We start from the raw sequence: 115,343 nt of genomic DNA, 5'->3' as shown, positions 1-115,343 counted from the left end.
TCTCTGGTAATTGAACGGTACATTTCAATTTCAGTATTTATCAAATTAACATCTCCATATAATAAGTAGAATGATGCTAGATTTTCTGCAACACCTTCAACACTTGAATTACTGTTCACATAGTTGTTTTCGTTGATGTTTTGAAGTTTTTGATAATCTTTTTCAGAAATTAACTCTGTTTGAAGTTTTACAATTTCTTCGTCAATTTCTTTAATTAAATCTTCAGAAGTAAAATCTCCTTGAGGTAAACCATATAATATGTATTGACCATAATCTTCTTGACTATAGTTAAAAGCTCCAATTTGTAAAGCCATTTTTTTATCGTCAACTATTTTTTTGTATAAACGAGAACTTTTTCCGTCACTTAAAATAGTAGAAATCATATCAAGAACTCTAGCATCACGAGTTTTCATAGATGGGGTTCTGTATGCAGCAACAACCATTGGTTTTTGGATGTTTGGATCTTCATATGTAGCTTTGATAGGTTGAGTAATTGGCTCTTCTACAAAAGTTTGTTTAGTAATTTTTTCTCCTCTTGGAATTGCACCAAAATATTTTTGAATCCAAGCTTTAGTTTGAGCAATGTCAATTTGACCAGCAACAACTAAAACAGAATTGTTAGGAGAATAAAACTTTTTATTAAAAGCCTGAAATTCCTCTAAAGTAGCGGCATCTAAATGTTCCATCGAACCTATTGGCGCCCAACGATAAGGATGAACTTTGAACATGTTTTTCTTAACTTGAGCTATCAAATTACCATATGGTTGATTGTCAACACGTAATCTTTTTTCTTCTTTTACAACTTCATTTTGAGTGTCAACCCCAATTTGATTGATTACTGGATGCATTAATCTTTCAGATTCCATCCATAAACCAACTTCTAAACTATTAGAAGGGAAAACTTCAAAATAATAAGTTCTGTCTTCAGAAGTGTTTGCGTTATTAGTTCCACCATTTGCTGTAACTATTTTAAACCATTCACCTCTACCAATATTTTTTGTGCCTTCAAATAGTAAGTGTTCAAAAAAGTGAGCAAACCCCGTTCTTTCTGGATTTTCGTCTTTTGAACCTACATGATACATAACTGAAGTAATTACAACTGGCGCGGATTGATCGTTATGTAAAATAACGTGCATACCGTTGTCCAAGTCGTATTCTTCAAAAGCAACTTTTTGTGCAGAAGCAATTCCACCTAGCATAAGCATTGTACTTAAAGCAATTAATGATTTTTTCATAAAGAAATGTAATTTTTTCGTTGATAGTTGTATTAGTAACAAACGATATTAATTTGTTACACCAAAAATACTTTATTTATTCCTTTTTTTAAAATTTAAGTATATTGATTCTCTTCAGGAAAGAACATTTTCAAATATTTTTAGGCAATATGTTGTATAAAAAGGAATTAGTTGTATATTTGCACTCTTAAAAAAATTAACTAAACAATTTGTTATGTACGCAATCGTAGAGATAGCAGGGCAACAATTTAAAGTAAGCAAAGACCAAAAGGTTTATGTTCACCGTTTAGCATCTGACGAAGGTTCAAAAGTTTCTTTTGACAAAGTTCTTTTATTAGATGATAATGGAAACGTAACTCTTGGCGCCCCAGCTATAGAAGGTGCTTCAGTAGAAGCCAAAGTGTTACAACACTTAAAAGGTGATAAAGTAATCGTTTTCAAAAAGAAAAGAAGAAAAGGTTACAAAAAAAGAAACGGTCACAGACAATACTTAACACAAATCGTTGTTGAGGGAATTCTTGCTTCAGGTGCTAAGAAAAAAGCAACTAAAAAAGCAGAAGTTGAAGTAGCTGAGGTAACTGAAGAAGTAAAGCCAAAAGCAAAAGCAACAAAAAAACCAAAAACTGAAGAATAATTAACATTTAAAAACTAAAACGTCATGGCTCATAAAAAAGGTGTCGGTAGTTCGAAAAATGGTAGAGAATCAGAATCGAAACGTTTAGGCGTTAAGATTTATGGTGGACAAGCTGCAATTGCTGGTAATATCATCGTAAGACAAAGAGGTTCTAAACATAATCCAGGTGAAAACGTTTACATGGGTAAAGATCATACTTTACATGCAAAGGTTGATGGAGTTGTTAAATTTCAGAAAAAAGGTGATGATAAATCATTCGTTTCTGTAATTCCATTCGAAGCATAAGAATTACTCTTATTGAAATACAAAACCCGTTTCTGAAAAGAAACGGGTTTTTTGTTTTGTGTAATATTTCAAAATAAAAAACCCTCACATTTCTGCAAGGGTTTGATATATATCTAATCTGAAGATTAGTATCTGTAATATTCTGGTTTAAATGGACCTTGAACATCAACTCCAATATAAGCAGCTTGCTCATTGTTTAAAGTTTCTAATTCAACACCTAATTTTGCTAAGTGAAGAGCAGCAACTTTTTCATCTAAATGTTTAGGCAACATGTACACTTCATTTTTATAAGCCGAACTATTTGTCCATAATTCAATTTGAGCCAAAGTTTGGTTAGTAAATGAGTTACTCATTACAAAACTTGGATGACCAGTTGCACAACCTAAGTTTACCAAACGACCTTCCGCTAAAATGATAATGTCATTTCCGTTAACAGTATATTTATCAACTTGTGGTTTGATTTCAATTTTAGTCGAACCATGATTTTTGTTTAACCACGCCATATCAATTTCATTATCGAAGTGACCAATGTTACAAACAATCGTTTTGTCTTTCATTTGTTCAAAATGAGAACCAACAACGATATCTTTATTTCCAGTAGTTGTAATGATGATATCAGCATTAGCTACAACTGTGTTTAATTTTTTCACTTCAAATCCATCCATTGCAGCTTGTAAAGCACAAATTGGGTCAATTTCTGTAACAGTTACAATTGATCCTGCGCCTCGGAAAGATGCTGCTGTACCTTTTCCAACATCACCATAACCACAAACAACAACTCTTTTACCAGCTAACATAATATCAGTTGCACGACGAACCGCATCAACAGCAGATTCTTTACAACCGTATTTGTTATCAAATTTCGATTTAGTAACTGAATCATTTACATTAATTGCTGGCATGTATAATGTTCCATTTTTCATTCTTTCATACAAACGGTGAACACCAGTTGTAGTTTCTTCTGATAATCCTTTGATTCCTGGAATTAATTCTGGGTAACGGTCAAAAACCATGTTAGTTAAATCACCACCATCATCCAAAATCATGTTTAATGGTTTTCTGTCTTCACCAAAGAAAAGTGTTTGTTCTATACACCAATCAAAATCTTCTTCGTTCAAACCTTTCCAAGCATACACTTGAATTCCCGCAGCAGCAATTGCAGCAGCAGCTTGATCTTGAGTCGAGAAAATGTTACATGATGACCAAGTAACTTCTGCTCCAAGAGCAATTAATGTTTCGATTAATACAGCAGTTTGAATGGTCATGTGAAGACAACCTGCAATTCTTGCTCCTTTTAATGGTTGTGTTGCACCATATTCTGCACGAAGTGCCATTAACCCAGGCATTTCAGCTTCTGCTAGTTCAATTTCTTTTCTTCCCCAAGCTGCAAGGTTAATGTCTTTAACTTTGTAAGCTACGAACGGTAAAGTTTGTGTACTCATCTATAATTTATTTATATTAGCTAAAATTTTTTGCAAATTTACGTAATAACCTTTCATCTAACAAAGATTTCCGAGATTTTTGTGAATTGTTTAAAAGTTTAATTTTCTGAATAACAATTAAGTAATTTAATTTCAATGCCACTTTTTCAAATCAATACTATCGAATCACATACTGTAGTTTATGTTTGGAAGATTACCGAATCGTTCAACGAACTTTTTCGTTCGGTTGTTTTGAAGGATGTTTCGTTGGCAAGAGTTGAAAACATGAAAGCAGAAAGTCATCAAAAAGGATTTTTAGCTGTTCGGAAATTACTATCAGAAGCTGGATACGATGATTTTGATTTGTATTATGATGAATTTGGCAAGCCACATTTGAAAGATGGAAAAAATATTTCTATTTCACATTCTAATGATTTCTCAGTTATTGCAATTAGTGATGTGAATTTGGGTATAGATTTGGAAATTTTAAAAGATAAAACCTTAAAATTGGCACCAAGATACATGGATGTTTCTCATTTGGAAAATCTGAATGGGCAAGAAAAACTTCAAAAAGCAACGGTAGTTTGGGGAATTAAAGAATCAATTTTTAAAATAAAAAACGAACCTGGAATTAGTTTTAAAGACCATATTTTTGAAAATGAATTTCACCTTTCGGATAAAAAATGTGTCACCGAGCTTCGATTTGAAAATAAAAAAGAGCTGTTTGATATTCAATTCTATTTTATAGAAAATTATTCATTGGTAATAGCTTTTGAAAAAAACTAATGAAAAACATTTACCAAAATATTGTAACAGCTAAAGAGAATAATCAAAAGTTACTAGCCATTCTTCTTGATCCAGAAAAATTGCAACAGAACCAGATAGCATCAATTGGTGACAAAATAAAAAAATCACCTGCAACACATATATTGATTGGCGGTAGTTCGTTTGAAGGAACTCATCTGGATGAATTAATAAAAGAACTTAAAAAATTCCTCCAACTTCCGATAGTTTTATTTCCCGGCAATCCTTCGCAAATTTCTGCCCATGCTGATGGAATTTTGTTTTTAATGTTACTTTCAGGTAGAAATCCTGATTATTTAATAGAACATCAAGTAAATGCTGTCCCGATATTGGAGAAAACCAATTTAGAAGTCATTTCTACGGGTTATATTTTAATTGAAAACGGTCATCAATCGGCGGTGGAACGTGTTAGTAAAACCAAACCAATACCGAGAACTAATATTGAATACGTGATGCAAACTGCAAAAGCAGGCGAATATATTGGCAACAAACTAATCTACCTCGAAGCAGGAAGTGGTGCCAAAGAATCCATTCCTCATGAAATGATTGCAAAAGTTGCTAAAACTATCACTATTCCCTTGATTGTTGGTGGTGGCATTCGTTCTAAGAAACAAATTGAAGATGCTTTTGAAAATGGCGCCGATATGGTAGTCATTGGTACTGCGTTTGAAAACGATATAACTTTTTTTGACTAATGCTAGAATACCTTTTTGCTCAATATGAAAATTATCCAACTTTCGAGATAATTTTAGAAATAATAGCCGTTCTGTTCGGTTTATTGAGCGTATGGTATGCCAAGAAGAACAATATTTTAGTATTCCCAACAGGATTAATAAGTACCATGATATATGTATATCTGTTGTGGAAATGGTCATTACTGGGCGATATGATTATCAATGGATATTATGTAATCATGAGTATTTATGGATGGTATCACTGGACACGGAAGAAAGAAAACGTTATTGAATTCCCTATTGATAAAGCCACAATAACAGAGCGCAATTGGTCGGTGTTCATCTTCATTACTTCCATGATATTTGTAGTTCTGGTCTACGATTACTTTGATAAATTTACCTCGTGGACCGCTTATGTTGACACGTTAACCACCGGGATTTTCTTTGCCGGCATGTGGTTAATGGCTAAACGAAAAATCGAGAACTGGATTTTATGGATAATTGGCGATATCATATCAGTTCCTTTATATTTTTGCAAAGGATACACTTTTACTAGCATCCAATACATTATTTTTACTATTATTGCGGTTTACGGATATTTAGAATGGAAGAGAATTTTACAGCGAAGAAACAATTAATCGATACCTACGGATTTACCGAAACTGATTTTGAGCAAATCAACAATCATGGGGTATCTTTGTCTACTATTATTGAACAAATAACTATTTTCAATCACGGGATATCCAGTATTGTTTTAGACCGACCTGCAAAAATTGACGATGGTATTCTAAAATTGAACCAAGAAGAATTTGAAAAACTGGCCAGCTATTTTGATGCAAACAAATCAAATTTAAAAATAAAGAAGTTCGTTCCGGCTTCGGGTGCTGCCACTAGGATGTTTAAGTTTCTTAACGAGTTTTTGAATGAGTTCGACCACGAGAATGAGTCGATTAACGCATACATTAACAGAAAAAAAGACAAAAATTTGCCTGTCTTTCTGGCCGGTATCGAGAAGTTTCCTTTTTATGAAAAGGTTAAAAGTAAATTAAAGGAAATTTATCCCGAGTATTACTCCTTAGAAAGTCATGAAAAAAGCTATCGTTTCATCAAAACCATGCTTACTCATCCTGAGTTTAACTTTGGTGAAAAGCCAAAGGCTTCTCTAGATTTTCACAAATACCAATCGCATATTGCAACGCCTATCGAAGAACATTTGAATGAATGTGCCTATTATGCTAGCTCTAATGCAGTGTCTAATCTTCATTTTACTATTTCCGAAAATCACCGTCATTTGTTTGAAAACATCATCCATGAAGTTAAGGATAAAGTAGAACAAAAATCGAATACCAAAACCGAAATCAATTTTTCGTATCAAGATAAAAGCACCGACACTATTGCGGTAAATTTAGACAATCAACCTTTTAGAAGCGAAAACAACGAATTGCTCTTTCGTCCAGGTGGTCATGGTGCGTTGATAAATAACTTGAATCAGCTTGATTCAGATGTTATTTTCATCAAAAATGTAGACAATGTGATTCAAAACCATATTGCCGAGATTTCGTTGTATAAAAAAGCCTTGGCGGGGAAATTGATTGAAATTCAAAGTCAAATCTATGCCTATCTGAATGCTATTGATAGCAACCAAGTTACCGAAAAAGAGTTGACGGATATTGTTGCGTTCATGGATAAAAAACTCAACATCAAGCTTTACGAAGGTTTTGATAAATATACGTTTGACAATAAGCTTCAATCTATAAAAAATAAACTAAACCGACCAATTCGAGTATGTGGTATGGTGATTAATGAAGGCGAACCTGGCGGCGGACCGTTTTGGGTTATTAGTCCGAAAGGAAATATTTCGTTGCAAATAGTGGAAAGTTCTCAGATAGACCTTGAAAACAAAAACCAATTGGAGCTTCTTAGAGCTTCTACTCATTTCAATCCTGTTGATTTAGTGTGCAGCATCAAAAACTACCAAGGCGAAAAGTTTGATTTAACCCAATTTATAGACCATAACGCTGGTTTTATTGTCACCAAAAACCGAAATGGAAAAGAGGTGAAGTCGTATGAATTACCAGGTTTGTGGAACGGAGCTATGGCCAAATGGATTACCGTTTTTGTAGAAGTGCCGCTCATTACGTTCAACCCCGTGAAAACCGTGAACGACTTACTAAAACCGGCACACCAACCGCAATATGAAAACTGATACACTACTGGCAGAGTTGACCTATAAAGCGGTGCGAAGTTCGGGTGCTGGCGGTCAAAACGTAAACAAAGTATCTTCAAAAGTAGTGCTGACCTTTGATTTAACCAACACTTTGGCGTTTACCGATGCCGAAAAAGAACGCCTGCAAACCAAACTCGCCAAAAAACTCTCGTCCGAAAACCTGTTGATACTAACCTGCGACGAAGACCGAAGCCAACGCAAAAACAAAGAGTTGGTAACCAAACGATTTTTGGCACTCATCGAAAAAACATTAGTCGTACCCAAGAAGAGAAAGGAAACCCAAGTGCCAACCGCCGTAAAAGAGAAACGCATCAAGGACAAAAAAACCATTTCGGAAGTAAAACAAAACCGAAAGAAGCCTGATTTTTAAATTCGAACACGCTTTCTATATTTTAAAAGGAATTTTTTCGCTCAACAAACATGCCAAATAGGACAAATCTCCATAAAAAAAGGTACAAAAAGCAAAAAAGTCAATAATAACAGCACTTCACAAGGTTTTTTGCTTTCCATTTTGCTTTAAATTTTCTGTTTTTTAGCACGGAAAGGTCATGCTTTACGTATAAATCATATCCTTTCCGTTCTGGGAGACCATACTTTAGACTCAAATCATATCCTTTCCGTTCTGTGAGACCATACTTTAGACTCAAATCATATCCTCACAGACCTGTGAGACCATACTTTAGACGTAAATCATATCCTTTCCGTTCTGGGAGACCATGCATTAGACGTAATGTATATCCTTTCCGTTCTGGGAGGAATGCATTTGGTTATCATTTTTTGCAAATTTTACCCAATTGGAAGTTATTTTGATAAAATTTGGGCACTAAAATTTCGGAGGGTACTTATTTTAAAAAGCGAAACTATTTTTTTGTTTCGAAAGGTTTCATTTTTATGGTCAAATTGTATGAATGACAAGCTAAAATTTTTTCGCCTAAAAAAAATCTTAATTCTAACTACTCTAATCTTACTACTTTTTTATACATTTGTCGCGTCTCAAAAGGGGTGCTAGATTCTGAAGCAAGTTCAGAAATTTGGCTGAGATTATACCCAATGAACTTAGAACAGGTAATGCTGTTTAAGGAAAAGTGACAAAACAGAGTGCACGCTGAACTTTGTCACAGGAAAACAAACATTTTATTTTTAACCAAGAATAATTACCTCTTTTTATTCGTAACAATTTTACGAATGGAAATTTTATTCACAATCAGAAAAAAGAAAAAAGAGCGTAGAAAAAAGACGTTTCTGTTTATTCTTGCTTCTAGCTTCTTGTCTCTTGCTTCTTTCTCTCAACAAACAGTGCAAGACACCACCAAAGTCAATCAGTTGGAGGAAGTAACCGTTGCCTCGGTGCGCGCTAAAGGCAAAAACCCAATTACGTTTACCAACGTTTCCAAAGAAGAACTGGCGCCTAGAAACCTTGGGCAAGACATTCCGGTGTTGCTCAATTATCTGCCGTCGGTGGTGACTACTACCGATGCCGGAAACGGAGTAGGCTATACCTACATGAGAGTGCGAGGTTCGGACGGTTCGCGCATTAACGTTACCTTGAACGGCATACCGTTTAACGACAGCGAAAGCCAAGGCACTTTTTTTGTCAATCTGCCCGATTTTGCATCTTCATTAGAAAGCCTGCAGTTGCAACGCGGCGTGGGAACTTCTACTAACGGCGCAGGTGCATTTGGAGCAAGCTTGAACATGCAGACGAAGTCTTATCAGGAGAAAGCCTATGCCGAAATTGCCAATTCTGGAGGAAGTTTTGGTACACGAAAACACACTTTGGCTTTTGGCACCGGATTGCATAACAACTTTGAAATGAATGCTAGATTGTCAAACATTGCTTCCGATGGGTTTATTGACAGAGCTTCGTCTAAGATGTTTGGTTATTTTTTCAACGCCAATTATGTAACGGATTCTTCGCTAATAAAATTCATCGCCTTTGGCGGAAAAGAAAAAACCTATCAGGCATGGTATGGCATTGAAGACGAAGAGAAATTGAAGAACGACCGAACGTTCAATCCGGCTGGAATGTATTTTGACGAAAACGGCAACATGAAATTCTATGACAACGAAACCGATAATTATGTGCAAAACCATTTTCAGTTGCATTGGTCAGAGAAATGGTCGGAGAAATGGGTGTCCAATGCGGCGTTGCATTACACTCTAGGCAAAGGATATTTTGAACAATACCGAGAAGATGAAACGTTGGCGGACTACAATCTGCCCGACTTTGAAGGGAATGCTGTTTCGGATTTGGTGAGAAAGCGTTGGTTGGATAACGATTTTTTTGGCGCTACTTTTTCATTGAATTATAAAACCGCAAAAACCAATGTGCTGTTTGGCGGAGCTGCCAACAGGTATTTAGGGAAGCATTTTGGCGAAGTAGTTTGGACGCAGTACTACATTCCGAATACGAACCGTTATTACAACAATTTTGGGAACAAAGACGATGTAAATGTGTATGCCAAAGCTTCGCAACAGTTTGGTAAGATTGACTTTTTTGCCGATATGCAATACAGATGGGTTACTTATCAGGCAGATAGTTATCGCTTTGATGATGTTAATGATACTTTCCAATTTTTTAATCCAAAGGTTGGTTTAAATTATCAATTGAATGATAAAAATGCGTTCTATGGCTATTTTGGTATTGCCAACAAAGAACCACGCCGCGATGATTATGAAGCGGGTGCAACAAAACCAGAACGCTTGTTGGATTATGAATTAGGTTGGAAATACAACTCCAAGAAAGTACGCCTTTCTGCCAATGCTTTCTACATGAATTACCACGACCAATTGGTGTTAACCGGAGCTTTGAACGATGTAGGTTCGCCTGTTTTCACCAATAGCGGAAAAAGTTATCGAATTGGGTTGGAAATAGAATCGGTTGTTGCAGTTACGGATAAATTCATTTGGAGTCCAAACGTTACCTTAAGTCAGAATAAAAACCGAGATTTCTTCTTTCAGCGCGATGGCGTGTTGCAGAACTTAGGAAACACTAACATTGCTTATTCTCCCGATGTTGTGATTGGCAACCAACTTACTTTTTTGCCTGTAAAAAACTTCCAAATCTCGTTGCTTTCTAAATATGTTGGCAAACAATTTATGGGTAACATCGACTCCGAAAACTCAGTGCTTGATGCCTATTTTGTGAACGATTTGAATGCTTCGTATGAATGGAAAATCAATAGGACGTTGAAGTCGATTACGTTTTCGGCTTTGGTAAACAATCTGTTTAACTTGGAATACGAGTCTAATGGTTATTTCTACACTTATGACGATGACTTCAGTAATCCGGGAAGTATAACTACCATAGAAGGAACAGGATATTATCCACAAGCGGGAACTAATTTCCTGGTTGGCGCTACAATAAAATTTTAAAAAAAAGTCTCCGCTACGGTGGAGACTTTTTTAATTGGTTATATAAAGGTTGTTACCATTTATTTGAACGCGATAGGGTTTCATAGGATAGTCTTTCCCAGGAGCAATGCCAGTAAACAAACTGTATTGGGCATCGTCACAAGAACAAACGGCATTAGGAACCGAAATCGTCATCGTAGAACAAGAACTCAAATCCTGATTTGGACAAGCAACATCAAAAGCGGTAAAACCCGTTCCGGTGTTGAAGACTACAATGCCTCGAACGCCTTGAGAAAAATCTACAATATAATTTCCTGCAAATTGCAAGTTCGTATATTGAGGAAGGTTTAAATTTATAGGCAAATCAACAGGATAATTTGGCAAATAAGGATTTCTGTAATTAACACTTCCTGAATCACATCCATAAAATGTTACGATTAGAAATACCAAAGCAATTATCTTTTTCATAGTGTTTTTTAATTCTAAATGTTGTTCAAACAAAAATAATTTATTTAACTTTGGCAAACGCTATTTAGTAAAAGAAATTTAAAATAAATAAAAAATAGTATCTTTGAAAAAAGGAATCCCGTTGCGATGGGATTTTTTCTATTTATATAAAAGAGTGAAATTATGAGTACAATATCGTATTATACCGCAGAAGGATTAAAAAAATTAAAAGAAGAATTAGAACAACTTAAAAGTATAGAAAGACCAAAAGCATCGCAAGCCATTGCCGAAGCTAGAGATAAAGGAGATTTGTCTGAAAACGCAGAATATGATGCAGCCAAAGAAGCACAAGGTCTTTTGGAAATGAGAATATCTAAAATGGAAGAATTATATGCTAACGCACGAATTATTGACGAGTCAACGTTAGATACTTCTAAAGCATTGGTTTTATCTACCGTTAAGATTAAAAACCAAACGAACGGCATGGAAATGAAATATACGTTGGTTGCCGAAAGTGAAGCCGATTTAAAAGCAGGAAAAATTTCGGTTACTTCTCCAATCGGGAAAGGATTGTTAGGAAAATCGGTGGGTGAAATTGCAGAGATTACGGTACCAAACGGAAAACTAAACTTTGAAGTTTTAGAAATTACTAGAGATTAATTATGGCAAGCATATTCACCAAAATAGTTAATGGAGAAATTCCTTGTTACAAAGTAGCTGAAGATGACAAGTATTTGGCGTTTCTTGATGTAAACCCTAATGCGAAAGGTCACACGCTTTGTATTCCGAAAGAGGAAATCAATAAGATTTTCGACATGAACGAAGAACATTATCTAGGGTTGATGAAATTTTCCAGAAAAGTTGCCAAAGCTTTAGAGAAATCAGTCGATTGCAAGCGAATAGGTGTTGCCGTTGTTGGTCTTGAAGTTCCGCATGTGCACGTGCATCTAATTCCATTACAAGAAATGGATGATATGCGCTTTCAACGAAAAGTAAGTTTAGAAAAAGAAGAGTTTGAAAGCTTAGCCAAAGCAATCAATTCTAATTTATAAAAACAAAAATCCTGAGCAATCAGGATTTTTTTATGCCTTTTTAAAAGAAACTTGCATCGAAGTTCCTTTTCCAACTTCCGATTCGGAGACTTTAATTTTGCCTTTGTGATAATCTTCAACAATGCGTTTGGTTAAAGATAATCCTAAACCCCAACCACGTTTTTTGGTGGTGAATCCTGGTTCAAAAACCTTGCGGAATTCTTTTTTGGGTATTCCTTTTCCGGTGTCGGTGACTTTTATTTTTACAAATGCGCCTTCTTCTTTGATGGTTAAAGCCAATTTTCCTCTTCCTTTCATGGCGTCAATGGCATTTTTTACCAAGTTTTCTATCGTCCAGCTGTGCAAAGCAGGATTGAAAGACACGAGAATGGGTTTTTTGGGTGCTTTAAAAGAAAACTCAATCTGATTAGAAAAACGCGATTGCAGATAATCAAAGGAATCGCGGGTTTCAGCAACAATGTCTTTGATTTCTAACACAGGTTCAGAGCCAATTTTCGAAAATCTATCGGTAATAGTTTGCAATCGGTTGATGTCTTTTTCAATTTCTGCCACAATAGTTTCATCAACATTATCGGCTTTCATGATTTCGAGCCAACCAATTAATGATGAAAGCGGAGTACCAATTTGGTGTGCGGTTTCTTTGGCCATTCCTGCCCAAAGTTTGTTTTGGGTTGCCATTTTTGTACTGCGGTAAAAGTTGTAAACTACTGCGCCAAACAAGAAAATTATCAATAAAAGCGCAACAGGATAATATTTTAATTTATTTAATAAAGAAGAGTTTCCGTAATATACATATTGAAATTTCCCAGGATCGTATTCAAACTTTACAGGCTCGTTTTCCTTCTTTAATTTATCTAAAAAAGCATCCAATTTTACTTTACTACTAATAATTTCTTCATCAATGTTGTTATGATTTATAATCACACCATTTTCAACCAAAATAATTGGTATGGTAGTGTTATTGCTCATAATTTGCCTTGGCAATTCAACATCATCTTTTTCTGGGTCGGCATTAATTAAGGTTTTCATACTTTCTGCCCAAAGTTCCATTTTGATGCGTTCTTCGTTTTTGAAGATTTGAAAGAAAGAATAGGTGTTCCATAAAATCAGGCTGACAATCACAAACGAGGTGATGATGATAATCCAGCGGGTACTGTTTCTTCTTTCTGAAAATTGCATTCTGAATAATTTGGTTTAAATGTACTAAAAAAATGATTATCCCATAAAAATCGCTAATCAGATGATGAAATCAGTTTTGATAAATGGCAATTAATCAAAAAAGCTCTGAAAGCATTATTGAACCCAACGGAAACTCATTTTCATCCTTGGGAAAAGAAAAAGAAGACATGAAAAGACAAAAAGAAAGCAACGGAAAACAATTTATCAACCACGGAAGCCTTTTTGAAAGACACGGAAGCCTTTTTGAAGCAACGGAAGCATCTTTGAAGGACACGGAAGACCTTTTGAAGGCTACAAAGCCTTGAAAATGTTGAAATCTTACTCTTCAGAAGGAGAATTTTATGCTTTTACCAATGAAGCTTAAAATCTTAACTTCAAATTCTATTTTAAATAGTTATTTTTGTTCAAAATACATTTCTATGTTAAGTTTTGAGCCACATACTCTTTCGCCTGCGCAGCTGCAAGGTTATCTTCAAAGCGCCGTTGCGCCGCGTCCTATAGCTTTTGCAAGTACTATCGACGAAAAAGGAAGACCTAATTTATCGCCGTTTAGTTTTTTCAACGTGTTTAGTTCTAATCCGCCAATTTTGGTCTTTTCGCCAGCACGTCGGGTTAGAGATAACACCACGAAACATACTTTAGAAAACTGTCATGCTACCAAACAAGTGGTGATTAACGTAGTGAATTATGATATAGTGCAACAAATGTCGCTTTCGAGCACCGAATATCCCGATGGAGTGAATGAATTCATCAAATCAGGATTAACCATGATGCCTTCGGATATTATAAAACCTTATCGTGTTGCCGAAAGTCCGGTGCAAATGGAATGTAAAGTGAATGAAATCATTGCGCTTGGCGATAAAGGCGGAGCAGGCAATTTGATTATTTGCGAAGTGGTAAAGATTCACATTCATGAAAACATTTTGAACGATAAAGGCATGATTGACCAAAACAAAATTGACTTGGTTTCGCGTCTTGGCGGCAATTGGTATTCGCGTTCTAATCAAGGCTTATTTGAAGTCGAAAAACCATTATCAACACTCGGGATAGGAGTAGATGCAATTCCAGAATTTATTAGAGAAAGCAAGGTTTTTGATGGAAATGATTTAGGTAAATTAGGAAATATTGAAGCGTTGCCTAGCGAAGAAGAAATTACTATATTTGTACAAAATAACATTGCCGTTAAAGCTGTTTTGAGCTCGGATGATGTTGAGAAAGTTCATTTAAAAGCAAAAGAATATTTAAACCAAAATGAAGCGCTTTCTGCATGGAAAGTACTTTTAGCAAAATTATAATTATGGAAGTTACAGGAAAAATCAGAGTAATCAATGCAGAGCAACAAGTTAGTGCTACATTTAGAAAAAGAGAATTGGTAGTTACTACCGAAGAACAATATCCGCAATACATCAGCATTAATTTCGTACAAGACAAATGCGATTTATTGAACAATTACAATGTTGGCGATGCAGTAAAAGTTTCTATTAATCTTAGAGGTAGAGAATGGGTTAATCCACAAGGTGAAACTAAGTATTTCAACGATATTCAAGGTTGGAGAATTGAAAAATTACAAGCAGAAGCACCAGCTCAAATGCCTCCGATGCCAGCAGCAGAAGCTTTTGAACCAGCTACCAATTTTAACGAAGAAGAACACGACGATTTACCTTTTTAAAAGTTAAAAGTCAAAAATATAAGAGTCAGAAGTTTTAGTGTTTACTATCATTTCTGACTTTTTTCTTGATGATAATTTTCTGTTTTTATCAATTTCAGCATGTATTTTTTAACCAAAGAATTATATTTCCCACCAGTTGAAGAAGCTTCCCATGAAGGCATTCTTGCTATTGGCGGCGATTTGTCTGTTGAGCGTTTGCTATTGGCTTATCGTAGCGGAATTTTTCCTTGGTTTGATCCTGATGAACCTATTTTGTGGTGGTCGCCACCTGAAAGAATGGTTGTTGTTCCATCACTTTATAAAGTTTCAAAAAGTACTCGGAATTTGATGAATCAAAATAAGTTCAAAATTACTTTTAATCAAGATTTCAGAGCAGTAATTACCAATTGTCAACAAGTAGAACGAAAAGATCAAAGCGGCACTTGGATAACCAATGATTTAATTGAAGCTTATGTTAAACTTCATGAAATGGGATTTGCACAATCGGTTGAGGTTTGGCAAAATGATGAACTGGTTGGAGGTTTGTATGGAGTAGATTTAGGTAATATTTTTTGTGGAGAAAGTATGTTTTCAAAAGTTTCAAATGCCAGTAAAATTGCTTTTGTTAGTTTGGTAAACTATTTAAAAGAAAACAACTATAAACTGTTGGATTGCCAAGTTCATAACGACCATTTGGAAAAACTTGGAGCGTTTGAAATATCAAGAGAAACGTTTATAAAAGTTCTAAAAAGTTAGCTTCTAGTCCAGCAATCTTCAACGTGGTCGTTCACCATTCCTGTTGCTTGCATGTGTGCATAAACTACGGTTGAACCAACAAATTTAAAGCCGCGTTTTTTTAAATCTTTGCTTAAGGCATCCGAAATTTTGGTTGTGGCTTTTACATCTTTCAAAGATTTTGGATTATTGTCAATAGGTTTTCCGTCAACAAAACCCCAAATATATTTTGAAAAACTTCCAAATTCTTTTTGAACATTCATAAAAGCTATTGCATTAGAAATGGTTCCTCTTATTTTTAGTTGATTCCTAATAATTCCTTCATTTTGTAATAACTCTTGAACTTTATCTTCAGAGTAAGAAGCCACTTTTTTGTAATCAAACTTATCAAAAGCTATTCTGAAATTCTCTCTTTTTTTCAAAATAGTATACCAACTCAATCCTGCTTGAAACGTTTCTAAGACTAAAAACTCAAATAGTTTTTCATCATCATAAACAGGTTTTCCCCATTCGTTATCGTGATAATCTCTGTACAAATCATCTTTTTCACACCAAGCACAACGATTTTTAGTTTCCATTTTTGATTAATTTTGGTAAAGTTTTGATATATAAGTTTTCAACTTTTTTTCTTGCCCAATCTGTTTTTCTTAAAAAAGTTAAACTCGATTTTACACTTGGATTGTTTTTGAAACAATTTATAGGAATTAATTCTTCTAAAGTGTCAAATCCATAGAAAGCTACTAAATCTTCAACCATTTTCTGTAAGGTTATGCCGTGTAAAGGATCATTATTTTTCATTTACTGTGAATGTATTTTTCAATTAAATAATGTCCAAGATAAATAAATGGTGTCATCAAAATAGCAATAATCAATTTAACTGAATAACCCGTAAATGCCGATAGAATAAAGGTTCGTGTATCCATTTTTCCAGTCATCCAAAAAGCAATTCCAAGAACAATAAAACTATCAAATAATTGAGAAATCACCGTTGAGCCTGTACTTCGTAGCCAAATCATTTTGTTGCCAGTTTTCTTTTTGAAAAAATGAAAGATGGTAACGTCTATTAACTGTGAAATTAAAAAGGCAGTGATACTTCCAACAATAATCCACATGCTTTGTCCAAAAACACCATTAAACTGTTCGTCGGTTACTAATTTTTCGCCATTTACGGCTGGGATTTGCATTGCTAAAAACAATACAATAAAAGTGTATGCAATTAATGCGGCAGTAATCAATGATAGTTTTCGAACACCTTTTTGACCAAAATATTCGTTGATTAAATCGGTTGTTACAAAAACTACTGGCCAAGGTAAAATCCCAATACTCATAACGGCTGAACCGACATAAATTAGCTTTCCGCCAATGAGTTCTGCAACTACAGCATTTGTAATAAAAATTCCAGCAAGGATTACGAAGACTGTTCCTTTTTTTGAGTCGAGCATTTTAGAGGTTTACATATAATTTCAAAAGTACACTTTTTTATGAAATCAAAAAACCTCGAAACATTGTTGTTTCGAGGCTTTAAAATATTTTTTGAAAGAGTTTAGTTTTTCACTACTCTTACTGAAAATCCTTGTTTTTTATCAATTGGTGCTCGAGAAATAGTTTTAGTGTTATGGTATAAACCAGCACACCAAGCATTTGTTGAGTTATAGCTGTCAGCAACCCACCAATAACCAATTGTGCCTAAGCTACTGAACGAGCCGTTAGCCATACAATAACCTCCTGGAAGTGCTGTTATTCCGCTAGAATTTGTTGCATTAGTATTAGGGCTTTGCCAGTGAGAAGTGCCAGCTTCTTTCAGTAATCCACCTGCTTCTTGTGAACCTCCAAGAAAATCTATTAATGAAATCCATTCAGAATTTGTTGGAATATGCCATCCAGTAGGAGCAAGTCCTCTTGGGTCATTAACAGCATACCAATTATATAATTTTCCATAAACAGTTCCATTAGACGTTTGATATGAATAATAACACCAAGCTCCGGTAGTCAATGCTGCCCATTGAGTAGCATCTTGAACTTGAGGAATAACATCTCCGTTTCTATATTTGGTAACACTAAGGTTTTTGGTTGTCCATTCTTGACCATTAAGTATTACTGAGTTATAGGCAGTTCCATTAATATCAGTAACTCCTATTCCAACAGTGTATAATAATGGACTAGTTGTAAATGTTACAATTTCTCCATATCCAGTACCATAAGAACTTTTTGCATAAGCTCTAAGGTGATAAGTCGTATTAGGAGTTAAATTTGATAAAATGTCAACATATGGACCAATTCCAGAGCCATTTGTAGTAATTCCTAAATTTATATCTGTAGTAGGTGGAACATCAGGATCTAGTGTCCAAACAACACCACGTGCAGTTACTGGAGCGAATCCATTAGCAGTTACATTTCCACCAGTTTTTGCAGAATTAGTAGTTACTTCTGTGGCAATAGTTGTTGCTACGCGAGGTAATAAATTCTCGTCAAGTGGAGTTTGAAACTCTATTTGATTCCCGTAGGCAATTCCTTTTCCGTTTCGAGCATATGCTCTAACATAATAGGTTTTATTTGATTCTAAATTAACCATATTGCTTGAGAAAGCTTCAATTCCTGTTCCTTCATTAGTTTTGGTTCCTAAAACGGTTGTCGGGTTTTCATTTAGACTCCATACAATTCCTTTATCCAAAATTGGTGAACCACCATCTGAAGTAATAATTCCTCCAGAAATTGCAGTTGTAAAAGTAATATCTGACACATCTGTAGTTGCAATACTAGCAATGGTAATACCTGTTCCTGGAATTTGCGGATCTGAACCAACGTTGTCAGGATCTGAAGTACAGTTTGTTAATGTAAATACAGTTAACAATAACAAGGTTAATTTGAAATATTTCATAATTTGGTTAAAGTTTTTTAGTAAATCACGATTATGTCCAATAATTTGGACTTTGATGAAAGCAAAAATAGAAAAAGAATTGATTAAATAACTTATTGCGACGATGTTTTTGCATGTTATTAGTTCAATAAGATTTCAGTAAAAATTGATTTTACAATTCTTTCCTTTTTAAAATGTAAAAACCTCATTTCAATATTGAAATGAGGTTTTGTTATTTGATGTTTTTTAATTAAAAATTATCCAAGAGCAACTCTTGAAAAACCTGTAACAGTTAAACCACCGTCAACAGATTTTACATAAGCAGCAACGCTCATAGAACCATCTTTAATGTAATCTTGGTTTACCAAAGTATTGTCTTTGAAGAAACGGTTTAATTTTCCTTTAGCAATATTATCTAACATTGCTTCTGGTTTTCCTTCTTGACGTAATTGATCTTTAGCAATTTCGATTTCTTTTTCAATAGTTGCAGCATCAACACCTTCTTCATTTAAAGCAATTGGGTTCATAGCAGCGGCTTGCATCGCAACGTTTCTTGCAGCTTCTTCAGCACCAGCAACGTTAGCAGAAAGAGCAACTAAAGTAGCAATTTTGTTTCCAGCATGAATGTAAGAACCAACAAAAGCACCGTTTAATTTTTCGAAAGAACCGATTTCGATTTTTTCTCCAATTACTCCAGTTTGCTCGATTAATTTTTCAGCAACTGTGATTCCATTGAAATCAGAAGCTAAAAAAGCTTCTTTAGAATCATAGTTTAAAGCTTGGTTAGCAAAATCAGTAGCTAATTTTACGAAACCTTCATTTTTACCTACGAAGTCAGTTTCACAATTTAATGTAATAACTACTCCAGAAGTTTTATCAGCATTAACTGCAGCAATTGCAGCACCTTCTGTAGATTCTCTATCCGAACGGTTAGCAGCAACTTTTTGTCCTTTTTTTCTAAGGATTTCAATAGCTTTATCAAAATCACCTTCAGCTTCTACTAAAGCTTTTTTACAGTCCATCATTCCTGCACCAGTGGTAGTTCTTAATTTGTTTACGTCTGCAGCAGTAATAGTTATTGTTGACATAATATTTTTGTTTTTTAAATTAAAAATCTTTTAAAATTAAATTACGAATTACGAACTTAAAATTACGAGTCAAAATAATTCGTAATTCTCAATTCATAATTCGTAATTATTTTGTTTTATTTATTCTTCAGTTGAAGATTCAGTTGAAGCAACTGGAGTTTCAACCTCAGTAGTAGCTTCTACTTCTGGAGTTTCAACTTCAGCATCTTTATCAGAATTTCTGTTAGCTAAACCATCAACGATAGCAGCTGTTACTAAAGATAAAATTTTATCAATTGATTTTGAAGCATCATCATTGGCTGGGATAACGTAATCTACTTCACGTGGATCAGAGTTAGTATCAACCATTGCGAAAACTGGAATGTTTAATTTTTGTGCTTCTTTTACTGCGATATGTTCAGCTTTGATATCTACTACAAATAATGCAGCAGGTAATCTTGACATGTCAGCGATAGAACCTAAGTTCTTCTCTAATTTTGCACGTAGACGATCTACTTGTAATCTTTCTTTTTTAGAAAGTGTATTGAATGTACCATCTTTTTTCATTTTATCAATTGCAGCCATTTTTTTAACCGCTTTTCTGATAGTAACGAAGTTAGTTAACATTCCACCTGGCCATCTTTCAGTGATGTAAGGCATGTTACAAGCTGCAGCTTTATCTGCAACGATGTCTTTTGCTTGTTTTTTGGTAGCTACAAAAAGTACTTTTCTACCAGAGGCAGCGATTTTTTTCAAAGCTTCGTTAGCTTCTTCAATTTTTGCTGCTGTTTTATATAGATTAATGATATGAATACCATTTCTTTCCATATAAATGTATGGAGCCATATTTGGATCCCATTTGCGAGTCATGTGTCCAAAGTGAACACCAGCTTCTAATAACTCTTTTACTTCAATTTTGTTTGCCATTGTGTAATAGTTTACGTTCCGTGATTAGCAATGTTCCTTTAGCTATTTGCTTTTGGCTTCATTTAGATGCTAAACTAATTCCTTTTTCAATAAAAAGAATATCGGCAACTTTATTAATTTCAATTTTAATTTGTAAAAATAAATCTGAATATTAACGTTTAGAGAATTGGAATCTCTTACGCGCTTTTTTCTGACCGAATTTTTTACGTTCTACCATTCTTGGATCTCTTGTTAATAATCCTTCTGGTTTTAGGATTGCTCTGTTTTCAGCTTCCACTTCACACATTGCTCTAGCAATAGCCATTCTAACAGCTTCTGCTTGTCCTGTAGAACCACCACCATATACATTTACTTTTACATCAAAGTTAGATGCATTTTCTGTCATAGACATTGGTTGCAATACTTTGTACTGTAAAGTAGGTGTTGGGAAGTAGTTTTCAAACTCTCTTTTGTTTACGGTAATTTTTCCTGTTCCTTCTGAAACATAAACACGTGCAACTGCACATTTTCTTCTACCGATTTTGTGAATAACTCCCATTACTTTAAGTCGTTAAGGTTTACGGTTTTTGGTTGTTGAGCTGCATGTTTGTGCTCAGAACCAACATTTACATTTAAATTGCGGAATAATTCAGCACCTAATTTATTTTTAGGTAACATTCCTTTTACAGCTTTTTCTACTAATAATGCAGGGTTTTTTTGTTGCATTACTTTTGCAGTCAAGCTTCTTTGTCCTCCTGGATAACCTGTGTGTCTGATGTACGTTTTGTCATCTAACTTGTTTCCAGTCAGGTTGATTTTCTCTGCGTTGATAACAATTACGTTATCTCCACAATCAACGTGCGGTGTATAACTTGGCTTGTATTTACCTCTTAAAAGCATCGCAACTTTTGAAGCAAAACGACCTAAGTTATGACCTTCAGCGTCTACAACAATCCACTGCTTGTCTGCGGTAGCTTTGTTTGCTGAAACTGTCTTGTAGCTTAATGTGTTCACAATAATTTATTTTAATTAAACATTCCATTCCCAATTACGGGAGTGCAAAAGTACAATTATTTATTTATTAAACAAACACTGATATAAAATCTTTTTAGTTTGCTTTTCAGTGATTTAAAGAATGATTATCATTTCTAAAAAAATATTTTCCTATTTTTACACTTTAACTATACAAAATGAAACCAAAAGCCACATTAAAACAAATTGCTAAAGAGTTAGGAGTTTCCGTTTCCACAGTTTCAAAAGCATTGAATGGTAGCCCAGAAATTAGTGAACCTACCAAGCAACGTGTTCAAGAATATGCCAAATTGAAAAACTATAAGCCTAATGTTATTGGATTAAGTTTAAAAAGCAGAAAAACAAAAACGATTGGAGTTGTAATTCCTAATATATTGAATTCCTTTTTTGCAAAAGTTTTTACGGGAATTGAAAAAGTAGCTGATGAAAAAGGATATAAAGTAATTACATGTATTTCAAATGAAAGTCTTGAAAAAGAAATCAATATTTTAGAAATGTTAAGCAACGGAACTATCGATGGTTTTATTTTATCAATTTCTAAAGAAGCTCAAAAATTACAACAATTTGATCATTTAATATCTATTATTAATGAAGGTACACCAATGGTAATGTTTGATCGCATTGCTGATGAGGTAAATTGTGATAAAGTAATTGTTGATGATTATGAAAGTGCTATTAATGCAACAAATCATTTAATAGATACAGGTTGTAAAAATATTGCATTGTTTACAACTATAAAACAATTAAGCGTTGCAAACTTACGAGCACAAGGTTTCTACAAAGCTTTTGAACAGAAAGGTTTGAAAGTAAATGAAAAATTAATAATTCAAACAGACAATGTAGATGAGTTTGATATTTTGGTAAAAGATTTTTTCGAGAATAATAATGTAGATGCCGTTTTTGCTTTAGATGAACATTCAGCTACTACAGCTATGAAAATGGGTTTGAAAAAAGGAATGAAAATACCAGAAGAACTATCGGTTATAGGTTTTGCTGATGGAGTTTGGTCTCGAAGAATGACGCCGAGTTTATCTACAGTTAGTCAACATGGTCCTGAAATAGGCGAAGTTGCGACAAGATTATTAATTGATAAGTTAGAAAGTAAAGATGATAAATTAACTTTTTCGACAACAACAGTAAAAACAGAATTGCGTCAAAGAGATTCTACGAAGAAGTTAGTTTAAAAATATAATTGGTTTCAACCAAATGTTTTTTTTCGAGGACGAGTTCAAAAGCTATTGTATTTTTTAATGCTATAGCTTTTATTTTTTCAATTTCACAATCTTGAGATAAAATCATCAAGCAGTTATTTTCATATGATAAGTAATTTGTCAACTGTGAAAATAGATTTTCAAAATATTCAAAATTTTCACCACAAAACCATGCTTGTTCTTTAACAGTATTTGCTTTTTTAGGATAATAGGGTGGATTGATAAGGATATAATCAAAAGTTTGATTATCTAAATTTTGAAATAAATCAGAATAAATAATTTTTAATTTCAAATGATTTTTAGAAGCATTTTTCTTCAAATAATTTAAAGCTATTTCATTAATATCTGAAGCTGTAACTATTCCTCCTTTTTTTGCAGCTAGAAGTGAAATAATACCGCTTCCGCAACCTAGTTCTAAGAGTCTTTTATTTTCTAAGTTTAAAGTTTCAATGTAATCTAAAAGTATTTTGGTACTGAAAGTCATTTGTGGAGGAAATACATCAGGATGTACTCTTATTTGAATGTTTTGAAAAGAAAAAATTCTTGGTTTAGAATAGAATTTATTTAAACCAAATTTCAAAAATGGATGCGTTATTTTTTTTAAAAATGCTCTCATCTATTCAGAATAAAACCCTTCAATTTCAGGTTGTCTGTATTTCCATAGTTTTTGCAAAGCCTTGATTTCATATGGATAATGATAAAAACCGGTTTTGTATCTTAAACTAGCAACAGATGTTAATATGGTTTTTTTCAATCCACGAATTCTGAAATCTGAAACAGTGGGATAATAGCCGTTTAGAACCGTTTCAAAATTTTTAATAGTGTCAATCATATAAGGTTTTAACCAAGGCGTTAAAGGATTTTTACGTAAATCGAAATTTTCCCAACTTGGAGAAATCCAATCTTCTAATTGTGTTGGAAAAGAAAATCCTGCATCTAGAATTTGTTTGTATAAGTCTGAACCTTCTGTTGGCACTGGACTAAACAAATAAATGATAATTTCGGCATTTGGGTTGATGGTTTTGATTTCTTTGATGAAATTGATATCCCAGAGAATTTGGTCATGGACTTCTTTCTCCGTTTTGGCAGGCATTCCTAATACAAAAGACAGTTCGGGAATGATATCAGCGTTTTTCATTCGAAGTACAAAATCTTTAATCATTTGCCCGGTTTGCGTTCCGCCTTTATTCATTTGTTTCAAAACAGCATCGTTTCCAGTTTCGGCACCAAGAAAAATCATTTTGCAACCTGCTTTTCGCATCAATTTTAAGTCGTCATCGCTATACATATTAATAGTGTCGATTCGGCCTTCGCCCCAATAACTGATGTTATCGTTCATAATCAGTTCTGAAAATTCGAGCACTCGTTTTTTAGAAGTAAAGAAATTATTGTCGTGAAATTCTACTGCGTCTATATTGTATTTGTCTTTGAAATATTTGACATCTTCGTAAATTCTCGCAGCCGACATGCCTTTCCATTTGGCATTGTAAATTGGAACCACAGCGCAAAATGAACACGAAAAAGGACAACCCATACTTGAATGATAGGATAAAGTTTTATTACCCATAAAGGTTTTGGCCAAATAATTTTTAACGGGATAAAAAGAATTTAAATACTCATAAGGAAATTTCGGCAAAGTGTCTTGGTCAAGCAAAGCTTCAACAGCCGTTTTGATGATTTCACCTTTAGCGTCTTTATAAATAAGGTTTTTGATTAAGAAAATCTCTTCTTTTTTATTTTGTTCCAAAGTCGTAATCAAAGAAGGAAAAGCCACATCGCCTGGACCATTAATTACATAATCTACAACACCAGATTCCAAAGAAACTTTGTATTGATTGGCGGCAAAATAGCCGCCCCAAATGGTAATGGTTTCGGGATATAATTCTTTTATTTTTTTGGTAAACGGAATCGCCTGACGTAATTGTGGTCCAGGCATAACGGTAGAACCAAAGTATTTGAATTCGCCCGATTTTAAATAATTTTCAATGGTTTCCCAAGGATTTTTTTCTAAATTTCCATCCACAAAAACATAATCATATTTTCCATGAATAGCGGCACCAACTTGCAAAATCGAATTTGGAATTCGGTGTTTACCGTTGGCACTTTTGGGATTGAATATGATTATTTTGTTAAGAGACAATATTTTTAAATTTAAATAAAATTAAAACCAAAACCTGAGCTAAAGCACTGCCGAATAAAACGCCAACAATACTATAATCTAAATATAAAAACAACGAACTTAAAAGCGTATTTGTTATTACTCCTAAAAGAAGGTTGCGAACAACTGTTTTTTCTTGATGTTGTTTAAACAAATTTACAATATCCAATCCATATACATAGGATGGATAAACATACATAAAGGCAATTAAAAAGAAAATAAAGCCAAAATTTGTTTTGATATAATATTTAAGGATAATGGAAATCACAAACAAAGCAACCGGGACAATAACGAGACCAATTGTTGCTAATGCTTTTTGTGATTTTTCAATAACATTATCGGTGTTTCTGTACAACATTTTAGTAAATGGGGCATATATGAAAACCGTTATCGACATTGTGAAAACTAACAAACTATTGATAATTTGATATTCGGCAGTGATGGTATTATTGCCTATATTTTCAATAATATACACATCAATTTTAGAGGCCAGAAATCCTAAAATTGACAATAAAAAGAAAGGAAAAGATGATTTGAAATAATCAATTTTAAAAACTGATTTTTGTAATAAAAAGAATTTTTTGAAAATTATAAAATAGAAAAAACCTTTGAAAAATTGATATGAACTATAAATAATGAGCAAACTATAAACATCAATTTTGGCTTTTAAAAAATAAAAAGAAACACCAAAAATTATAAAACTACCAACTTCAATTACAATCGATTTGTCAAATTCCTTTTGGAACAAAATCAAAGCTTCAACCGAATGATTTAGAAATCTTCCAACAAGCCAAATTACAATCCAAAACCCAAACTGAATTGGAAAAAACAAAAAGCCTGTAATCGAAAAAATTACAACCAACGGAAATCGCGTCGTCATATTTTCAGAAAAAGCTGCGCCAATTTTATTTGGCTGTTCGCTGAATTTCCGGAGCAAATATTCTTTATTTCCCCAATTGATAAATTGTAAAACAAGTAACGAAAAGAGAAGAATTGAGACGAATGATCCCCAGATTTCTTTGTCTGAAAAATGGATAACCAAAAAAGGAATAATTAAACCAAATAACGAAACCAACACTTGTCGGATAGCATTGCTTGAAATTAAACTTAACTTTTTTAATGATTTATTTTTCAATGTAATTCGATTTTTCTTAGCGTGTAAAAACCGATGCCTCTATCATAATCTGAAAGATAAAGTATCGTTTTGTTGTCAATTAAAATTGGTTTTAGCTTATGATTTTTGTCAAAGGTTAGTTGTCTATGATTGATAAAAATCTGATTGTTTTTGATTTCTAATTGTTTTGAGTCTTGATTTTTAAAAGCAATGATGACTTTGTTTTTGCCTTTTTCGTTCCAATAAAAATAAGTCAATTCATCGCTGCTGATTTGATAATCATAAATCAAAATTGGGCTTTCAACGGGTAGAAAGCTTTCATTTTTTTGAGGTGCTGATTGTTTTAGAAAAGTTCCAATGGCAAACACAATACAACCAAAGATGAAGGTTTTTATTAAAACTGATTTTTGAAATGCTGCAACCACAAAAAACACGGAAAAAGAAAGTAATAAAAACAATCTCAAATAAGAAAACGGAAAGTCATATTCAATAAAAAACGACAGCGGAAGATTGTTGATTAAAAACAATAAACCACAAAAAACAATCTTTTTAATTTTTGAAATACCACTTTTTAACAATGCCAAAAAAGGAAACAACAGTAAGATGAAAGTATAAGTACTTCCATAAGGCGAAAGCAAAATCATTGCTATAACCCAAAATGCGAATGCAAAAAAACTATTTGAAATTCTTTTGGAAACAAAAAAGCCAATAGTTAGTACTCCAATTTTGAAAGCAAAAACAATAATAGGAAATAAGCTTGAAGCATGAATAAATGGATTTGGATTTTCAACAGATTCATACACAAAAACCCTCTTCAAAAACATAAAAACCGATTGGTAATTGTCGACAAAACTGGTTGCGATTTCACCGTTTGAAACTTTAGGCAAAACTTCTTTTAGGTAAAAAAACCAAATGTCAATTCCTGTGAATATAACTGAAATTCCAAAAAGCAAGAAACAAGAAATTGTTAGATATAATAATGGTTTCCATTGTTTTCTAAACAATAAAAGCGCAACAATCAGCACAGGAAATACTTTAAATAAAATAGCGAAACTCCAAAAGAATGCCATCAATTTCCATTGTTTTTTTTCACATGCCAGCCAACCTTCGGTTAATAAAAAGAAAAGTAAAAAATAAACTTGTCCAAACAGCAAACTGTTTTTTATCGGTACCAAAAACAGTATTGGAATCAGCAAAGCATAGCGCCAATCAATTTTGTAGTAATTGAATAATCTGAAAAGACTAAAAACTAGTAAAATAATTGAAACACTATTGAAAATTAATTTGGCTACACCTAAAGAAAAAAAAGCAAACGGCAAAAATATAGTAGCTAAAAAAGGCGTATTCGGTGCATAACTCGCAAAAATTCCAGAGTAACCTAAATCTGAAATTGCTTTGTTGAATTCATAAGGAAAATAGATGTTTGAATTGAACTTTCCTTCAGTTAAAAACTTTCCGCCAAAATAATAATTAGAAAAATCATGAATAGGAAAATGAGTTGCTTGAAGCAAATAATAGCCACAAAGTAGAAGCAAAGGAAGAAAAGGATAATATTTTAAAAATATTCTTTTCATAGATTTTTAAAAAGAGAAAATGACCATAATTTGTTTTTATGGATGAAATAAGAAAAAGAAACTCGTAAAACACCGAAACCATAGGTAATACTTCTTTTAAAATTAATTGAACTTGCTTCTTCAAAATAATTAGCTGGACAAGAAATTTCACCAATTCGAGCTTTCAAATAACAACATTGCGCTAAAAATTCATTGTCGAAAACAAAATCATCTGAATTGTTTTCAAAGTCTATTTTTTCTAAAATTTTAGCATCAAAACAACGATAACCTGTGTGATATTCTGAAAGTTTTTGATTCATTAAAATATTTTGGATAAATGTCAAAACTCTATTAGAGATATATTTATATAAAGGCATTCCTCCTTGCAAAGCACCTTTTCCTAAAATTCTTGAGCCCAAAACTACATCAAAAGAATTATTGGCTACCAAATCACACATCGAAGGAATTAACTTTGGTGAATATTGATAATCTGGATGTAACATTACAATGATGTCTGCTTTTAATTCAAAAGCTTTTTTATAACAAGACTTTTGATTTGCACCATAACCTTTATTTTTATTGTGAGCGATTATATGCTTTATACCTAATTTTTTTGCAATTTCAATAGTGTTATCATTGCTAAAATCATCTGTAATAATTGTATCATCAATAATTTCAAAAGGAATTTCTTCAAATGTTTTTTGAAGAGTTTTTTCAGCATTATACGCTGGCAATACAACTACTATTTTTTTGTTATTAATCATTTAAATGATTTACTTCATTGATTGATTCTTCTCTAACATTAGTCGAAACAGTTAAACCTTGAAATGGAGCAAAAAATTCCACTTCATTTCTATTGTAAAGATTTCCCAAAAAAGGAAATTCATCATAAACGTGAGTTGACAAACCCGAAAGCAGATTTTGAACTTGATTCAAAGGCATGTTCCATTCTAAACTTAAACGCTCTGCAGATGGTTCCATAAAAGAAATATATAATAATTCAGTCAAAGTGTGTTGTTGTGTTTCTGAAAAATTAACACCATTTGTCAACGCTAATTTTTGTGTTCGGTTGTTTTCTCTATAATTAATAAGTGTGTTTTGAAATTCATTGAAATTCAAAAATCCAGGAAAATCATTTTGTGGATTAAACATTTGGTTGATACTTGATTCGTGGCACCACATGCATTTAGCAGGTTTTCCCGCATTTGAATGAGTTGCATCTGCATTTGGTTTTCTATTTCCTGCAATGTCAAAAATTCCAAAACGCAGTTGGCCATTTGGTAATAGTTCAATAGTTTCATATTCATAAATTTCACCTGTAATTGGGCTAATTTCTTCGGAAATAAACAATTGATTAAAACCATTTTGCTCTGAAAATTGAATGATACGATGTTCTAGTGAAACACTTGAATTATTTACATAACCTTTTTGAGGTAAAAGAGTATAATTATTTAAAACTTCATTCAAAGTTTTTGGTGTTCCAATAAACTCATAGTAATGTTCTGATGCACCAAGAAGCAATGAAACATACCTTCCTAAATCAATTGAATTATTAAGTTGATATTCTGAAGTTGCTTTAATTTTTTCTGATAATATTAATAATTTTTCTTGAGCTTGTTCTGAAAAACCTAAATGCTTTATGTTGATGGTAATACTATTATCAGTATTTCTAAAACCTGTATTTGAGCTTGGTAAAGTGGCACCAATATAAGACAAAGCCCATTTTAGACCGATAAGAGATTTATCTATGGTATCATCAGTATACGCTTTATTCCATTTTAGATTAATAGTTGTTTCATTCTCTATTAAATCGGAATAGCTATCATTAGTACATGACAGTATGAAGAAAGTGATAAGAAATAGAACTAACTTTTTCATAGTTTAAAAAGAATTATATTTTACTAACTTCATAAATATAATAATAGGAATTGCGAACAATGTTTTGGTCGTACTTTTTGATAAATCTAATTTTTACTTTTTCATTGATTTTTTCCCAAATGTTTTGTTTTAAACTTTTTGTAATTGGATAGTTAGAAACATAAATGGCATAATCGTTTGAATCAATATAATTGGTTAACATTTCTGAGATATCTTTTTCGGAGATATTGAGGACGTTATCAAAATTCCAATAACAATAACTTTGGTAACTGCCTTCGCTGAGAAAATAAACTTTCTTTTTTAAATATGGACTAATAGCTGTTCCATCACAAGTAATAGTTATAATTTTATTGTTGTTTAACTTGTTATCTTTTAAATAATCAATCGCTTTTTTGGAAGATGTAAATTGATATTTATAATCCACGGCATAAGCATAAATTCCACTAAAAAATTGAATAATTAAAATGCTGTATAAAATTGGGTTTTTTAATAAAGTTAATTTTAATGAACTCAAATAATCTCTTATTTTATAGTCTTCTGAAGGATAAAAATGTTCCATCCACATCCCGATGATGATTATTAAATAATTCATTCCGTCATATCTTGTGGCACTTATTTGGGTAACAAAAAAGAAAACCTGAACACCAATCAATCCAATATAAACAAAGAAAAGCGTTTTGCGATTTTTATAAAATAATAGCAACGGAATACAATAAGTCAACAAACCTAAAACTGCTGAAAAAGGTTTGCTGAGATTAACCAAAAGATTAGAATTCCAAAAATGGATTGTCCTAAAATCTGGAATTGTGACAATAGCTTTGAAAAGTGAAACGAATCCTTTAATGAATTTTTCGTCAAATGACATATCATCAATTCTCTCAAAAAAACGAGTATCATCTGGAGGAATAATTTGAATAATAGTCAATAGTATTCCAAAGCCGAAAATTAAATATCCAATACAATAAAGCTTTTTAAATAATTCTTTGTCAAGATAATTTTCAAGTAAAAGAGTCAAAAAAATTGCAAAAGCTATAACACTAAACATTAAATGAATATTGGCTGCTAAAGCTAAATAAATGCATAAGAGTAGAAATTTCTCTTTCCGTTTTTCAAAAATAGTACAAGCTAAAAACAAGAATAAAACACCCAAAATATAATTTCGGCTAATCAAATTGTACTCGAAAATCATAAAATATCCAAAGATGAAAAGAATTTTAAATACTAATGAAAATGGAGCTTTTCGAAGAAAAATATAGACAACAGAAGTCGAAATCAAAATGTGCAAAAATTGCATCCAAAAAGGATTCAAGGTAAATCGGGTTAAGACATAGAGTAATAAATTCCATAGAATTGGATGACCTTCGTATCTTGTATTTTGAATTAATTCTAAAAATGAATTGCTGTCTCGAGCTAAAAGATAGTGATGCGCTTCATCTAACCATAATTCGTGATGCAAAATGCCAAAAAAACTAACCACAAAAAAAATGGCTGTTAATAAAACAAGATATGTGGTTTCTTTTTTCAAATGATTATTTACTAATTTTCATCATTCCACTAGCCAAAATGGATTTGGTTTTCAATTTCAAGGCTTTCAATCCTGATTTTGCTTTATGAAATTCGACTTCGTTCACCACTTTGCTCACAGCATATTGATAATATTTTCTCGAATATGTTCGTGCAAAATCAATCTCTCTATCGGTTGAGGTTTCCCAATCAGGCTGTTGTGTGATTTTGTGTTCTATTTCGTTATACAAACTCGTTCCTTTGATAGGATAAGCAATGGTTATGGTGTACAAAGTTGGATTGGCATCTTTCAAATATTGAATAGTTTCCGTGATATCTTTCTCCGTTTCTCCAGGATAACCTAGCATGATAAACGTTCCGGTTTCAATACCAATAGCATTCGTATCCTGAATTACTTTTTTTACTTGATTGACATCAACACGCCTGTCCATGGCATCAATTATGGTTTGAGAACCACTTTCTGCACCAATCCATATTCTAAAACAGCCAACATCTTTCAAAAGCTGTAAAATTTCATCATTTAATCGTTCAGCTCTTGTAATACATTCAAAAGGAATTATGGTTTCTTGCTTTAAAACTTCTTCCTTGAAAGACAACAACCATTTATGACTAACCGTGAAAACATCATCAACAAACCAAATTGCATCGGGATTGTATTTTTCTTTCAACATTTTCATTTCTTCCGCCACTTGATTTGCTGGTCGACGTCTATAACTTTGCCCGTAAACCGCTGTGCTGCACCATTTACAGGTGTACGGACAACCGCGTTGTGTTGAAATTGTCATCGAACTTTGCCCGTGATTAGTTTTCCAAGTGTCTAAATAGTTTTGCATGTTGATGGCTTTTCTATTGGGCAACGGCAATTGGTCTAATTCTTTAAATTTGGTTCTTGGTTTTGTTTGAACAATTGTTCCATTTTCCAAAAAAGCTATTCCATCAATTTCGTTAAAATTATAATTATTAACGATGGCATTATAGAGTTCAAATGTGGTTTCTTCACCTTCGCCAATGACTAAAAAATCAGCTCCAGCTTTGAGATAATTTTCTACATTGTAGGTAAGATCTGGACCGCCAAGGACAATTTTTTGGAAGCTATATTTTTCGGTTTTTAGTATTTTAATCAGTTTAATGACTTCAATTTTAGTCATCAAATTAGTGTAAATGCAAATGATTTTTGGTTTCTTTTCTAAAATGAATTTAAGTTGTTCAGCCTGATTTGAAAATGTGGTATCAAATACATCATTGTCAATATTTTTGCTTTTCAAATATCCCGAAACATACAATAACCCTAATGGTGGATAAGGTTTCATTATCTTCTGTTCTTTTGGATCATCAGACAAATAATAAGCATGTGTAAAAAGAATATTCATCGTTTTTGCAATGTTATGATGTAATGATCAGCATATTTTGATAGGAATGACCAATTTTTAATTCTATTTTCCATCTTGTTAAAAAAATGCAACAGCCATTTTTTATTTTTAAAAAAAGCTTCTAAATAAGATGGCGGAACAAAAAAACCAATTAGTTTATACTTTATTAAGTCAAAATCTTGCTTTGCTAAATTTACAATATCTTTTGGGTTATAGTAGTAAGTTGCTACATTTTCTCCATCAACATTAGCAATTACTTTTTCTTTTTTTCTTCTGAAAATTGATGAAAATTGAAGTTTTATTAAGAAATAAAATTGCTCCCAAATGGTGTTTTTTGGCATAATAACCAAAACCATTTTGCCTTTTTCAGAAAGGATTGAGCTAATATTTGCAAAGAAATTTTCGAATTCCGATTTTGATAAGCAATTTAATCCGCCAAAATTGGAAAAGATTAAATCAAAAGTTTCACCTTCAAAAGTTTTTGTAATCGAATTGATATCGGCAGTTTTGAAGTTAAGGTTGGCTTTACTTTTTGCTATTTCAATCATTTTTGGCGAAATATCGGTAGCCGTTACGTTGAAGTTTTGTTTTGCCAACCAAATGGCATCTTCGCCTGTTCCACAATTGATTTCAAGTATATTTTGAATGGAATTTAAGTGTTTAGAAAGTTCGGTATAAACTAAATGGCGTTGAATTTTTCCAATTTCTGAATTGGTAAATGTTTCGTCATAGTTTGACGCTGCTTTATCAAAACTAGCTTCCATGGTGTTGAAGTTTTTTTAGCAAAATGGAATCTAAAAATGAACTAGGAATATAATAAGCAAGTTTTGCAATTGACTTTAAACTGGTAACGGTAATGGTATTTGGTTTTGAAAAAACATTTTTCAGATTTTGAAAACCTTGTTGCTTTCTGAATTCTTTATGTACAAAACGTTGCAATTTTCGATAATAATTTGTGTTATAAGTTCCATTAAACATCATGTCAAAATCATCAGAATCTGTCCAATTGGCTTTGAGTTTTAAATCGTCTTTTACTTTGTTGTAAAACTTCGTGCCAGGTAAAGGATAAGAAACAGAAATACCAATATTATCAGGCATTAGTTCTTTGACCATTTCAATTGTTTTTTGAATATCTTGCTGGTTTTCGTCTAAATAGCCAAACTGTAGAAAGAAAGCAATTCGAATATTTTTAGCTTTCAAAAGTTTTGTGGCTTGATAAATTTGTCCAACAGTTGTGCCTTTGTCCATGGCATTAAGGATTTTTTGTGAAGCACTTTCGGCTCCAACCCAAACTTCTTCTAAACCAGATTCTGCTAGGCAATCAATGGTGTCATCTTTCAATAATAAATCAACTCGACTTTGAATGTAATATTTGATTTTTAAGTTATGGTCTATTAAATTTTTGTTGAATTCTTGAACCCAATTTGGTTTTAAACCAAAAATATCATCACACATCCAAAATCGTGTAACTCCAAATTTTTCTTTTAAAAATTTAATTTCCTTAACAATATATTCTGGAGAATGTGCATTGTAACGATTACCATAAATAGGTTTGGCGCACCAATTACATTTATAAGGACAACCACGAGTCGTAGCAATGTTTAACGTAAATTCTTGTCCACTTTGTTTCCAAATATTTTTATAACTTTCAATGTCAACCAAATCCCAAGCAGGCAAAGGCAAATCATCCAAATGCTGTAAAACTTCTCTTTTGTTGTTGACCTGAATTTTATTATTGCTTTTGAATACAATTCCTTTTAAATTATCAATTGACTCATTTTTATCTAATGATTTTAAAAGTTCTAAAAGCGTTATTTCACCTTCGCCCAGAAGAATAAAATCAGCTCCTTTTTCAATATATTCTTCATAATGGTCGGTTGAATCGGAACTACAAATAATTATGGTGCAATTGTGTTTTTTTCCTAATTGAATCATTTCAAAACAAGCTTCGCGCATATTGGTCAAACACATTTTGGTCAAATAGTTAAAACCATCATCATAAATGACTAAATAATCGGGAGTTTCGTTTATTAAAACTGGTTCAATTGATGTTGAACTGTCTAATAAGTTGGTGTCAAAAAGTGAAACTTGAAAACCATTTTCACGAAGTAAAGATGCTGCATACAAAGTTCCCAAAGGCGGAAAAGGCGTTTTGTTTTTCCATTGTTTTGGGTCAAGTTTATAATAATAAGAATGTGAAAAAAGAATGTTAGACATATTCTTTTATGATTTCAATATTAAATTTTTGACGAACTTCTTCGAGTTTTTCGTTAAGTGAAAAAATTACTTTTTTTTGAAAATTTGATGGATGATGTTTAGATATGTTTTTTGTTGATTTTAATGCAATTTTAAAATCCGTTTGATTCATATAACTAAATTTTGATTGCCATTTTTTTAACGTAATTATTTTAAAAGCATTATCAACTTTATTTCCAATTTTATTATCAAAGATAAATTCAATAGTTTTTGAAAAAAAAGGTTTTTGAGTTTCTTCTACTGAGTTTATTTCGGGTGTAAACTTTGAAAAATAATCATAAATCCATTTATTTTCGTTGTAAAACTGCTTAAACACATCTTTTCCTTGCAATGGAATTAATGTTTTCAATTCGGTAGCAGTAAATCTGTTTTGTTCTTCGATTTCCAAACTACAAGATGAAACAAAATAGTTGATACAAAAATATTTACGAGAATTGAGAAGGAATATTTTTTTATAAAGCATTAATAAAGTTCTGCAAATCCAAAGTTTTTCAGGTTTTGTGATTACAAAAAAATCTATATCACTGTCATTATCAAAATAACCTTTTGACAATGAACCTGAAACGCCAACAGATTGAACATATGGGAATTTTGAAATAAATTTTGCTCTTTCTTTTGCTTTAATTAAAGCTTTTTTTGCCTGTAAATTTCCTTTTAGTCTTTTGGTTACACTATCTAAATCGGTACCATAAACGTAGAAATCGTCAATTTTTGTAACAATTTTTTCGTTGATTAAATACTGAAGTTCATTGAATGTTTCGTCAATATCAGTATGATTATTATAACTGTGGATTTCTTCTAATTTTAATGGATATCTAAAAATAGAAAAGTACAATATGGTCTTTAAACTATCCACAATTTTGGTTTTTTGTTGGTTAAATATAGTAAATAGAAACTACTTACTAAAGTGTAGATTAGTTTTTAAAGATATGGTTGCGTTAAATAATTAAAGAATTAATGTTTAATTAATGTGCTTCCAACCAATTTTTACCCATTCCCATTTCTACTTCTAATGGAACATCAAGTTTGAATGCATTTTCCATTTCATATTTAATCATCGGTTGAATTTTTTCCAATTCGCTATTGTGAACATCAAAAACTAACTCATCATGCACTTGCAATAGCATTTTTGATTTCCAGTTCTCAGAAGTCAATTTTTTATGAATATTAATCATAGCAATTTTGATAATATCTGCTGCTGAACCTTGAATTGGTGCATTCACTGCATTTCGTTCGGCTGCACCACGAACAACTGCATTGGCAGAATTGATATCTTTTAAATAACGACGTCTTCCTAAAACTGTTTCAACAAAACCATTTTCTCTAGCAAAATCAACTTGATTTGACATGTATGATTTAAGTTTCGGATAAGTTTTATAATAGGCATCAATCAATTCGGCACTTTCAGAACGCGATAAATCGGTTTGATTGGAAAGTCCAAAAGCAGAAACACCATAAATAATTCCAAAGTTCACCGTTTTTGCATTGCTACGTTGTTCTTTAGTAACTTCTTCTAAAGCAACATTAAATACTTTTGCAGCGGTACTTCTATGAATATCTTCATGATTTTGAAATGCTTTTATCATATTTTCTTCTCCTGAAAGTGCTGCAATAATTCGTAACTCAATTTGCGAATAATCGGCAGAAAGTAACGTGTAGTTTTCATCACGAGCAATAAATGCTTTTCTAATCAATCGTCCACGTTCTGTTCGGATTGGAATGTTTTGTAAATTCGGATTGTTAGAACTCAATCTTCCCGTTGCAGCAACTGTTTGCATATAATCGGTATGAACACGACCAGTTTTTTTGTCTACTTGTTCAGGTAAAGCGTCAATATATGTGCTTTGTAATTTTACCATTTGTCGCCATTCCAAAATATCGCGAACAATCTCGTTATCTTTTGCCAAATAACTCAATACTTCTTCTCCAGTTGCATACTGACCAGTTTTGGTTTTCTTTTGTTTTGCACCTCCAATTTTTAATTTTTCAAACAAAATATCACCTAATTGTTTTGGTGATGCCAAATTGAATTTCTCTCCAGCTGTTTCATAGATTTTTTGTTCTAAAGCGCTACTTTCTTTAGCCATTTCGATGGACATTTTCTTTAAGAAATCTTCGTCAAGGTTGATGCCTTCCATTTCCATAGCAGCCAAAACAGGAATTAATGGAATTTCTATTTCATCAAACAATTTTTTGGTGCCAACTTTTTCTAAAATAGGTTGAAAATGTTGTTTTAGTTGTAGCGTAATATCAGCATCTTCTGCTGCGTATTCTTTTATTGCTTCAATTTCCACTTGACGCATTGATAATTGGTTTTTACCTTTTTTACCAATTAAAGTTTCAATTGATTTTGGTGAATATTTTAAATACGTTTCACTTAAAACATCCATATTATGGCGCATGTCGGGATTTATTAAATAATGTGCAATCATGGTGTCAAACAATTTACCTTTCACCTGAATACCATAATTTGCTAAAACTTTTAAATCATATTTACAGTTTTGACCAATTTTTTCAATGCTTTCATTTTCAAAAAATGGTTTGAATTTATCTGCTAAAATTTGTGCTTCTTTTTGATTCTCAGGAAATGGAACGTAAAAAGCTTTTCCTTTTTCATAAGAAAAAGACATTCCAACTAACTCAGCGTTTAATGCATCAATCCCTGTGGTTTCAGTATCAAAACAGACAGATGTTTGATTCATAAGGTTTTGTATTAATAATTTTGCGGCAAAATCACCCTGAGCAATTTGATATAAATGTGATGTAGTTTCTAAAGTTGCATAACCAGAATGTGAAGTAGAATCATTTGAATCTTCATCCGAAAAACCAAACAAATCCATTTGGTCTTCATTAGTTTTTTTTGGAGTAGCTTTTTTGGTTGTTTGTGGAGTAGAATTATTGTTTCCATTGGTTTCAATTTCGTCATATTCTTTTCCTGTTCCAAAAAATTTATCAAACTGAGCTTTCATTTGGCGAAACTCTAATTCTTGAAAAATAGCATCAGTTTTTTCAACATCGGGTTTTGAGAGTTCAAAGTCTTTTGCATCAAAAGTCACCGGACAATCGAGTAGAATTGTGGCTAATTTTTTTGAAAGTAATCCGAGTTCTTTGTTGGCTTCAATTTTTTCTTTGATTGCGCCTTTCAATTGATGTGTATTCTCCAAAAGATTTTCTAATGAGCCAAATTCAGCTAAGAATTTCTTAGCAGTTTTTTCGCCAACACCAGGTAAACCAGGAATATTGTCGGCAGAATCGCCCATCATTCCTAGGTAATCAATTACCTGTAACGGATTAGTGATTTCAAATTTTTCTAATACTTCGGGAATTCCCCAAATTTCAATGTCGTTACCCATTCGTGCAGGTTTGTACATAAAAATATTTTCAGAAACCAATTGTGCAAAATCTTTATCTGGCGTAACCATAAAAACTTGAAAACCTTCTTTTTCTGCTTGTTTTGCCAATGTTCCAATCAAATCATCGGCTTCATAACCTGCTTTTTCCATAATTGGAATATGCATCGCTTTTAATAATTCTTGAATATACGGAACAGCAATTTTTATAGCTTCGGGAGTTTCATCTCTATTTGCTTTGTATTCTGGAAACATTTCATTTCTGATATCACTTCCACCTTTGTCAAATGCAACCGCTAAATGGTCTGGTTTTTCTCGTTTGATTACATCCATTAAAGCATTCATAAAACCCATTATAGCTGAAGTATCCATTCCTTTTGAATTGATACGAGGATTTTTAATGAAGGCAAAATAACCACGAAAAATTAGAGCATAAGCATCAAGAAGATAAAGGCGTTTTTGAGTTGACATAGTATAATTTATATAAAACGTAAAAATAGTTAAACTAAGCTAAAAAGAGAATTAAAATATTAAGTTAAATAATATTTAATTGTTTGATGTAACTCTACTTTTCTTTGTTAATTTGTTAAAAATTATAATAATGTCACGTTGGCTTTTTCTATTTTTAATAGTTGCGGTTGTTGAAATATATGCTTTCCAGGCTTTTAGAACAATTACAAAAGTTAAATCCTATCAGTTTATTTATGTCATTTTAAATGTTGTTGCGATAATTTATATCATAAATGGTTTTTTTCATTTTGATAGAAGTGTTGGACAAACAAAGCAATCTTTATTGACAATAGGTTTGTTATTGTTAATGTTTGTTCCAAAACTTTTGATAACCTTTGTGATGATATTTGAAGATATTTACAGAGTTTTTTCGGGAACAATAACGCGTTTTCTTGGTGATAGAGATTATGGTAGTTTTTTACCAGAAAGAAGAAAATTTGTCAGCCAAATAGCTTATGGATTAGCGGCTATTCCTTTTGTTTCTTTTTTATATGGAATGACATATGGAAAGTATAATTTTAAAGTTATTAAACAAACATTGACATTTGATGATTTGCCTGAAAGCTTTGATGGGTTTACACTAGCTCAAATTTCAGATATACACAGTGGAAGTTTTGACAACCCAGATAAAATTAAATATGCAGTTGATTTAATTAATAAACAAAAATTTGATTTGTTACTTTTTACAGGTGATATTGTTAATACAGATGCAACAGAAATGCATCCATGGATTGATACTTTTAGAGAATTAAAAAACCCAACTTTTGGAAAATATTCAATACTCGGTAATCATGATTACGGTACATATAAAAATTGGCCTTCAGATAAAGCTTTAGAAGACAATTTTGAAGCTGTTAAAGATTTGCATCGACAAATTGATTTCAAATTGTTATTAAATGAAAATGTAAAAATTCAAAAAGATAATCAAGAAATTGCTTTGGTAGGTGTTGAAAATTGGGGAAGACATTTTGGTGAAAAAGGCGATATAAATAAAGCTTCTGAGAATTTGAACAAAGAAGATTTTAAGATTTTGATGAGTCACGATCCAAGTCATTGGGAATATGTGGTTAAAAATCATGAAAAACATTTTCATTTAACGCTTTCGGGACATACACATGGTTTTCAATTTGGAATAGAAATTCCAGGAATTGTAAAATGGAGTCCAGTTCAATATGTCTATAAACAATGGGCAGGTTTATATGAAAATCTTGGAAAATATGTTTATGTTAATAGAGGTTTTGGTTTTCATGCTTATCCTGGAAGAGTAGGTATTTGGCCTGAAATTACAATTATCGAACTAAAAAAAGGTAAAAAAGTAGCATAATTAGTTAAAAATGTTACATTTGTGTCATAAATTTATTTCTTTGTAAAAAAAAGAAATTTAATATTTTGGTTTTATGTCAAAATTTGGAGAATTAATTAACGCTCAAGTACCAGTGTTGATAGATTTTTATACAGAATGGAACGATTCTTCCGTTTCTATGCATCCTGTTATCAGAGATGTTGCTGCAGCACTTGGTGACAAAGCAAAAGTTATTAAAATTGATGTAGATAAAAATCAAGAGTTAGCTGAAGCACTTCGTATAAAAGGTCTTCCAACTTTAATGATTTACAAAGAAGGTCAAATGGTTTGGCGTCAGTCAGGTGAACTTGATGCAAACACTTTGATAACTATTGTTCAAGAACAGATTTAGTCAATTTTCTCAAACGAAAATCCTTTTTCTTTTAGATAATCTAATGTTTTAGGTAAAACGTATTCAAGGTTTTTCCATGCTTTTTGACTGTCATGAAAAACTACTATACTGCCGTTTTCAATGTTTTTTAAAACATTTTCTAAGCATTTTTCTTTAGAAATGGTTGAATCAAAATCAAAAGAAATAATATCCCACATAATTATTTTGTAACCCATTTTTCTCAACTTTCGAGATTGTGAAGGTTTAATTTTTCCATATGGCGGACGAAATAGAGTATTATTTTCAGAGTTCAGATTGTTGATTTCAGATTGACAAAGAATAGTATTTTCAATATACTTCTTAGAATCAGTTTTCCATCCATTTAGATGATTGAAAGTGTGATTTCCAACCGAATGTTTTTCATTTATTATTCCATTAAAAACAGTTGGGTATTTTTGAATGTTATTTCCAATACAAAAGAATGTTGCTTTAGCGTTGAAAATTTTTAATTGTTTTAAAACCCAATTTGTAATTTCTGGTGTTGGTCCGTCATCAAAGGTTAAATAGATTTTTTTCTCATTAGTTTTTATTTTCCAAACATACTTTGGAAACATTAATTTCATCCATTTTTTAGATTTAACCCAAACACTCATGTTGTAAATATAAGCAATAAAAAATGTGCAAAACGATAATTTCATTTTTGCACATTTTTTAATTTTAATAAATTCTATCTATTCCATTTCTCTTCCAAAACGAGTAAATCGTTTATTGAAAGAATTAAATATTGGTTTGTTTTTATTGTAAAATTCTTCATCTCCATTCTCTTTCATGGTAATCAACAAACTTCTGTATCTTTCAATATCGGTAATTATATCTGAAATGATTCCATTTTGAATTGATGGCTGAATACCTGAGAAATAAGTTAAGCTTTGTTTGTATTTTGTCATCAGTTTTTCAAGTAATTCTCTGGCTTTTTCTTTTTCACCAATTTTGTAATAACCAGCAGCAAAAGGTTCTACCATTGTGTAATATCCATAATAATCAATTGGCATTTTAGTTATAGCTTCTTCAATTACTTTTTTGGCTTTATCATTTTTACCTTCTTTTATCAATTGATCCATCAAGCGAGACATGTTGGTTCGATACGAAATACTGTTTTTCCTTGTTTCAGGATCATGATAGATTGTTGTTTTGTCACCATTACCCCATTGCCATTTTGAAACCAAATCATACATTTTATCGCTATCAATTTGTCCCATATCAATTGGGTATTCTTTGTCGACTTTTGTTTTTATTGGAACAAGTTTGTAAAGCATTCCGTCAAGTTGCAAATAATCCTTCATCCATAAATAATCATCATCACCAAAGCTTCCACCTGTGAAGTAAATAGGACGTTTCCAATTATTGTTTGCCACTAAATCCAACATCATGATTCTGTTTTTATACAAAGCTCTATCTTTTATATCAATATCAATGTATGGAACAATGGAATCATAATATTTCTCGTTAACTACTTTATTTTTAATAATGTCATCTTTATTAATAGTTATTCTGAACTTATTAGTTGGATAAAAATGTACATTTTGACCATTTGGTAAATCGATTGTAGATTCAGGATGTTTGATAAAAGTCATTAAATCTTTTAATTCCCAACGTGCATCAGTTTTGATAATTCTAACCGCATAATCTAAGTTGTCACCAACATATTCTTGATGGGTAAATGAAATAGGCAAACCTTCTGCAGTATAAGTTTTGCGTTTCATTTGGTCGATGTACCAATCGGTCATAAACAGACTTGTATTGACGATTTTAACGTCTGGTCTTACATTTTCAATTTCTTGGGCATACCATAATGGGAATGTATCATTATCGCCAATTGTAAATAATATAGCATTTGGATCGCATGATTCAAGATAATTTTTCGCCATTGCAACTGCAGTATATTTTTCGCTTCTATCATGATCATCCCAGTTTTGAGAAGCCATTAAAATTGGTGCTGCAAGTAGACAAACTCCAATAATTACAGGTCCAATTAGATTTGATTTAACGTAGTTTGATGCTTTTTCATAAATTGCATAAACACCAAATCCAATCCATATGGCAAAGACATAAAAAGAACCTACTAGCGCATAATCTCTTTCGCGTGGTTCAAATGGTCTTTCATTTAAATAGATTTTTAGAGCCAATCCTGTAAATAAAAATAAGGCAAGCAATACATAAAAGCTTTTCAAATCTTTATTGGCATGATGCAATAAGCCAATTATTCCTAAAATGAACGGAAGGAAATAATAAAGATTTCGACCTTTATTGTTTTTAATGTCGTCGGTTAAATTAGTGTCAATTCCTTTTCCAAGATGTAATTCATCAACGAATTTAATTCCGCTCATCCAATTTCCATCTAGGTTATCATATTTTCCTTGAATATCGTTTTGTCTTCCAACAAAATTCCAAAGTAAATATCTTCCATACATGTATCCAAACTGGTACTCGAACATAAACCATAGATTGTCAAAAGTTGAAGGTTTCTCAACAATTAAATAATCACCATATTTTTTAAGGAAACTAACCAAATCTTCGTTATCAACCTTTTTTTGAGCATATGCATTTTTGAATTCTCTAATGCTACTTTGCATTTCTTCTTTTAATTGACCAACAGCTTGTGCAACTTGATCTTCGCTTAAACTATCAATATCAACTCCATATTGAGCTAAATCTTCTTCAAAAGGATAATCATAATTTAGTTCAAATTTTGGCGGATTTGTGAAAATCATATAGTTTTCAATATGATCTGTACTCCAAAGTCTTGGTAAAAATGCTTTATGTTGATTATTCGTGTTTTGTTCGGCGTTTTTATAATTGTTAACAATTACATATTTGCCAGTTTTATAATCTCTTTCGTAGTTAGGAGCTTTGTCTAAATAAGGTTCATCTGGGTCTAAGCCTGCAAAAGTATCGGTATATTGTGGTCCATAAAATAATGGATTTACTCCGTATTGTTCACGATTATAGTATGCTAAAACTTCAGCAGCATCCGATGGCTTGTTTTCGTTTATCGGTGTATCAGCATTTGCACGAATTGGTAACATCATCCAAGTTGAAAAACCAAGTAAAACAAATAAAACGCAAAGTATAATTGTGTTGTAAAAAGGATGCCCTTTTTTTCGAGTGTATTTTAATCCAAAATAGAAAAAACCAAGAATCAACAATGCTGCAAAAATGGTTCCTGAATTAAATGGTAGTCCAAAGCTATTTACCATAAAAATTTCCATTTTACCAAAGAAAGCTAGTGTATAAGGTAAAAGTAATTTAAAGATGAAAAGCAAAATGGCTACTATAACTATATTGGCAATTATAAAATTTTTTACTGTTACTTTTTTGTAATTTTTGAAGAAATATAAAAATCCAATTGATGGAATAGTTAATAAAGCCATGAAGTGAACTCCGAATGAAAGTCCAATTAGTAAAGAAATCAGTAACAACCATCTGTTTCCTCTCGGAGTATTCATGTCTTCTTCCCATCGTAAACCCAGCCAAAAAAGTAATGCTATGAATAAAGAAGCCATTGCATAAACTTCTGCTTCAATAGCGCTATTCCAAAAACTATCCGAGAATGTAAAAGCTAAAGCACCAACAAAAGAACTTCCAAGTATAACTATAGATTTTGATTTATCAAGTTCTGCAAATTGTTTAACTATTTTTCTTAAAATAATTGATGAAGACCAAAACATGAAAAGAATAGTAAATGCACTTGAAAATACAGAAAGCATGTTAACCATTAAAGCAATTGTTTCTTTGCTCGTTGCAAACATTGCGAAGAAAGCACCTAAAATTTGAAATAATGGCGCACCTGGCGGATGACCAACTTCTAATTTTGCAGATGTAGAAATGTATTCTCCACAATCCCAAAAACTCATTGTAGGTTCTACTGTTAAAGTGTAAGTTGTAAGTGCAATTGTAAACGCTGTCCATCCTAAAATGGTATTCCATTTATTGAAATTAAAGTTTTGCATAGTTCAATTATGTGTGAATTGCTTTTAAAAGTGGTACAAAGAAACTATTTTTTACGTTAAATCTTCAAGGATTAACAATTTTTTCTACATTATTACAATGAATTAATAAACAGATTGTTGTGTCTTAGTAATCAACATCATTTTTAAATAAGTTGAATTTTTAGTATTTTTGCTTGTGTAAAATAAAATTTGTTATAAATTTGCACTCGCATTGAGCAAAATTGGTCTATGGTGTAATGGTAACACAACTGTTTTTGGTGCAGTCTTTCTAGGTTCGAGTCCTAGTAGACCAACAAAAAATCCTGCATTGAGCAGGATTTTTTTGTTTTAACTAAGATAGTAATTTATATTTTAAAAGTTACAACCGGTTTAACAGCATGATTTACTAAATCTTCACTGATGCTTCCATTGAAAAAATGTGCTAATCCTTTTCTTCCATGCGTGCTCATTCCAATCAAGTCTGCATCAATGTAATTTGCAAAATTTAGAACACCATTTTCTACGTTAGTGTCATTATAAATGTGAGTAGAATATTTTCTTATGTTGAAATTTGAAATAAAATTAGACATTATGTCTTTTGCGACATGAGTTGGTTTAAAGCTACTAGGCGTATTTATCATCACTAAATTTAATTCAGCGTCAAATTCATTTGCAAATTCAACTACTTTTTCGAAAGGTTTTTTAATTTCTTCAGAAAAATCAGAAGCAAATACAAACTTGTCTATATTGAAGTTTTCTTGTTCTTTTTTGATTATTAAAACTGGAATTTCAGAATTTCGAACTACTTTTTCAGCATTTGAACCAATAAACATTTCTTTGAAACCACTTGCTCCGTGTGAACCCATAACAACTAAATCAACATTGTTTTTTTTACTGATGTTCATAATGCCATCAAATGCTAATTCAAATTGTATAACTTCTGAAACTTTAACTCCATCCAAGCAAGGATCATCCATTAAATCTTCTAATCGGCTTATGGCAGTGTTCTTAAATAACATTATCTCTGGAAGGTCGTGACCACTTCCTATTGCATCGCCAGCTTGATGTGGCAGTTCCAACATATGTAAAAGGATAACTTCTCCGTTGTTTTTTTTTGCGATTTCGGCGGCTACTTTTAATGCGTAATGAGCATAATCAGAAAAATCAGTTGGGACTAATATTTTTTTCATAAAAATTAAAATTAAGGTTTGTATATTTTATACATTAAAGGTAATAATATTTTTTGATTCAACAATGTTTTTTGGTTTATAAAAAAATAACTATATTTGCGGCGTTATTTACAATTTTGATTTTAAATGATGAGGGAAGCCATAGCTTCCCTCTTTTTATAAAAATGATGACATTTAAAGAAAAAGTTAGCGAACAAATTGGAAAAGCTTTAGAAGCAAATCCTTCATTGTTTTTGGTGGATTTGCAAATTTCTGAAGCATTTAAAATTTCCGTATCTTTAGATGGTGATAATGGAGTTAATCTCCAAGACTGTATTGATGTTAGTCGTTTTATAGAGAACAATTTGGATAGAGAAGAACAAGATTTCTCGTTAGAAGTAGCCTCGGCTGGAGTTTCTTCTCCTTTGAAAAGTGTTAGACAATATAAAAAAAATATTGGAAGAACTTTAAAAGTTAAAACAATTAGTGAAACTATTGAAGCCAAATTAGAAGCGGTTAACGATGAATTTATTACGTTATCTTGGTCATCAAGAGAACCGAAAAAAATAGGAAAAGGAAAAGAAACTGTTCAACACAACAGAGAAGTTCCATATTCAGAAATAAAAGAAGCAATTGTTACAATAATATTTTAATTAAGAATTAGGCATGGAGAATATTGCATTAATCGATTCGTTTTCAGAGTTTAAAGACGATAAACTGATTGATAGAGTGACGCTGATGGCGATTTTAGAAGATGTTTTTAGAAACGCTTTAAAAAAGAAATACGGTTCAGACGATAATTTTGATATTATCATAAATCCTGATAAAGGAGATATGGAAATTTGGAGAAGAAGAATTGTTGTTGCTGATGATGATTTAGATTTAGAAAATGAAGAAATCACATTAACAGAAGCAAGAAAAATTGAACCAGATTTTGAAATAGGTGAGGAAGTTTCAGAAGAAGTAAAACTTATTGATTTAGGAAGAAGAGCTATTTTGGCTTTACGTCAAAATTTAATTTCTAAAATTCATGAGCATGATAGCACAAATCTTTACAAACAATTTAAAGATTTAATAGGCGAAATTTATACTGCAGAAGTTCATCATGTTCGTCCTAGAGTTGTTATTTTAGTTGATGATGAAGGAAATGAGATAGTTTTACCAAAAGAAAAACAAATACCTTCAGATTTCTTTAGAAAAGGAGATAATGTAAGAGGAATTATTGAAAGCGTTGAGCTTAAAGGCAATAAACCTCAAATCATTATGTCTAGAACGGCAGATAAATTTTTGGAAAAATTATTTGAACAAGAAATTCCAGAGGTATTTGACGGTTTGATTAATATAAAGAATGTAGTTAGAATTCCTGGCGAAAAAGCAAAAGTAGCGGTTGACTCATATGATGATAGAATTGACCCAGTTGGAGCTTGTGTTGGAATGAAAGGTTCACGTATTCATGGAATTGTTCGTGAATTAGGGAATGAAAACATTGATGTTATTAATTATACTACTAACATACAATTATATATTACTAGAGCTTTAAGTCCAGCAAAAGTATCTTCTGTAAAGATAAATGAAGAAACAAAAAGAGCAGAAGTGTTCTTAAAATTAGATGAAGTTTCAAAAGCTATTGGTCGCGGTGGTCATAATATTAGATTAGCAGGTCAATTGACAGGTTATGAGCTTGATGTAATACGTGAAGGAAGCGAAATGGAAAATGATGATGTTGAATTAACAGAATTCATTGATGAAATTGATGGTTGGATAATTGATGAGTTTGCAAAAATTGGTTTAGATACGGCTAAGAGTATCTTGAGTCAAAATGTGGATGATTTAGTTAGAAGAACTGATTTAGAAGAAGAGACAATTTTAGAAGTAATAAAAATATTGAAAGAAGAGTTTGAAGACTAAGCTTTCAGAAAAAGAAAACAGATAACATTAATAAGTATTTATGTCTGAAGGAAATATTAGGATTAATAAAGTTTTAAGGGAATTGAATATTTCGTTAGAAAGAGCTGTGGATTATCTTAAAGATAAAGGAGTTGCTATTGAAGCTAGTCCAAACACAAAAATTTCTGATGATGTATACAACATTCTTTGTGGAGAATTTGCTGGTGACAAAGGGAAGAAAGAAGCTTCTATGGGAATCAGCGAAGAGATTCGCAAAGAAAAAGAAGCAATTCGTCTTGAAAGAGAAAAAGAAATAGAAGACAAAAGAAAGCTTGAGGAAGAACGTCAACGTCAGGAACTGATTAAAGCTAAAGCAGTAGTTACTGGTCCAAAACAAGTTGGAAAAATTGACCTAGAGCCAAAAGCACCAGCTTCTACTTCTCCTAAAATTTCTCCTGATAAAAAAGAAGAAAGTAAATTAGCTGAAGAGGTTGTTAATGTTGAAAAAGTGGCTGAAGAACCTAAAAAAGAGGAAGTTAAAGCAACTAAGCCGCAAGAAACTACAGAAGCTCCAGCCGAAGAAGCAATTGAAACAAAATATCAAAAACTTTCTGGAGCAACACTTACAGGACAAGTTATTGATTTATCACAATTCAATAAGCCTAAGAAGAAAAAAGAGGAAGTTAAGAAAGAAGGTGTAAAACCGAATGTTAATGCAGCAAATTCTAACTCTGCTAACAAAAATAAAAGAAAAAGAATTCCTCAAAAACCTGGCGAAGGTAGAGCAATAACTCCAGGAAATACCAATGCTAAATTTAGCGGAAAACCAGGTTTCCAAAAAGGAAATCGTCCAGCAATTGTTCAAAAAGTTGAACCAACCGAGGAAGAAGTTAAAAATCAAATTAAAGAAACTTTAGAACGTCTTCAAGGAAAAGGAAACAAATCTAAAGCTGCAAAATATAGAAGAGACAAACGTGATACTCACCGCCAAAGAACGGAAGATGAATTACAAGCTCAAGAAGAAGGAAGCAAAATATTAAAAGTAACCGAATTTGTTACTGTTGGTGAAATTGCAACCATGATGGATGTGCCAATTACCAAAGTTATCGGAACTTGTATGACTTTAGGAATCATGGTTACCATGAATCAACGTCTTGATGCAGAAACACTTTCTATTGTTGCAGATGAGTTTGGTTATGAAGTTGAATTTATAACAACTGACATTGAAGAGTCAATAGTTCAAGTTGAAGATAAACCAGAAGATTTAGTAACTCGTGCTCCAATTGTTACTGTTATGGGACATGTTGACCACGGTAAAACTTCACTTCTAGATTATATTCGTAAAGAAAATGTTATTGCAGGTGAATCAGGTGGAATTACACAACACATTGGTGCTTATGCGGTAACGTTAGATAACGGACAAAAAATTACATTCTTAGATACACCAGGTCACGAAGCGTTTACCGCAATGCGTGCTCGTGGTGCACAAGTTACCGATATTGCAATTATTGTTGCTGCTGCCGATGATGACATAATGCCTCAAACTAAAGAAGCAATTAGTCACGCACAAGCAGCAAATGTTCCAATGATTTTTGCTATTAATAAAATTGATAAACCAGCTGCTAATCCTGAAAAGATTAAGGAACAGTTAGCGGGAATGAATTTGTTGGTAGAAGATTGGGGAGGAAAATATCAATCACATGATATTTCTGCAAAAGTTGGAACTGGAGTAAAAGATTTATTAGAAAAAGTTTTGCTTGAAGCTGAAATTTTAGACTTAAAAGCAAATCCAAATAAACCTGCAATTGGTACTGTTGTAGAAGCTCAATTAGATAAAGGTAGAGGTTATGTAACTACAATATTAGTACAAGCCGGAACTTTAAAAATTGGAGATTATGTTTTGGCTGGAAAACACCATGGTAAGATTAAAGCGATGCATGACGAAAGAGGAAATGTTATCGAAGTAGCTGGTCCTTCAACTCCTGTATCTGTACTAGGTTTAGATGGTGCTGCAACTGCTGGCGATAAGTTTTCTGTTTTTGAGGATGAAAAAGAAGCAAAACAAATCGCAGCAAAGCGTACTCAATTAATGCGTGAACAATCAGCAAGAACTACCAAACATACAACACTTGCTGAACTTGGACGAAGAATTGCTTTAGGACAATTCAAAGAATTAAATATCATCATTAAAGGAGATGTTGATGGTTCAGTAGAAGCATTAGCAGATTCATTCTCAAAATTATCTACTGAAGAAATTGAGATTAAGATAATTCACAAAGGAGTTGGAGCAATTACTGAATCTGATGTAATGCTTGCTTCGGCATCTGATGCAATTATCATTGGATTTAATGTTCGTCCTGCTGGAAATGCAAAACAAATTGCAGAAAAAGAAGAAATTGATATCCGTAATTATTCTATTATTTATGATGCAATTGACGACTTAAAAGATGCAATGGAAGGAATGCTTTCTCCAGAATTGAAAGAAGAAATCACAGGAACTGCTGAAATCAGAGAAATTTTCAAAGTTTCTAAAGTTGGAACTATTGCCGGATGTATGGTTACTGATGGTAAAATATTTAGAAATTCTAAAATCAGAATTATTCGTGACGGCGTTGTAATTCACACAGGTGAATTAGCGACACTAAAACGTTTTAAAGATGATGTTAAAGAAGTTTCAAAAGGATACGATTGTGGTATGCAGATTAAAAACTACAATAACATAGAACAATTAGATATTATCGAAGCTTATCAAGAAGTAGAAGTGAAGAAAAAATTGAAATAAAAAAATCCCGAGTATTACTCGGGATTTTTTTTGATATTATTTATTTGGTTTGACTAAAAACGCTTTCGGAAATTTCTTTTTTATCTCTAACAAATTTCTTTCTGCTTCAATTCTACTTTTAAAATTTCCAACCCAAACTTTATATAAAGGTGTACTAAAAACAATAGTACAATCAATATTGCTAAAATCTTTTTTGAAAGACATTAATTGCTTTTTTGAATTTTCACTGTCACCATTGAAAATTTGAATTTTATAACGATCAGTTATTGTTATTGAACTGTTTATTTTTCTTTTTTCATTTAACAATTGCTCAAATTTAGAGTCTTGAGAAACATTAACAATTCCTTCTTGACAGTAGGAATTTAAACTAATTTGACTAAAAAATATCAATAAAAAAAAGGGTTTGATAAGCTTTGAAAATTTCATAATGATTTGATTTTAATACAAATGTAAAACTAAATAAATTACACAAAACAAAAAATATTATTTAGAATTAATATAAATTGATATTTAAGATATATTTAAGGTTTTGAGAATAGACCATAAGTCGTATTTTTGTGCAAGTTTTTAATAAAGCATCGGTTTTTCAGGTAATTTTAAACATAAAAAATCGTGCCAAATTAGTCGATAATCATTAATAAAATATGAAAAAAGTGGGTAACCATCATTCGATTTCAAGGAATATACTCTTTTGTTTAGCGCTAATGCTAACATTCTCCTTAAACTCATTTTCACAAACCGAACCAGCAGCAGATGCAGCAGCTCCAGTTTCAGCTGGTGGCGATGTAGCGGCAGGGAAAGCTTTGTTTAATTCAAATTGTGCAGCTTGTCACAAGTTAGATGCAAAATCAACTGGTCCAGCATTAAGAGGTGTTGCGAACAAGCACAAAATGGAATGGATTTACAAATGGGTTGCAAATAGTTCTGCAATGATCAAAGCTGGTGATCCAGTTGCGGTAAAGTTGTTTGAAGAAAATAATAAGTCTGTTATGACTGCTTTTCCTCAATTATCGACTACTGATATTGATAATATTATTGCCTATACATCTGAGCCAAAACCAGAACCAACTACTGCTACAGCTGGAACATTGCCAACAGGAGGAAACAATGATAGTGGAATTTCAAACAATGTAATCCTTGGAGCATTAGCTTTAGTGATGTTTATGTTGGTAATTATGTTATTCTTTGTTAATAATGTGTTATCTAAAGTAGCTAAAGCAAATGGAATAGAAGTAGCTCAAAAAGAAGCTTCAATGCCAATTTGGAAAGCATTCGCTAAAAATCAGTTTTTAGTATTAGTTTCTTCAATCTTCTTGTTGCTTTCAAGTGGTTATTTTGTTTATGGATGGATGATGCAAGTTGGTGTCGACCAAGATTATGCTCCAGTACAACCAATTCATTATTCTCACAGAATACATGCAGGAAGCAACGGTATTGATTGTAAATACTGTCACTCTGCAGCAAGAGTTAGTAAAAATGCTGGAATCCCTTCGTTAAATGTTTGTATGAACTGTCACAAAAACATTTCTGAAGTTGCTGATACAACTGCTACTCCTGAGTATTCAAAAGCATTTTATGATGCACAAATACAAAAACTTTACGATGCTGTAGGTTGGGATAAAGCAGCTCAAAAATATACAGGAAAAACTAGTCCAGTAAAATGGGTTAGAATTCACAATCTTCCAGATTTTGCATACTTCAATCACTCTCAACACGTTACTGTGGCAGGTATTGAATGTCAAAAATGTCACGGTCCAGTAGAAACGTACGAAATTCAAAAACAGTTTGCACCTCTAACAATGGGTTGGTGTATCAATTGTCACCGTGAAACTGACGTGAAAATGGAAGGAAATGCATATTACACAAAAATTCACGAAGAACTTTCTAAAAAATATGGTGTAGAAAAATTAACTGCAGCACAAATGGGAGGTTTAGAATGTGGAAAATGTCACTATTAAAATTAATTTAGAAGCTTAATACTATATATACGATGTCATCTAACAAAAAATACTGGAAAAGTGTTGAGGAACTAAACGAAAATAGTTCTATTGTTGAGGCGCTTAGAAATAATGAATTTGTGGAAGAAATTCCAACTGATGAATTTTTATCAGACAAAGACTCATTATCTTCGTCATCAACTACTCGTCGTGATTTCTTAAAATATGTTGGGTTCAGTACAGCTGCAGCAACGCTTGCAGCTTGTGAAGGTCCAGTTCATAAATCAATTCCTTACGTTCTTCAACCAGAACAAATTATTCCTGGTGTAGCAGATTATTATGCTACTACTATGTTTGATGGTTTTGATTTTGCGAATATATTAGTAAAGACTCGTGAAGGTCGTCCAATTAAAATTGAAAACAATAAGTTAGCTGGAGCAAAATTTGCTGCAAATGCTAGAGTTCATGCTTCTGTATTGTCATTATATGATAATATGAGATTAAAGCAAACAAAAATGGCTGGTAAAGATTCAACTTGGCAAGAAGCTGATTTGAAAATTAAAGCAAGTTTAGCTGAAGCAAAAGCTACAGGAAAACAAGTTGTTTTATTGACTTCAACTTTAGCAAGTCCTTCTACAGAAAAATTAATTGCAGATTTTATTGCTCAAAATCCAACAGCAAAACACATTGTTTATGATGCTGTTTCGGAATCAGCTGCGTTAGATGCATTTGAAACTGTTTACGGAGAAAGAGCTCTAATTGACTACGATTTTTCAAAAGCAAATACAATAGTTTCTATTGGTGCTGATTTCTTAGGTGATTGGCAAGGTGGAGGTTTTGATTCAGGTTATGCTCAAGGAAGAATTCCACAAGCAGGTAAAATGTCAAAACATTTTCAGTTTGAAGCAAACATGACTTTGTCTGGTGCTGCTGCTGATAAAAGAGTGCCAATGACTGAAGCAAATCAAAAGCAAGCTTTAGTAAAAATATATAATACTATTGTTGGTGGTGTTGCTGCTGGAACGGATGAAGTTGGAAAAGCAGCTCAACAATTATTATCCGCTGGTTCTAAAGGTGTTTTAGTTTCTGGAATTCAAGATAAAAACGCTCAATTATTAGTTTTAGCTATTAATCAAAAATTAGCTAGTGAAGCTGCTTCAACAGTTGGTTCTCGTCAAATTAGAAAAGGATCAAATGAAAAAGTAACGCAATTAATTGCTGATTTGAACTCTGGAAATGTTCACACTTTAATTATGAGTGGTGTAAATCCGGTTTATACTTTGGCAAATAGTAAAGATTTTGTTTCTGGACTAAAGAAAACTAAATTATCAGTTGCATTTTCAATAAAAGAAGATGAAACAGCTAGTCTAACAAATATTGCAGTTCCTGCGCCACATTATTTAGAATCATGGAATGACTTGATGTTGACAAAAGGAACTTATTCTTTGACTCAACCAACAATCAAACCATTATTCAGTTCAAAACAATTTCAAGAAGCCTTAATGAGTTGGACTGGAGTTGCGGGAACATATTATGATTACATTAAAGCTAATTCTGCTAATTATACAAATGGAGCAAGTTGGAATAAAACTGTTCATGATGGAATCTCAATTGGAGTATCATCTGGTTCAAGTTTTGGTTCTGCTGACTTTTCAAGTGCTGCTAATGCATTAGCAAGTTCAAAACCAGCTCAAGGTGTTGAATTGTTTTTATATACAAAAACCGGTTTAGGTGATGGACAGCAAGCTAACAATCCTTGGCTTCAAGAATTACCAGATCCAATTACAAGAGTTTCTTGGGATAACTATGTTACTGTTTCAAAAGCTGATGCTGAGAAATGGGGATTAGAAAATCGAATTGTTGCTAATGGAGGTTTGAATGGAAGTTATGCAAAAGTAACAGTTGGAAAAAATGAAGTAACAGTTCCTGTAATTGTTCAACCAGGTCAAGCAAAAGGTACGATTGGAATTGCGCTTGGGTATGGTAAAAAAGCTGCTCTAAAAGAAGAAATGCAAGTTGGAGTAAATGTTTATCCATTCTACTTAAATTTCAATAATGTGCAAGATGCAAAAATTGAAGCAGTAAGCGGAGAACATGAATTTGCTTGTGTTCAAGGTCAAAAAACCTTAATGGGAAGAGGCGACATTGTTAAAGAAACCACTTTAAAAACATATAACGAAGCAAAAAATTCAGAAGAATGGAATTCTGTTCCTAAAGTTTCATTAGACCATAAAGAAGTAGCTGCAACAACAGTTGATTTATGGGAATCTTTTGATCGTTCAACAGGTCATCATTTTAATCTTTCTATTGATTTGAATGCTTGTACGGGTTGTGGAGCGTGTGTAATTGCATGTCATGCTGAAAACAATGTTCCTGTTGTTGGAAAATCAGAAATAAGAAGAAGCCGTGATATGCATTGGTTACGTATTGATAGATACTATTCTTCAGAAGATACTTTTGAGCAAGACAACGAGAAGAAAGAAAATTTCAATGGATTATTTGGAGATAAAGGTTCTTTAGGTGGATTTGGAGAAATGGAACATGCTGCTGATAATCCACAAGTTGCTTTCCAACCTGTGATGTGTCAACACTGTAATCACGCACCATGTGAAACGGTATGTCCAGTTGCTGCAACATCTCATAGCCGTCAAGGTCAAAACCATATGGCATACAACAGATGTGTTGGTACAAGATATTGTGCAAACAACTGTCCATACAAAGTACGTCGTTTCAACTGGTTCTTATACAATAATAATGACGAGTTTGATTTCCATATGAATGATGATTTAGGAAGAATGGTTATCAATCCTGATGTTAACGTTCGTTCACGTGGAGTTATGGAAAAATGTTCAATGTGTATCCAAAAAACTCAATTAACTATATTAACTGCAAAACGCGAAGGAAGAGAAGTTGCGGTTGATGAGTTTGAAACTGCCTGTTCAGCTGCTTGTTCAACTGGAGCAATGGTTTTTGGAGATGTTAACAACAAAGAAAGTCAAGTTGCTAAACTAGCCGAAGATAAAAGAATGTATCACCTTTTAGAAAGTGTTGGTACTAAACCAAATGTATTCTATCACGTAAAAGTTAGAAATACCTAATAATAAGTTATTAATTAAGAAACAATATAAAGGATTATGTCGTCTCATTACGAAGCACCCATTAGAAAACCTTTAGTTATAGGTGATAAAACTTATCACGATGTAACTGTTGATGTAGCAGCTCCAGTTGAAGGAAGAGCAAATAAACAATGGTGGACAGTTTTCTCCATTGCATTAGTAGCTTTCCTTTGGGGAATAGGTTGTATCATTTACACCATATCTACAGGAATTGGAACTTGGGGATTAAATAAAACAGTTGGTTGGGCTTGGGATATTACTAACTTCGTTTGGTGGGTTGGTATTGGTCACGCAGGAACCTTAATTTCTGCAGTACTTTTATTATTCCGTCAACGTTGGAGAATGGCTATTAACCGTTCTGCTGAAGCAATGACTATTTTCTCTGTTGTACAAGCTGGATTGTTCCCAATTATTCACATGGGTAGACCTTGGTTAGCTTACTGGGTTGTGCCAATTCCAAATCAATTTGGTTCTTTATGGGTTAACTTTAACTCGCCATTACTTTGGGACGTGTTTGCAATTTCTACTTATTTATCAGTATCATTAGTTTTCTGGTGGACTGGTTTACTTCCTGACTTTGCAATGTTAAGAGATAGAGCTGTAACTCCGTTTACAAAAAGAATTTATTCAATTTTATCATTTGGATGGAGTGGAAGAGCAAAAGACTGGCAACGTTTTGAAGAAGTTTCATTGGTATTAGCTGGATTAGCTACACCACTTGTACTTTCAGTTCATACTATTGTATCCTTTGACTTCGCAACATCTGTAATTCCAGGTTGGCATACAACAATTTTCCCACCATATTTCGTTGCTGGTGCGGTATTTTCTGGATTTGCGATGGTAAATACACTTTTAATTATCATGAGAAAAGTGTCAAATCTTGAAGCTTACATTACTATTCAACACATAGAGTTAATGAACATTGTAATTATGATTACAGGTTCTATTGTTGGAGTGGCTTATATCACTGAGTTATTTGTAGCTTGGTACTCTGGAGTAGAATTTGAACAATATGCATTCTTGAACAGAGCAACTGGACCATATGCTTGGGCTTACTGGGCAATGATGAGTTGTAATGTATTCTCTCCACAATTTATGTGGTTCAAAAAATTAAGAACGAGCATTATGTTCTCGTTTATAATCTCAATTGTTGTAAATATTGGAATGTGGTTTGAGCGTTTTGTAATTATCGTTACCTCGCTTCATAGAGATTACCTACCATCATCTTGGACAATGTTCCAACCAACATTTGTAGATATTGGAATTTATATTGGAACTATTGGTTTCTTCTTTGTATTGTTCTTATTATATGCTAGAACTTTCCCAGTGATTGCACAAGCAGAGGTAAAAACAATCTTGAAATCTTCAGGAGAAAATTATAAGAGAGAAAGAGAATTAAAAGGTCACGATCATTCTGACAAACATTAATATTAGCTATGAGTAGTACAAAAGTTATACACGCACTATACAATGATGATGATGTTTTGATGGATGCAGTTCACAAAACAAGAGCCGCACATCATCATATTGAAGAAGTTTTTACTCCATTCCCAGTTCATGGTTTGGATAAGGCTATGGGAATACCACCAACAAGATTAGCTATATGCTCTTTTATATATGGATGTTTAGGATTAACAGTAGCTACAGTTATGATGAACTATATTATGATTCAAGACTGGCCGCAAGATATAGGTGGAAAACCAAGTTTTGCATATTATCAAAATATGCCAGCTTTCATTCCTGTAATGTTTGAATTAACTGTTTTTTTTGCAGCGCATTTAATGGTTATAACTTTTTATATGAGAAGCCGATTATGGCCATTTAAAGAAGCTGAAAATCCAGATGTAAGAACTACTGATGATCATTTTTTAATGGAAATAGCTGTCAATAATAACGAAGAAGAATTACTGAAATTTTTCAACGAAACAGGAGCAGTAGAAGTAAAAGTTGTAGATAAGCATTAATAAAAAAGTATGAAGAACTTGCTTAAAATAATAGTAATTTTTGGAATAACAGTTTCAATTACATCATGTAAAAATGATTTGAAACCAAATTACCAATACATGCCTAACATGTATGAATCGGTAGCTTATGAAACATACTCTGAATCAGATGCTTTCAATTCACCAACTGGTTTAAAAGGAAAAGAAGGTCAATTGGTTCCACAAGGAGCTGTTAAAAGAGGTTTTCAACCTTATGAATATCCTAATACAACAGAAGGATATGAAATGGCAAAAGCAAATTTAAAGTCACCTTTAGATTCTTTGGGTTTAGACCTTAAAAAAGGACAAGAATTGTTCGAAATATATTGTGCTATTTGTCATGGAAAAGCTGGAGATGGAAAAGGTAAATTGGTGACACAAGAAAAATTCCTTGGAGTACCTAGTTATAAGGACAGACAAATTACAGAAGGAAGTATCTTCCACGTAATCACTTATGGATTAAACTCAATGGGTTCTCACGCTAATCAGTTGGATACTCAAGAAAGATGGCAAGTGGCTGCTTATGTTCAAAAACTGAAAAGCGAATTATAATTGTAGAATAAACAGATAGTTATAGATATGTATACTTTTTCTAGTAAATTAAAAACTTTTTCTTTCATCTTGATGATTGTTGGTGCCTTAGGAATCGGTTATGGATTTTTTACCGCTCCAAAAACTATTCAAGATGTTGAAACTATATTAAATGCTGAAAATCATGGTCACCATGTAGCAGCTCACGATGCCCATGCTGTAGAACACCACGATGCAAAAGCAACTGCTGAACATCAAGAACACTTGAAACATGTTTTGCATCAATTACAAAACAAACCATGGTCAGCTTTATATGTTGCTTGTATATTCTTTATGCTAATTGCACTTGGAGCTACAGCTTTTAAAGCAATCAACATTGTTGCTCAAGCAGGTTGGTCACCAATTTTGTTTAGAGTAATGCAAGCAATTGGCGCCTATTTATTACCAGGTTCTATTATTTTCTTTGTCATTCTACTCTTAACAGGCTTTCATTTTAATCACTTATTTGTTTGGATGGCAGAAGGTGTAACCGATCCAAATAGTCCTAATTATGATCATTTGATAGCTGGTAAATCAGGTTATCTCAATTTTCCTTTTTGGATTATTAGAGCCGCAATATTCTTAACAGTTTGGAATTTATATCGTTATTATTCTAGAAAAAACTGTTTAGCCCAAGATAATGCTACTGATGATTTAAATTATAAAAAGAATTTTAAATTGTCAGCTGCTTTCTTAGTATTCTTTATTGTATCTGAATCAATAATGTCTTGGGATTGGTTAATGTCATTTGACCCACATTGGTTTAGTACTTTATACGGATGGTACGTTTTTGCTAGTTTTATAGTAAGTGCAGTTACCATGATTGCTGTTGTAACAATTTATTTAAAATCAAAAGGATATTTAGAACAAGTTAATTCTAGTCATATCCATGATTTAGTTAAGTATATGTTTGGATTTAGTATTTTTTGGACTTACTTATGGTTTTCTCAATTTATGTTGATATGGTATGCAAATATTCCTGAGGAAGTTACCTATTTCAAAACAAGAATTGATTTGTATAATTTACCATTCTTCGGTGCATTAGTTTTAAATTTTGTGTTACCAATACTGATATTAGTTAATACAGATTTCAAACGTATTTCTTGGATAGTTATTATGGCTAGTTTGATTATCCTATTTGGTCATTATATTGATTTCTTTAACATGATAATGCCAGCTACCGTTGGAGACCAGTGGTTTATCGGCGTGTCAGAGATTGCATCAATATGTTTCTTTGGTGGATTGTTCATCTATGTGGTGTTTACAGCTTTAACAAAAGCACCATTAACTCCAAAGAGAAGCCCTTTTATAGAAGAAAGTAAACATTTTCATTATTAATATTTTAAAGTAAAAAACAAATGACAACTCTTTTAGTATTTATAGTTGTAGTTTTATTAGCCATTGCAGTTTGGCAATTAACAAAGATATTTGACTTAACTCAAATTGGTGCAAATGTTAATGATACGCAAGTAGCAAATGACAACGATAATAAAGTGAATGGTTACTTAATGTTTGCTTTTCTAATATTTATTTATATTACTACTATATGGTGTGTTTTATACTACGGACATTTTCCTTTACTAAGTGATTCAGCTTCAGAACACGGACCATTAGTAGATAATTTAATGATTATTTCGCTAGTATTGATATTTTTTGTTCAAACTATTACCCAAGCACTATTACATTATTTTGCTTTCAAATACCGTGGTAAGCAAGGTCAAAAAGCTTTGTACTATGCTGATAATAATAAATTAGAAGTTATTTGGAGTTCAATTCCAGCAGTGGTTTTAGCAGGTTTAATTCTTTACGGGTTATATGCTTGGAATAATATTATGTTTGTTGAAAAAGAACAAGAACAAGATGCTATTGTTATTGAACTTTATGCGCAACAATTCAAATGGGAAGCAAGATATTCTGGTCCTGATAATGTATTAGGAAAGGCAAACGTAAGATATATTGAAGGAGTTAACAATTTAGGTGTTGATTTAGCAGATCCAAATGCTCAAGATGATTTTACGGCATCTGAATTACATATTCCTAAAGGAAAACGTATTATTTTTAGAATGCGTTCTCAAGATGTATTGCACTCAGCTTACATGCCTCATTTTAGAGCTCAAATGAATTGTGTTCCAGGTATGGTTACTCAATTTTCATTTACACCTACAATGACAACTGCAGAGATGAGAGAAAGACCTGCAATGATTGAGAAAGTTGCTAATATTAATGCAATTAGAGCTCAAAAAAGTCAAAAATTAATTGCAAAAGGAGAAGCAGCCTTAGAACCTTACACTTTTGATTACTTGTTATTATGTAATAAAATATGTGGAGCATCACATTACAACATGCAAATGAAAGTTGTAGTAGATACACCAGAAGATTACAAAAAATGGTTGGCAGATAAGCAAACTATTGTTAGTGCTTATGCAGCTTCTAAAGCAAGTGAAGAACCAAAAGAAAATGTAGTGCCAGCAGCAGTAGATACTACAAAAACAACAAATACTGAGGCAGTTGTCGCAGTAGTGACTAAAAAATAAATATACAAATTTAAAGATTAGAATATATGTCAGCAGCAGCTCACAATCACGGACACGATAACGATCATGGTCATGACCACGAACACCACCATAAAGACACTTTTATAACAAAGTACATCTTTAGTATCGACCATAAAATGATATCTAAACAGTATTTAATTACGGGTATCATTATGGGAGTAATAGGTGTAGGTATGTCTATGCTTTTTAGAATGCAAATTGCTTGGCCTGAAGAGTCATTTAAAATTTTTAATGTTTTATTGGGTGATAAATTTGCTCCAAATGGTGTAATGACTAACGAAACATATTTGGCATTAATTACAATTCACGGTACTATAATGGTATTCTTTGTCCTTACAGCAGGATTGAGTGGAACATTTAGTAATTTATTAATTCCTTTACAAATTGGAGCGCGAGATATGGCATCGGGATTTCTTAATATGATTTCATATTGGTTGTTCTTTTTGTCAAGTGTTGTTATGGTAATTTCGTTGTTTGTTGAATCTGGTCCAGCTTCAGCAGGATGGACAATTTATCCGCCATTAAGTGCATTACCTCAAGCAATTTCAGGTTCAGGAATGGGAATGACTTTGTGGTTAGTTTCTATGGCAATTTTTATTGCATCATCGTTACTAGGTTCTTTAAATTATGTTGTAACGGTTATTAATTTGAGAACAAAAGGGATGTCAATGACAAGACTACCATTAACAGTTTGGACATTCTTTATTACAGCAATCATTGGTATTGTATCTTTCCCAGTTTTATTATCAGCAGCATTAATGTTGATTATGGATAGAAGTTTTGGTACTTCATTCTTCTTGTCAGATATTTATTTAGCTGGTGAAGTTTTAAATTATCAAGGTGGATCGCCAGTATTGTTTGAGCACTTATTTTGGTTCTTAGGACATCCAGAAGTATATATTGTAATTCTTCCAGCAATGGGATTGGTTTCAGAAATTTTAGCAACCAATTCACGTAAACCAATTTTTGGGTATAGAGCAATGATTATGTCAGTACTTGCAATTGCTTTCTTATCAACTATTGTTTGGGGACATCATATGTTCATCTCAGGTATGAATCCGTTTTTAGGTTCTGTATTTACATTTACTACCTTATTAATTGCTATACCATCAGCGGTAAAAGCGTTTAACTGGATAACAACCTTATGGAAAGGAAATTTACAAATGAATCCTGCCATGTTGTTTTCCATAGGAATGGTTTCAACGTTCATTACTGGAGGTTTAACAGGAATTATTCTTGGAGATAGTACACTTGATATTAACGTTCATGATACTTATTTCGTAATTGCTCACTTCCACTTAGTAATGGGTATTTCTGCTCTTTACGGAATGTTTGCAGGTATTTACCATTGGTTCCCTAAAATGTTTGGAAGAATGTTAAATAAAAATCTAGGATATGTGCATTTTTGGGTAACTGCGGTTTGTGCTTATGGGGTTTTCTTCCCAATGCACTTTATAGGAATGGCAGGTTTACCTAGAAGATATTATACAAATACAAATTTCCCATTATTCGATGATTTAGCTAATGTAAACGTTATTATTACTACGTTTGCATTAGTTGGAGGAGTTTTCCAATTAGTTTTCTTGTACAATTTCTTTAGCAGTATATTCTACGGAAAGAAAACAGTTCAAAACCCATGGAAATCGAATACTTTAGAATGGACAGCTCCAGTAGAACATATACATGGAAACTGGCCTGGAGAAATCCCTGAAGTACACAGATGGGCTTATGATTATAGTAAACCAGGACATGATGAAGATTTTGTTCCGCAAAATGTGCCGATGAAACCTGGTGAAGAAGTGTTACATCATTAATTCATTTTAGTTTAAAAAAGCCTTTCTTAATTAGAAAGGCTTTTTTATTTGCATTCAACTTTATTCTATATTTGTAACATGAATGAAAATCTAAATCCCAGTAATGCTAATTACAATCCTGAAGAGCTTGATCTTGAGAAAAAGTTAAGGCCACTTTCATTTGAAGACTTTACAGGTCAAGAGCAAGTACTTGAGAATCTTAAGGTTTTTGTTGAAGCTGCAAATCTAAGAGAGGAAGCATTAGACCATACCTTGTTTCATGGTCCGCCGGGTTTAGGAAAAACTACTCTAGCCAATATACTTGCTAACGAACTTGGAGTTGGGATTAAAATAACCTCTGGTCCTGTTTTAGATAAACCTGGTGATTTAGCAGGTTTGTTAACTAACTTAGAAGATAGAGATGTACTTTTTATTGATGAAATTCATCGTTTAAGCCCAATAGTTGAAGAGTATTTATATTCTGCTATGGAAGACTTTAAGATTGATATCATGATCGAATCAGGTCCAAACGCTAGGACGGTTCAAATCAACTTGAATCCTTTCACGCTTGTTGGTGCTACAACTCGTTCCGGTTTATTAACCGCACCGATGCGTGCGCGTTTTGGAATACAAAGCCGTTTACAATATTATAACACAGAGTTATTAACCACAATTGTACAGCGTAGTGCATCTATTTTAAAAATGCCAATCACTATGGAAGCAGCTATCGAAATTGCTGGAAGAAGTAGAGGAACGCCTCGTATTGCCAATGCATTGTTGCGTCGTGTTAGAGACTTTGCGCAGATTAAAGGCAACGGTAGTATTGATATTGAAATCGCTCAATTTTCGTTAAAAGCTTTGCATGTAGATGCTCATGGATTGGACGAAATGGATAACAAAATCCTTACTACTATTATAGAAAAATTCAAAGGCGGACCAGTAGGTCTGTCCACTTTGGCAACTGCAGTATCTGAAAGTGGCGAAACCATTGAAGAAGTCTATGAGCCATTCTTAATTCAAGAAGGTTTCATTATGCGAACACCAAGAGGTAGAGAAGTAACCGATAAAGCCTATAAACATTTAGGAAAAATAAAAGGTCCAAATCAAGGTGAATTGTTTTGATTAATAAAGAAAAATACACCCAAATTATAAAAGCCGAATCCAAAAGACTCGGCTTTTTGTCTTGCGGTATATCCAAAGCAACTTTTCTAGAGGAAGAAGCACCTCGCTTTGAAGAATGGCTCAAGAAAGGCCATCACGGCGAAATGAAGTTTATGGAAGATTATTTTGATAAGCGATTAGACCCACGATTGCTTGTAACTGGTGCAAAAAGTGTAGTATCGTTGCTCATCAATTATTACCCATCCGAATTTCAAAATCAGGAAAGTTATAAGATTTCTAAATATGCGTATGGCAAAGACTATCACTATGTCATCAAGAAGAAGTTAAAGAAACTCTTGGCAGCTATCCGAGCTGAAATTGGCGATATTCATGGAAGAGCTTTTATAGACATTGCACCCATTATGGATAAAGCTTGGGCAGCCAAAAGCGGATTGGGTTGGATGGGTAAAAGCAGCAACTTGCTTACGCAACAAGTGGGTTCGTTTTATTTTATAGCCGAATTGGTTATAGACCTTGAACTCGAATATGATTACCCAACTACAGACCATTGTGGCACTTGCACTGCTTGCATTGATACTTGTCCTACGCAAGCCATCATTGAACCTTATAAGGTTGACGGCAGTAAATGCATTTCCTATTATACCATCGAACTAAAAGACAATCTGCCACAAGAAGCCAAAGGCAAAATGGATGATTGGATGTTTGGTTGCGACATTTGTCAGGATGTTTGCCCATGGAATAAGTTTTCTAAATCACACAGCGAACCACTTTTTAATCCTAATCAAGAGCTTTTGAACTTTAGCAAAAGAGATTGGGAGGAAATTACCGAAGATACTTTTGAGAAAGTATTCAAAGGAACACCTATTAAAAGAACTCAGTACCAAGGCTTGAAACGCAACATCGATTTTTTGAAAGAGTAAACCAATTTTAGATTTCATAGTGTATTTTATTGTAATATATGAACTTATATTGTAGTAAAAGCCCATTTGTATTGTAAAAGGAGTAAACAGATTGCAATAAATCGTTCTTATAGGCACGATTAGTTTATTAGTTTAAAATATTTTGAAAACAACCGCTCAAAAATTTCTTATTTAAACTTAGTCTTATAACTTTGTAGGTTCGAACAAACAATGATATGCATCACAAAGACACCAAACGAAGAGAAGCGCTTTTATATCATGCCAAGCCAACGCCTGGAAAAATAAAAGTTGTGCCAACCAAGAAGTATGCTACACAAAGAGATTTGTCATTGGCATATTCACCAGGAGTTGCCGAGCCTTGTTTAGAAATAGCGAAAGACGTTAACAACGTTTATAAATATACTTCCAAAGGAAACTTAGTAGCCGTAATTTCAAATGGTACTGCGGTTTTAGGTCTTGGAGATATCGGACCCGAAGCTTCAAAACCTGTAATGGAAGGGAAAGCACTGTTGTTTAAAATATTTGCCGATATTGATGTGTTTGATATCGAAGTTGACACCAAAGATGTGGATGCTTTTATAGAAACTGTAAAAAATATTGCGCCAACCTTTGGAGGAATCAACCTTGAAGACATCAAAGCTCCCGAATCGTTTGAAATAGAACGACGCTTAGTGGAAGAACTGAACATTCCGGTGATGCACGATGACCAACACGGAACGGCTATCATATCTTCGGCAGCTTTATTGAATGCTTTGTTTTTGGCTAAAAAGAAAATTGATAAAGTAAAAGTTGTTGTTTCTGGAGCAGGTTCAGCAGCATTAGCTTGTGCTAACTTGTATGTTGCTTTAGGCATAAAAGTGCAAAACATCATCATGTTTGATAAAGACGGTGTGCTTTCTATGGATAGAAATGACTTATCCGATTTGCAGAAAAAGTATGCCAACACAAAACCAGGCATCGACCTGAAAAAAGCATTAAAAGATGCCGATGTTTTCCTTGGATTATCCGCTGGAAACATCCTAACTCCTGAAATGTTAAAAGGAATGGCAAAAAACCCTATCGTTTTTGCGATGGCAAACCCTGTTCCTGAAATTGATTATGACTTGGCAATTGCTACCCGAAAAGATATCATTATGGCAACTGGTCGTTCAGACCATCCTAATCAGGTAAACAACGTTCTTGGGTTTCCATATATTTTCCGCGGAGCGTTAGATGTTCGCGCAACTAAAATAAACGAAGCCATGAAAATGGCTGCGGTAAAAGCGTTAGCAGCTTTGGCCAAAGAACCAGTACCGGAGCAAGTAAACATTGCCTATGGAGAAACCAAGTTGAACTTTGGTAGAGATTATATTATCCCAAAACCATTTGACCCAAGGTTAATCTCGGTGGTTGCACCTGCCGTTGCGAAAGCAGCAATGGAATCGGGAGTTGCACTAAACCCAATTACCGATTGGCAGAAATATGAAGATGAATTGTTAGACCGATTAGGTTCTGATAATAAGATGGTTCGATTGCTTACTAATCGTGCTAAGACCAATCCTAAGCGAGTTGTTTTTGCAGAAGCTGACCATTTAGACGTATTGAAAGCAGCACAAATAGCGTATGAAGAAGGAATTGCTAAACCAATACTACTTGGAAACAAAGAGGTTATACTTGAGCTGAAAGAAGAGTTAGATTTTAATGCTGATGTGCCAATTATAGACCCAAAAACTAAAGAAGAAGATGCTAGAAGATTGCATTATGCTGATATTTTTTGGAAAGCAAGAGAACGAAAAGGAGTTTCGCAATATGATGCTCAAAAATGGATGCGTGAGCGCAATTATTTTGCCGCTATGATGGTTAGCGATGGTGATGCAGATGCATTGGTTTCGGGTTATTCAAGAAGTTACCCTTCGGTAATAAAACCAATGATGCAATTGATAGGAAAAGCACCAGGCATTTCATTAATTGCCACAACTAATATGATGATGACCAATCGTGGACCGATGTTTTTATCGGATACAGCGATTAATCCAAACCCATCAGCAGATGATTTGGCGAAAATTGCTTTAATGACCGAAAAGACAGTGAGAATGTTTGGAATTGAACCAGTGATTGCAATGGTTTCTTATTCAAACTTCGGTTCATCTAACTATGAAACAGCTACTAGAGTTCGTGAGGCAGTTGCTTATTTGCATAAATATTACCCTGATTTGATTGTTGATGGAGAAATTCAAACAGATTTTGCCTTGAATCCTGATATGTTGAAAGCTAAATTTCCGTTTTCAAAACTAGCTGGAAAGAAAGTGAATACTTTAATCTTCCCGAATCTTGAAGCTGCCAATATTACTTATAAACTATTGAAAGAGTTGTATAATGTAGATTCTATTGGGCCAATAATGCTAGGAATGGATAAACCAGTTCATATTTTTCAACTTGGTGCAAGCGTTGAAGAAATGGTAAACATGGTTGCTGTTGCCGTTGTTGATGCGCAAGAAAAAGAAAAAAGAAACAAAATGATAAAAGTTAATTTTTGATTTATTTAACAATATTTCAAACTAACACTATCAGTTAAAGAATTTTGTTATATTTGGAAATACATTTTCAAACGAATGATAGCTCATATTCAAGGTAAAGTAGTAGAAAAAACACCAACAGAAGTAATTATAGATTGCAATGGTGTAGGCTATCATATCAATATTTCACTTCATACATTTTCGTTACTTCCTAATACTGATTTTGTAAAGCTTTTTACCTTTCTTCAAATCAAAGAAGATTCGCATTCACTTTTTGGGTTTGTAGAAAAATCAGAGCGTGAATTGTTTAAATTACTATTGTCTGTATCAGGAATTGGTGCAGGAATAGCAAGAACAATGCTTTCCTCTTTAGAACCAAAACAAATTATTCAAGCAATAGCAGTTGGCGACGTAGCTACAGTACAATCTATTAAAGGAATTGGATTGAAAACAGCGCAACGTGCTATCATCGAATTAAAGGAAAAAGTGTTAAAAGTGTATGATTTAAATGAAATTTCTACAATTTCACACAATATTAACAAAGAAGAATCGTTATCTGCATTAGAGGTTTTAGGTTATACTAGAAAATCGGCAGAAAAAGTTGTGGATAAAATCATCAAAGAGAATCAAGAAGCAACAGTAGAAACTATAATCAAACAAGCGTTAAAAAATTTATAATACTTGAAAACAAAATACCATTTATATAAATTCATTACTTTAAAGAAATTACTATTCTTATTTGTTTTTTTAACAACAGGAACCGTTTTTTCTCAAATTGTTGAAACTCCTTCTGATTCCACGGGTTATAGCACTGGAAGAATTGAGATTAATAATCCTAACAGTATTATTAACGCTTATAAATACGACCCAGCAACGAACCGTTATATTTATTCAAGCACTTTTGAAGGATTTAATATAAATTATCCAATTATTTTAACGCCACAAGAGTATGAAGAGTTAGTTCTTCGTGAGTCGATTAGAGATTATTACAAGAAAAAATCGGATGCAATTGATGGTAAAAAAGAAGGAAGCGAAGAAGCAAGAAAAGATCAATTACCAAGATATTATGTTAATTCAGGTTTCTTTGAAACCATTTTTGGTTCCAATACTATTGATGTAAAACCTACAGGTTCGGTTGAAATGGACTTAGGTGTTCGCTATACCAAGCAAGATAATCCTGCATTTTCTCCAAGAAACAGAGCACAAACCTCATTCGATTTCGATCAACGAATCAGTATGAGTTTGATGGGTAAAGTAGGAACTCGATTAAGTGTTAATGCTAATTATGATACCCAATCAACATTTGCTTTCCAAAATTTGATTAAGTTAGAATATGCACCAACAGAGGATGATATTATTCAAAAAATTGAAGTCGGTAACGTAAGTATGCCGTTAACCAATTCATTGATTCGTGGTGCACAAAGTTTATTTGGAGTCAAAGCACAATTGCAATTTGGGAGAACAACAGTTACAGGAGTTTTCTCTGAACAAAAATCGCAAACACGTTCAGTAACGGCTCAAGGTGGTGGAACTATTCAAGATGCTGAAATTTTTGCTTTAGATTATGATTCGGACAGACACTTTTTCTTATCACAATACTTTAGAAACAGGTATGATGAAGCGATGTCAACTTATCCACACATTCAGAGTAGAGTTCAGATTACTAGAATTGAAGTTTGGGTAACTAATAAACAAAACAGAGTAAATAATACCAATAATAATTTAAGAAACATTATTGCACTTCAAGATTTAGGTGAGGCAGAGTTATCTGGAGTTGCAGTAAATAATGTTGTAGCAATTGCACCTGCAGATTTACCAGCATTTTTTGTTGCTCCAGTAGATACACCACCAAGTAACGAGAACAATAAATATGACCCAACAAAAATCGGTACTTCAGGATATTTGTTAAATTCAAACATCAGAGATGTAACAACATCAAGCCAAGGATTTAATAATATTACATCAGTAAGTGAAGGAAATGATTACTCAAAACTTGAAAATGCTAGAAAGTTAAATCCAAATGAATTTACTTATCATCCACAATTAGGATATATTTCATTGCAGCAACGTTTGGCTAACGATGAAGTTTTGGCCGTTGCTTATCAATTTACTGTTGGAAATGATGTTTATCAAGTTGGAGAATTCGGAACGGATGGAGTTGAATCATCAGTTGTTAGTGGTTCGGCAGATGACCCAAATATATCAACACAAAGTTTGATTTTAAAAATGCTGAAAAGTAATTTGACAAACGTTCAAAAACCAATTTGGAATTTGTTGATGAAGAATATTTATCAAATCCCTGGAGCGTTTCAATTACAACAAGAAGATTTCAGATTTAATATTTTATATACTGATCCTTCGCCTATAAATTATATTTCTCCTGTACCTGGAACTAATTTTCCTGTTACAACTGATCCTGATATGACTGTTGCAGAAACACCATTAATTAAAGTATTCAATGTTGATAAATTGAATTATAATAATGACCCGCAAAATGGAGGTGATGGATTTTTTGATTTCATACCAGGATTAACTGTTGACCAGCAAAACGGAAGAATTATTTTTACTACTGTTGAACCTTTTGGTAAGCATTTGTTTGAAAAATTGAGGTTAAACAATAGTGAAGATTATTATGAAGATTACTCGGCAACAAATCAATTGCCAACAACAAATACATTTAATGCGAACCAAGCAAAATATGTATTTAGAGAAATGTATCGAACTACTCAAGCAGCAGCTTTACAAGATGCATCTAGAAATAAGTTTCAACTAAAAGTTAGGTATAAATCTTCTGGTGGTGAAGGTATTCCTATCGGTGCTTTCAATGTGCCAAGAGGTTCAGTTGTTGTTACTGCTGGAGGAAGAGTTTTAGTTGAAGGTGTTGATTACAGTGTAAATTATCAGGCAGGAAGAGTTCAAATCCTTGATCCTTCTCTTCAGGCATCAAATACGCCTATTAATGTTTCAGTAGAGAATAATTCTGTGTTTGGTCAACAAACTAGAAGGTTTATGGGAGTTAATGTTGAACATAAATTCAGTGATAAGTTTTTAATTGGTGGTACTTTGATAAATATGGCTGAAAGACCATTTACTCAAAAATCAAATTACGGACAAGAATCGGTTAACAATACAATCTATGGGTTTAATGCTAATTATTCTACAGAGGTTCCTTTTTTCACTCGCTTGGTAAATAAGCTTCCAAACATTGATACCGATGTGCCTTCTAATTTATCGGTTAGAGGTGAAATAGCTTTTTTAAAACCAGGAACATCTAAGAACGATCAATTTGATGGAGAATCAACTATTTATGTTGATGACTTTGAAGGTTCACAAACAACCATTGACATGCGATCGCCAATTTCATGGGCTTTATCGAGTGTGCCTAAGTTTCCAGAGAATCCTGAGCCTGGAACTGATACTTATGAATTTAATTCAGGAGCACTTGATTTAAGTTATGGATATAAAAGAGCAAAATTAAACTGGTACAGTATTGACCCAACCATATACATTCAAACTCCTGGTGAAATTGGACCAGATGGAGTTTCTTTAAACAGTACCAGAAGAATTTTTAATAGAGAATTATTTCCAAATTTAGACCTAACAATTGGACAATCTCAAGTGGTGAATACTTTAGATTTAACGTATTATCCATCTGAGCGCGGTCCGTATAATTATGATCCAGCAGCGGCAACAACAGGAGTTTTGCCAAATCCTACTCAAAACTTTGGGGGTATTACTCGTGCTATAAATTCTACTAATTTTGAGCAAAGTAATGTGGAATACATTCAATTTTGGGTAATGGATCCATACTATCCAGACACTGATCCAAATGCTGAAAATCCTGCTAATGTTGGAAAAATTTATTTTAACCTAGGAGAAATATCAGAAGATATTTTGAAAGATGAGCGTAAACAATATGAGAACGGTTTACCAGCAAATAATGTTTCTCAAGCATTAACCAGTTCAACAGTTTGGGGTAAAGTACCTTCGGCACAATCATTAATATATGCTTTTGACGTTGATGGTGCGAATCGTGCCAAACAAGACGTTGGATTTGACGGATTGGATGATAATGATGAAAAAAGTTTACCAGGTATTCATCCAGCTTATGCTGCTTTGCCCGATCCAGCAGCAGATAATTATCAATATTTTTTAGCAGCTTCAGGGAGTTCAGTTTTTGAGCGCTATAAAAATTACAATGGCGTTCAAGGCAATTCACCAGTTGACGTTTCTGACACCAATAGAGGTTCAACTACATTACCTGATGTAGAAGATATCAATCGAGATAACACTATGAATACCATTAATGCTTATTATGAGTATAGTGTTGATATTCGACCAAATATGACTGTTGGTACAAATTATATCACAGACGTTCGTGAAACAGTTATTGATAATTTACCTAATGGTACTTCAATTCCTGTTCGTTGGTTCCAAATGAAAATTCCAGTTAAAGATTATCAAAATAAAGTAGGTGCAATTACAGATTTTCGTTCAATACGTTTTATGAGAATGTTTATGACTGGATTTTCTGAACAAGTTACACTTCGTTTTGGAGCTTTAGATTTAGTTCGTGGAGAATGGAGAAGATATGATAATTCATTTGAATTGACTGACAATAATCCTGATGATGATGGAACCAATTTTGATGTTCTTTCGGTAAACATACAAGAAAATGCAAGTCGTTTACCAATTCCTTATGTTTCGCCTCCAGGAGTCGTTCGTGAACAGTTAGCAAACGGAAACGATATTGTTAATCAAAATGAACAAGCTCTTTCATTAAGAGTTTCGGGCGAAGGTTTAGAACCAGGTGATTCAAGAGCTGTGTTTAAAAATGTTAGCATTGACATGCGTCAGTTTAATAAACTGAAAATGTTTTTGCATGCCGAAGCTTTACCAGCACCAACTGATCCAACACCGCTTTTAGATGATCAAATGACTGCTTTCATACGTTTTGGTAATGACTTTACAGACAATTTCTACGAAGTTGAAATTCCTTTAAAAGTTACTCCAGAAACTGGAAGAACACCTGAAGAAGTTTGGCCAGAAATCAATGAAATGGATATTAGAACCAGTTTGTTAACCAAATTAAAGGTATTGTCATTAAGTGTTGATCCAGCTGAATTAGTTGATGGAGTTTTGTATAAAGACGATGTAGAATTAGATCCATCTTTAGGTAATATTACAAACCGCGGACCATTAAGATTGGGTATTAAAGGAAATCCAAATTTTGGGTTAGTGAGAACATTAATGGTTGGGGTGAGAAACAGGCATACTGAGAAAATTCGTGGAGAAGTTTGGTTTAATGAACTTCGATTGGCAGATATGAGTAACAAAGGCGGAATGGCAGCGGTATTAAATGTTGACACCAATATGGCTGATTTTGCAACCATTTCTGCAACTGGAAGAAAAAGCACCATTGGATTTGGTTCTGTTGAAGAAGGCCCAAATGAAAGAAGTAGAGAAGATGTACTTCAATATAATTTAGTTACTAATTTAAGTTTAGGTAAACTTTTACCTAAGAAATGGGGAATTAATTTGCCATTTAATTATGCTATTGGGGAAGAAACCATTACGCCAGAGTACGATCCTTATAATCAAGATATTCGTTTAAATCAATTGTTAGCAAATACGTCAGATGCTGATGAAAGAGCTAATATTGAAAACAGAGCAATTGATTATACAAGAAGAAAAAGCATCAATTTCATTGGTGTTAAGAAAGAAAGATCGCCTGAGCAAAAACCACATATTTATGATCCTGAAAATTTAACATTGTCCTATTCATACAATGAAATAAAGAAACATAATTATGAAATTGAGAATTTTATTGACCAACAGGTTAATGCTACTGTAGATTATACTTATACATTCCAACCAAAACCGGTTGAACCTTTTAAAAATTCAAAATACTTTAAGAAAAGTAGCTACTGGAAAATGTTGCAAGATTTTAATTTTAATTATTTGCCAACAAATATTTCCTATAGCACAAATATAATCAGACAATACAATCAACAAAGATTCAGACAAGTTGATGTTGACGGAATTCCACTGGATGATTTATATAGAAGAAACTATATGTTTAATTATCAGTATGGATTTAATTATAGTTTAACCAAATCTTTGAAATTAAATTATTCAGCTTCAACCAGAAACTTGGTTAGAAACTACATTGATGAAAATAATGATGTTGACAATAGTTATACTATTTGGACTGATTTTTGGAATATTGGAACACCAAACCAACACAATCAGCAAATTGTGGTTAATTATGATTTGCCTATAAATAAATTACCATTCTTGGCTTTTGTAAAATCTACGTATTCTTATACTGGAGATTACAGTTGGCAACGTGCTTCTTTAGCGTTATCACCGTTAGTTTTGGATGGACAAGAGTATAACTTAGGAAACACAGTTCAAAATGCTGGTTCGCATAGATTTAACACAGCATTGAACATGGAGACTTTCTATAAATACATTGGTCTTGGTAAAAAACCAGCAACTAGACCTAATCAACCAAAAACACTACCAAAACCTGGTCAAAAAATTACCAATACAGCTCAGCCAGCTAAATCTGAAAATGTATTCTTAGATGGTTTGAAAGGAGTTTTAACCAGTGTGAAGAATGTTCAAATTAATTACACTAGAAACCAAGGAACAATGTTACCAGGATTTTTACCAAGTATAGGTTTCTTTGGTTCTTCTAAACCTGGTTTAGGGTTTGTGTTTGGTGACCAAGCAGATGTTAGATATGAAGCTGCTAAAAGAGGTTGGCTTACAGATTATCAGGATTTCAATCAAAATTTTACACGTGTAAAAACAACTACTTTAGATCTGACTGCTAATGTAGATTTGTTTCCTGATTTTAAAATTGATTTAATTGCAAATAGAGCTTATTCAGAAAATTATTCTGAACAATACAACGTTATTGATGGGAATTATAATTCTCAATCACCTTATACTACAGGTAATTTTTCTATTACAACAGTAATGCTTAAATCTGCTTTTAAAGCAAGTGATGAAAACTTCTCTTCTTCATTTAATGACTTCAGAGGAAACAGAATAATAATTGCAGATAGATTGGCAACAGAATTTTATGGAACAACTAACTTCACTAGAGATGCGGAAGGTTATCCAATTGGTTTTGGTAAAAACAGTCAACAAGTATTGTTACCTGCATTTTTAGCTGCTTATACGGGCTTATATACTTCAGGCGCTAATGATTCTGCAAAAAATATTTCATTAGATGCAATAAAAAATATTCCGATTCCTAACTGGACGGTAAAATATACAGGATTAATGCGTTATAAGTTCTTTAAAGACACATTCAAACGTTTCTCTCTTCAGCATGCTTATCGTGCTTCTTATACAATTAATTCATTCCGTTCTAATTTAGATTACGATCCTAATTCGCCAGCTGATGTAGATGTTGGTGGAAATATTAAAGCACGAAATTTGATAGGAAATGCCAACTTAGTTGAACAATTTAATCCATTAATCCGTTTAGATTTTGAAATGAAAAACTCATTCAAAATGCTAGCAGAGATGAAAAAGGACAGAAGTTTATCGTTGAGTTTTGATAATAATCTTTTAACTGAAGTTCAAGGATTAGAGTATGTTTTAGGTTTTGGTTATCGTTTTAAAGATGTAATTATCTCTTCAAAATTAGCTGATAACCCAACGGGAATTATCAAAAGTGATATTAACATGAAAATTGATTTCTCATACAGAAACAATAAAACCATAGTTCGTTATTTAGATTATGACAATAACCAATTGGGGAATGGTCAAAATATTTGGTCTGCAAAATTAACTGCTGATTATTCGTTTAGTAAAAATCTAACCGCTATTTTCTATTACGACCATTCGTTCTCAAAACCGGTAATTTCAACTTCATTCCCGTTAACAAATATCAGAGCTGGATTTACTTTGCGATATAATTTTGGAAACTAAAAAGTTTTAAAGTTTTCATTTTAATAATCGCTCAAGAAATAATACTTTTGGAGAAATTTATAAATACTAAATCAAATGAACATACCAGCTAACTTAAAATACACAAAAGACCACGAATGGGTTGCTATTGATGGAGATGTTGCTACTGTAGGAATTACTGATTTTGCTCAAAAAGAATTGGGTGATATCGTTTATGTAGAAGTAGAAACTCTTGATCAAACTATGGACAAAGACGAAGTTTTTGGTACTGTAGAAGCAGTGAAAACAGTTTCAGATTTATTTTTACCATTATCTGGTGAAATAATCGAATTCAATGACAGCTTAGAAAGAAAACCTGAAACTGTAAATACAGATCCTTATGGCGATGGTTGGATGATAAAAGTAAAATTCTCAAATCCTGAAGAAGTAGCTGATCTTTTATCTAGCGATGACTATAAAAACCTTATTGGCGCATAAAAATTTTTGGTTAGCAATTGCACTGTTATGGACAAGCATAATATTTTATTTATGCTTAATAGATAGTAGCGAGTTGCCTTCGTTGGGAATAAAAGTTGAAGGATTTGACAAAGTTGTTCATTTCTCGTTCCATTTTATTTTTACAGTATTTTGGGTAATTTATCTAAATGTAACCAATACAAGTGTTACTAGAAAGCAAGTAACAAATGTCATCATTGCTTCTTTTTTAATTGGAGTAACTATTGAATTTCTGCAAGGAGAATTTACAACAACTAGAAACGCTGATATTATTGATGTTCTTGCCAATTCACTAGGAACAGTAACCTCAGGATTTATAATGTATTTCATTGTAAACAGAATAAATAAATTAAAAACACAATAAAAAGTCCCATTTCGATGGGATTTTTTTATTTTTATGGCTTCAAAGAATTATAATTTTATTTCTTCCTTATGAGAAACTTACTCTCAATTGTTTTTTTATTCCTTGGCCTTTTGGGTCAAGCCCAAATAAATAGTCAAACTTCCGAACGTTTTCCTGTTTTTCCTGATTGTCAAAGTCAAGAAGACACCAATTTAGAAACTTGTTTTTACAATCAAGTTCACGATTTTGTGTTCAACAATTTTAAAGTTCCAGAGGATTTAACCAATAAAAACTATAAAGGAACTGTTATCGTTTTATTTGAAGTAACCGATGAAGGAAAGTTCATTGTGCAATATGTTGATGCCAACGAAAAAGAATTGGTAGAAGAAAGCAAAAGAGTTTTCGCTAAAATGCCAAAGGTTTCACCGGCAACTTATAACGGTAAACCTACTTATGCTAAATATACCATCAGAATTGCAATACCATTACAAAGCAGAGAGCAAATTCAAGCTGAAAAAGACGCTGCAGCCGAAGCTGCCAAAAGTTCAAATGCCTTCGTAAAAAACACTAAGGAGTTGAACGAATACGAAGCAGTTAAATACCAAACTTTTGACCAACCACAATTCGAAAGCCATAACAACATTCCATTTTCTCATAGTTATTATGCTCAGTTTGATGATGAATTGAATCAGGTTGGTGCTAACAATCACACTAGTTCAAAACCTTACAACTATGCAGAAGTTAATAAGTATTATAACTTTAAAGATGTTGCAAAATCTATTGAAAAGCCGAGAACTTCTTGGCTAGGTAAAAAGTTTTGGAACGAAAACATGGTTGAGTTAAAAGGCGAGGATTACTGGTTTACATTAAATCCTATTGTTGATTTACAATTAGGGCGAAGTCAATCTAACATTAGTGACAATTCTAATTCTACATTTATTAATACACGCGGAATTCAGTTTAACGGTGGTTTGGGCAAAACAGTAAATTTCACAACCACTTTGTACGAAAGTCAAGGACGTTTTGCTGGTTATTTCAATCGTTATGCCGAATCTATAAAACCTGATGGTGGAAATCCTGCAATCATTCCAGGAATAGGTATTGCAAAACGATTCAAGGATGACGCTTACGATTTTCCTCTTGCTGAAGCCAATCTTGCTTTTACACCTAGTAACTTCTTCAATTTAAATCTTGGTTATGGTCGAAATTTCCTTGGTGATGGTTATCGTTCATTATTGTTAAGTGATGGTGCAAGTCCATATCCTTATGTGAAAATAAACACTAGTTTTTGGAAAATAAAATACACCAACATTTATACATGGTTAAAAGACGTTCGTCCAGAAGTTACAATAGACAGAACATATGCAACCAAATACGTAGCAAGTCATTATTTAAGTATGAACGTTTCCAAGCGTTGGAACTTAGGCTTCTTCGAATCGGTGGTTTGGACCAATCAAAACAATCGCGGTTTCGATATGAGTTTTGTAAACCCAATCATCTTCTATCGTGCCGTTGAGTTTGCTTCTTCTTCTCGTAGCGGAAACGCTTTATTAGGGTTAACAACTAAATATAAATTCAGCAATCAAGTTAATTTTTATGGCCAGTTTCTGTTAGATGAATTTTCGTTAAACGATGTTAAAGCAGGAGAAAAAAGCTGGAAGAATAAATTTGGATACCAACTTGGAGCAAAATATTACAATGCATTCAATATTAAAAATCTTTTACTTCAAGTAGAATACAACCATGTTCGTCCTTATGTGTATGCACACAGCGAACCAATTACCAATTACGGTCACAACAATCAAAGTTTAGGACACAATTGGGGTGGAAACTTCAAAGAATTTGTTGCTATTGCTCGTTATTTCAAAGGAAGATATTTTGCCGATGCTAAAATTACTTTTGGTCAACGCGGTTTAGATTTTAATACTGCAGATGATAATTTCAATTATGGAGGAAACATATATCTAGATTATGATGTTGACAGACCTTATGATACTGGCGTAAGCGTTGGTCAAGGAAATAAAACCACCATTTTTATCGCCGATTTACAAGCTGGTTATTTAATTAACCCATCAACTAATATGAAACTTTTTGGTAGTCTTATCTTCCGAAATTTTAGCCCAACAGCCGAAACCTTAACAACCTTTAAAGAAAATACTACTTGGTTTTCTCTAGGTCTGCGTTGTGATATCTTTAATTGGTATTTCGATTATTAGTATTCTAAAATTCTTTTTTTAAAGAACTGTTTTTCAGCAAATAAGTACTTCTTTTTATGCGCTAAACGTTTGTTAAACTAGTGCTAAATTTATTTTGCGTGAATTTATTTTGTTTAACTTTATAATCAAATAATTAAACAAAAAGTGTATCTATTTGTTTAATTAGTCTCCAACTCTTCTACCTACTTATTAAAATCAGCTAATTCATTTAATGAATGAAGCAATATGAAGATTTATTTAACTGATAATATTAACATAAAATTAAACACTATGAAAAACAAAAACTTCAATCTGATTAATTCTGTAAAAGCGCTGTTTCTTGCTGCTTTTATCACGTTCAATTTTGCATCATGTTCAAATGATGAAACAACATCAAACGACACAACTGCATCAAAATTAACTATCAAAGAAACTCTAGATGCATTTAATCGTGCTCCTGCTCCAGGAAACACTTCAATTGCAGGTGTAGCGGTAGGTGCAGGTTTCAATGAACTAGTATCTGCTTTAGTGTATGTTGACACCGAATTAAACACTCAACTAGTCAATCTTTTCGCTAATGGAACAGATCAATACACTGTATTTGCTCCAACAGACCAAGCTTTCCAGAACTTGTATGCTGCTTTAAATGTTACAAGTATTACTGAACTTCCAGCGCCATTGGTACGTGATGTTTTATTATACCATGTAACTGACGGAAGACGTGCAGCTAACAGCGTAGTGCCAAAAAATGGAATGCGTACAATCACTACACTTCTTTCAAGTCAATTTTACGTATTGCCTAATGGTTCTATAAATGCTATTGGTAATACTGCAAATATTACAACAGCTAATATTTCTGCTTCAAACGGAATCATACATGTGATAGATGCAGTTTTACTGCCTATTAACTAAGTGTAATTGTTCAATACTTTATGTTTTTAAAGAGACCATGTTTTGGTCTCTTTTTTTATTTGACCAAATTTTTTAGTTTTTTACCATATATTGTAAGAATTAAGTTTAAATTCATCGTGCGCACGACTAATATTGTCATGCGCACAGGTAAAACAATCAAGCGCACAGGTAAAATAATCAAGTGCACACCTAAAATAATCAAGCGCACGGGTAAAACAATCAAGTGCACACCTAAAACAGTCATGCGCACAGGTAAAACAATCAAACGCAAGGGTAAAACAATCAAGTGCACGGATAAAACAATCAAGTGCACGGATAAAACAATCAACTGCACAGCTAAAACAATCAATCGCACACCTAAAACAACTAACTGCACACCTAAAACAACGAAGCGCACACCTAAAACAGTTAAACGCACGACCAAAACAATCAATCGCACAACTATAAAATTTAAACACTCATCTACAGTAGTTATTTTTATGAATTGTTTTTTTGTCAAATCACTTTCTATAAAGTACCTTTGCAAAAGTTTTTAAAAACAAATGAATTCAACATTGAACGTCACTTCAAAACCTTTTACAATCAAGTCGGTTGCTACAGATTTCAAAGAAATCACAAAAGCAGGTTTGGCAATCAGTGTTGTCTTTTCTTCCATTGCAGGATATCTATTAGGAGTTTATAGTTTTCAAGACCTGAATTGGTTGCATTTATTAATGCTTGCCGTTGGTGGTTATTGTATGGTTGGAGCATCAAATGCCTACAATCAAGTAATCGAAAAAGACCTCGACGCCTTGATGGACAGAACAAAAAATCGTCCTGTTGCATCAGGAAGAATGTCACCAAATAGAGCGTTATTTGTTGCTAGCATTTTGACAATTATTGGTTTAGTATTGTTATACTTAATCAATCCAAAATCAGCCATGTTTGGCGCTATTTCTATTTTTTTATATACCAGCGTTTACACACCTTTAAAAACATATACACCATTATCGGTTTTCGTAGGTGCATTTCCCGGAGCTATTCCATTCATGTTAGGATGGGTTGCCGCAACCAATGATTTTGGAATCGAAGCCGGAACATTGTTCTTAATTCAATTTTTTTGGCAGTTTCCACATTTTTGGGCAATCGGTTGGTTCCTTTACGAAGACTACGAAAAAGCTGGTTTCTTTATGCTTCCAACAGGAAAAAAAGACACATCTACTGCTTTACAAACATTATTATATAGTGTTTGGTTATTAGTAGCATCGCTTTTACCAGCATTAGGATACACAGGAAGATTATTCATTTCACCAATAGCAGCCATATTAGTTGCAGCAATCGGTTTGTGGATGATATATTACGCCGCAAGACTTTATAAACTAAGAACTGCCAAAGCAGCCAAACAATTAATGTTAGTAAGTGTGTCTTATATTACCTTATTACAATTGATTTATATTTTTGATAAATTTTTAAGATAGAAAGTTATGACAATGACTGCCGAAGAACATAAAGCACGCACCGCAAGATCATATAAACTCTTGCTGATGTTTGCTATGTTAAGTATGACCATGATGTTTGCAGGATTAACAAGTGCCTTTGTTGTTAGTAAATCTCGTGGCGATTGGTTGCAAAACTTCGAAATGCCAAAAGCATTTTTCGTAAGTACAGTAATTATTTTGCTATGCAGTGTTACATTTCATTTAGCAAAACTGGCAATAAAGAAAGACAATCGCAGTGCTACAACAAATTACTTGTTAGCTACATTTATATTAGGAATTCTGTTTGTTTATTTTCAATTCAGAGGCTTCGGAGAAGTAGTAAATCAAGGTTATTTTTTCACTGGTCCAGAGAGTAACATCACAACAACTTTTCTTTATGTAGTAACGGTTGTTCACCTTGCACATTTATTTGGCGGAATTATTTCACTTTTAATCATAATTTATAATCATTTTAAACAAAAATACAATTCAAGTCAAACCCTTGGAATTGAACTAGGTGCAATGTATTGGCACTTTCTAGATTTCTTGTGGATTTATTTGTTTTTATTTTTATATTTCTTTAAATAAGAAAAAAAATCTAAATTTGGGAACTTTTTAACGAATTAACTTTTATGGGAGCGACAGTTACTACTGCAAATACAGCTGAAAACACTTGGGGTGGAGGAAACGAGCCAATGGGTGCAAGCTATGGTAAATTAATGATGTGGTTTTTCATCGTATCAGATGCTTTAACATTCTCAGGATTCCTTGCTGCTTACGGTTTTTCACGATTTAAATTTATTGATAATTGGCCAATCGCCGATGAAGTGTTTACCCACTTTCCGTTCATGCATGGTGTAGATGCACCAATGTACTACGTGGCATTAATGACATTTATTCTTATTTTCTCTTCGGTAACAATGGTTTTAGCCGTTGATGCAGGACACCAAATGAAGCAAAAAAAGGTAGCTTTTTACATGCTTTTAACCATTATTGGAGGTTTAATTTTCGTTGGTTCTCAAGCATGGGAATGGAAAAACTTCATCAGTGGTGAATTTGGAGCTGTTGAAACAAAAGGTGGTAGCATCATTCAATTCGTAAACAAAGAAGGCGAAAGAGTAAAACTTGAAGATTTTGCAGTTGTTTTACCTGAAGAAAGAGAACAGTTATCAAGAAGTAAAGGAAAATGGTTCATGAGTGAAGCTTCTTTGCCAACCTATTCGGTTGCAGAAGTACAAGCAGGTTTCAAAGCGCATCCAGAAATATTAGTTAGAACTGAAAAAATTTATAGAGATACTAAAGAAGATCAAGCAAACAAAGATTTGCAACCTGGTCTGAATCATAACAAGAAAAGAGAAATCTTAACCAGAGAAGCATCTCAAAAATTAGTAGACAACAGTCATTTAGTTGTTGAAGGTGCAAACTTAACTAGAAACGAATATGGAAGTAAATTATTTGCAGATTTCTTCTTCTTCATTACTGGTTTCCACGGTTTCCACGTATTTTCAGGAGTAATCATCAACATCATTATTTTCTTCAATGTTCTTTTAGGAACTTATGAAAAAAGAAGAACTTACGAAATGGTTGAAAAAGTTGGACTTTATTGGCACTTTGTCGATTTAGTTTGGGTATTCGTATTTACATTCTTCTATTTAGTTTAATCAGTAACAATAAACATTTATATGTCACACGATACACACGCACACGAATCAAATACCAAAAAAATCTGGTACGTATTTGGAATTCTTTCTGTTGTAACTATAGTTGAGGTTTATCTAGGGATTATCAGACCTGAATTTTTAGTAATGAAAGATTTCATTAGTATGAATTTATTAAACTGGGTTTTCATCATACTAACGCTTTATAAAGCTTATAAAATTACATGGGTTTTCATGCACATGGAAGGCGAAACAGCTAGTTTACGTTGGGCTGTTGTTGGAACAGTAATTTTCCTTGTATTGTATTTATTATTTATACTTTTAGCGGAAGCAACTTACATTCATGACATCTTTAGAGATTCAACAATAAAATGGAATTTTTAACACGATATTAATTCAAAAAAAGGGTACGCATTGCGTACCTTTTTTTATTTTTGTACTACCAATTTTTTAATTGAAATGAAAAAAAATGCCGTTCTAATTATACTTTTTATTTTACCACTGGTAGTCTATTTATTCTTTGCTACAGGTGTCAATAGTTTTATAAAACTTCCCATTGTTACTCCAAAAATTGAAGACATAAATCCAAATTGGAAATCACTCAATGGAGAAAAAGTAACTTTAGATAAAAAGATTTCTATTCTAGGATTTTCAGGCTCAAACATCATGGAAAACAGAGGGAACTATTTTCTGTTAACGCAAAAGATTTACGAAAGAAACCATACTTTCAAAGACTTTCAAGTTGTTTTCATAGCTCCAGATGGAACACAAGAAGATGTAAAAATTATTCTTGACCGATTAAGCAAACTTTCAAACACTTCAGGATTTCATTTTGTTTTTGCGTCTACCGAAGAAATAGATGCCTATTTTAAGCAAATGAAACTTTTAGGTAATTTGGATGAAAACCATGGAACAAACTTGGTTTATATAATAGATAAAGAACGCAATCTACGTGGTAGAAAAGGAAAAAGTGTTCAAGGAAAACCAGAATACAAAGAAGGTTACAACATCAACTCATCAGCTGAACTTCACAACGAAATGACCGATGATGTAAAAATAATTTTAGCAGAATACCGTTTGGCTCTAAAGAAAAACAATCGTAAAGATGAATTCAGAGACAAGATAACGGAACAAATAGAAAAAAATTAATTGCAATGAAAAGCAAATCATACATAGGAATTTCATTGGTCATTTTAGTTTTTGGGATTATTTTCATTCCCAAAATTATCGACCGTGTAAAAAACGGAACCGTTGTTCAAGGCGATAGGATAGATGCCGTTTCCAATCATAAAAATCAAAATATCGAAACTGGTTTAGTAACAATCGGTCCAGAACCATCATTTTCATTAACCAATCAAAATGATAAAACTGTTACTAACAAAGATTATAACGGCAAAGTACATGTAGTTGAATTTTTCTTTTCAACCTGTCCAACCATTTGCCCAATCATGAATAAAAACATGATGGTTATTGAAAAAGAATTTCCAGGCAATCCAAACTTTGGAATTGCATCCATTACTATCAATCCTGAGAATGACACACCAAAAGTTCTAAAAGAACATGCCGAAGCTTTAGGTGTAACATCTTCAAACTGGAATTTCTTAACCGGAAATCAAGACTACATTCTTAACTTAGCCACAAAAGGATTCAACCTTTATGCAGGTCAAAACAGCAATGTAAATGGCGGTTTTGAACATTCAGGATATTTCGCTTTGGTTGATAAAAAAGGAAACATCAGAAGCCGAAAAGACGCCAACGGAAATCCAATAATCTATTACAACGGATTAGAAAACGATGACATCAAGGCAATCATAAAAGACATTAAAATTTTATTAAATGAGTAATAACGCCATAGAACAAAAGTTCAACAAACTAATAATTGTTGTATCTATTGCCATTCCATTAGTGGTAGCAATTTTGTTTAGTATAAAATTAAAAGATTTCGGAATTCAAGTCGAACCACTTTCTTTTCTTCCTCCAATTTACGCAGGAATAAATGCACTAACAGCAATTTTACTCCTAGTAGGAGTCGATGCAATTGTTCACGGAAAAAAAGAAAGACACCAAAAAATAATGACAACAGCAATCGCGTGTTCAGTATTATTTTTAGTAATGTATGTTGCCTATCATTTAACCGCCGATTCTACAAAATATGGCGATTTAGACCACGACGGAATTCTAGACGCTACCGAAAAAGCTAAAGTTGGCATGTGGCGCTTTTTCTATTACTTTATATTAATAAGTCACATTCTTTTATCAATCGTTATCATCCCAATGGTATTATTTACCTATGTTCGTGCCTTAGCAGAACGATTTGATAAACACAAAAAATTAGCCAAAATCACTTTCCCAATCTGGTTATATGTAGCCGTTACAGGAGTTATTGTCTACTTAATGATTTCGCCATATTATGCATAATTTAGAAAAAATAGAAAAGAAAAAAGAGCAAAGAAATTTGTTTGATAAGAAGATATTTTTCTTTCTTCTATTCTCTATTTTCTATTCTCTAAATGCTAATGCTCAATGCGCAATGTGTCGTGCTTCTCTTGAAAGCAATGGCGATACATCCCAAGCAGAAGCCGTAAACGACGGAATTGTTTACCTAATGGCAATTCCTTATATATTAGTAGCGGTAATAGGAATATTCATTTACAGAATGTACTACGCCAAGAAATAATTCAAATTAAAATTTTAACACTTTTTCTAAAACCCTTTAGAAGTTCATTTCAAGGCTTTAGCAATTCATTTCAAGGTTTTAGTAATTAGTTTCAACGCTTTAGCAGTTCATTTCAAACCTTTAGCAACTCATTTCAACGTTTTAGCAACTCATTTCAACGCTTTAGCAGTTCATTTCAAACCTTTAGCAACTAATTTCAATGCTTTAGCAATTAGTTTCAACGCTTTAGCAGTTCATTTCAATGCTTTAGCAGTTCATTTCAACGTTTTAGCAACTAATTTCAATGCTTTAGCAGTTCATTTCAACGTTTTAGAAATGCATTTTTAGATAATAAACATTAAAAACTAATCCATACCATCAATTTTCACCTTCATTTTACCCGTAGTCTTCAAAAAAGCAATGATGGCTTTATTGGTAATTTCTACTCTATCAAATTCAAAATCATTCATCGTACCATTAACAAAAACACCTTTCATTGGCGAATAATTATTCAAATAAGGCAACATACTTTTCTTTCCTTCCTCAAGATTTGGTTTTATAGAATATCGACAACTCTCCTGAATTTTTCTCAAAATCATGCCTTGCAAAAGCCAGTTGGCGGTTTTAGTCAATAAACCTTTTGTTTGCAAAACATAATCCATATTTTCAAAATAAATCTCATGTGTTTCAGGATTATATTTAGGAATTCCAGCCAAATAAATCGTTCCATTCAAACTTCCGCTCATCAATAACTGAATAATAATCTTCCCGTCTTTTTGCCAAAGATTCACCTCATTTACCACTATTTTTCTTTTTCCAGAAACAAATTCTTGTCCTCTAAAGTTTTTGCTAATAATTCTTGAAGCACTTTCATAGGTAGAAATAGCCGCAATATTTGCGGTAATCTTATCAGGAACTTTAGTGACAGGTTTGAAAGCAATAGCTTTTCTATCAAAAATATTTTTTGGCTCTTGACCAACCATTGTCAGCATGTTACACTTCAAACCCAAGTCCATAGCAACTTTAGTTTTATCCAAATTAGCATCGGTAACATAAACCTCAATTGGTTCCAGCCTGAACCATGTTTGATACAAATCACTAGTAACAAAAGGAGTACTCATTTTTTCTAAAACATCCAAAACCATTGGTTTAAAATCTGGTAAATCATTAATTGCATCATCAATCATTTTAGAAATCTTCGATTTCGATAACGACATCATCGGATTTATAATATACGTTATCGGAACATTTTTTCCCGCAACAACTATCGTTGGACTTTCACTCCAAACATAGTCTTCAATTTTAGAATTAGTAGTCAATTTAAAGTTACTCATTCTTGTATCACTCAATAGCGTGATAGTTCCATTTAAATTCACTTCTTTGGTGTCATTCAACCCCATAAAATCAGTTCCGTATCTAAATTTAGCCCAAACTTTCAGAGGTAAAACCGTTTGAATCTTTCCGTTTTTTTCCGTGATTTTTATATCAGCAGTTTTCCAGATTTTCAATGCCTGCTTATCATCTTTCATATCATTATCTTCATAAATCAATCCAGACATTTTTTTGTTCAATTGTTTTTCAATCTCTTTCAAAGAAATTTCCAAAGGCATACTAACAAAAGAAGTTGAAGATTTATAAACCATTGGCGAATCATCCGAAGGCATTGGCTTTAAAGCTTCAATTTTATTGGTAGTTCCACAACTAGAAATCAATATTGAAGCAATAACAACAGAGAAAAATGTTCTAATAAATGACATAAAAAAAATGAAATTATTTTGTAAAAATAGAGGTAAAATAGAAATAATGTGTAACAAATTGAAAAAACTAAAGTCTAAGTGATAAGACAATGCTATTTTTCAAGTTATTCAAAAGTTATATCTTTGTTTACTTAATAATAGTAGAATTATTTACTGTTAATTATGAAAATCATCACAAGTAAAATTTTATTCTTTTTCTCGTTTCTTTTCGTTAGCATTTCCATCAATGCACAACAAAAAAAATGGACACTTGAAGAATGTATTGCTTATGCTTTAGAAAATAATATTTCTATTCAACAATCAGAATTAGATTTAAAAGTTTCAGATGTTGAAAAGCTAGAAGCCATCGGTAATTTTCTACCAGGTCTTTCAGGAACTGCAAATTATGGAATTAATACCGGAGCAAACATTAACCCAACTACAAACCAGTTTGAAAACCAATCCTTTCGTTCTGCTTCAGCAAACATCAATTCTGGGATCAATATTTTTAATGGATTAGTAAACTGGAAAACGCTTCAAAGAACAAAACTTAATAAAATAGCTAATGAATATCGTTTAGGGAAAATGAAAGACGATATCATGCTTAGCATTGCAAATTCTTATTTGCAAATTTTATTCAATAAAGAGCAAATAAAAGTATTAGAAAATCAAAATAAAGTTACCAAAGAAAACATCCAAAGAACAAAACAATTAATTGATGCAGGAACACTTCCAGCTGGAGATATTTATGAACTTCAAGCTACTGATGCTTCACAAGAGCAACAAATTGTAAATGCTCAAAATACTTTGTTGATATCAAAATTGGGTTTAGCACAAACACTTTTATTAAAAGACTATGCTAATTTTGATATAGCTGTTGATGATATGGATGTGCCACAGACAGAAATATTATTTCAATCACCTGAAGCAATTGCTCAAAAAGCAAAAGATGTTGTAAAGGATATCAAAATTGCATCTTCTAACTATGAAGTCGCTAAAAAAGATGTAACTATTGCTAGATCTGGATACATGCCTACACTTTCTGGATTTGTAGGTTATAATACACGTTGGTCACAGAGTATTCCAATAGGTTTTGTTGACCAGTTATCTATTTTTGATGGAACTAATGTTGGGTTGCAACTTAATGTGCCAATTTTAAATGGTTTTTCAACTCGAGGAAGAGTTCAACGTAGTAAAATAAATGAACAACGTTCTAAACTATTATTAGACCAAGCAGAATTAGATTTAGAGCGAACCGTTTTTCAAGCCTATAACGATGTTTTAAATGCTCAAAAAAGCTATGAAGCAGCGTTAAAAACTGCAGAAGCAAGAAAGTTGGCTCAAAATTTTTCAAAGGAACGTTTTGATGTTGGACTTTTAAATTCATTCGATTACAGTCAAGCTATGTTAACCTATGAAAATGCACAATCAGAAGTATTAAGAACAAAATACGATTATATTTTTAGAATAAAATTATTAGAGTTTTATTTCGGAATCCCAATCATTAAATAATAAATTATGTCAAAGAAAAAAATATATTGGATAGTTGGAACAGTTATAGTTTTATTAGGTGTTTTAGCTTTATTAAAAAAAAACGGAGTAATAGGTTCTAATGACGATGCTGTTGAGGTAGAATCGGCAACAGTTAATGAAATAACCATAATTGAAACCGTTTCAGCTACTGGAAAAATCCAACCAGAAACCGAAGTAAAAATTTCTTCAGAAGTTTCGGGAGAAATTATTGCGTTACCAATTAAAGAAGGACAAGTAGTTAAAAAAGGAGATTTATTGGTAAAAATAAATCCAGATTTATATGTTTCAGGTTATAACAGAACGGTTTCTAATCTTTCGGGAACCAAAGCGAGTTTGAGTCAAGCGGATGCATCTTTTAAAGAAGCTAAAGCGAGTTATGATAGAAGTCAAGCACTTTATAACAAGGGAATTATTTCAAAATCAGATTGGGATAAAGCAGTTGCTGCATTTGAAGTTGCAAAAGCAACCAAAGAATCAGCTTATTTTAATGTTCAAAGTGCCAATGCAACGGTTAAAGAAGCCAAAGATAACTTGGGCAGAACAACAATTTATTCACCAGCAGATGGAACCATTTCATCTCTAGGGGTAGAACTTGGAGAAAGAGTTTTAGGAACACAGCAAATGACAGGAACTGAACTTTTGCGTGTAGCCGATTTAAATAATATGGAAGTAGAAGTTGATGTAAACGAAAATGATATTGTAAAAGTATCTATTGGCGATAGCACAAAAATTCAAGTTGATGCTTATTTGAAAAAAGAATTTAAAGGAATTGTAACCAGTATTTCAAATTCTGCAAGTTCTACAACAACTGCTGACCAAGTAACAAATTTTAAAGTTAAAATCAGAATTCTTAAAGAATCATACCAAGACTTACTAGAAGGAAAACCTGCAACTTATTCACCTTTCAGACCAGGAATGACAGCAACTGTTGATATTATCACGAAACGCAAAGAAAAAGTTTTGGGTGTGCCAATTAGTTCTGTTGTTGTAAAATCGGATACTACTGCTACTAAAAAATATGAAGTAAAAGACGAATCTGAAAACAATAAAATTAAATCTAAAAGCGATCAAAAATTTGAATGTGTCTTTGTTAAAAATGCTGATAAAGCTCAAATTAGAGTGATTAAAACTGGAATTCAAGACGATACTAACATTGAAGTTGTATCAGGATTACAAAAAGGCGATGTTGTAATTACTGGTCCATATACTACAGTAACTAAGGACTTGAATTCAGGTGATAAAGTAAAGGCAAAAAAAGATTCTCCACAGACAGGAAAAGATAAAAAATAATGTCTTTAATACTCAATATCGAAACCGCAACAAAGAATTGCTCTGTATCATTAGCAAAAGATGGAATCACCATTTTAGCTAAAGAAATAGCTGAACAAGGTTATTCGCATGCTGAGAAATTACATGTTTTTATTGAAGAAGTTTTAAAAGAAACCAATACTAATTTTCAAGAGTTAAAAGCAGTTGCTGTGAGCAAAGGCCCAGGTTCTTATACCGGTTTGCGTATTGGAGTTTCTGCAGCAAAAGGAATATGTTATGCATTAAATATCCCTTTAATTTCTGTTGATACGTTGCAAGTTTTAGCTCGAAAAGTAAATATAGAAGAAGGAATTATCATTCCAATGCTTGATGCCAGAAGGATGGAAGTTTATAGCGCAGTTTTCGATAAAAATCACACTAGAATGATGGAAGTTCAAGCTGAAGTTTTATCGTCTGAAAGTTATTCTGAAATTGAAGAAAAGGCATATTTCATCGGTGATTGTCAAGAGAAATGTAAAACGGTTCTAACCAAAGATAATTTTCATTTTTTAGAAAATATTATTTTCCCTTCAGCAAATGAAATGAGTATTTTAAGTTTTCAGAAATTTAATAATCAGGAATTTGAAGATGTTGCTTATTTTGAGCCTTTTTATTTGAAGGAATTTATGCTGAATGCGAAAAAGTAGTTTACTTTCTTACAACCGAAGCTTCTCGAACATATGGTTGAACCACAATTCCAGCTTTTTCAAATGCTTCTTTGCATTCTTCTAACACATCCGACGACATTTGGAAAAAATCTTCTAATGTAGCCCAAGGTCTAACGGCCAATTGTACAGAAGAATCGGTCAGGTTTTTTACTATTACTGTTGGCTCAGGATTTTTAAGCACGGTTGGATTGTTTTGCATCACAGTCATTAAAATCTCTTTTGCAGTTTTAATATTCGTATCGTGTGAAACTGAAAAAACCAAATCAGCTCTACGATTTCCTTCCATAGAGTAATTAATTATTGTCCCATTTGATAGAATACCATTGGGCACAAAAATAGTTTGGTTATTAGCATTAGTTAGTTTGGTTACAAAAATTTGAATTTCTCTAACAGTTCCTGTGACGCCTTGCGCTTCAATAGTATGGCCAACCCTGAATGGTTTGAACATAATTATTAACATACCACCTGCAAAATTAGACAATGAACCTTGCAATGATAAACCAACTGCTAAACCAGCAGCACCAAGTATTGCCACAAATGAGGAAGTTTCAATGCCTAATTTTGAAATAAAAGTCACAAACAATAAAATACGCATTGCCCAAAGAAAAATATCTTCCAAAAATTGAGTTAGTGTTGGGTCAAAACCTCTTTTTTGCATCAATTTCCGAATCATTCTGTTGATAAATTTAATAGCATAAAGTCCAACAATCAGAATTAATAGTGCAGAAATTAATTTTGGAGAATAATCAATTAAAGAGGTTGTTATTTTGTGTAAATAATTTTCAAATGATGATATGGTTTCTTTTTCGTTCATATTTTTCGTTTAAAAAAAATCCCGAAAATTCGGGATGATTTTAGTACTACAAAGATATAATTTTAAAAATTAATCGGCATTTTCATCCGAAGGTTTAACAATATCTTCAGTTTTTGTTCTTATTTCTTCTGCATCTTCTGAAGCATCATTCATAAAAGAACTTACTTTTTCTTTTACATTCTCTACTGAGCTTTCAACAAAATCTTCAGCTTTATCTGCAAATTCACTAGTTTTCTCTTTAACGGTTTCCATTGCATTTTCAAGAGTTTCTTTTGCTTGCGGAATGTATTCTTCAATTTTTTCTTTAGCCGATTCTGCAAAATCTTCTACTTTGTCAATAATTGGCGCTGCTGTTTCTTTTGCTTTCTCAATAGTTTCACCAGCCAAATCTTCTGCTTTGTCTGCAAATTCACTAACTTTTTCTTTAGATGAACCAAACAAGTTTTTAAAAAATCCTCCAATTCCCATAATATTATTTTTAATAGTTACTATACACAAGTTTACGAAAAAAATCTAGCTTATTTTTAATTGAGTTATTATTTCTTCGATATTATTTGTTGGTTGTTGACACGATTTGTTTTGACACAAATAAAAAAGAGTTTTGTTTTCTATAAATCGATTTTTTAAAAACGGCAAATTAGATTCCTTTTCACTTCCTGCAACAATATAGTTTGGAATGTAGTTTTGATTTATTTTGATTAATTCATTTGAAGCATTCTGACCGCAAATAGCAAGTTCTTTGTTTTGTTCTGAAAAATTAAGTAAAACATTCAGCCAATTAGAAAAAGCGGAAGGATAATCAATCGTTGGAATAATATTTTGGAGCATTTTAACAGCAGTTTTTTCGTAATAACTGTTTTCAAAATAAATGCTCATTTTAAAAAGTACGTTTGCCATAGTTGAATTAGCTGCCGGAATAACATTGTCTTCCACTTCAAAATGAGATGTGATTAATTCGGAATCTGACTTTGAAGTGAAAGCAAAAAACTGTTGGTTTTCATCATAAAATTGATCAAAGCAATAATCTACTAATTGTTTGGTATTTTGCAACCATTTTTCTTCAAAAGTAACTTCGTAAAGAGCAATAAAAGCTTCCATCACATGAACATAATCTTCCAAATAAGCATTGATTTTGACTTTTTCGTTTTTGTAAGTTCTAAATAAATTTCCTTCGGAACTCCAAAGTTTTGTAGTGATAAAATTAGCGTTTTGAAGAGCAATTTCTAAGTATTTTCCATTTCCTAAAGCTTTATAAGCATCAACATAACCCTTTAACATCAAAGCATTCCAGGATGTAATGGATTTATCGTCTAATCTTGGTTTGTTTCTTTTTTCTCTTTTAGTGTAAAGTTTTTGTTCCCAATTTTTTTTCTTTTCAACTAATTCTTCTAATAAAATATTTTCTTTAAAAGCTAGTTCTTCTAACGACTGATTTTGAATCAAAACATAATTTTCATGTTCCCAAAAACCAAATTCATTGATGTTAAATACAACTGAAAATAATTCAAAATCATCGCCAATAATTTCTTGTAATTCTTGTTTTGTCCAAACATAAAATGCGCCTTCTTCGAGTTTGTTTTCATTGTTTAAACTATCAGCATCAAACGCAGAGTAAAAACTTCCTTCTGTTGTTAGCCATTCTTTTTCAACAAAATTCAATGTTTTTTCTATTACTTCTTTGTATAATTTATTGCCTGAAAGTTTGTATGCATTAGCATAAAGAGAAACCAATTGACCGTTGTCATAAAGCATTTTTTCAAAATGAGGAACATGCCATTTCATATCGACAGAATAACGGGAAAATCCTCCATTAATGGTGTCAAACAAACCACCAAAAGACATTCGGGTTAATGTTAAATCAACAAATTCTAATAATTTTTTATTTTGAGTTTGATAACCATAGCGAAGCAGAAATTCATAATTGGTTGGCATCATAAATTTTGGAGCTCTTGCCATTCCACCAAATTCCCAATCGAAACTTTTTTGCCATTTTTCAATTAAAGTTTCCAGAATTTCAAAGTCAAACGCTGTTTCTTCGGAATTGATTGGAATTATGCTTAGCGATTTTAATCCTTCATGCAATTTTTCGGCATATTCAAAAATAGTTTCGGGATTGTTACTATATAATTCCCGTAGTTTTTCGAGTGTATTAATCCATTCGTTTTTTCTAAAATAAGTTCCGCCCCAAATTGGTCTTCCATCAGGTAAAGCAACTACATTCATTGGCCAACCGCCGCGACCAGTCATGATTTGAACAGCTTTCATATAAACGGCATCAATATCTGGACGTTCTTCTCGGTCTATTTTTATGTTAACGTAGTTTTTGTTCATTACTTCGGCAACTTCATCACTTTCAAAACTTTCGTGTTCCATAACGTGACACCAATGACAAGCAGAATAACCAATGCTAATGATGATTAATTTGTTTTCATCTTTGGCTAAAGCCAATGATTTATCATTCCAAGCTTTCCAATGAACCGGATTGTTGGCATGTTGTAATAAATATGGACTGGTTTCGGAATGTAATTCGTTCATTTTTGTTGTATAAAAAAACGCCCAAAAATGGACGTTTGTCATTTAGTTTTTTTGAAATTATTCGATTTCAAAAGTAATTTTTAAATTCATTCGATATTCAGCTACTTTTCCGTCTTTAACTGTTGCGCTTTGTTCTTGAACGTAAACTGAACGAATGTTTTTCAAGGATTTTGAAGCTTGTGTTACTGCTTTTTGTGTTGCATCTTCCCAACTGGTTGTTGAGCTTGATAATACTTCGATAACTTTTAATACTGCCATTTCATTCTAAATTTTATGTGAATCCTAAAATTACAAAAAAATGATGAAGTTATAAAGTTTTTTATCCGTTAATTGCTTCAACTACAAGTTCATTGTTGTTTAACATGCTTTTCAACATGTTTTCAATTCCATTTTTCAAAGTAAATGTTGATGATGGACAACCATTGCACGAACCTTGAAGAATTACTTTCACTTTTTTATCGTTTTCATCATATGAATCAAATAAAATGTTTCCGCCATCGGCAGCAACTGCTGGTTTTACATATTCTTCTAAAATGTTGATAATCTGTTGTGATGTAACATCAAGATTCTCAAAATTTTTAATTTCTTGTTTTTCTTGTTTAGAAGATTTTTCTATTAAATTTTCGTCAAGAATTGTGCCTCCATTTTCGATAAATTGTTTGATAAAAGTTCTTATTTCAAGAGTAATTTCATCCCAAGAATAGCTTTCGAATTTAGTAACTGAAATATAATTTTCGGTAATAAATAATTCCTTCACATAATGAAATTTAAATAACTCTTGAGCTAAAGGTGAAGCTTTTGCTTCGTCAATATTTTTAAATTCAACCGTTGATTTGGTGATTCCTTTATTGATAACAAATTTCAATGAAGCTGGATTAGGAGTTGTCTCTCCATAAACTGTGATTGGTTGCTTTTTGGCTTTATTTTCATCTTCAACAACTATTTTGCCACCATTTGAAACAAAATTTTCAATTTGTTCAGCAACATCTTCTTGAACATCTTTCCATTCCACGATGCTAAATCTTTCAATAGCAATAAAATTTCCAGAAATGTAAACTGTTTTTACAAATGGAAGATAAAAAAGTTGTTGCGCTAAAGGCGAATTTTTGGTTTCATCGATGTTTTTATATTCAAAACTCTCATTTTGAGTTATAAAATCTGGAAACTCAAACTTAATTATAGTTGGATTTTGTGTTTCTTTTATAGTGATTTTCATGTTTCTAGCTTATTTTTCTGCAAATTTAACAAAGTTATTTTCAATGATTAGTTATATTTGGGCTTTTAAATTTTTATTAACATAAATTTGACGGACTATCTGTCTTATTTCAATCATATAAAATGAAACGAAAATTACACCTACTTTCCCTTTTGTTTTTTGTAACTATTGGTTTTTCTCAACCAATTACTGTAAATACAACTACTTATACAGTTCCTCAATTGGTAACGGATGTATTATTTGGAAATGGTACGGCTGGTTCTGCATGTGTTGGAACAATAAGTAATATAACTTGGAGTACAGGAACTAATTTTGGGTCTACGAATGGTATTGGTTTTTTTCAAAATACAAATCCAAGTTTTCCTTTAAGTAATGGTGTTATTCTGAGTTCAGGTAATGTAATTAATGCTCCAGGACCAAATACAACAACTCAGAGTAATGGTACTTGGCCAGGTGATGCCCAATTGTTTAATTATATTCAAGGATTAGGAATTGACCCTGGTTTAACAAGTTATAATAATGCAACTGTATTAGAATTTGATTTTACTCCTTTGACAGACCAAATGAGTTTTGATTTTCTTTTTGCTTCTGAAGAGTATGGAACTTTTCAATGTGCTTATTCTGATGCTTTTGCTTTCTTTTTGACAGATTTAACAGCCGCAACACCACCAGTTAACCTAGCGCTAATTCCAAATACTAATACGCCTATATCCGTAGTAACTATTAGAGATAATACCAATAATGCTTCTTGTGGTTCTGCAAATCCGTCTTATTTCAATAATTTTAATGGAGGAGTTAATGCAGCTGCAGCTGCAACTAATTTTAATGGTGAAACTGTTTTAATGACTGCGAATTCTGCAGTTATTCCTGGTCATACCTATCATATAAGATTAGTTATTGCAGATAGAAATGATTCACTACTAGACTCAGCGGTGTTTTTAGGCGGAGGTAGTTTTAATATTGGAACACCAGAATTGGCTGGAATTGGCTATGAAAGTTTTCCAGATTTAACAATAGCTGATGGTACAGCATTATGTGGTTCTACGGAATTAACTATACAAGCGGGTGCAATTGCAATACCAGGAGTTACTTATGAATGGACTTTTAATACAGGAATTATTCCCAATGCCACTTCAAATTCATACAATGTTACTCAAAGTGGAGTATATGGTATTACAATTACTTATCCTGGAGGTTGTTCTCAAACAGATAGTATGACAGTTGAGTTTTATGATCCATTACCAATTGGTACTCCAAATGATTTGACTCAATGTGAATCTCCTTTTGATTTGACTCAAAATCAATCTATTATTTTAAATGGTCAATCCTATCCGATTTCATATTATCATTCTCTAGCTGATGCAGAAGTGCTTTCTAATCCAATAACTAATTTATCCAATTATCCAGGAGTTGATGGAGAACAAATTTTTGTTGCGGTTGAGGATGATTTGAATACAGGATGTATTACAACAACATCTTTTTATTTATATATTAATGATTCAGGATGTGCAACCCCAATCCCACCACCAGATTTAACTTTATGTGAGAACAGTATTGGCAGTGGCAATGCAACCTTTGATTTCACGCCACAGATTCCAATTATTTTGGGCACAAATAGCGCAAGTGATTATACCATATCCTTCCATACCTCACAGACAGGAGCAGATAACAATACAGGGATTATTTCACCATTTAATGCTTATTTAGGAACTGATGGACAAATAATTTACATTCGTTTTGTAGACAATTCATCAGGAGGTTCTAATACCACTGCATTCTTCACTTTGCATGTAAATCCTTTACCAAGTGCAACAATATCAGGAGCGACGAGTATTTGTTCAGGACAAACAGCAACAATAAGTTTTACAGGAACACCAAATGCAGTAATTAATTTCAGTGCAGGTTCAGTAACTTTAGATGCAGCAGGAACGGGTAGTTATACAACCCCAGCATTAACAGCTACTACCAATTATTCGTTAATCGATGTTACCAATCCAACAACAGGTTGTTCGAGTGCATACACAGATTCTGTAACAGTAACGGTATTACCATTACCAACAGCAACGATATCAGGAACAACAGCCGTTTGTGTTGGTGATCCTAGTCCATCAATTACCTTTACAGGTGCCAATTCAACAGCACCGTATACTTTTAATTATACGTTGAACACGGTAGCTCAAACCCCTGTTACTACAGCTGCTGGAAGCACCTATACACTACCAGTTTCTACAGCTACGGCAGGAACATTTACATATGAATTAGTAAACGTTTCAAGTTCAACCACACCGAGTTGTTCACAAAATCAAACGGGAACAGCGACAGTTACTGTAAATCCATTGCCAACGGCAGCAATTTCAGGAACCACAACAATATGTTCAGGAAACACAGCTACGATTACCTTTACAGGTACACCAAATGCGATAGTAACATACAATACTGTTGGACCACCATCGCCTATTACATTAGATGCAACAGGAAATGCAACGCTAACTACACCAGTATTAACATCGAGTGTAGCCTATAATCTGATAAGTGTTACCAATCCAACGACCAACTGTACACAATTGGTTGGAGGTTCGGCAGTAGTCACAGTAGTACCACTACCAACGGCTACGATATCGGGAACAACAACAGTATGTCAAGGAGCAGTGAGTCCGAATATCACCTTTACAGGAGCAAACGGAACAGCACCGTACACATTTACATATACCGACCCAGCTGGAGCTACACAGACTATTACAACTACTGCAGGAAATAGCATAACACTACCCGTTTCAACAGCAACACCAGGGATTTATCCATATCAATTGGTAAGTGTATCAAGTTCAACCACGCCAGCATGTTCACAGCCACAAACAGGCACAGCAACGGTAACGGTAAACCCAATGCCAACAGCTACAATAGCAGGAACACAAGCCGTATGTTTGAATTCTACACCAGATCCGCAAATTGTATTTACAGGAGCTAATGGAGTACAACCTTATACCTTTACGTATTTGGATGAAAATGGGACCACTCAAACCATTCAGTCTACAGGCGGTAATACAGCGGTAATCAATGTGCCAACTACTACAGCAGGTATATTCAACTATAATTTAGTGAGTGTGTCAAGCGCATCCACGCCAGCGTGTGCACAACCACAATCAGGTTCAGCAACAGTAACGGTAAACACCGCACCAGTAATCAACACACCAACAGCCTATGAAGTGTGTGATGATAACAACGATGGCTTTAGCTGTTTGTTTGATTTAACCACTAAAAATGCAGAGATAAGTACTGATCCGAATGTTGTTATTACGTATCATGAAACGTCAACCGATGCTACTACGGGAGCCAATCCGATAACTACATCAACTTATTGCAATATTGATCCAGGAACACAAACCTTGTATGTAAGAGCATACTTCGTGGGAACGTCAATGTGTTATTCAACCACGACATTACAGTTGATAGTACATCCTAGACCATTACCAAATCCTGTAATCACGGATTACGAGTTGTGTGATTACAACAATCCAGGCGATGGAGTAGAAGTATTTACGTTAAATACCAAAACTGTTGAGATTGCTAATGGACAAACAGGCGTAACAGTGACGTATTATCTAACCCAAGCCGATGCGATAGCACAGACAAATCCACTACCTAATAGTTATACTAATACAAGTAGTCCACAACAAATCTGGATTAACATCAGCAACAATACGACAGGTTGTAACTCGGTAGCCTCATTCAATTTAGTAGTGAACCCATTGCCAGCAACGGCAGTACCATTACCAATCTTTGAATGTAGTAACGGAGCAGTAACTACCGCTACGTTTGATTTAACGGTTAATGAAGGAGTGACTACAGCAGGCGCAACAGGAGTAATAGTAACGTATTATAATACGTTTGCCGATGCTAATGCACAACCGCCAACCAATGCTATTGCAACACCAACCACGTATTTAGGAAACGATAACGAAACCGTTTATATCCGAGTAGAATATACCGCAACAGGCTGTTACAGTATTACTACCCAATTACTAAGAGTAACCCAAGGACCAGTGGCCATTACACCACAACCATTACAGTATTGTGATCCAAACAATGATGGTTTTGGTACGTTTGATTTAGACAGTACCATCAATGAAATTGCAGGCGGAAGTTTACCAGCAGGCGTTACTGTTTCGTTCCACGAAACCCCAACCGATGCCTTGTTGGGAGCTAATCCTTTAGTAAGTCCATATGCAAATATTGACCCATGGACACAAACGATTTATGTAAAAGTATTCTATACCACCACAGGTTGTTCTAACTATGTCGAACTCCAATTAATAGTCAACCCAACGCCAGAAGCTACGGAGCCAGATGATTTACATTTATGTGATTATACGGGAGCAGTAGGTTATGAGCCTTTTAACCTGACACTAGTAATCCCACAAGTATTAGGAAGCATTGACCCATCAACACATACGGTAACGTTCTACACGAGTTTAGCAGATGCACAAACACCAAGTAATGCGATAACCAATGTGGCGAGTTACATTAATAGTGTAATCGACCAACAAACGATTTATGTACGAGTAGAAACTACGGCAACAGGATGTTTTGATATAGTAGACTTTGATATCATTGTTGATCCACTACCAAATTCGACACAGCCAAACTATCCGCAGTATTCGTTGTGTGACAACGACCAAAGTTTGATTGGTTATGAAGTGTTCGATTTACAAAGCCAAGTGGCTAATATACTGTTAGGCCAAACCGGTATGAGTGTACACTTCTATCCAAGTTTGACCGATGCACAAAATGATACCAATGAGATAACAAATCTGAGCTATCAAAATGCGATTATCTATGTTCAAACGTTAGGAATCCGTATTACCAATGATGCTACAGGATGTTACGTTATCTCAACGATGGACATCAGAGTAGAACCATTACCAACACCAATACCACCAACACAGCCATACACGGTTTGTGATGACGATCAGGATGGCTTTGCACAGTTTGATTTGAATACTTTGACAACAGATATTCTTCAAGGAGCAAATTACACGTTGACTTTCCATGAAACATTGACCAATGCACAAACAGGAGACAACCCATTACCGATGTTGTACACTAACATCAATCCGTTTGTACAAATCATCTATGTAAGAGCCGAAGACCCAACTACAGGATGCATAGGCATCACTACAGTAGAGTTGAATGTCAATCCAAGTCCAGAAGCCATTACAGGTTTACCAAACATAGAGATATGTGATACCGATAGCAATACGCAAAACGGACAAACGATAGTGAACTTAGCGCAACAAACTCCGTTAGTATTAGCACAACAACCACTACCAGCATCAGCGTATACAGTGACCTATTATACTTCACAAACATTGGCAGAACAAGGAAGCCTTCCGATCATGAATGTGACTAATTATACCAACACTACCAACCCACAAACTATTTGGGTTAGAGTAGAGAATATAGCAAGTAAGTGTTATAACATTGGTTCGTTCCAGATAATTGTTGGCACACCGTTAGTAGTAGCAACACCACAACCAATCAATGAGTGTGATGACGATGCCAATCCAAATGACCAACACACCAACTTTGATTTGACGGTACGACAAATCACTGCACTACCAGGTTATACGATAAACTACTATCCAAGTTTAGCTGAAGCACAAACAGGCACAAATCAAATCACTACACCAACCAACTATATCAATGTACCTGCAGCAGTACAAACCTTAGGAGTAGAGATTATCAGTCCACAAGGTTGTAAAAGCTATACGACGTTAAACATCAGAGTGTTGCCAATACCAACACCAAGAACCAATCCAGCGACTTTAGCCGCAGTATGTGAAAACGCCACAGGTTCAGGACAGGCAACAGTAGATTTAACGGCAACAGCAGCCTATATTGCTAATGGTGACCCGAATGTAGCTTTACATTACTTCTATACCCAATCGGATTTGGAGAACAATGTAAACGAGATACTAACACCAACGGCAGCCTTAGTAGGCGACCCAAGTATAGCAGGTACTACAATAAATCAAGTGCAGTACATTTATATAGCCGTATCAAGTACACAAAACTTTGATTACACCAGCAGACCATGTTATAAAATGGTAGAACAAGGCTTTATAATAAACCCACTACCAGTAGTTGACATCGTAGGCACAAACAACGAATACCAAGTATGTGAAGACGATGCAAGTGGTGTGAACGATGGCTTTGAAGTATTTGATTTAACCAGTCAGGTAGCCGACTTATTGGAAGGGAATACCACAACCCCAACGTCAAACTATAGTGTAGCCTTCTATTTAGATGCTGCAGCTACAACGCCAGTACCAAACCCAAGTGCTTACACCAACATTAGTAACCCACAACCTATCTATGTAGTAATCACTAACACTACCACAGGATGTACCAGTGATATCGGTACCTTCAACATTTTGGTAAACCCAAAACCTATAGTGGCAACACTATTAGATGACTTTGAGAGCTGTGATACCGATGGCGTAAACGATGGCATGATGTTCTATGACAACAACCCATTAGGATTAGGCGACTACATCGATGACATCTTAGGAGCTACCCAAGCACCAGCCGATTACATGGTAGAGTTCTACCTGAGTCAGGCGGATGCAGAGGCAGGCATTAGTGCCAATGCGATACAAAACCTGTCAACCTATCAAGTACAAACAGGAACCTATTGGATACGCGTAACCAATAACGCAACAGGATGTTACATCTTGGATGACTTTAATGTAGTGATAGAACAATTGGCCGAGCCATTAATCACTACCAATACCGGAAGCGCAATAGCGTGTGTGGATTGGAACACTACAGCTGTAAACAACAACCTGATACTAGACAGTAATGTAGCCAATGCGGCGAACTATACCTTTGAGTGGTATGCCGATGGAGTATTATTATCAGAAACAGGACCAACGTTAGCGGTAACCGATATTAGTGTAGACCAAGTAGTGTATAGTGTTATAGCAACAAGTATAACCCCAGCCAACTTAGGATGTGCATCAGAAGAAGTATTCTTCACGGTGGTACGTTCAGGACCGGCGGCTAACCTGACGTATACGGTAACCAATGCCTTTAGTGATACACAAATCATTACAGTGACAAACGATGGATATGGAATTTACCACTACAGTTTAGACGACGGACCAATCTTAGATAATGGAGGAATCTTCACCGATGTAACCTTAGGAGAACATACGGTATATGTATGGGATGTTAGAGATGTGAATGGCTACTCGTGTGGAGTACAAAGCATCAGTGGCGTACAAATCATTGATTATCCACATTACTTCACTCCAAATGGCGATGGCTTTAATGATACATGGAATATTGTTGGATTGAGTAGTCAAGTTAACGCAAAAATTTATATATTTGACCGCTATGGAAAATTATTGAAACAAATCAGTTCAACGAGTGCAGGATGGGATGGTACTTATAACGGTGCTTTACTGCCATCAGACGATTACTGGTTTACGGTAGATTTTATAGAGCAAAACACAACTAAACAGTTTAGAGCCCATTTCGCATTAAAAAGATAGAAAAATGAATTTAAGAAAATTTTATTTAGTAATTTTAGTTTTTATAACCCAAATCTCTTTTTCACAAGAAGGTCTACCGGTTTATTCAGATTATCTTTCAGATAATTATTACCTACTACATCCATCAATGGCTGGTGCAGCAAGTTGTACCAAAGTTAGATTAACAGCAAGACAGCAATGGTTTGGAGTAGAAGATGCGCCTGCATTACAAACAATAAGTATAAATGGATCATTAGGAGAGAGATCTGGTGGAGGAGTAATAGTATTTAATGATCGTAATGGTTATCATTCTCAAAAAGGGATAAAGTTCACTTATGCACACCATTTGATGTTTTCTAGGGATAATATTGATTTAAATCAATTATCATTTGGTATGAGTGCTGGTTTTGTTCAAAGTCAACTAGATGAAACAGATTTTTTAATTAATAATCCAGCATATGATCCAATAATTAATGGAACTATTGTTCAAAGCGCATCATATTTTAATGTTGATATAGGAGCATCATATAATTTTCTTGATTTCTATGTACATGCAACAGTTAAAAATGCTTTGGCAAGTGATAGAAAATTATACACTGATAGAGAACCAGTTAATTTAAGAAGATTCATTTTGAATTCAGGTTATACTTTTGGAGATGAAGACAGAATTTTATGGGAACCATCTTTTATGTTTCAATTAGTAACTCAAACACAAGAAAAAACAGTTGATTTGAATATAAAAGCATATAAAAGTTTAGATTTTGGTATGCTTTGGGGTGGAATTTCATATAGAAGAAGTTTAGATGGCGCTCAATTTGTTGAAGGGCAGAGTGTTTCAGATCAAAAATTGCAATATATTACTCCAATTATTGGAGTAAATTTTAAAAGTTATATGTTATCATATACTTACTCACAATTGTTAGGAAATGTGAAGTTTGACAATGCTGGTTTTCATCAGTTAACATTAGGAGTTAATTTATTCTGTAAACCAGAGAAGTATCACTGTAATTGTCCTGCTATTAATTAATAATTTTAAATAACTGTCCCGAAATTTTTCGGGACAATTTTTTTATGATAATAAAATCTGTCAATGGAAAATCTCCTCTAATACCTGAGGATTGTTATGTAGCAGAAAACGCTACTATTGTTGGGGATGTAATTTTTGGTCATTCATGTAGTGTTTGGTTTAATGCAGTAATTCGTGGTGATGTTCATTTCATTAAAATAGGGAATAAAGTAAATATTCAAGATGGTGCTGTAATACATTGTACTTATCAAAAGCATCCTACAGAAATAGGTAATAATGTTTCAATAGGACATAATGCTATAGTTCATGGATGTAAAATTCATGATAATGTTTTGATTGGAATGGGAGCAATTGTCATGGATAATTGTATTATAGAAAGTAATTCTATTATTGCTGCTGGAGCTGTTCTTACTCAAAATACAATTGTAGAATCAGGAAGTATATACGCTGGAGTTCCAGCAAAAAAAGTTAAAGAAATAAATCAATCAGACTTTGCTGGAGAAATTGAACGCATTTCAAATAATTATGTGATGTATTCGGGTTGGTTTAAGGATGATGAAAAATAATTTTAAAATTTTTTTTGAAGAATAGTATAGTTTCCATTCAATATTGATTGCAAAACTTTTGGATTTGAATTTGTATAAAAAATAACTTCACCAAGTTTATCATCAAGTTTCAATTTATTTTTTTCTTGTAAAATATTTTTTGTTTGTCTGGCAACTGCTTCGCCTGAATCAATAATTTTAATATTTTTTGGAAGTATTTTTTTTATTTGAGGAATTAAATAAGGATAGTGACTACAGCCGAGTACTAAATAGTCAATATTAGCTTCTATCATCGGGTTTAAATATGTTTTGAGTAAATCATTCATTTCTTTGGAATTGATGTCTCCATTTTCAATTAAAGGCACTAATCCAAATCCAATTTGCTCAATAATTTTTGTTTCATGAAATTTCTCTGCAGTTTGATGAAAAAGGTCGCTACTTAAAGTTCCTTTAGTAGCAAGAATACCAATAGTATGTGTTTCTGATTTTAAAGCAGCGGGTTTGATTGCAGGTTCAATTCCTATAAAAGGCACATCATATTTTGCTCTTAATTCTTTAATTGCATTTGTTGTTGCAGTGTTACAGGCAACAACAATTATTTTACAATTCATATTAAGCAAAAATTCCGTGTTTTTAATACTTAATGCGATTATCTCATCTTTTGATTTTTGCCCATATGGTGCATTTTTGCTGTCAGCTAAATAAATAGTATTCTCATTCGGAAGTAATTCATTAATTTCTTTCCAAATAGATGTTCCTCCAATTCCTGAATCAAAAAGACCAATAGGGTTATTATTTGTCATAGAAACAAAAGTAAAAAAAAACTGCTCAATATTTTGAGCAGTTTTTGATATAATATTTTTGATTTTTTTAAAACCCTAAATCTTTTTTAACATCAGCTGTTAAATCTGGCCCATCGGCTAGTAATAAGTCAGCAACATTTAATACATATTGATAACCTTTTGCTTTACCTACTTTAGTAATTGAAGCTCTAATTTTATCCATTAAAGGTTTTACTAAATCAGATTCTTTTTTCTCTAATTCTTTTTGAGCATTAGTTCTGTAATCAGTAATTCTTTTTACTAAGTCTTGAACTTCTGTTTGACGAGTTTGATTAACGGCATCAGTTACAGTTGAAGCTTCTTGGTCGTATTTTTTTATTTTATTTTGGTATTCTTCTGCCATTGTTTTGTATTCAGCATCATAAGTTGCACTCAATTTTTCTAATTGTTTTTGAGCATCTAACATCGCTGGCATTTTTGAAATAATTTCATTTACATCAACATGTGCAGTTTTAGCTTGTGCATTCATCGTTTGCATAGTTCCAAAAAATAAAACTCCAGCTATTAGTAATGATTTCAATCTTTTCATTTTTTTCTAGTATTAATTAATTTTTATTTTATTATTCTGTTTTAGGTTCGTTCTTTTTTTCTTCTTTAGCTTTTTTGGCAGCTTCTCTTTCTTCTAATATTTTTTTCTTTTTATCTTCTAATGCTTTTTTTCTTTCAGCTAAAATTCTCGCTCTTTCGGCAGCTTTGTCTTCTTTTGCTGAAGTAGTAGTTGAATCTTTTTCAGTTGTTTTTTCTCCTGATATTTTATCATCTGCATTAACCGTGCCATTTTTTTTCGCTTCTCTTTCAGCGGCAGCAGCATCACGTTTTTCTTGTTGTTCTAGTTTTTTTGCTTCAGCCGCAGCTTTTCTATCTTCAATTAGTTTATCACGTGCAGCTTTTTTTTCTTCTAATTTTTTTCTTCTTTCTGCAATAGCTGGATTTTCATCTTCCATATCTTCAAGAGCTTCTTTCTTTTCAAGATCTTTCAACTGTTTATTAGACATTTGTTGTCTTTTTTCAGCTCTGTTTAAAGTTCTTAAAACTCTATCACTAATATCATAACGTTTATTTGCAAAAAGCATAGTCAAATCGGAAGATTTATCAAAAATGAAATCATATTTCTGTTGTTCTGCAATATCTTGAACAGCAGTAAAAACTTGGTCTTGTATTGGTTTTACTAAAACTGCTTTTTGTGTAATTAAATCTCCATTTGGTCCAAATCTTTTTTGTTGAAAATCTAATAATTCTTGTTCTTGAAAAGCAATTTCTTCTTCTCTTTCTTCAATTAATTCTTTAGTTAATAAAGCTTTTTCAGTTTTTAATGCATCTTTAAGCTTTGCAATTTCAACTTTTTTGGCTTCTATATCTTGCTTCCATTTTTGAGCTTTTTGCTCTAATTGATTTTTGGCTTCAGAGTAATCATTTACATTTTGAAGTATGTATTCCATATCAATATAACCAATTTTTACACCTCTGCTTTGAGCATTCAGTTGAATAGTAAAAATCAGAATAATTATGGATGCAATATATTTTTTCATAAGAGTTGAATTTGTAATTAAATATCAAATATAATTAAAATTGTTGACCTATAATAAAATGTGTTTCCCAACCATTCTTTTGTGTTCCACCAGGAACAGGATCGAATCCGTGACCGAAGTCAATTCCAAGTAAACCAAAGGCAGGCATAAATACTCTTAATCCAAATCCGGCAGAACGTTGAAGAACAAATGGATTGTATTCTTGGAATGTATCAAACGATGAACCAGCTTCAAGAAAAGTTAATGCATAAATTGATGCAGCCGCTTTTAATGTCAAAGGGTATCTTAATTCTAAAGTAAACTTATTGTAAATAGTTCCACCATCAAGAGACGATAATGATTGATTTGGATAACCTCTTAGCTGAATAACTTCTCTACCATCAAGAGCAAAGTTAGCTAAACCATCACCACCAAGGAAGAATCGCTCAAAAGGAACAATACCACGATCATTATTATATGCACCTAAATATCCAAATTCACCTAATGCTCTTAATACTAAAGCTTTTTGTTGTGATCCCGCAATTCTTGTATACCAATCTGCTTTGAATTTTAATTTGTAATATTCTAACCAGTTGAATTTTAATTGGTCTACTTTTGATTGATCTGCAGCGGCTTCTTGATATGTCTCGACATATTGATAAATGTTTTGACCGTTTATTGTTTGTGCAATACCCAAATAATCACCAGCAACAGGAACTTGACCGTTTTCAGTAGCCTGAACATTTAATCCGCTAGATGGATCGTAACGCAATTTATTTTCTTGAAGATCTCCAAGTTTTCCATAATCAACACCATTAAATAATGAATAAGGTAAAGTAAATTTGGCTGACAAGCTAAATTCAGATCCAGAAGTTGGATAAATTGGATTTATTCCTTTGTTGTTTCTGGATAATCCTAATGTAAAAGCTAAATTTCTTGAAGAACCATTACCAAAAGTGAATAATCCTGTATTGTAATTATTCAAATCATAGTATTGAAAACTTACAGCATTAGAAAAATAGAAATTATCGTCAGGAACTGTTAAACGTTTTGAAATTCCAACAGATAGGGAAGTAATATTAAAACTTCTGCTTTTGTCAACGCTAGTTGTTCGACCTGAATACAAAAATTGTTTACTGTGTGATAACGATGATGAAAACTGAATTGGTTTTTTTCTTCCAAACCAAGGTTCAGAGAATGACAAACTATAAGTTTGAAAGAATGAACTTGCCTGCGCTCTTAAAGATACTTTTTGTCCATCACCCATTGGTAAAGGTTTATAAGCTTCTTTTTTGAACATATTTCTGACAGAGAAGTTATTAAAAGACAATCCTAAAGTTCCAATAAAACCTCCACCGCCATAACCACCTTGAAGTTCTATTTGACTTGAGCCTTTTTCTACTAAATTATATTCTATATCAACAGTTCCAGAAGCTGGATCAACGTTTTTGAATTTTGGATCAATTGCTTCTGGATCAAAGAAACCAAGTTGACCAATTTCTCTAATTGTTCTAACTAAATCTTCTTTGCTGTATTTTTCACCAGGACGAGTTCTTAATTCACGATAAATTACATGGTCGTTTGTTTTATCGTTTCCAACCACTGTAATGTTATTAAAATAAGCTATTGGACCTTCAACAACTCTAATTTCAAAATCAATGGTGTCATTTTCAGTTTTTACCTCTACAGCATTAATGTTTGAGAATAAATATCCATTGTTTTGATATAGGTTAGTTAAATCATCAGCATCGGGTTTTGTTTTATCGGCAATTCTTTTTTGAAGCAAAACACCGTTATAAGTTTCACCTTTTTTAATTCCTAAAACTCTTGTCAATAATTGATCTGAGTAAACAGAATTCCCTAGGAATTTAATGTCACCAAAATAATATTTTCTTCCTTCTTCAAGTTTAATATTGATGTTGATTTTATTTCTTTTTTCGTTTAAATAAACAGAATCCGAAATAATTCTTGCATCGCGATAACCTTTTTCTTTGTATTTGTCTATAATAGAAACTAAGTCTTCTTTATATTTATCTTTGACAAATTTTGAAGCTTTGAAAATTCTGATTGGATTTTGTTTTTTGGTATTTTTCATGGCGCTTCTCAGTTTCTTGTCTGAGAATTTTTCGTTGCCATCAAATGTTATTTTTGATATTTTTAATTTATCACCTTTATCAATGTTAACTAACATTTTCACCTGATTTCCTTCAGTTGTATCAGGTTCTGTTTTTATGTAAACTTTTGTGTTAAAATATCCGTCTTTTTTATATTTATTTTCAATATAATTTTTGGTTGTAGTAATCAAATTTTCATTTACTATTTTGCCTTTTGTAAGTGAATTGTCTTTTATTAAACCATCGACTTTAGATTTTTTTACTCCTTGAATTTTTACATCACTAAGTTTTGGTAGTTCGCTGATAGCTAGTTCAAGCCAAATACTATCATTTTCGGTTTTACTGATATAAAAATCAATATCGCTAAATAATCCAAGCTTACCAAGTTTTTTAATAGCATTACTAATTTGTTCTCCAGGAACAGTAATTTGTTGTCCTTTTTCTAAGCCCGAAAAAGTAACAACAGTTTGCTGATTATAGCTAATTTTTCCAACTACTTCAACATCTGCAAGTATGTATTTTTGTCCTTGATCAAATGGGGTTCTTTCTTGGGCTTGTAATTGAAAAACGGTTCCAACTAATAATAGTGTAAGAACAGTTTTTAATGTATTTATTTGCACTAAAATTCTATTTAATTTGTTCACTTGTTTTTCCAAATCTTCGTTCTCTATTTTGATAGCTCACAATTGCATCATATAAATCGTTTTCCTTAAAATCAGGCCAAAGAACATCAGTAAAATAAAATTCTGCATAGGCAATTTGCCATAGTAAAAAGTTACTTATTCTGTGTTCACCACTGGTTCTAATCACCAAATCTACATCGGGTAAATTGTGCGTGTAAAGATGCTGATTAATAATTGATTCATCAATACTATCTAGAGAAATTATATTATTTTTAACTTTATCACTTATTTTTTTAACAGCATTTAACAATTCTTCTCTAGCGCCATAACTCAGTGCTAAAGTTAAAGTCATTCTGGTGTTATTTTTTGTTTTTTCGATTACTGCTAAAAGTTCATTTTTTGCTTTTGTTGGAAGTAATTCTATGTTTCCAATTGAGTTTAATCGAATGTTGTTTTTTTGAAGAGTATCTAATTCTTTTTTTAAAGATGAAATTAATAATTTCATCAATGTGTCGACTTCAAGTTTAGGTCTGTTCCAGTTTTCAGTAGAAAAAGCATATAAGGTTAGATTTTCGATACCCAATTTTGCACAAGTTTCAACAGTAATCTTTACCGATTTCGTGCCTTTTTCGTGCCCCAAAGACCTTAGCAAGCCTTGTTGTTTTGCCCATCTACCATTTCCGTCCATGATAATGGCCAAATGTTTGGGTAATTTTTTTGTATCTATATTTTCTAAACTCATTTTATTCTGCACAATAGCAAGGTTTGTTACCAAAGGTATATGTTAACGTAAATCCAGAGAACACATACCAATCATTACTATTTATATTTCCAAATTTCAAGGCTTGTAAATTTTTGTTTTTAGGTAAACTTCCATCTAAATTATCTGAAAACGTATATCTTGCTCCTACTTCTAGTCCAATTATTAAATTTTCAGTCAGTTTACTTTTAACTCCAACAATCATTGGAATAGCAAATTCGCCTTCTTGATAATCTTTTTTGGTAGTTCCATTAATTACATACAATTCGTTGTATATAAAATATGAAACTCCAGAAAAAACATATGGAGTAGTTTTCATTTTTAAGGCTTCATGCAAATTGAAATCAAAAAAATTGAATTCCAATCCAGCTGAAAACTCTTTAATATTGTTTTCAAATTGATAACCTCTTAGTTGTCTTTCTTTTACTTCTGAATCTGCATCATTACCTGTGATAGTAGATTGAGTATAAGAAAATCTATAAGAATGTCTTGGGCTTTTGTTCCATTTATACAATATTCCAAATGCTAATTTATTTGGATTAATATAATTGGTTTTGCCGACATCGCCTATAAAATTACTTCCTCCTAAAAATACTCCAATTTCATGTATCTGAGCATTCAAAATCTGGGTAGACAATACTAAAAAAAATAAAACTATACTCTTTTTCATTTATTTGAAAATAGCGTGCAAATATAATAATTCTGAGTACTTTTTATATACTAAATGATGAATAATAGTAAATAAAAATAATGTAATCAGAATAATAAGTTACACAATGATAGTTTTAAAACGAATTTTTTTGGATTGTAGTATAAATCAAATTGATTTTTTAATTTCTTTTGTCTTCTCCCCAAAGTAATTTCTTGCGTAGCGTTTTGAAAAAAGTCTCGTTTGGAATTTCAACCATATTGATGGTAAACGGATTTTTTCTGATGAAAAGTTCAGTATTTTTGTCGATTGACATTATTCTTGAATCAAGCGAAACAAGATATTGTTCTTCTCTACCAGAAACTTTTAGTTTAATTTCCGTATCATCAGGAATAACCAACGGACGTGCATTTAAATTATGTGGAGCGATTGGCGTAAGAACAAATCCTTTGACATTTGGGGTTAAAATTGGTCCACCACAGCTCAAAGAATATCCTGTAGAACCTGTTGGTGTAGAAATTATTAGTCCATCAGCCCAATAGGAATTCAAGTATTCACCATTTAAACAAGTTTCAATGGTTATCATCGAAGTTGTGTCTTTTCGGCTAACGGAAATTTCATTCATTGCAAAGTTAATTTCCAATTCATTTTCCGGAAAATTTGTATCAAGTTTTAGGAGTGTTCTTTCGGAAATGGTATATTTTTTTTCTAAAACAATTTGAAGAAAAGATTGAATGTCTTCTTTTTGAACTTTTGCCAAGAAACCTAATCTTCCAGCATTAACGCCAAGTATTGGAATTCCTGAATCAGCTACAAAAGATGCTGCTCTAAGAATAGTTCCATCACCACCAATACTAATTAAAATATCAAAACTTTTGTCTAATTCTGAACCTTTTTTAAAGGTGTTGTATTGTTTTTCAAGGATTTTTTCTTCGTAAAGAATTTTTAAAAAGTTTTCTTCAATAACTAATTCAACTTCATTTCTATTGAAAAAAACAAAGATATCTTTGATAATTGGTCGGGTATCATTTTGATAATATTGTCCAAAAATGGCAACTTTCATAATTTAGATATTTAAATATTTATCTAGATATTCCGAACGCTCTTTTAAATTGTTCAAATAATCATCTTCGTTGTGTTCCGAAATTATTTCGTAGTTGTATCTTCTAAATGTTTGAATAATTTCATTCAAACCGCCAAGAGTTGTTTTAACAGTAACTTGAACTTTATCGCTTGATGCTTCAGAAACAAATATGCCTAAAAGTTTTCCATTATTACTTTCGACAATTTGGGCAATTTGACTCATAGAATAATCTACAGCTAGTTTTTCAACAACAATGATTCCACCAGTTTCTTTTAGAAAAGGAGTTTCATTCAAAAATTTAATAACATCTGTAATTTCGTAGTAGCCAATATATTGATTGTTTTCGTTCAAAATTGGAACTATGTTTGAATTATGTCTAGCAAATACTTCAAGAACATCAAGCCAAACCATATTTTCTCTAACAAAAAAGCCTTCTAAAGTATAGCGATAATCAAGAATTGTTTTTCCAAATTCAAAAGTTTCAGAGTCATTGGCCGAAATACAACCTATGAAAATTCCGTTTTCCATTACTGGAAAATGTGAAAAAGTATTTTCAGCAAAAAAATCTTGAACTTCTGATACAGATTCAGAAATTAAGAATGGTTTAAAATCGTTATTTATATATTCTGAAATGACTCTCATTTTTTCTTTTCTATTAGCGACTGCAAAATAATCAAATTTTAGGACATGATGACTTCCTTAACTTTGTATTTTTGTAATCAAAATTAAATATAAGATTTTTAGAAAAATTTAAATGACAAAATTAAGCGTTAACATTAATAAAATAGCAACTTTAAGAAATGCTCGTGGAGGAAATGTGCCAGATTTACTTAAAGTAGCCGTGGATATTCAAAAATTTGGGGCACAAGGAATCACGATTCATCCAAGACCTGATGAACGACATATTAGATATCAAGACGCAAGAGATTTGCGACCATTGGTTTATACTGAATTTAATATAGAAGGTAATCCGCAACATAATTTTATTGATTTAGTTTTAGAATGTAAGCCAGAGCAAGTTACATTGGTGCCTGATGCTATTGGAGCAATTACTTCTTCCTCAGGTTGGGATACTTTAAAGAATCAAGCCTATTTATCTGAAGTTATTAAAGAATTTAAGAATAATGGAATAAGAACATCCATTTTTGTTGATCCAGTTTTAGAAATGATTGAAGGCGCAAAAAAAACTGGAACTGATAGAATTGAGTTGTATACTGAAGCATTTGCTAATCAGTATTCATTAGGAAATAAAAAAGGGATTGAACCTTATACAAAAGCAGCAATTTTGGCAAATGAATTAAATTTAGGAATTAATGCCGGACACGATTTAAGTTTAGATAATGTTCAATTTTTTAAGCAAAATATTCCAAATTTATTAGAAGTTTCCATTGGTCATGCATTAATTTCAGAAGCTTTATACCTAGGGTTGGATAATGTTGTAAATATGTATTTGCATAAGTTAAAATAGATTTTATGTTATATTCAAAAATAGAAGGCGAAGGAAAGCCACTTCTAATATTGCATGGATTTCTTGGAATGTCGGATAATTGGAAATCTTTCGCTTCAAAATATACAGAAAATGGATTTCAAGTTCATTTACTCGATTTAAGAAATCACGGAAGAAGTTTTCATTCTGATGATTTTAATTATGAAGTTATGATGAATGATGTTTTTGATTATTGTAAACATTATAATCTTCTAAAAATTGATTTGATTGGACATTCAATGGGCGGAAAAGTGGCAATGTTTTTTGCAACAACTTATCCTGAATTGGTTGACAAGCTTATAATTGCTGATATTGGTCCAAAATATTATTTACCACATCATCAAGATATTTTAGCAGGTTTGAATGCTGTTGATTTTTCAAAAAAGCCAGATAGAAATGAAGTAGAAGAAATTTTGTATCCATTTATTCCAGATTTTGGGACAAGACAGTTTTTAATGAAAAGTTTATACTGGATAGAACCTGGACAATTGGCTTATCGATTTAATTTGCCTGTTTTTAATAAAAAAATTGAAGAAATTGGCGCAGCTTTACCATTAGAAAAACAATTTGAAAAACCTACATTATTCATTCGTGGAGGAAATTCAAAATATATTTTAGATAACGATTTATCACAAATTGAAAAACAGTTTCCTAAATTTCAATTGAAAACTATTCCAAATGTTGGTCATTGGTTACATGCTGAAAATCCTCTAATGTTTTTTGAAGAAACATTTGAGTTTTTAAAATAAAAAAGTCCTTTCAAACAGAAAGGACTTTTTTGAATAAGATTTTATTAAATTAGTTTTTGATGAATTTTTTAACTGCATTTCCAGAATCAGTTGAAATATTCATAAAATAAATTCCTGAACTTAATTCTGATACGTTGATTTGAGTAGAATTAACATTGTCAACTTTAACTTGTTTTACAGTTCTTCCATTTATATCAGAAATAGAAATAGTATTCATTACAATATCATCATTGTTTGAAATGTTAATTACACTATTTGTTGGATTTGGATACATTGAAAATTTAGAAGAAATAAATTGAGAATTTTTTAAAGTATTATTGAATTTAAAAATTCCTCCAACACCAGTGCCAGTACCTGTAAATCCACCTCCAAAACCAACTGTCGCATTTAAAAATTCAACAGTTGTGTGAGATAAAGCATCAATAGCAGTCCAAGTTGTACCATTATCTAGACTATATGATGATCCAAAATTTCCTGTAGTTGAACCTGCAGAAACTAGCATATCAGCACCAGCATAATCAATTGCACCCCAAAACATACCAGTAGTAGGAACAGTTGTCCAATTAGCGCCGCCATCAGTAGTTACATAAAAAGTATTACTTACAGTTTGCTGAATAACACCATTATTGTCATCTTTAAAAGCAAACTCACCAACAGAAGTTGCAACAGTTCCTCCTCCAAAATCTGCAATTGGAGTATTTATGGTTGTCCAGTTTAATCCTCTATTTGTGGATCTCATTAATTGTCCACCATCTGTGCCAAACCAAACCGTATTGCCTTTTACATAAAATTTCCCTGTATATCCATAATCTGTTGTAGATGCAGCTATGTTTCCGGTTGGTGTTCTTGTCCACGTTGTTCCTCCATTTGTAGTAGTGTAAATTTCAAAATATCCATTCTTTTTGTCTCCCATACATACACCGTTGTTGGCATCCCAAAAATGTACAAAATTAACAAATGAAGCAGAAGTAAATGCTGCCGTAGTCTGTTTTGTCCAAGTCGCACCGCCATTGGTGGTTTTATAAACACCTTGAGTTCCAAGTGCTGTCGTAGTTGGGAATACTGAAACCCATGCAGTATTAGCATCTGAGGCAGTAATATTCCCAATTCCTAATCCGGTTGTGTTTCCAACATTAATTGTGCCTGTTGTCCATGTTGTCCCGCCATTTGTAGACTTGCCATAAGTTTGATGATTGGTAGTAGATGTTCTTTGAACCATTGTCCAAACTACATTAGCATCGACAATTGAAATGTCACCAGTATAAGAACCATCAACTGGATATCCAGTGTTTTGTTCTGTCCAAGTTTGCGCATTTAAATAAAAGCCAGAAATAAAGGTAAACAAAAGTAAAATTTTCTTCATAATTATTATTTTTTAGTTAATTAAACCAAAAGTAATTTAAAATACTTAATTTTAAAAACAATTATAATAATTATAACAAATTATGAAACTGTTAATTAGAATTTTGATTACCGCCATTTTAGTAATGGTAGTTGCCTATCTGATGAAAGGAGTTATTGTAGATGAATTTACAACAGCATTGTCAGTAGCTATAGTCTTAGCTTTACTCAATTTTTTTGTGAAACCTATTTTAGTCTTGTTTACACTACCAATAACAATTTTTACTTTAGGATTGTTCTTGTTGGTTATTAATGCTTGTATCATATTGTTGTGCAGTCATTTTGTAGATGGTTTTGAAGTAGCTTCGTTTTGGACAGCAATGTTGTTTAGTATAATTTTATCTCTTTCTCAATCATTGGTGTTTCAGCTTACTGGAGAAGCAAAATAAATCTTTAAAAATCAATAAAATAAAAACTTGGTTGGGTTGTAGAAATGTTTTAATTTTGCAACCCAATTTTAGTATATATAAAAATGAATATTACAAGAAATAACGTTGACGCGTTGAATGCAGTAGTAACTGTTGAAGTATCAAAATCTGATTATTCAGAAAAAGTACAAAAAGTATTAGCAGATTATAGAAAAAATGCTGCTATTCCTGGTTTTAGAAAAGGAACTGTGCCAATGAGTTTGATTCAAAAACAATATGGAAAAGCTATTTTATTGGAAGAAGTAAATAAGTTACTTCAAGATAATTTAAACAATTATTTAGTTGAAGAAAAATTAGATATTCTTGGAAATCCTCTACCAAAAGTAACTGAAGATTTCAATTGGGATGTTGAAGATTATAAATTTGAATTCGAATTAGGATTAGCTCCTGAATTTGCAGTTGATTTAAATGCTAAAAATAATTTAGTTAGCTATAAAATTATCGCAGATGACAAAATGTTGAATGATCAAGTTGCTAGAATTCAAAAACAGTATGGTAAATTAATTGCTAAAGATACTGTTGAAGAAGGAAATGATGTTTCTGGGTTTTTTGTAAACGAGGAAAAAGGAATCAACAATAGAACTACAATTTCACTTGATGCATTTGCTGATAAAAAAACAGCAAAAACTTTTATAGGTAAAAAAATTGGGGATGTTGTTACTCTAA

The 115,343-nt window shown here is 32.7% G+C and carries 99 protein-coding genes and 1 tRNA gene (2 of these 100 running past the window's edge); 56 read left to right on the top strand and 44 right to left on the bottom strand.

Translation table 11 applies throughout. The features are described 5' to 3' along the window. Window positions 1-1,235: the 5' portion of a M16 family metallopeptidase gene (locus RN605_RS08840; protein ID WP_313324294.1), read on the bottom strand. The gene continues 91 nt to the left of window position 1, outside the view; only the first 1,235 of its 1,326 coding nucleotides appear in the window; it begins with the start codon at window positions 1,233-1,235; its stop codon lies beyond the left edge, outside the window. A gap of 214 nt (window positions 1,236-1,449) precedes the next feature. Here RN605_RS08840 and rplU point away from each other — a divergent pair, with 214 nt between their 5' ends. Together rplU and rpmA are read left to right on the top strand one after the other, a co-directional pair. Beyond that, the gene (rplU, locus tag RN605_RS08835; protein ID WP_313324293.1) at window positions 1,450-1,869 is read left to right on the top strand and encodes a 50S ribosomal protein L21; all 420 of its coding nucleotides are present in this window, start codon (window positions 1,450-1,452) and stop codon (window positions 1,867-1,869) included. Between the two features lie 24 nt (window positions 1,870-1,893). Next, window positions 1,894-2,154 carry a 50S ribosomal protein L27 gene (gene rpmA / locus RN605_RS08830; protein ID WP_313324292.1) on the top strand — a complete coding sequence of 87 codons (261 nt, stop codon included), beginning with the start codon at window positions 1,894-1,896 and terminating at the stop codon, window positions 2,152-2,154. Between the two features lie 125 nt (window positions 2,155-2,279). Here rpmA and ahcY read toward each other — a convergent pair whose 3' ends face one another. Next, window positions 2,280-3,596 (bottom strand): adenosylhomocysteinase, encoded by a 1,317-nt coding sequence (gene ahcY / locus RN605_RS08825; RefSeq protein ID WP_313324291.1) that lies wholly within the window; start codon window positions 3,594-3,596, stop codon window positions 2,280-2,282. Between the two features lie 135 nt (window positions 3,597-3,731). Between ahcY and RN605_RS08820 the strand changes: the two genes are divergently transcribed. The 6 genes from RN605_RS08820 to RN605_RS08795 all read left to right on the top strand — a co-directional run bounded on the left by RN605_RS08820 (window position 3,732) and on the right by RN605_RS08795 (window position 10,655). After that, complete coding sequence (locus RN605_RS08820) at window positions 3,732-4,361, top strand: 4'-phosphopantetheinyl transferase family protein (RefSeq protein WP_313324289.1); 630 nt, start codon at window positions 3,732-3,734, stop codon at window positions 4,359-4,361. Beyond that, a complete protein-coding gene (locus tag RN605_RS08815) occupies window positions 4,361-5,074 on the top strand; it encodes a geranylgeranylglyceryl/heptaprenylglyceryl phosphate synthase (RefSeq protein WP_313324287.1) in 714 nt (237 codons plus the stop codon). Before RN605_RS08820 ends, RN605_RS08815 begins: the two co-directional genes overlap by 1 nt. Then, window positions 5,074-5,691, top strand: a complete 618-nt coding sequence (gene pnuC, locus RN605_RS08810) for a nicotinamide riboside transporter PnuC (RefSeq protein ID WP_313324285.1) — start codon at window positions 5,074-5,076, stop codon at window positions 5,689-5,691. The genes RN605_RS08815 and pnuC overlap by 1 nt, the downstream gene beginning before the upstream one ends. After that, the gene (locus RN605_RS08805; RefSeq protein ID WP_313324284.1) at window positions 5,658-7,259 is read left to right on the top strand and encodes a DUF4301 family protein; all 1,602 of its coding nucleotides are present in this window, start codon (window positions 5,658-5,660) and stop codon (window positions 7,257-7,259) included. Before pnuC ends, RN605_RS08805 begins: the two co-directional genes overlap by 34 nt. Continuing rightward, window positions 7,249-7,650, top strand: a complete 402-nt coding sequence (gene arfB, locus RN605_RS08800) for an alternative ribosome rescue aminoacyl-tRNA hydrolase ArfB (RefSeq protein ID WP_313324282.1) — start codon at window positions 7,249-7,251, stop codon at window positions 7,648-7,650. The genes RN605_RS08805 and arfB overlap by 11 nt, the downstream gene beginning before the upstream one ends. An 815-nt stretch (window positions 7,651-8,465) precedes the next feature. Then, a complete protein-coding gene (locus tag RN605_RS08795; protein ID WP_313324280.1) occupies window positions 8,466-10,655 on the top strand; it encodes a TonB-dependent receptor in 2,190 nt (729 codons plus the stop codon). 30 nt (window positions 10,656-10,685) lie between these two features. Here RN605_RS08795 and RN605_RS08790 read toward each other — a convergent pair whose 3' ends face one another. Beyond that, on the bottom strand, window positions 10,686-11,102 hold the full coding sequence (locus RN605_RS08790; RefSeq protein WP_313324279.1) for a Rieske (2Fe-2S) protein: 417 nt from the start codon (window positions 11,100-11,102) through the stop codon (window positions 10,686-10,688). Between the two features lie 162 nt (window positions 11,103-11,264). Between RN605_RS08790 and greA the strand changes: the two genes are divergently transcribed. Together greA and RN605_RS08780 are read left to right on the top strand one after the other, a co-directional pair. Continuing rightward, window positions 11,265-11,741, top strand: a complete 477-nt coding sequence (gene greA, locus RN605_RS08785) for a transcription elongation factor GreA (protein ID WP_313324278.1) — start codon at window positions 11,265-11,267, stop codon at window positions 11,739-11,741. 2 nt (window positions 11,742-11,743) lie between these two features. Next, window positions 11,744-12,133 (top strand): HIT family protein, encoded by a 390-nt coding sequence (locus tag RN605_RS08780; protein ID WP_313324276.1) that lies wholly within the window; start codon window positions 11,744-11,746, stop codon window positions 12,131-12,133. A 30-nt stretch (window positions 12,134-12,163) separates the two neighbouring features. Here RN605_RS08780 and RN605_RS08775 read toward each other — a convergent pair whose 3' ends face one another. Beyond that, window positions 12,164-13,312, bottom strand: coding sequence for a sensor histidine kinase (locus RN605_RS08775; RefSeq protein ID WP_313324274.1), 1,149 nt, complete (start codon window positions 13,310-13,312; stop codon window positions 12,164-12,166). An 83-nt stretch (window positions 13,313-13,395) separates the two neighbouring features. Here RN605_RS08775 and RN605_RS08770 point away from each other — a divergent pair, with 83 nt between their 5' ends. From RN605_RS08770 to aat, 4 genes are all read left to right on the top strand, one after another. Further along, the gene (locus RN605_RS08770) at window positions 13,396-13,617 is read left to right on the top strand and encodes a hypothetical protein (protein WP_313324272.1); all 222 of its coding nucleotides are present in this window, start codon (window positions 13,396-13,398) and stop codon (window positions 13,615-13,617) included. A gap of 114 nt (window positions 13,618-13,731) precedes the next feature. After that, the gene (locus RN605_RS08765) at window positions 13,732-14,607 is read left to right on the top strand and encodes a flavin reductase family protein (protein WP_313325816.1); all 876 of its coding nucleotides are present in this window, start codon (window positions 13,732-13,734) and stop codon (window positions 14,605-14,607) included. Window positions 14,608-14,609: 2 nt separating this feature from the next. After that, a complete protein-coding gene (locus RN605_RS08760) occupies window positions 14,610-14,981 on the top strand; it encodes a DUF3127 domain-containing protein (protein WP_313324271.1) in 372 nt (123 codons plus the stop codon). Window positions 14,982-15,080: 99 nt separating this feature from the next. Next, a complete protein-coding gene (gene aat, locus RN605_RS08755; protein ID WP_313324269.1) occupies window positions 15,081-15,716 on the top strand; it encodes a leucyl/phenylalanyl-tRNA--protein transferase in 636 nt (211 codons plus the stop codon). Here the strand turns inward: aat and RN605_RS08750 are convergent. The 8 genes from RN605_RS08750 to rplM form a co-directional block, all read right to left on the bottom strand. Then, window positions 15,713-16,273, bottom strand: a complete 561-nt coding sequence (locus tag RN605_RS08750) for a DNA-3-methyladenine glycosylase I (protein ID WP_313324267.1) — start codon at window positions 16,271-16,273, stop codon at window positions 15,713-15,715. The genes aat and RN605_RS08750 overlap by 4 nt on opposite strands. Further along, window positions 16,263-16,493 (bottom strand): VF530 family protein, encoded by a 231-nt coding sequence (locus RN605_RS08745; RefSeq protein ID WP_313324265.1) that lies wholly within the window; start codon window positions 16,491-16,493, stop codon window positions 16,263-16,265. Before RN605_RS08745 ends, RN605_RS08750 begins: the two co-directional genes overlap by 11 nt. Beyond that, the gene (locus RN605_RS08740) at window positions 16,490-17,137 is read right to left on the bottom strand and encodes a queuosine precursor transporter (RefSeq protein WP_313324264.1); all 648 of its coding nucleotides are present in this window, start codon (window positions 17,135-17,137) and stop codon (window positions 16,490-16,492) included. The genes RN605_RS08745 and RN605_RS08740 overlap by 4 nt, the downstream gene beginning before the upstream one ends. Before the next feature lie 101 nt (window positions 17,138-17,238). Then, on the bottom strand, window positions 17,239-18,573 hold the full coding sequence (locus RN605_RS08735) for a fibrobacter succinogenes major paralogous domain-containing protein (protein WP_313324263.1): 1,335 nt from the start codon (window positions 18,571-18,573) through the stop codon (window positions 17,239-17,241). A gap of 236 nt (window positions 18,574-18,809) precedes the next feature. Beyond that, complete coding sequence (gene tsf, locus RN605_RS08730; RefSeq protein ID WP_313324261.1) at window positions 18,810-19,640, bottom strand: translation elongation factor Ts; 831 nt, start codon at window positions 19,638-19,640, stop codon at window positions 18,810-18,812. A gap of 120 nt (window positions 19,641-19,760) precedes the next feature. Beyond that, the gene (gene rpsB / locus RN605_RS08725; protein WP_313324259.1) at window positions 19,761-20,546 is read right to left on the bottom strand and encodes a 30S ribosomal protein S2; all 786 of its coding nucleotides are present in this window, start codon (window positions 20,544-20,546) and stop codon (window positions 19,761-19,763) included. A 151-nt stretch (window positions 20,547-20,697) separates the two neighbouring features. Then, on the bottom strand, window positions 20,698-21,084 hold the full coding sequence (gene rpsI / locus RN605_RS08720) for a 30S ribosomal protein S9 (RefSeq protein ID WP_313324257.1): 387 nt from the start codon (window positions 21,082-21,084) through the stop codon (window positions 20,698-20,700). Then, on the bottom strand, window positions 21,084-21,539 hold the full coding sequence (gene rplM, locus RN605_RS08715) for a 50S ribosomal protein L13 (RefSeq protein WP_313324255.1): 456 nt from the start codon (window positions 21,537-21,539) through the stop codon (window positions 21,084-21,086). Before rplM ends, rpsI begins: the two co-directional genes overlap by 1 nt. Window positions 21,540-21,715: 176 nt before the next feature. On the opposite strand from rplM, the gene RN605_RS08710 reads away from it, so the two are divergent. Next, window positions 21,716-22,741 carry a LacI family DNA-binding transcriptional regulator gene (locus RN605_RS08710; protein ID WP_313324253.1) on the top strand — a complete coding sequence of 342 codons (1,026 nt, stop codon included), beginning with the start codon at window positions 21,716-21,718 and terminating at the stop codon, window positions 22,739-22,741. Here the strand turns inward: RN605_RS08710 and RN605_RS08705 are convergent. From RN605_RS08705 to polA, 12 genes are all read right to left on the bottom strand, one after another. Further along, window positions 22,722-23,384, bottom strand: coding sequence for a methyltransferase (locus tag RN605_RS08705; RefSeq protein WP_313324251.1), 663 nt, complete (start codon window positions 23,382-23,384; stop codon window positions 22,722-22,724). The two genes, RN605_RS08710 and RN605_RS08705, sit on opposite strands and share 20 nt — an antisense overlap. Then, complete coding sequence (locus tag RN605_RS08700; protein WP_313324249.1) at window positions 23,385-24,908, bottom strand: B12-binding domain-containing radical SAM protein; 1,524 nt, start codon at window positions 24,906-24,908, stop codon at window positions 23,385-23,387. Next, the gene (locus RN605_RS08695; RefSeq protein WP_313324247.1) at window positions 24,898-26,061 is read right to left on the bottom strand and encodes a polysaccharide biosynthesis protein; all 1,164 of its coding nucleotides are present in this window, start codon (window positions 26,059-26,061) and stop codon (window positions 24,898-24,900) included. The genes RN605_RS08700 and RN605_RS08695 overlap by 11 nt, the downstream gene beginning before the upstream one ends. Next, entirely contained in the window at window positions 26,058-27,614 is a 1,557-nt protein-coding gene (locus RN605_RS08690; protein WP_313324245.1) for a glycosyltransferase family 87 protein, read from the bottom strand. The genes RN605_RS08695 and RN605_RS08690 overlap by 4 nt, the downstream gene beginning before the upstream one ends. Next, window positions 27,611-28,357, bottom strand: coding sequence for a glycosyltransferase family 2 protein (locus RN605_RS08685; RefSeq protein ID WP_313324243.1), 747 nt, complete (start codon window positions 28,355-28,357; stop codon window positions 27,611-27,613). Before RN605_RS08685 ends, RN605_RS08690 begins: the two co-directional genes overlap by 4 nt. After that, a complete protein-coding gene (locus tag RN605_RS08680) occupies window positions 28,350-29,471 on the bottom strand; it encodes a hypothetical protein (RefSeq protein ID WP_313324241.1) in 1,122 nt (373 codons plus the stop codon). Before RN605_RS08680 ends, RN605_RS08685 begins: the two co-directional genes overlap by 8 nt. A 13-nt stretch (window positions 29,472-29,484) precedes the next feature. Beyond that, window positions 29,485-30,996 carry a hypothetical protein gene (locus RN605_RS08675; protein ID WP_313324240.1) on the bottom strand — a complete coding sequence of 504 codons (1,512 nt, stop codon included), beginning with the start codon at window positions 30,994-30,996 and terminating at the stop codon, window positions 29,485-29,487. A 4-nt stretch (window positions 30,997-31,000) separates the two neighbouring features. Further along, the gene (locus RN605_RS08670; RefSeq protein WP_313324238.1) at window positions 31,001-32,365 is read right to left on the bottom strand and encodes a B12-binding domain-containing radical SAM protein; all 1,365 of its coding nucleotides are present in this window, start codon (window positions 32,363-32,365) and stop codon (window positions 31,001-31,003) included. Then, the gene (locus tag RN605_RS08665; RefSeq protein WP_313324236.1) at window positions 32,362-33,129 is read right to left on the bottom strand and encodes a class I SAM-dependent methyltransferase; all 768 of its coding nucleotides are present in this window, start codon (window positions 33,127-33,129) and stop codon (window positions 32,362-32,364) included. The genes RN605_RS08670 and RN605_RS08665 overlap by 4 nt, the downstream gene beginning before the upstream one ends. After that, entirely contained in the window at window positions 33,119-34,582 is a 1,464-nt protein-coding gene (locus RN605_RS08660; RefSeq protein WP_313324235.1) for a B12-binding domain-containing radical SAM protein, read from the bottom strand. The genes RN605_RS08665 and RN605_RS08660 overlap by 11 nt, the downstream gene beginning before the upstream one ends. Then, window positions 34,575-35,477: a nucleotidyltransferase domain-containing protein gene (locus tag RN605_RS08655; protein WP_313324233.1), complete on the bottom strand. Its 903-nt coding sequence runs from the start codon at window positions 35,475-35,477 to the stop codon at window positions 34,575-34,577. Before RN605_RS08655 ends, RN605_RS08660 begins: the two co-directional genes overlap by 8 nt. 109 nt (window positions 35,478-35,586) lie before the next feature. Further along, window positions 35,587-38,442 (bottom strand): DNA polymerase I, encoded by a 2,856-nt coding sequence (polA, locus tag RN605_RS08650; RefSeq protein ID WP_313324231.1) that lies wholly within the window; start codon window positions 38,440-38,442, stop codon window positions 35,587-35,589. 130 nt (window positions 38,443-38,572) lie between these two features. Between polA and RN605_RS08645 the strand changes: the two genes are divergently transcribed. Both RN605_RS08645 and RN605_RS08640 read left to right on the top strand, forming a co-directional pair. Next, window positions 38,573-39,805 carry a metallophosphoesterase gene (locus tag RN605_RS08645; protein WP_313324229.1) on the top strand — a complete coding sequence of 411 codons (1,233 nt, stop codon included), beginning with the start codon at window positions 38,573-38,575 and terminating at the stop codon, window positions 39,803-39,805. A gap of 73 nt (window positions 39,806-39,878) precedes the next feature. Continuing rightward, complete coding sequence (locus tag RN605_RS08640; protein WP_313324227.1) at window positions 39,879-40,175, top strand: thioredoxin family protein; 297 nt, start codon at window positions 39,879-39,881, stop codon at window positions 40,173-40,175. On the opposite strand, the gene RN605_RS08635 is transcribed toward RN605_RS08640, so the two are convergent. Together RN605_RS08635 and RN605_RS08630 are read right to left on the bottom strand one after the other, a co-directional pair. Continuing rightward, on the bottom strand, window positions 40,172-40,852 hold the full coding sequence (locus RN605_RS08635) for a polysaccharide deacetylase family protein (protein ID WP_394853500.1): 681 nt from the start codon (window positions 40,850-40,852) through the stop codon (window positions 40,172-40,174). The genes RN605_RS08640 and RN605_RS08635 overlap by 4 nt on opposite strands. A gap of 33 nt (window positions 40,853-40,885) precedes the next feature. Then, the gene (locus tag RN605_RS08630) at window positions 40,886-44,164 is read right to left on the bottom strand and encodes a glycosyltransferase family 117 protein (protein ID WP_313324226.1); all 3,279 of its coding nucleotides are present in this window, start codon (window positions 44,162-44,164) and stop codon (window positions 40,886-40,888) included. A 222-nt stretch (window positions 44,165-44,386) separates the two neighbouring features. On the opposite strand from RN605_RS08630, the gene RN605_RS08625 reads away from it, so the two are divergent. After that, window positions 44,387-44,457: transfer RNA gene (locus tag RN605_RS08625), tRNA-Gln, on the top strand. 51 nt (window positions 44,458-44,508) lie between these two features. On the opposite strand, the gene RN605_RS08620 is transcribed toward RN605_RS08625, so the two are convergent. Next, the gene (locus tag RN605_RS08620; RefSeq protein ID WP_313324224.1) at window positions 44,509-45,333 is read right to left on the bottom strand and encodes a universal stress protein; all 825 of its coding nucleotides are present in this window, start codon (window positions 45,331-45,333) and stop codon (window positions 44,509-44,511) included. Window positions 45,334-45,500: 167 nt separating this feature from the next. On the opposite strand from RN605_RS08620, the gene rimP reads away from it, so the two are divergent. Genes rimP through infB form a run of 3 tightly spaced genes read left to right on the top strand, consistent with a single transcriptional unit; the run spans window position 45,501 to window position 49,981 of the window. Beyond that, entirely contained in the window at window positions 45,501-45,965 is a 465-nt protein-coding gene (gene rimP / locus RN605_RS08615; protein WP_313325814.1) for a ribosome assembly cofactor RimP, read from the top strand. A 13-nt stretch (window positions 45,966-45,978) separates the two neighbouring features. Further along, window positions 45,979-47,220: a transcription termination factor NusA gene (gene nusA, locus RN605_RS08610; RefSeq protein ID WP_313324222.1), complete on the top strand. Its 1,242-nt coding sequence runs from the start codon at window positions 45,979-45,981 to the stop codon at window positions 47,218-47,220. 40 nt (window positions 47,221-47,260) lie between these two features. Beyond that, entirely contained in the window at window positions 47,261-49,981 is a 2,721-nt protein-coding gene (gene infB, locus RN605_RS08605; RefSeq protein ID WP_313324220.1) for a translation initiation factor IF-2, read from the top strand. A gap of 36 nt (window positions 49,982-50,017) precedes the next feature. Here infB and RN605_RS08600 read toward each other — a convergent pair whose 3' ends face one another. Next, a complete protein-coding gene (locus RN605_RS08600) occupies window positions 50,018-50,407 on the bottom strand; it encodes an SPOR domain-containing protein (RefSeq protein ID WP_313324219.1) in 390 nt (129 codons plus the stop codon). A gap of 218 nt (window positions 50,408-50,625) precedes the next feature. Between RN605_RS08600 and RN605_RS08595 the strand changes: the two genes are divergently transcribed. The 17 genes from RN605_RS08595 (at window position 50,626) to RN605_RS08515 (ending at window position 78,345) form a co-directional block, all read left to right on the top strand. Next, window positions 50,626-51,939, top strand: coding sequence for a c-type cytochrome (locus RN605_RS08595; RefSeq protein ID WP_313324218.1), 1,314 nt, complete (start codon window positions 50,626-50,628; stop codon window positions 51,937-51,939). Window positions 51,940-51,971: 32 nt separating this feature from the next. Then, window positions 51,972-55,016 carry a TAT-variant-translocated molybdopterin oxidoreductase gene (locus RN605_RS08590; protein WP_313324217.1) on the top strand — a complete coding sequence of 1,015 codons (3,045 nt, stop codon included), beginning with the start codon at window positions 51,972-51,974 and terminating at the stop codon, window positions 55,014-55,016. Between the two features lie 36 nt (window positions 55,017-55,052). Further along, window positions 55,053-56,462, top strand: coding sequence for an NrfD/PsrC family molybdoenzyme membrane anchor subunit (gene nrfD / locus RN605_RS08585; protein WP_313324215.1), 1,410 nt, complete (start codon window positions 55,053-55,055; stop codon window positions 56,460-56,462). Window positions 56,463-56,470: 8 nt separating this feature from the next. After that, complete coding sequence (locus RN605_RS08580; RefSeq protein ID WP_313324214.1) at window positions 56,471-56,998, top strand: DUF3341 domain-containing protein; 528 nt, start codon at window positions 56,471-56,473, stop codon at window positions 56,996-56,998. A 9-nt stretch (window positions 56,999-57,007) separates the two neighbouring features. Further along, window positions 57,008-57,568 carry a c-type cytochrome gene (locus RN605_RS08575; protein ID WP_313324212.1) on the top strand — a complete coding sequence of 187 codons (561 nt, stop codon included), beginning with the start codon at window positions 57,008-57,010 and terminating at the stop codon, window positions 57,566-57,568. A gap of 27 nt (window positions 57,569-57,595) precedes the next feature. Beyond that, window positions 57,596-58,924 carry a quinol:cytochrome C oxidoreductase gene (locus RN605_RS08570; RefSeq protein WP_313324210.1) on the top strand — a complete coding sequence of 443 codons (1,329 nt, stop codon included), beginning with the start codon at window positions 57,596-57,598 and terminating at the stop codon, window positions 58,922-58,924. A gap of 20 nt (window positions 58,925-58,944) precedes the next feature. After that, window positions 58,945-60,120 carry a cytochrome c oxidase subunit II gene (locus RN605_RS08565; RefSeq protein WP_313324208.1) on the top strand — a complete coding sequence of 392 codons (1,176 nt, stop codon included), beginning with the start codon at window positions 58,945-58,947 and terminating at the stop codon, window positions 60,118-60,120. Between the two features lie 26 nt (window positions 60,121-60,146). Next, window positions 60,147-61,955 (top strand): cytochrome c oxidase subunit I, encoded by a 1,809-nt coding sequence (locus tag RN605_RS08560; RefSeq protein ID WP_313324207.1) that lies wholly within the window; start codon window positions 60,147-60,149, stop codon window positions 61,953-61,955. A 78-nt stretch (window positions 61,956-62,033) separates the two neighbouring features. Then, a complete protein-coding gene (ruvB, locus tag RN605_RS08555; protein WP_313324206.1) occupies window positions 62,034-63,056 on the top strand; it encodes a Holliday junction branch migration DNA helicase RuvB in 1,023 nt (340 codons plus the stop codon). Further along, window positions 63,053-63,976: a tRNA epoxyqueuosine(34) reductase QueG gene (gene queG / locus RN605_RS08550; RefSeq protein ID WP_313324205.1), complete on the top strand. Its 924-nt coding sequence runs from the start codon at window positions 63,053-63,055 to the stop codon at window positions 63,974-63,976. The genes ruvB and queG overlap by 4 nt, the downstream gene beginning before the upstream one ends. A gap of 215 nt (window positions 63,977-64,191) precedes the next feature. Next, window positions 64,192-66,492: an NADP-dependent malic enzyme gene (locus RN605_RS08545; RefSeq protein ID WP_313324204.1), complete on the top strand. Its 2,301-nt coding sequence runs from the start codon at window positions 64,192-64,194 to the stop codon at window positions 66,490-66,492. A 75-nt stretch (window positions 66,493-66,567) separates the two neighbouring features. Beyond that, entirely contained in the window at window positions 66,568-67,149 is a 582-nt protein-coding gene (gene ruvA, locus RN605_RS08540) for a Holliday junction branch migration protein RuvA (protein WP_313324203.1), read from the top strand. A 3-nt stretch (window positions 67,150-67,152) separates the two neighbouring features. Then, on the top strand, window positions 67,153-74,421 hold the full coding sequence (sov, locus tag RN605_RS08535; protein WP_394853499.1) for a T9SS outer membrane translocon Sov/SprA: 7,269 nt from the start codon (window positions 67,153-67,155) through the stop codon (window positions 74,419-74,421). Between the two features lie 75 nt (window positions 74,422-74,496). Continuing rightward, on the top strand, window positions 74,497-74,877 hold the full coding sequence (gene gcvH / locus RN605_RS08530; RefSeq protein WP_313324201.1) for a glycine cleavage system protein GcvH: 381 nt from the start codon (window positions 74,497-74,499) through the stop codon (window positions 74,875-74,877). Continuing rightward, window positions 74,867-75,259, top strand: coding sequence for a VanZ family protein (locus RN605_RS08525; RefSeq protein WP_313324200.1), 393 nt, complete (start codon window positions 74,867-74,869; stop codon window positions 75,257-75,259). The genes gcvH and RN605_RS08525 overlap by 11 nt, the downstream gene beginning before the upstream one ends. Before the next feature lie 68 nt (window positions 75,260-75,327). Beyond that, window positions 75,328-77,454: a gliding motility protein RemB gene (locus RN605_RS08520; RefSeq protein WP_313324198.1), complete on the top strand. Its 2,127-nt coding sequence runs from the start codon at window positions 75,328-75,330 to the stop codon at window positions 77,452-77,454. Window positions 77,455-77,724: 270 nt separating this feature from the next. Beyond that, on the top strand, window positions 77,725-78,345 hold the full coding sequence (locus RN605_RS08515) for a fasciclin domain-containing protein (protein WP_313324196.1): 621 nt from the start codon (window positions 77,725-77,727) through the stop codon (window positions 78,343-78,345). Between the two features lie 55 nt (window positions 78,346-78,400). On the opposite strand, the gene RN605_RS08510 is transcribed toward RN605_RS08515, so the two are convergent. Then, a complete protein-coding gene (locus RN605_RS08510) occupies window positions 78,401-78,844 on the bottom strand; it encodes a hypothetical protein (RefSeq protein ID WP_313324195.1) in 444 nt (147 codons plus the stop codon). Between the two features lie 43 nt (window positions 78,845-78,887). Here RN605_RS08510 and cyoE point away from each other — a divergent pair, with 43 nt between their 5' ends. The 8 genes from cyoE to RN605_RS08470 all read left to right on the top strand — a co-directional run bounded on the left by cyoE (window position 78,888) and on the right by RN605_RS08470 (window position 84,137). After that, entirely contained in the window at window positions 78,888-79,802 is a 915-nt protein-coding gene (gene cyoE, locus RN605_RS08505) for a heme o synthase (protein WP_313324193.1), read from the top strand. A 6-nt stretch (window positions 79,803-79,808) separates the two neighbouring features. Continuing rightward, window positions 79,809-80,390 (top strand): cytochrome c oxidase subunit 3, encoded by a 582-nt coding sequence (locus RN605_RS08500; protein WP_313324191.1) that lies wholly within the window; start codon window positions 79,809-79,811, stop codon window positions 80,388-80,390. 44 nt (window positions 80,391-80,434) lie between these two features. Further along, complete coding sequence (locus RN605_RS08495) at window positions 80,435-81,463, top strand: cytochrome c oxidase subunit 3 (protein ID WP_313324189.1); 1,029 nt, start codon at window positions 80,435-80,437, stop codon at window positions 81,461-81,463. 21 nt (window positions 81,464-81,484) lie between these two features. Next, entirely contained in the window at window positions 81,485-81,844 is a 360-nt protein-coding gene (locus RN605_RS08490) for a cytochrome C oxidase subunit IV family protein (protein ID WP_313324187.1), read from the top strand. Window positions 81,845-81,919: 75 nt separating this feature from the next. After that, window positions 81,920-82,609 carry a hypothetical protein gene (locus tag RN605_RS08485; protein WP_313324185.1) on the top strand — a complete coding sequence of 230 codons (690 nt, stop codon included), beginning with the start codon at window positions 81,920-81,922 and terminating at the stop codon, window positions 82,607-82,609. 5 nt (window positions 82,610-82,614) lie between these two features. Further along, window positions 82,615-83,304 carry an SCO family protein gene (locus RN605_RS08480; protein ID WP_313324184.1) on the top strand — a complete coding sequence of 230 codons (690 nt, stop codon included), beginning with the start codon at window positions 82,615-82,617 and terminating at the stop codon, window positions 83,302-83,304. Further along, window positions 83,297-83,878 (top strand): DUF420 domain-containing protein, encoded by a 582-nt coding sequence (locus tag RN605_RS08475; protein WP_313324182.1) that lies wholly within the window; start codon window positions 83,297-83,299, stop codon window positions 83,876-83,878. Before RN605_RS08480 ends, RN605_RS08475 begins: the two co-directional genes overlap by 8 nt. Further along, complete coding sequence (locus RN605_RS08470; protein WP_313324181.1) at window positions 83,871-84,137, top strand: hypothetical protein; 267 nt, start codon at window positions 83,871-83,873, stop codon at window positions 84,135-84,137. The genes RN605_RS08475 and RN605_RS08470 overlap by 8 nt, the downstream gene beginning before the upstream one ends. A 344-nt stretch (window positions 84,138-84,481) precedes the next feature. On the opposite strand, the gene RN605_RS08465 is transcribed toward RN605_RS08470, so the two are convergent. Then, a complete protein-coding gene (locus tag RN605_RS08465) occupies window positions 84,482-85,873 on the bottom strand; it encodes a DUF4403 family protein (RefSeq protein ID WP_313324179.1) in 1,392 nt (463 codons plus the stop codon). Between the two features lie 162 nt (window positions 85,874-86,035). Between RN605_RS08465 and RN605_RS08460 the strand changes: the two genes are divergently transcribed. Genes RN605_RS08460 through tsaB form a run of 3 tightly spaced genes read left to right on the top strand, consistent with a single transcriptional unit; the run spans window position 86,036 to window position 89,340 of the window. After that, complete coding sequence (locus tag RN605_RS08460) at window positions 86,036-87,364, top strand: TolC family protein (protein ID WP_313324177.1); 1,329 nt, start codon at window positions 86,036-86,038, stop codon at window positions 87,362-87,364. 6 nt (window positions 87,365-87,370) lie between these two features. Continuing rightward, window positions 87,371-88,675, top strand: a complete 1,305-nt coding sequence (locus RN605_RS08455; protein WP_313324175.1) for an efflux RND transporter periplasmic adaptor subunit — start codon at window positions 87,371-87,373, stop codon at window positions 88,673-88,675. After that, window positions 88,675-89,340, top strand: a complete 666-nt coding sequence (gene tsaB / locus RN605_RS08450) for a tRNA (adenosine(37)-N6)-threonylcarbamoyltransferase complex dimerization subunit type 1 TsaB (protein WP_313324173.1) — start codon at window positions 88,675-88,677, stop codon at window positions 89,338-89,340. The genes RN605_RS08455 and tsaB overlap by 1 nt, the downstream gene beginning before the upstream one ends. Before the next feature lies 1 nt (window position 89,341). Here tsaB and RN605_RS08445 read toward each other — a convergent pair whose 3' ends face one another. The 5 genes from RN605_RS08445 to RN605_RS08425 form a co-directional block, all read right to left on the bottom strand. Beyond that, window positions 89,342-90,175: a mechanosensitive ion channel family protein gene (locus RN605_RS08445; protein ID WP_313324172.1), complete on the bottom strand. Its 834-nt coding sequence runs from the start codon at window positions 90,173-90,175 to the stop codon at window positions 89,342-89,344. A 69-nt stretch (window positions 90,176-90,244) separates the two neighbouring features. Next, entirely contained in the window at window positions 90,245-90,643 is a 399-nt protein-coding gene (locus tag RN605_RS08440; protein WP_313324170.1) for a YtxH domain-containing protein, read from the bottom strand. A 45-nt stretch (window positions 90,644-90,688) separates the two neighbouring features. Continuing rightward, the gene (locus RN605_RS08435; protein WP_313324168.1) at window positions 90,689-92,710 is read right to left on the bottom strand and encodes a thioredoxin domain-containing protein; all 2,022 of its coding nucleotides are present in this window, start codon (window positions 92,708-92,710) and stop codon (window positions 90,689-90,691) included. 57 nt (window positions 92,711-92,767) lie between these two features. Continuing rightward, window positions 92,768-92,968 (bottom strand): dodecin family protein, encoded by a 201-nt coding sequence (locus RN605_RS08430; RefSeq protein ID WP_313324167.1) that lies wholly within the window; start codon window positions 92,966-92,968, stop codon window positions 92,768-92,770. A gap of 61 nt (window positions 92,969-93,029) precedes the next feature. Further along, the gene (locus RN605_RS08425) at window positions 93,030-93,926 is read right to left on the bottom strand and encodes a NifU family protein (RefSeq protein WP_313324165.1); all 897 of its coding nucleotides are present in this window, start codon (window positions 93,924-93,926) and stop codon (window positions 93,030-93,032) included. Window positions 93,927-94,048: 122 nt separating this feature from the next. On the opposite strand from RN605_RS08425, the gene RN605_RS08420 reads away from it, so the two are divergent. Genes RN605_RS08420 through RN605_RS08410 form a run of 3 tightly spaced genes read left to right on the top strand, consistent with a single transcriptional unit; the run spans window position 94,049 to window position 103,054 of the window. Further along, window positions 94,049-101,482 carry a choice-of-anchor L domain-containing protein gene (locus RN605_RS08420; protein ID WP_313324164.1) on the top strand — a complete coding sequence of 2,478 codons (7,434 nt, stop codon included), beginning with the start codon at window positions 94,049-94,051 and terminating at the stop codon, window positions 101,480-101,482. A 4-nt stretch (window positions 101,483-101,486) separates the two neighbouring features. After that, the gene (locus tag RN605_RS08415; RefSeq protein WP_313324163.1) at window positions 101,487-102,488 is read left to right on the top strand and encodes a PorP/SprF family type IX secretion system membrane protein; all 1,002 of its coding nucleotides are present in this window, start codon (window positions 101,487-101,489) and stop codon (window positions 102,486-102,488) included. A gap of 44 nt (window positions 102,489-102,532) precedes the next feature. Further along, window positions 102,533-103,054, top strand: coding sequence for a gamma carbonic anhydrase family protein (locus tag RN605_RS08410; protein WP_313324161.1), 522 nt, complete (start codon window positions 102,533-102,535; stop codon window positions 103,052-103,054). Window positions 103,055-103,056: 2 nt separating this feature from the next. On the opposite strand, the gene murI is transcribed toward RN605_RS08410, so the two are convergent. The 8 genes from murI to RN605_RS08370 all read right to left on the bottom strand — a co-directional run bounded on the left by murI (window position 103,057) and on the right by RN605_RS08370 (window position 111,255). Then, entirely contained in the window at window positions 103,057-103,836 is a 780-nt protein-coding gene (gene murI / locus RN605_RS08405) for a glutamate racemase (RefSeq protein WP_313324160.1), read from the bottom strand. A gap of 67 nt (window positions 103,837-103,903) precedes the next feature. Next, window positions 103,904-104,404: an OmpH family outer membrane protein gene (locus tag RN605_RS08400; RefSeq protein WP_313324158.1), complete on the bottom strand. Its 501-nt coding sequence runs from the start codon at window positions 104,402-104,404 to the stop codon at window positions 103,904-103,906. A 31-nt stretch (window positions 104,405-104,435) separates the two neighbouring features. Then, window positions 104,436-105,404 carry an OmpH family outer membrane protein gene (locus RN605_RS08395; RefSeq protein WP_313324156.1) on the bottom strand — a complete coding sequence of 323 codons (969 nt, stop codon included), beginning with the start codon at window positions 105,402-105,404 and terminating at the stop codon, window positions 104,436-104,438. Between the two features lie 34 nt (window positions 105,405-105,438). After that, window positions 105,439-108,141, bottom strand: a complete 2,703-nt coding sequence (bamA, locus tag RN605_RS08390; protein WP_313324155.1) for an outer membrane protein assembly factor BamA — start codon at window positions 108,139-108,141, stop codon at window positions 105,439-105,441. Next, on the bottom strand, window positions 108,125-108,862 hold the full coding sequence (locus tag RN605_RS08385; protein ID WP_313324153.1) for an isoprenyl transferase: 738 nt from the start codon (window positions 108,860-108,862) through the stop codon (window positions 108,125-108,127). Before RN605_RS08385 ends, bamA begins: the two co-directional genes overlap by 17 nt. Window position 108,863: 1 nt before the next feature. Beyond that, window positions 108,864-109,550: a type IX secretion system protein PorG gene (porG, locus tag RN605_RS08380; protein ID WP_313324151.1), complete on the bottom strand. Its 687-nt coding sequence runs from the start codon at window positions 109,548-109,550 to the stop codon at window positions 108,864-108,866. Between the two features lie 160 nt (window positions 109,551-109,710). Further along, on the bottom strand, window positions 109,711-110,592 hold the full coding sequence (locus RN605_RS08375; RefSeq protein ID WP_313324149.1) for an NAD kinase: 882 nt from the start codon (window positions 110,590-110,592) through the stop codon (window positions 109,711-109,713). A gap of 3 nt (window positions 110,593-110,595) precedes the next feature. Continuing rightward, the gene (locus RN605_RS08370; RefSeq protein WP_313324147.1) at window positions 110,596-111,255 is read right to left on the bottom strand and encodes a CBS domain-containing protein; all 660 of its coding nucleotides are present in this window, start codon (window positions 111,253-111,255) and stop codon (window positions 110,596-110,598) included. Window positions 111,256-111,367: 112 nt separating this feature from the next. Here RN605_RS08370 and RN605_RS08365 point away from each other — a divergent pair, with 112 nt between their 5' ends. Together RN605_RS08365 and RN605_RS08360 are read left to right on the top strand one after the other, a co-directional pair. Then, window positions 111,368-112,081, top strand: coding sequence for a pyridoxine 5'-phosphate synthase (locus RN605_RS08365; protein ID WP_313324145.1), 714 nt, complete (start codon window positions 111,368-111,370; stop codon window positions 112,079-112,081). A gap of 5 nt (window positions 112,082-112,086) precedes the next feature. Then, complete coding sequence (locus tag RN605_RS08360; protein ID WP_313324143.1) at window positions 112,087-112,848, top strand: alpha/beta fold hydrolase; 762 nt, start codon at window positions 112,087-112,089, stop codon at window positions 112,846-112,848. 49 nt (window positions 112,849-112,897) lie between these two features. Here RN605_RS08360 and RN605_RS08355 read toward each other — a convergent pair whose 3' ends face one another. Beyond that, the gene (locus tag RN605_RS08355) at window positions 112,898-114,211 is read right to left on the bottom strand and encodes a T9SS type A sorting domain-containing protein (protein WP_313324141.1); all 1,314 of its coding nucleotides are present in this window, start codon (window positions 114,209-114,211) and stop codon (window positions 112,898-112,900) included. 82 nt (window positions 114,212-114,293) lie between these two features. Here RN605_RS08355 and RN605_RS08350 point away from each other — a divergent pair, with 82 nt between their 5' ends. Together RN605_RS08350 and tig are read left to right on the top strand one after the other, a co-directional pair. Further along, window positions 114,294-114,638 carry a phage holin family protein gene (locus RN605_RS08350; RefSeq protein ID WP_313324140.1) on the top strand — a complete coding sequence of 115 codons (345 nt, stop codon included), beginning with the start codon at window positions 114,294-114,296 and terminating at the stop codon, window positions 114,636-114,638. Window positions 114,639-114,721: 83 nt separating this feature from the next. Next, window positions 114,722-115,343: the 5' portion of a trigger factor gene (gene tig, locus RN605_RS08345; protein WP_313324138.1), read on the top strand. 707 nt of this gene lie beyond the right edge of the window; only the first 622 of its 1,329 coding nucleotides appear in the window; it begins with the start codon at window positions 114,722-114,724; its stop codon lies off the right edge, out of view.

The sequence above is a fragment of the Flavobacterium sp. PMTSA4 genome, from assembly GCF_032098525.1.
GTDB classification, from domain to species: Bacteria; Bacteroidota; Bacteroidia; order Flavobacteriales; family Flavobacteriaceae; genus Flavobacterium; species Flavobacterium capsici.
Note: the sequence above shows the minus strand (reverse complement) of the source record. Positions and strands in the feature narration are given on the sequence as shown.

What these genes read in the sequence shown, in the direction of transcription:
- RN605_RS08630 (WP_313324226.1), bottom strand. Translation starts at nt 44,164, where the DNA reads ATGCAAAACTTTAATTTCAATAAATGGAATACCATTTTAGGATGGACA.
- nrfD (WP_313324215.1), top strand. Translation starts at nt 55,053, where the DNA reads ATGTCGTCTCATTACGAAGCACCCATTAGAAAACCTTTAGTTATAGGT.
- RN605_RS08670 (WP_313324238.1), bottom strand. Translation starts at nt 32,365, where the DNA reads ATGAATATTCTTTTTACACATGCTTATTATTTGTCTGATGATCCAAAA.
- rpsI (WP_313324257.1), bottom strand. Translation starts at nt 21,084, where the DNA reads ATGGGAGTTATTCACAAAATCGGTAGAAGAAAATGTGCAGTTGCACGT.
- murI (WP_313324160.1), bottom strand. Translation starts at nt 103,836, where the DNA reads ATGACAAATAATAACCCTATTGGTCTTTTTGATTCAGGAATTGGAGGA.
- RN605_RS08400 (WP_313324158.1), bottom strand. Translation starts at nt 104,404, where the DNA reads ATGAAAAGATTGAAATCATTACTAATAGCTGGAGTTTTATTTTTTGGA.
- RN605_RS08635 (WP_394853500.1), bottom strand. Translation starts at nt 40,852, where the DNA reads ATGAAATTATCGTTTTGCACATTTTTTATTGCTTATATTTACAACATG.
- RN605_RS08775 (WP_313324274.1), bottom strand. Translation starts at nt 13,312, where the DNA reads ATGCAATTTTCAGAAAGAAGAAACAGTACCCGCTGGATTATCATCATC.
- rplU (WP_313324293.1), top strand. Translation starts at nt 1,450, where the DNA reads ATGTACGCAATCGTAGAGATAGCAGGGCAACAATTTAAAGTAAGCAAA.
- polA (WP_313324231.1), bottom strand. Translation starts at nt 38,442, where the DNA reads ATGTCAACTCAAAAACGCCTTTATCTTCTTGATGCTTATGCTCTAATT.
- RN605_RS08445 (WP_313324172.1), bottom strand. Translation starts at nt 90,175, where the DNA reads ATGAACGAAAAAGAAACCATATCATCATTTGAAAATTATTTACACAAA.
- RN605_RS08660 (WP_313324235.1), bottom strand. Translation starts at nt 34,582, where the DNA reads ATGTCTAACATTCTTTTTTCACATTCTTATTATTATAAACTTGACCCA.
- RN605_RS08490 (WP_313324187.1), top strand. Translation starts at nt 81,485, where the DNA reads ATGTCACACGATACACACGCACACGAATCAAATACCAAAAAAATCTGG.
- RN605_RS08580 (WP_313324214.1), top strand. Translation starts at nt 56,471, where the DNA reads ATGAGTAGTACAAAAGTTATACACGCACTATACAATGATGATGATGTT.
- greA (WP_313324278.1), top strand. Translation starts at nt 11,265, where the DNA reads ATGAGTACAATATCGTATTATACCGCAGAAGGATTAAAAAAATTAAAA.
- rpmA (WP_313324292.1), top strand. Translation starts at nt 1,894, where the DNA reads ATGGCTCATAAAAAAGGTGTCGGTAGTTCGAAAAATGGTAGAGAATCA.
- porG (WP_313324151.1), bottom strand. Translation starts at nt 109,550, where the DNA reads ATGAAAAAGAGTATAGTTTTATTTTTTTTAGTATTGTCTACCCAGATT.
- RN605_RS08690 (WP_313324245.1), bottom strand. Translation starts at nt 27,614, where the DNA reads ATGAAAAGAATATTTTTAAAATATTATCCTTTTCTTCCTTTGCTTCTA.
- gcvH (WP_313324201.1), top strand. Translation starts at nt 74,497, where the DNA reads ATGAACATACCAGCTAACTTAAAATACACAAAAGACCACGAATGGGTT.
- RN605_RS08485 (WP_313324185.1), top strand. Translation starts at nt 81,920, where the DNA reads ATGAAAAAAAATGCCGTTCTAATTATACTTTTTATTTTACCACTGGTA.
- RN605_RS08430 (WP_313324167.1), bottom strand. Translation starts at nt 92,968, where the DNA reads ATGGCAGTATTAAAAGTTATCGAAGTATTATCAAGCTCAACAACCAGT.
- RN605_RS08680 (WP_313324241.1), bottom strand. Translation starts at nt 29,471, where the DNA reads ATGAAAAAGTTAGTTCTATTTCTTATCACTTTCTTCATACTGTCATGT.
- tsf (WP_313324261.1), bottom strand. Translation starts at nt 19,640, where the DNA reads ATGTCAACAATAACTATTACTGCTGCAGACGTAAACAAATTAAGAACT.
- RN605_RS08415 (WP_313324163.1), top strand. Translation starts at nt 101,487, where the DNA reads ATGAATTTAAGAAAATTTTATTTAGTAATTTTAGTTTTTATAACCCAA.
- RN605_RS08595 (WP_313324218.1), top strand. Translation starts at nt 50,626, where the DNA reads ATGAAAAAAGTGGGTAACCATCATTCGATTTCAAGGAATATACTCTTT.
- RN605_RS08575 (WP_313324212.1), top strand. Translation starts at nt 57,008, where the DNA reads ATGAAGAACTTGCTTAAAATAATAGTAATTTTTGGAATAACAGTTTCA.
- RN605_RS08520 (WP_313324198.1), top strand. Translation starts at nt 75,328, where the DNA reads ATGAGAAACTTACTCTCAATTGTTTTTTTATTCCTTGGCCTTTTGGGT.
- RN605_RS08735 (WP_313324263.1), bottom strand. Translation starts at nt 18,573, where the DNA reads ATGAAATATTTCAAATTAACCTTGTTATTGTTAACTGTATTTACATTA.
- RN605_RS08640 (WP_313324227.1), top strand. Translation starts at nt 39,879, where the DNA reads ATGTCAAAATTTGGAGAATTAATTAACGCTCAAGTACCAGTGTTGATA.
- nusA (WP_313324222.1), top strand. Translation starts at nt 45,979, where the DNA reads ATGGAGAATATTGCATTAATCGATTCGTTTTCAGAGTTTAAAGACGAT.
- ahcY (WP_313324291.1), bottom strand. Translation starts at nt 3,596, where the DNA reads ATGAGTACACAAACTTTACCGTTCGTAGCTTACAAAGTTAAAGACATT.
- RN605_RS08410 (WP_313324161.1), top strand. Translation starts at nt 102,533, where the DNA reads ATGATAATAAAATCTGTCAATGGAAAATCTCCTCTAATACCTGAGGAT.
- RN605_RS08515 (WP_313324196.1), top strand. Translation starts at nt 77,725, where the DNA reads ATGAAAAACAAAAACTTCAATCTGATTAATTCTGTAAAAGCGCTGTTT.
- RN605_RS08470 (WP_313324181.1), top strand. Translation starts at nt 83,871, where the DNA reads ATGCATAATTTAGAAAAAATAGAAAAGAAAAAAGAGCAAAGAAATTTG.
- RN605_RS08355 (WP_313324141.1), bottom strand. Translation starts at nt 114,211, where the DNA reads ATGAAGAAAATTTTACTTTTGTTTACCTTTATTTCTGGCTTTTATTTA.
- tsaB (WP_313324173.1), top strand. Translation starts at nt 88,675, where the DNA reads ATGTCTTTAATACTCAATATCGAAACCGCAACAAAGAATTGCTCTGTA.
- RN605_RS08820 (WP_313324289.1), top strand. Translation starts at nt 3,732, where the DNA reads ATGCCACTTTTTCAAATCAATACTATCGAATCACATACTGTAGTTTAT.
- RN605_RS08475 (WP_313324182.1), top strand. Translation starts at nt 83,297, where the DNA reads ATGAGTAATAACGCCATAGAACAAAAGTTCAACAAACTAATAATTGTT.
- RN605_RS08790 (WP_313324279.1), bottom strand. Translation starts at nt 11,102, where the DNA reads ATGAAAAAGATAATTGCTTTGGTATTTCTAATCGTAACATTTTATGGA.
- RN605_RS08570 (WP_313324210.1), top strand. Translation starts at nt 57,596, where the DNA reads ATGTATACTTTTTCTAGTAAATTAAAAACTTTTTCTTTCATCTTGATG.
- RN605_RS08395 (WP_313324156.1), bottom strand. Translation starts at nt 105,404, where the DNA reads ATGAAAAAATATATTGCATCCATAATTATTCTGATTTTTACTATTCAA.
- RN605_RS08560 (WP_313324207.1), top strand. Translation starts at nt 60,147, where the DNA reads ATGTCAGCAGCAGCTCACAATCACGGACACGATAACGATCATGGTCAT.
- RN605_RS08750 (WP_313324267.1), bottom strand. Translation starts at nt 16,273, where the DNA reads ATGGAAACTAAAAATCGTTGTGCTTGGTGTGAAAAAGATGATTTGTAC.
- RN605_RS08600 (WP_313324219.1), bottom strand. Translation starts at nt 50,407, where the DNA reads ATGAAATTTTCAAAGCTTATCAAACCCTTTTTTTTATTGATATTTTTT.
- RN605_RS08760 (WP_313324271.1), top strand. Translation starts at nt 14,610, where the DNA reads ATGGAAGTTACAGGAAAAATCAGAGTAATCAATGCAGAGCAACAAGTT.
- RN605_RS08385 (WP_313324153.1), bottom strand. Translation starts at nt 108,862, where the DNA reads ATGAGTTTAGAAAATATAGATACAAAAAAATTACCCAAACATTTGGCC.
- infB (WP_313324220.1), top strand. Translation starts at nt 47,261, where the DNA reads ATGTCTGAAGGAAATATTAGGATTAATAAAGTTTTAAGGGAATTGAAT.
- RN605_RS08365 (WP_313324145.1), top strand. Translation starts at nt 111,368, where the DNA reads ATGACAAAATTAAGCGTTAACATTAATAAAATAGCAACTTTAAGAAAT.
- RN605_RS08350 (WP_313324140.1), top strand. Translation starts at nt 114,294, where the DNA reads ATGAAACTGTTAATTAGAATTTTGATTACCGCCATTTTAGTAATGGTA.
- RN605_RS08815 (WP_313324287.1), top strand. Translation starts at nt 4,361, where the DNA reads ATGAAAAACATTTACCAAAATATTGTAACAGCTAAAGAGAATAATCAA.
- RN605_RS08620 (WP_313324224.1), bottom strand. Translation starts at nt 45,333, where the DNA reads ATGAAAAAAATATTAGTCCCAACTGATTTTTCTGATTATGCTCATTAC.
- cyoE (WP_313324193.1), top strand. Translation starts at nt 78,888, where the DNA reads ATGAATTCAACATTGAACGTCACTTCAAAACCTTTTACAATCAAGTCG.
- RN605_RS08740 (WP_313324264.1), bottom strand. Translation starts at nt 17,137, where the DNA reads ATGCTCGACTCAAAAAAAGGAACAGTCTTCGTAATCCTTGCTGGAATT.
- RN605_RS08375 (WP_313324149.1), bottom strand. Translation starts at nt 110,592, where the DNA reads ATGAAAGTTGCCATTTTTGGACAATATTATCAAAATGATACCCGACCA.
- RN605_RS08805 (WP_313324284.1), top strand. Translation starts at nt 5,658, where the DNA reads ATGGAAGAGAATTTTACAGCGAAGAAACAATTAATCGATACCTACGGA.
- ruvB (WP_313324206.1), top strand. Translation starts at nt 62,034, where the DNA reads ATGAATGAAAATCTAAATCCCAGTAATGCTAATTACAATCCTGAAGAG.
- RN605_RS08685 (WP_313324243.1), bottom strand. Translation starts at nt 28,357, where the DNA reads ATGATTAATAACAAAAAAATAGTAGTTGTATTGCCAGCGTATAATGCT.
- RN605_RS08710 (WP_313324253.1), top strand. Translation starts at nt 21,716, where the DNA reads ATGAAACCAAAAGCCACATTAAAACAAATTGCTAAAGAGTTAGGAGTT.
- RN605_RS08590 (WP_313324217.1), top strand. Translation starts at nt 51,972, where the DNA reads ATGTCATCTAACAAAAAATACTGGAAAAGTGTTGAGGAACTAAACGAA.
- ruvA (WP_313324203.1), top strand. Translation starts at nt 66,568, where the DNA reads ATGATAGCTCATATTCAAGGTAAAGTAGTAGAAAAAACACCAACAGAA.
- RN605_RS08480 (WP_313324184.1), top strand. Translation starts at nt 82,615, where the DNA reads ATGAAAAGCAAATCATACATAGGAATTTCATTGGTCATTTTAGTTTTT.
- RN605_RS08645 (WP_313324229.1), top strand. Translation starts at nt 38,573, where the DNA reads ATGTCACGTTGGCTTTTTCTATTTTTAATAGTTGCGGTTGTTGAAATA.
- RN605_RS08765 (WP_313325816.1), top strand. Translation starts at nt 13,732, where the DNA reads ATGTTAAGTTTTGAGCCACATACTCTTTCGCCTGCGCAGCTGCAAGGT.
- RN605_RS08440 (WP_313324170.1), bottom strand. Translation starts at nt 90,643, where the DNA reads ATGGGAATTGGAGGATTTTTTAAAAACTTGTTTGGTTCATCTAAAGAA.
- RN605_RS08465 (WP_313324179.1), bottom strand. Translation starts at nt 85,873, where the DNA reads ATGTCATTTATTAGAACATTTTTCTCTGTTGTTATTGCTTCAATATTG.
- RN605_RS08500 (WP_313324191.1), top strand. Translation starts at nt 79,809, where the DNA reads ATGACAATGACTGCCGAAGAACATAAAGCACGCACCGCAAGATCATAT.
- RN605_RS08665 (WP_313324236.1), bottom strand. Translation starts at nt 33,129, where the DNA reads ATGGAAGCTAGTTTTGATAAAGCAGCGTCAAACTATGACGAAACATTT.
- RN605_RS08705 (WP_313324251.1), bottom strand. Translation starts at nt 23,384, where the DNA reads ATGAGAGCATTTTTAAAAAAAATAACGCATCCATTTTTGAAATTTGGT.
- pnuC (WP_313324285.1), top strand. Translation starts at nt 5,074, where the DNA reads ATGCTAGAATACCTTTTTGCTCAATATGAAAATTATCCAACTTTCGAG.
- RN605_RS08545 (WP_313324204.1), top strand. Translation starts at nt 64,192, where the DNA reads ATGCATCACAAAGACACCAAACGAAGAGAAGCGCTTTTATATCATGCC.
- RN605_RS08360 (WP_313324143.1), top strand. Translation starts at nt 112,087, where the DNA reads ATGTTATATTCAAAAATAGAAGGCGAAGGAAAGCCACTTCTAATATTG.
- RN605_RS08795 (WP_313324280.1), top strand. Translation starts at nt 8,466, where the DNA reads ATGGAAATTTTATTCACAATCAGAAAAAAGAAAAAAGAGCGTAGAAAA.
- RN605_RS08420 (WP_313324164.1), top strand. Translation starts at nt 94,049, where the DNA reads ATGAAACGAAAATTACACCTACTTTCCCTTTTGTTTTTTGTAACTATT.
- rimP (WP_313325814.1), top strand. Translation starts at nt 45,501, where the DNA reads ATGACATTTAAAGAAAAAGTTAGCGAACAAATTGGAAAAGCTTTAGAA.
- RN605_RS08780 (WP_313324276.1), top strand. Translation starts at nt 11,744, where the DNA reads ATGGCAAGCATATTCACCAAAATAGTTAATGGAGAAATTCCTTGTTAC.
- rpsB (WP_313324259.1), bottom strand. Translation starts at nt 20,546, where the DNA reads ATGGCAAACAAAATTGAAGTAAAAGAGTTATTAGAAGCTGGTGTTCAC.
- RN605_RS08370 (WP_313324147.1), bottom strand. Translation starts at nt 111,255, where the DNA reads ATGAGAGTCATTTCAGAATATATAAATAACGATTTTAAACCATTCTTA.
- RN605_RS08425 (WP_313324165.1), bottom strand. Translation starts at nt 93,926, where the DNA reads ATGAAAATCACTATAAAAGAAACACAAAATCCAACTATAATTAAGTTT.
- arfB (WP_313324282.1), top strand. Translation starts at nt 7,249, where the DNA reads ATGAAAACTGATACACTACTGGCAGAGTTGACCTATAAAGCGGTGCGA.
- RN605_RS08565 (WP_313324208.1), top strand. Translation starts at nt 58,945, where the DNA reads ATGACAACTCTTTTAGTATTTATAGTTGTAGTTTTATTAGCCATTGCA.
- RN605_RS08495 (WP_313324189.1), top strand. Translation starts at nt 80,435, where the DNA reads ATGGGAGCGACAGTTACTACTGCAAATACAGCTGAAAACACTTGGGGT.
- aat (WP_313324269.1), top strand. Translation starts at nt 15,081, where the DNA reads ATGTATTTTTTAACCAAAGAATTATATTTCCCACCAGTTGAAGAAGCT.
- RN605_RS08770 (WP_313324272.1), top strand. Translation starts at nt 13,396, where the DNA reads ATGGCAATTAATCAAAAAAGCTCTGAAAGCATTATTGAACCCAACGGA.
- RN605_RS08460 (WP_313324177.1), top strand. Translation starts at nt 86,036, where the DNA reads ATGAAAATCATCACAAGTAAAATTTTATTCTTTTTCTCGTTTCTTTTC.
- RN605_RS08745 (WP_313324265.1), bottom strand. Translation starts at nt 16,493, where the DNA reads ATGAAAAATAATGATCCTTTACACGGCATAACCTTACAGAAAATGGTT.
- RN605_RS08435 (WP_313324168.1), bottom strand. Translation starts at nt 92,710, where the DNA reads ATGAACGAATTACATTCCGAAACCAGTCCATATTTATTACAACATGCC.
- RN605_RS08455 (WP_313324175.1), top strand. Translation starts at nt 87,371, where the DNA reads ATGTCAAAGAAAAAAATATATTGGATAGTTGGAACAGTTATAGTTTTA.